Below are 104,424 nucleotides of genomic sequence, written 5' to 3' on the forward strand. Positions count from 1 at the left end.
ATCAGTGGCACACTTTGAACCGAAATGGGTGGCACATAATGGAGCGATTTATCCAGTACAGATTTAAAGATAAAACAAAATCATACAAAACAAGGAAATATCAACTAAAAAAGAATCATTTTTATTTTTTAAAAGTATTTTAGAAACTTAATAAAGAATACTGCTCATTTAACTATTTTCATACTTATGAAACGCTTCCTATAATGACAAAATTGTATTCTGCATATTATCTGATTGTTGCAATTTCCCCCAAATACTTCGGGTGATGAAAGCCAATTTTTAACCTGTGTTTATTGGAATGTTTGGAAGACTTTAATAAATGCCCTACAGGCTGAAGAAAAGTTTAGTGATAATATGATTGTTATCAATGTTGATGGATCTACAGAATCTTATCCGATCAATGATTTAATGCCCTCACAAGAAACATCTGGTGGATTTATCGATATGAATCTTTATAAAGGAATTGTAAGTAATTGGGAAGAAAGACAAACATATTGGGGAACGTCTTATAAACAGAGGGTTACCCCTCTGTTTATCTTAATTGTGCCCAGGAAAAGACTCGAACTTTCACGACCATACGGCCACCAGCCCCTCAAGCTGACGCGTCTACCAATTCCGCCACCTGGGCAAGGGCTAGCAAAATTAACAAAAAAGATACAAATACAAAGCAAAATCAAACATTCATAGAATTTCTAAATAAAATTGATCAGCCTTTGTTTATTGTTCTTTGGAGATGAAATTCATTTTCTATCTTTGCCACATATTATTACAAAACACATGGCAGAAAATAAAAAAGATTACTCCTACTTGGATAAATTGGCAGTTCAACCTGATAAATGGAATGAATTAGACAAAAATGAATTTCAAGTGATGACCTTCAGAACCTGTTTTTTATATGGCGAAAGCCAAAATAAAAAGATGATCCCGGTTCTGTTCCAAATGTACGATCACTTGCAATCTGTTACCAGTAGTGAGCAAAGAGTGAAACTATTAACTGCATTAAGTGCTTCCATTCGAAAAAACAAACCCAAAGCAATCATGGCTTTGTTTCCTTTTATTCAAGTTGAAGAAGAGGGCGATGTAATAAGAACGGCTAGTCAGTTTTTTGTGAACTTATCCGTTTTAAGCAACAAAGAATTCAGTTCAGGAGCCAAAATTTTAATGGAATTGGTAAAAGACGCCCCATTAGATCGCAACTCAGCCTATATACTTCTTGGTCTTCTGGATATCAACAATGATAAAATTGATAAATTAGTTTCTCTGCTAAAATCGATCATTGGAAACGAAGTGAAAAGTATCCTTCATAATAACGGAATCAAACTGTAATACCCCATCCCGTAATAAATGGGGGAAAATAATTACCCCTTATCAAATACAACTATATACATTTTTAAATTTTTTAACATTTAATTTATATCGCGCAAGATATTTTTTTATAGATTTGATCTAATTAAGGATAAATACTGATATTAAATCAATTATTAAACGAACTAAATTCTCGAACCTATGAAGAAAATTGCAAAGATATCCTTCCTGCTCCTTTTTTTTACCATTTTTTACAGTTCCAGTACAATGGCACAAAACAATTTGGAAGATGCCTTACAAAAAGCAAAAACTGAAAACAAAACCATATTCCTTAACTTCTCTGGTTCGGATTGGTGCAGATCCTGTATTCTGTTAAAAAAAACAATTTTAAATACAGATGAATTCAAAAAATTTGCAGAAAAAAATTTAGTCATTCTAGATGTAGACTTCCCTCGATTGAAGAAAAATAAATTATCGAAAGAGCAAACTGCTCTTAATGAATCTTTAGCCGCCAACTACAATTCAAAAGGGCAATTCCCAACCGTCATTCTTATGAATTCGGATGCAAAAGTTATCGGGAAAACCGGATACAAAAAAGTATCGCCAGAAGAATACATTGAACACCTCCAATCTCTTATCGCACAGTAAAGCATGAAACAATTTGGCATCTTACTACTTCTAATGACAGGAGCCTTGCTTTCAGCATCTTCTCAAAATAATAAATCGTATACCGAAGTATTGTTATTGATGGGATCTCGTTTTGAAATGACAGTTGTAACAAGTGATGAAAATCAAGCCAAACTGGCCATAAAAACAGGTATTGATGAAATTAAACGAATTGAGCTCTTAATCTCATCATGGGATACAAATTCACAAACCAGTAAAATCATTGCCAATGCTGGAATTAAACCCGTTGTGGTCGATCAGGAACTTTTCAATTTGATTCGTCGATCGATTAAAATTTCTAATCTTACCCACGGCGCTTTTGATATTAGTTACGCCTCAATGGATAAAATATGGAAATTTGACGGCAGTATGAAAAGCATGCCCGATTCTGTATCCGTTGTGGCTTCAGTCTCAAAAATAAATTACAAAAACATTGTTCTTGATGAAGAAAAACACAGCGTATTTTTAAAAGAGACCGGAATGAAAATAGGCTTTGGTGCCATAGGAAAAGGATATGCTGCAAATAAGGCTCTTGAATTGATGGCGAAAATGAATTTGGACGGAGCACTCGTAAATGCATCAGGAGACTTAATTAGCTGGGGAAAAGACGAAGGTGGTAAAGATTGGAAAATTGGTATCACAAACCCAAAGAACAAAGGCCAAATTTATTCCTGGTTAACAATTGGAGAAACAGCCGTTGTAACATCAGGAAACTATGAAAAGTTTGTTGAATTCAATGGTATAAAATACAGTCATATTATCGATCCGAGAACAGGTTATCCTGTAAAAGGATTAAGCAGCGTAACAGTAATTTGTCCCAATGCAGAACTGGCTGATGCTCTGGCAACCTCTGTTTTTGTTTTAGGAAAAGACAATGGACTTGAATTAATCAACCGTTTAAATGGTATTGAGTGCATTCTAGTTACTGATGATCAAAAACTGATTACTTCAAGCAATTTAAAACTGGAATATCAGAACAATAACAAAAAAAATAATTATCAAATACAAATTGGAGAAACCAATGAAAAACAAAAGGAAAATTAACTTAATCATCATGGGTTTATTTGCGATGATTGCAATGAACAGCTGTGTTTCAGTAGCAGCTTATCAAAAAACCTATTTAAATGATGAAGAAATGGCACTTCAGGCCAAAAAACTTGAAGTTTACGAATCAAACTTCCAGGCTTACCGCGAAGGTGCGGCAGGTGCCAATGGAGGAAAATCAGGAGGAGGATGCGGATGCAACTAAAGACTATTCTATCCCTACTATTGCTATTGTCAGTTACATTTGTAACAAATGCCCAAACAGATAAAAATAGCATCGACGACAAACAAGAAGACAGTCGTAAAAAAATAAAATCATCGGAAGATTATCAAGAGACTGAAGTGGATTTCCTGCTTAACTACTACGAGCAGGACGGCGATCATTCTCCTGTAACTGGTGGACAAGGCACCGAAGAACTAACCAATGTTGCTCCAAGTTTTGTAGTTCACATTCCTGTAGATTCCCTGTCAAGTTTAGGTTTAAATTTTGGCATTGATATCTATTCCTCAGCTTCGACTGACAATATCGATTACCTTCAAACACACCAAACATCTGCTTCGAGCATGGATGCAAGAGCTCATATTAATGCATCTTATTCTCACACTTTAGCTAATTCGGGCAATGCCTACAGCGTTCTAGCCGGATTCTCGCAGGAGTTTGACGTTAGCTCATATCATGCAGGAGGTTCGTACACCATCAATTCTAAAGATCAGAACAGATCTCTTACCATTGATGGATTGTATATGAGCGATAAATGGAAATTACTTTACCCTGTTGAAACAAGAGGGACTTCAAAGGCGAATCTTAAAGATGATGTCCGTAATACTCTTAAATTTGGTTTATCTTACTCTCAGGTTATCAACAAGCGTTCACAGGCCTTATTTTCAATGGAAGTAGTTTCACAAAGCGGACTATTATCAACTCCTTTTCACCGGGTATTTTTTGATGATACTCCCAATTATCCTAATACCCTGGCTGAACTAACTCAATACAGCAATGTTGAGAAATTAGATGATAGCAGAATAAAAATTCCAATCTCGATAAGATGGAACTACTATTTAAGCGATTTTATCCGACTAAAAACCTTCTATCGATACTATTCTGATTCATGGGGAATTTCTGCTCACACAGCAAGCATAGAACTTCCAATGACGGTAAGTCCATCGTTTATTGTTTCGCCGTTTTTTAGGTATCACAATCAAACTGCTGCCGATGATTTCTATAAGTTCGGACAAGCCAGTGCATCAAACACCCCTGAATTTTATACTTCGGATTACGATTTATCGGATTTTAACAGCTATAAAGTTGGTGTTGGCTTTCAATATTCCCCGGTTATGGGAATTTGCAACTTTAAATCTCCTCTACGGAAAAACAAGACAGGTCAATTAAAAAGAATTGGATTACGAACTGCCTACTATGACCGAAGCGATGGTTTAAATGCCTGGTTAGTTAGTTTAGATTTTGGATTCACATTCTAACAACTGATATATTATTAATAGTGAATGGGCTGCTTCTATAGTAGTCCATTTTTTTTGATTCAAAATACCATCCAAATTATAAGGCATAAAAAAACTGTTTCATATTGATGAAACAGTTTTAACTGAGCGAGAAACGAGACTCGAACTCGCGACCCCAACCTTGGCAAGGTTGTGCTCTACCAACTGAGCTATTCTCGCATTTTCCTTTTAACAAAACCCTCATTACTGAACAAAAGGATAAATTTCAATAATCATTGAGCGAGAAACGAGACTCGAACTCGCGACCCCAACCTTGGCAAGGTTGTGCTCTACCAACTGAGCTATTCTCGCATATTAATAAGAACCGTTGTTCCTAACATTAGCGTTGCAAATATAGATATTCCAATGCTTTTGACAAGAGGTTTTCAAAAAAAAATATCAAAAAAAGAATACACACACAGCTAAAAAACTGACTATTTGAGCAAAAGAAAAGAGGAAATCATCAAAAACAATTTCCTCTTTCCAATTCATACGCCACTTTACTGACTATAAATTAACTTTTAAAAACTTATTGAATCGATTATACAAATGCAATCTTGTTTTCCCGCCATATATGCTATGATTCCTGTTGGTATACACCTGCATTTCAAATTGTTTATCTGCCTGCACCAAACGTTCTGTCAACTCATAAGTATTCTGAATATGAACATTATCATCTGCCGTTCCATGGCAAAGCAAGAGCGATCCTTTCAATTTATCAACATGATTAATTGGTGAATTATCATCGTATCCTTTGGCATTTTCCTGAGGAGTCCTCATAAATCTCTCGGTATATACAGAATCGTAATACCTCCAGTTCGTTACCGGCGCAACGGCAATTGCAGCAGCAAATACATCACTTCCCTTCTCTAAACAAAGTGTAGACATAAAGCCACCATAACTCCATCCCCAAATAGCAATTCTATTTTCATCTATAAAACTTTCTTTAGCTAAGCTGCGGGCTGCGGATATCTGATCGTCTGATTCCAATCTTCCCAATTGCATGTAGGTACATTTTCTAAACATTTGTCCTCGGGCACCTGTACCTCTAGGGTCAACACAAACAACAACGTATCCTTCCTGAGCTAAATACTGGTACCAATCAAAACTCCATGAATTAAGAACACTTTGCGAGTTTGGCCCACTGTATTGTGTCATTACTACAGGATATTTTTTTGATGGATCAAAATTAAACGGCTTAATCATCCATGCATTCAGCATCGTCATTCCATCAGCAGCAGGAAACATTGTGAATTCTTTTGGCGAGTACTGATATTCCTTTAATTTCGCGACCAACTCCTCGTTGTTTTCCAATACCCGAATCATTTTACCTTTACTATTAAATAGACTAACAGTATTTGGTTGAGTAATACTTGAAAAATAATTGATATAATATTTAAATCCGTTACTAAATACAGTGTTATTAGTTCCTTTATCAGGAGTAATCATTTTTTTTGCCGTACCATTTAATTTCACTGAATAAACATTTCTATCCATTGGCGATACTTCGGCAGATTGATAGTAGCAAACCTGATTTTTTTCATCAAATCCTAAAAAATCAGTTACATCCCAATCTCCATTTGTGATTTGCTGAACGGATTTACCAGTCGTCATATCATACAAATACAAATGATTGAATCCATCTTTCTCGTCCAAATAAATAAAGTGCTTACCATCATTCAAATAGGTTAAATAATCAAAATTTCCTTCCTCTATGTAATACTTATTCTCTTGCGTATACATTACATTCGAACCTCCGGTTCTTGCATTGGCAAGCAGCAATTCCAATTTATTCTGATTACGATTTAATCTATAAATACTTAGCATTTTAGGATCCTGAGTCCATTTAATGCGGGGAATATACTGATCCTTCTCCTCACCCACATCCATTCTTTTCGTAATTCGGTCTTCAACATTATAAACAAACACCTCAACCGTAGAATTCTTCTCTCCCGCTTTTGGGTATTTATAAGTGTAATTTTCAGGATACAAAGAATTTTTATCTATCTGTGGAAATAATCCTTTGAATTTGTTCATATTGAACATCTTCACATCGCCTTCATTAAATTTCATATAAGCAAGAAACTCACTATCTGGAGACCATTCAAATGCTCTGTTAAATTCAAATTCCTCTTCATAAACCCAATCAGGTGTTCCGTTTTGTATCTTATTCCACTCTCCATCCTTTGTGATTCTAATTTCAGAACCAAACAAAACATTATGAATATACAGATTATTATCACGAACAAAAGCAATCCGATTGCCATTCGGCGAAAAAGTAGCCAAACGTTGCTTTCCGTTTTTCGACAAAGGAAGCAACTCCCTGTTTTTAAAAGAGAACACAAAATAATCAGCAGTAAAAGATCGTCGGTATATTCTCTCCGGATTCGTCATTAGCAGGATACGACTTTCATCAGCACTAAATTCATATTCATTAATGCTTTTAATTTCAGCATCCTTCAATGTATTTAGATTCAACAGAGTATCAACAGCTTTGCCCGTAGCATAACTATATTTTACAATTTTAGTACCACCTTCTTCTAATGTTGTGTAATGAACACCATCGTTCATCGATAGTAACCCTTGAACAGATTTCTGACTAAACGTACCATTAACCATCAAATCCTCCATGTTTATCTTCTGATTTTCAGTCTGTGAAAAAGACAAAAAACCAAAAAACATAAGAATGCAGAAAGTAAATATCTGTCGACTTATCTTCATAATTTTAAATTTTAGTATCAGTTGTTTATTAATCTCTCAAAGATTCCACTTTTTTACAGAAAAGAAAAATTACTACTTGATAAATATTCGTTGCTGCGCATCATTTGTGCAATTTTACCAACTGCCATTCATCCTTATCGGATAAAAACAACGGCTCCACTTCCGACTTAAGAACAAAACCGTAAAAATTTCCAAACATTATTCTTACAACACTCAAATATTGGCAAGCAAATTCAGCTGAAAATTAGGGAGAAAGTTATATCTTTGTGGATTAAATAAAAAAACGAATTTTTAAAATTATATAATGATTAAAATTACATTTCCGGATAATTCTGTAAAAGAGTTTGAAGCAGGGATTTCTGGCCTTGGTATTGCTAGAAGTCTAAGTAACAGTCTGGCCAAAGAAGTTTTATCTATAACTGTAAATGATGAAATTTGGGATATCTCTCGTCCAATAAACGAAGACTCAAACATTAAATTACATACTTGGGATGATGCTGAAGGTAAATATGCATTTTGGCATAGCTCAGCTCACCTTATGGCAGAAGCACTGGAAGCATTATATCCTGGAGTGAAATTTGGTATTGGCCCGGCTATTGAAATGGGCTTTTATTACGATGTTGACCTAGGAAACGAAATGGTTCTTTCCGATAAAGATCTTCCTAAAATTGAACAAAAAATGCTTGAACTTGCTCGAAACAAGAGTGAGTATCAGCGTACAGATGTTACTAAGGAAGAAGCTCTTTCGTTTTTCAAAGAAAAAGATGAAGAATACAAACTGGAATTAATCAATGATCTTGATGACGGTACAATAAGTTTCTATAAACAAGGAAATTTTACTGACTTGTGCAGAGGACCACACTTGCCTAACACCAGCTATATTAAGGCCATCAAATTAAACTCTATCGCCGGAGCTTATTGGAGAGGCGATGAGAAAAGACCACAACTCACTCGTATTTATGGAATTACTTTCCCTAAAAAGAAATTCTTGGATGAGTACGTAGTAATGATGGAAGAAGCTAAAAAACGTGATCACAGGAAACTGGGAAAAGAAATGGAATTATTCACTTTCTCTCAGAATGTTGGTCAGGGAATGCCATTGTGGTTACCTAAAGGAGCTCAGTTAAGAGAAAGTCTAGAAACTTTCTTGAAACGTGTACAGAAAAAATTCGGATACGAGCAGGTTATTACTCCTCATATTGGAAACATCAACTTGTATAAAACTTCAGGTCATTACGAAAAATATGGCGAAGATTCATTTCAGCCAATTAAAACTCCGCAAGAAGGCGAAGAATATTTACTTAAACCAATGAATTGCCCGCATCATTGTGAAATTTACAAATTCAAACCCCGTTCCTACAAAGATCTGCCTGTTAGATATGCTGAATTCGGTACTGTATATCGTTACGAACAAAGTGGAGAACTGCACGGATTAACCCGCGTTAGAAGTTTTACTCAAGATGATGCTCACTTGTTCTGTACACCAGATCAATTAAAAGATGAATTCAAAAAGGTTATTGATATTATTTTCATCATTTTTAAAGCTCTAAACTTTACAGACTATACTGCTCAAGTGTCTTTACGTGACAAAGTAAACCGTGAAAAGTATATTGGCAGTGACGAGAATTGGGATAAAGCAGAACAGGCTATTATCGAAGCTGCTGAAGAAAAAGGCTTAAATACCGTTGTTGAATATGGCGAAGCAGCTTTTTATGGTCCGAAACTCGATTTCATGATTAAAGATGCAATTGGCCGTAAATGGCAGTTGGGAACCATACAAGTTGATTACAACTTACCGGAACGTTTCGAATTAGAATACGTCGGCAGCGATAATCAGAAGCATCGCCCTATCATGATCCACAGAGCACCATTTGGTTCTATGGAACGATTTGTTGCCGTTTTACTGGAACATACTGGTGGCAAATTCCCTTTATGGCTAACACCTGAACAGGTTGTAATTATGCCAATTAGCGAAAAATATAACGATTATGCCCAAAAAGTTTTAAATTCGTTAAATAATTCCGATATTCGCGCCGTATTAGATGATCGCAACGAGAAGATCGGACGAAAAATCCGTGACAGTGAGTTGAAAAAGACCCCATATCTTATAATTGTAGGCGAAAAAGAAGCTACCGAAGGTTCTGTTTCTGTTCGCAGACAAGGAGAAGGTGATTTGGGTTCTCAGAGCATTCAGGAATTTACAGATTTTATAAAGAAAGAAGTAGAAGATCAAATGTCTTCTATTGAAAAATACTAACTTAATTAGGAGGACCTAGACATAGCTGGATTTCACCATAAAAACAACAGGGGGCCAAGAAAACCTCAAGAAGCTCTACACAAAATTAATAAATTAATTAGGGCACGTAGCGTTCGCGTTGTTGGAGAGAACGTAGAACCTGGAGTTTATTCTATTGCTGAAGCATTGAAATTTGCTGAGGAACAGGAATTGGACTTGATTGAAATTTCACCAAATGCCGATCCACCAGTCTGTAAAATTTCTGATTACCAAAAGTATCTTTATCAACAGAAAAAGAAACAAAAGGAATTGAAGGCTAAAGCGGTGAAAGTTGTAGTGAAAGAAATTCGTTTTGGACCAAATACCGACGAACATGATTACAATTTTAAACTAAAGCATGCCGAAAAATTCTTAGCTGAAGGTTCAAAAGTAAAAGCTTATGTTTTCTTTAAAGGTCGATCAATCCTTTTTAAAGACAAAGGTGAGATTCTTTTATTAAAATTTGCTCAGGATCTTGAAGAGCTTGGTAAGGTTGAACAATTGCCAAGGTTAGAAGGAAAACGTATGACCATGTTTTTAACACCAAAGAAAAAGTAAAGTAATTTATATATAATCAATAATTAGTTGTACAATGCCTAAGATGAAAACAAATAGCAGCGCAAAGAAGAGATTTACTTTGACTGCTTCTGGAAAAATCAAAAGAAAGCACGCTTTTAAAAGTCATATTTTGACTAAAAAAAGCACCAAAAGAAAGAGAAATCTTACTTATTTTGGTTCTGTAAATAAAGCAGACCAGAAAAATGTTAAGTTAATGCTTAACATGTTGTAAAAATCAGTATTTGATTTTTAAAGTTTATTAACCGGGTGATTTAGCAAAAAAAGAGTCCTTAAATGGAACGCTAACATTCTAAAAACAGAAACAATGCCTAGATCAGTAAATTCTGTAGCTTCAAGAGCTAGAAGAAAAAAGATTTTAAAAGAAACCAGAGGTAACTTTGGAGCAAGAGCTAACGTTTGGACGGTAGCAAAAAACACATGGGAAAAGGGTATGCAGTATGCATACCGTGATAGAAAAAAGAAGAAATCAAACTTCAGAGCATTGTGGATTCAGCGTATTAATGCTGCTGCCAGACTAGAAGGTTTGTCATATTCACAATTGATTGGTTTGATGCATAAAGCTAACATCGAAATTAACCGTAAGGTTTTAGCTGATTTAGCAATGAATCATCCTGAAGCATTTAAAGCTGTTGTTGGAAAAGCACAAACAGCTAAATAATATTATAAATTATTTACTTTAGAACGGGATTGTTTTGTACAATCCCGTTTTTTTTGTTTATCTCCTAAATCCAAATGCTTAATGGGGTCTTTATACTGATTATCGAAAAAGCATTTTCAAATGGCACATTAATCCACTCTTGGTAGTTTATTATGCCTTGGATTTATTATTTTTGAAATCATTAAACAGGAGTAATACTATTAACCATACAAGCTCCTAAAAAAACCACACATGAGAATAGCACTTATTGGTTACGGAAAAATGGGCAAGGAAATTGAACAAATTACTCTAAACCGAGGCCATCAAATAGGATTAATTATTGATCAGGAAAATCAAGCCGATTTACATGCTGAGAACCTTAAAAATATTGATGTTGCAATTGAATTTACAAATCCTGATTCAGCCTTTGGCAACTATCAAATTTGCTTTGAAGCAAATGTACCCGTTGTGTCAGGCACAACAGGATGGCTTGATAAAATAGATTTAGTTAAGGAAAAATGTCAGTTAGGAAGTGGTTTTTTCTATGCCTCTAATTTTAGTTTAGGAGTAAATCTTTTCTTCGAGCTTAATAAAAAACTAGCCTTATTAATGGCGCCTTTCAGCGAATACAATGCTGATATGGAAGAAATTCATCACATTCACAAATTAGATTCGCCAAGCGGAACGGCAATTACTTTAGCTGAGGGAATTATTGAAAATCATCCAAGAAAAACAAAATGGATTGAAGCCACAAGTATGAAGGAAGACGAACTTAGTATATTTGCTAAACGACATGGTTCCGTTTCTGGCACACACTCCATTACCTGGCACTCAGAAGTCGATGAGATCAGTATTCAACATTTGGCTTATAGTAGAAAAGGCTTTGCTCTTGGCGCCGTGTTAGCCGCAGAATTCATGCCTGAGAAAAAAGGTTTTTTTGGCATGAAAGATCTTTTAAAACTATAGTTCAGCACAACAGCTGGAATAAAAAGAAATTAAGTAATCATTTAAAATAAATTGAATGAGCAGTATACTAAAAAACAAATGGTTTAAATTTTCGATAGCCCTAATCATCTGCCTGTTGATGATTATTTGGATAGGTAATTACTGGCTGATTTTGGGCCTTCCCATCCTTTTTGATGTATATATCAGTAAAAAAGTACATTGGGCTTTCTGGAAAAAAAGAGGTGTAAAGAAACAAAGTGCAACGGTAGAATGGGTTGACGCAATTATTTTTGCAGTTGTTGCAGCAACCATTATCAGAATGTTCTTCATTGAAGCATATACAATTCCTACTTCATCAATGGAGAAATCATTGTTGGTAGGAGATTATCTTTTTGTAAGCAAAGTAGCTTACGGACCGAAAATTCCCAACACGCCATTATCCTTTCCTTTTGCGCATCATACATTGCCATTGACCAAATCAACAAAGTCGTATTTAGAATGGATTCAATGGCCTTACAAACGTCTTGTTGGTATCAATGAAGTGAAAAGAAACGACGTTGTTGTTTTCAACTTTCCTGCCGGTGATACTATTATCGTTGGAAGAGAAAACCCAGACTATTATACAAATTTAAGAGGTTTAGGAGATCAATTTATGTCTGATGACATGAAAAAAGGACGGACTCTTCAGTCAGAGAAAAAATATATTGATATGGCACGAAAGTACCTTGCCCAAAACACAGAAATTGCAACCCGTCCGGTAGACAAACAAGAGAACTACATCAAACGATGTGTTGGAATTCCTGGAGATACTCTATTGTGTATCGACGGGGAATTGCATGTTAATGGTAAACCTCAAGATAAAATTGAGAATATGCAGTACAATTATGTTGTCCGCACAAATGGAACTCCTATCAATCCAAGAAAACTGGAAGAACTAAACATCGCTAAAGCAGATATCGACCACAGAGGATCTGATTATAATCTTCCTCTCTCGCTTAGTAAGGTTGAGGCATTGAAAAAATTGAACAATGTTGTTTCAATTATTAGAAGAAATTCAACTCTAGGTATTTCTGAAGATGTTTTCCCTTTTAGCGACCATTACACATGGAACAGAGACAATTTTGGTCCATTAGTAATTCCTAAAAAAGGACAAACAGTTTCGCTTAACTTAGAGACACTTCCTTTGTATGAAAGGGCAATTAATGCTTATGAAGGCAACGATTTAAAAGTTCAGGATTCTACCATTTATATCAATGGAAAAATTGCAACAGAATTTACTTTTAAAATGGATTACTATTGGATGATGGGTGATAACAGACACATGTCTGCCGATTCAAGATACTGGGGATATGTTCCTGAAGATCATATCGTAGGAAAGGCTTCATTTATATGGCTTTCATTGGATAAAGACAAAACCGCTTTCAGCAAAATAAGATGGGACAGAGTTTTTAAATGGATTCACTAATCCACTTAGACAAAAATTATATGAAAGACACCCATTGCGGTGTCTTTTTCTTTTCCTTATTTTTCTATTTTTGTAGTTTCGTATCAACAGCTTCAGAATAATCTATGAAAAACTCCAAAGCCTTACTGGCAACATCTTTTTTTGCACCCATTCAATATTACTGTAAATTAATTCAATACCCCGAAATTGTAATTGAGCAATGGGAGCATTATTCAAAGCAATCTTACAGAAACCGCTGTAATATCTATGGAGCAAATGGTGTTTTATCTCTATCTGTTCCAGTTGTAAAGGCAACAAATAAAAAAGTACTGACCAAAGATGTTAAAATTTCATATGATACAAACTGGCAAAAATTGCATTGGAAAGGCATTGAGGCTGCCTACAAATCTTCTCCTTTCTACGAGTATTATATTGATGATTTAGAGCGCTTCTTCACTCAGAAATGGGATTATTTACTTGAATACAATAATGAAATTCAGAAAGAAATATTCGGCATTCTGGAGATTGAACCCAATATTCAATTCACTAAGGATTTTATTGGTTTTGGCACATGTGAATATGATGATTTCAGGGAAAAGATACACCCTAAGACTTCAAAATTAGAAACAGACAACACATTTACAGCCAAAAAATACACACAAGTGTTTGGAGATAAATATGGTTTTATTGAGAATCTAAGTATTTTGGATCTAATTTTCAATTTGGGTCCAGACAGTCTAAGCTACCTTGAATCAATCAATTCAAATTTGTAGTTGCTTCAGGATATCTGTCATTATAAGATCGTGATCGAAAGCAAGAGGCGACAATTTTTCAACAGGTTGCCATTTTGCCTGTTTGGCATCATCTTCTCCCCTCACAGCCGGCAATTCATCAGACATCATTGTTCCAATATAAACAATGGATACGGTTCTTCCCCGAGGATCGCGGTCAACAGAACCATATGTTCGAAATTGTTCTAAACCAAAACCAACAAAACCAGTCTCCTCTTTTAGTTCCCGATAGGCTGCCACTTCTATATCTTCATCCATATCAACAAAACCACCAGGGAATGCCCACATATCCTGAAATGGAGGATTGGCTCTTTGAATTAGCAGTACGTAAAGCACATCATTAGATTTGCAAAAAACTGCACAATCTACAGTTAGTGCCGGCCTTGGATATTGGTAAGTATACATAACAGAAGTCTGATGTGAATTGAACCTACTGGTTAATAATTCTTTTAATCACTCTTAATTTATGAGTGTAACGCTTTTTATCGACATTAAATATTCCCTGATGATCTACATTATCAATACGAACATTACCAGAAGCATGTATAATTTTATGCCGATCCCAAATAATACCAACATGAGTAATTTTTCCATCTTCGTTATCAAAAAAAGCCAAATCGCCAGGCAGAGCCTCTTCTACAAAAGTAAGAGAATCTCCAATTAATACTTGCTGACTTGCATCTCTTGGCAAAACAATACCATTTAGCTTGTATACAATTTGGGTTAATCCGGAACAATCAATTCCGTAGGGAGTTCTTCCTCCCCATAAATAGGGAGAATTAAAATATTTTAAAGCACTTTCGATAATGGAATCACGTAAGTGGTCGGCAGAAGAATTTTCAGAAACTTTGCCTTGGTAGAAATAATCCTTATCGGCAATTTTAAATGACTTCTTCTCCAAATCACAAAATGGAAATGAGCTTCCCGGCACGATCAATTTATTGGAGTAATCCTGCTCCTGAAAAACCAAATTAAACGTATCATTTGCTACAACCTGAAGCTCCTTATTTAAAGTTTGAAAAAGTTCTTCATCAATCGCAGTAATCATTTTAGTATCCACCCAACCTTCGTAATTGTCAAATGCCAATCGAATTTTTGACCAGTTTTCATTCTCTTCGAGAATCTCAAAATGCTCCCCAAACAATAATTGAGTTACCATTTCACTTCGTTCAGCCGGTTCTTTTCGGACAGGTATAATACTTAGATCGGAAATTCCGTAATTCATTTATTGTTCTATTTTTAGCATACAAACCAAATATAAAGAATAAAATTATGTTTTTACATTTGCTTTCACAAAAAAAGCCAATAAAATAAGTCATCTAAAAGAAATGACGAATAGTTTTCCAGCACAAAATATTACATTATTTTTATAAACAAAATTTCAATAAAAACCGCACTCACAAATAGTAAACAAAAATGAGTAAATACTTCAGGTGGATTCGACAGAATTTAAATAATATCTACAGGTTTTTGATTACATCAATGACCATTATTCTCATCACTCTTCTGTTTCCCAACATTGGTAACTTCAAATACGAATACCAAAAAGGAAAACCATGGATGCACGAAACTTTAATTGCACCTTTTGATTTTGCTCTTTTAAAAACTGAAAGTGAAATTTCGCAGGAGAAAGACAGCATATTGAACAAATTCTATCCTTTCTTTAAAAAAGATACTGCTGTTGTTACAGAAATAACGAATAAATTCAATTCCGACTTTGATAAGAAATGGAGCCAATTCACAAAGTCGGGTTCTTATAAAAAACTAAATAATTCCAATCAAACTGCAGAAAAAGAGTTCTTACGACTCAAAGAATACCTACTTTTTAATCTCAATAAAATTTACGAATTTGGAATAGCCGATTTACAAAATGAACAAAAGGAATTAGGATATAAACGTCCTAACTTCATTAATAAATCAGTAAATAATCTGAACGAAGTTGTTCCTATTGAAAATATATATACACCCAAAAGTGCATATCAATTTATCTCAAATCAATTAAAAACAGATTTTCCATCTTCCGCTTATCAGAGTTTCATTCAGGATTTAAACATTGATTCTTATCTTCTGCCTAATCTGTTTTACGATGCAACAATGTCTGAACAGGTTAAGTCCAGTATGTTGTCCATGGTATCCATTTCAAAAGGTATTATTGAATCCGGAACCCGGATTGTTCTTGTGGGAGATGTGATAGATGAACACACGTTTCTTGTTTTAGAATCACTAAAAAAGGATTATGAAAATATACTGGGATCGTCGCAGAACCATTATTTAATTGTTATTGGGCAATGCATGCTAATTATTTCATGTATCCTGTTACTGTTTCTTTATCTCCGAAATTTTAGAAAACAGATTTTACATGACAACAAAAAACTACTCTTTATACTGTTATTTGTACTGCTATATGTCGCACTAACAACTCTTGTTCTTAAATTTACTAAAGTTAATATCTACATCATTCCGTTCGCCTTAATAACAATAGTTGTAAGAACGTTGATGGATAGTCGGACTGCTCTCTTTGTTTTTATAATAACAGTTTTACTTACTGGATTTCTTGCCCCAAATGGCTTTGAATTTGTATTTCTTCAACTTTCAGCCGGTATTATGGCAATTTATAGCCTGCCAAGATTAGAGCGTCGTGGACAGCTGGTATTAACAGGAATCATTACCTTCTTAACCTATAGTATTGTCTACTTTGCATTTGCCATAACTCAAGAATCAAATATCGCTGACATTAAATGGATAAACTTCATGTTCTTTGCTATAAATTGCTTAGCAATAACATTTTCCTACTCACTGATATACATTTTCGAAAAACTTTTCGGTTTTCTTTCGGATGTTACACTAATTGAGCTCTCGAATCAAAATCATCCACTCTTACGCCAACTATTACAGCACTCGCCGGGAACCTTTCAGCATTGCCTGCAGGTAGCCAACTTAGCCGAAGCTGCTATCAATAAAATTGGCGGAAATCCTCTACTGGTTCGCACCGGAGCTTTATATCATGATATTGGAAAGATGAAACACCCGGCTTATTTTATTGAAAATCAACTAACCAGCTCAAATCCTCATGATAAATTAGATTTTGATAAGAGTGCTCAGATCATAACTGATCATGTTAAATTTGGAGTTAAAATTGCGAAGAAACACAAGCTTCCACAGCTAATTATAGATTTTATTGAAACTCATCATGGCGCCGGAAGAGTTCAGTATTTCTATACCTCATTTAAAAATAAATATCCTGACAAGGAAATTGATGAAGAAAAATTTACATATCCAGGTCCGGATCCTTTCACCAAAGAAACAGCAGTATTAATGATGGCAGATTCAGTAGAAGCATCATCACGTAGTTTAAAAGAAAAAACGCCGGAGACGATACGTACTCTTATTGATAAAATAATTGACAAGCAAATTGCTGAAAACCGCTTCCAAAATGCGGATATAACTTTTAAAAATATCAATCAGGTCAAAGAAATTTTCACAAATGCTCTTATTAACGTTTATCATGCCCGAATTGAGTATCCAAAGGAGAATGAATAAATATTTTGACCTTGCTTCTCCAATAATTTGATTTCAATCTATTTTCAATAGCCTGACAATAGATTGAAATCAAAGATAAAGTACCCTAATCCATCAGTAAAATATAAAACTTTGACTTTATGATAATTAAATACAAGACAACATCTTGAATTTCTTTTTTCCCTTTTCTTTTTTTTTGTAACTTATAACTAAGAGTATTCTTCAAATCGTTCTTAAACGGCTTGTCCGTATTGACAAGTGTAAGGAAACATTAAAATTAATATACAAGCTAATCACAGTATTTTAAATTCAAAACCCTATTGCTATGAATCGGAAACTGATATTTCAATTTGGACTCATCATTTCAATCGTATTTGCTTTTTCCTGCCAACCCAATAAAAAAACTGAAGAGAAAGAAAAATACGACTCTGTTATGCAGCGAAAATTGGCAAATTACGCAAAAGTTGAACTCTCCGCCGATTTAAGCAATCTTACAGTAAATCAAATAAAATTATTTTCTCAGTTAATTAGAGTAGCAAATGCTATTGATGAAATTTATTGGCTGCAGGCATATGGTGATAAAAATCAACTTTTAAATAAAATTACTGATCCAGATATGAGGGAATACGCAATGATCAATTACGGCCCATGGGATCGTTTAGATGGATTTGCTCCATTCACCGATGATTTTCCTCCTCGTCCGTTAGGAATTGGTTTTTTTCCTAAAGATATAACTCAAGGAGAATTCTTCTCTTTAAAAAATGACAATAAATACAGCGCCTTTACAACATTAGCCCGTACCGATAATGGATTACTAAAGGTGTTGCCTTACCACATAACTTATCAAAACCAAATAAATAATGCTGTTTCAGCCCTGAAAAGTGCCGCAGAACTCTGCGAAACTGAAGATTTTAAGAAATACCTTTTGCAACGCGCTGAAGATTTACTTTCAGATAATTTCGAGAAAAGTGATCATTTGTGGATAAATCTGAAAAACAATCCCATTGATTTTATTGCAGGACCTATTTCGAACACAGAAGATCATTTTATCTGGACAAAATATTCCTACGGTGCGTTTATTTTATTAAGAAATAAACAATGGACTAAAGATGTTGAAAAATACTCTTTACTACTTCCTTATCTACAAAAAAATCTTCCTGTTTCTGATGAATATAAAAGAGAAATACCCTCTGAATCGGCAGAAATAGTAATTTATGATGTTTTATACAATTCCGGTTATTGCAATGCAGGGAATAAACTAATTGGTTTGAACCTACCTATTGGCAACACTCTGAATAATTCTGCAAAGAAATTACATTTTAAGAATGTAATGCAAGCCAAATTTGATCAAATTCTGCTACCAATTACAAATTTAGTTATCGATGAAAAACAGCGCAAACATGTTTTATTCAAGTCATTTTTTTTAAATACAATTTTTTATGAAATAAGCGATGGTCTTGGAATCTCACAAACCATAAATGGAAAAGGAAGTGTAAAAGAAGCTTTAAAAGATCATTACAATGTAATAAATGAAGTGAAAAATGATGTATTACGAATGTATTTTCTTGGCCAACTTCATGACATGCATGAGATTCAGGATGTTGAACTAATGGATAATTACGTTACCTATATGGCAGATGTATTTAGATCTATTCGCTTTGGGGTAAAGGATTCACAAGGAGTTGCCAACATGATTCGATTTTACTATTTCGAAGAAAATGAGGCCTTTAAATACAACATAAAGAGTGGCACTTATCAAGTTAATTTTTACAAAATGAAAAAGGCCATTGAATCATTATCAAAATTAGTTCTTGAAATAGAAGGAAATGGTGATTATGAAACAGCTGATCAGCTAATTAAAACAAAGGGGTTTATTCATAATGAACTATTACAGGACTTATATCGAATTCAAAGGGCTAAAGTTCCTAAAGATCTCGTTTACGATCAGGGTGAAAAAGTTATTATTTCGAGTAATTAATTCTCATTTTTTATAAAAAAAGGCATCATAAAGGTGCCTTTTTTTATTTCCATTCCGCAGATGAAATATTTATCATATATTTGAATTCTAAACTAAATCCTGAAAATCATACACAAATGATCCGTCTATTTCTTTGTATAATTATTTCACTTCTCTACAACATGAGCACATTTGCTCAAATAGTTAAACTTACCGATTCGAAAACTCACAAACCAATAGAAAATGTATACATATTTGATTCGGAAAAATCAATAATAACAAACAACATGGGAGAAGCAAGCTTGGCTGGCTTCTCAAAAAACAAACTTATTCACTTTCAACATCCTTCTTATAAAAATCTTCAGTTTACTTTTTCAGAAATAGAAAATAAATTATTTATTATCTCCTTACAATCCAACATATTCCCAATATCCGAGGTCGTGGTATCTGCTAATAAATGGGAAGAGAATAGTAATGAGATACCAATAAAGGTGATACAAATAAACAAAGACCAGATAAAACAAAGTACATCTCAAACCAGTGCAGATTTATTAAAGGAATGTAATCAGGTTTATATTCAAAAAAGCCAATTAGGAGGAGGCAGTCCAATGATCAGAGGATTTGCGGCCAACAGAGTTCTCATTGTATTGGATGGTATCCGTCTCAACAATGCCATTTACAGAAGTGGTAACCTTCAAAATGTACTCAATATTGATCCAAACAGTCTTGAATCGGCTGAAGTAATTTTGGGACCAGGCTCTATTATTTATGGAAGTGATGCAATTGGCGGCGTAATGGATTTTCACACGATTAAACCGCGTCTTTCAACTTCTGAAGTCCCCAATATTAACTTCTCGTTCAAATCCAGATATTCATCTGCTAATAATGAAGTAATGAATCATGGCAAATACAATTTTGGAACTTACAAATTGAGTTTAGCAGGTAGTGTTAGCTATTCTGATTTCTCGGATCTAAAAATGGGAAAACACGGTCCGGATGATTACTTGCGACCTCAATATGTTATCAGCAGAAATGACACAGATGAAGTAATCCAAAATCCAAATCCTGAAAATCAAAAACGCAGTGGCTATTCCCAGATCAATGTATTGCAAAAAATACGTTTCAAAGCTTCAGAAACAATGGATTTTCAATACAATTTTCAACATTCCGAAACATCAAACATTCCGAGATACGACCGATTAATACAATATTCAGGTGGTCAGTTAAAATATGCTGAATGGTATTACGGCCCTCAAAAACTTCAATTGCATTCTTTAAAAATTAATAATTCCAAACCAACATTTCTATATAATTCTTTTAAAGTAATAGCTGGATATCAAAACTATCAGGAAAGTAGAAATAGTAGGAAATTCAATTCTTCAACACTGACTAACAGAGAAGAGAATCTTAAAATATATTCAGTAAATGCTGATGCTGAAAAGCAAATAAATTCATTCTCTCAATTGTTTTATGGGAGTGAATGGACTCACAACCGACTAAATTCTTACGGAAATAACACGAATATTTTTTCCAATGAAAAGTTAGAAACATCAAGTCGTTACCCTGATAATTCCAAGTATACCAGTTTGGCATTCTACTCCAACTTAAAATGGAAATTAAACTCAAAATGGATCCTAAATACAGGAATACGATATTCTCATGTTTGGATAACATCTACTCTGGACAATCGCTTTTACAATTTTCCTTTCGATAACTTAAATCTTTCCTCTGGTGCAGTAAATGGTGGTATCGGCATAAGTCATTTATCCAATAAAGGATGGTTGCTCAAAATAAATGCTACATCAGGATTCAGAACTCCAAATATTGATGATGTTGCAAAAGTGTTTGATTCTGAACCAGGGAAAGTTGTTGTTCCGAACAAAAATTTAAAACCTGAAACAGTATATAATTTTGAAGTAAACCTGAGCAAAAATTTTTTCAACACCTTGTTTCTTGACTTAAATGGATTCTACTCCTTCTTAGATAAGGCTATGCTTAGAAAAGATTTTTCGTACAACGGACAAACTACTCTAATTTATGATGGTGAGGAAAGCTCAATTCAAGCCATCGTAAATGCAGATAATGCGAAGATATGGGGAGGTAACTTTAGTGCTTTTTTGAAGTTAACTGATCATTTTTCAGCCAATACAAGTTTTACAATTACAAAAGGGGAATACAAGGATGGCAGCCCGGTGCGACATGTTCCTCCATTATTTGGAAATACGTCGGTAACCTATAAAGCGAAACACTTAACATCAAAACTAAGCCTTGAATTTAATGATGAGATTAGCTATAATAATCTTGCTGACACGGAAAGAGATAAAGCCTATTTGTATGCCAAAGACAAAAATGGAATGCCCTACTCCCCTTCCTGGATGATTGTAAGCTTTAACAATGAAATTAGAATAAGCAAAAAGCTTATTGCTAATATAAGTGTGGAAAACATCTTAAATAAGCGATACCGACCTTATTCATCTGGAATTAGTGCTAGTAGCAGGAATTTTATATTGGGGCTTTCTTATGGGCTTTAAAATAGCAATAGTCAATTACAATTATCTCAATATCCACAACACAGTAATCATCTATACCTCTCAATAATTGACATGAGTAAATCAAAATACATGACTAGATTACTTCCAATACAACAACATAATTTTAGCTCGAATTAAAAATTATTATCACAATTTCTAATTCTTACAACAACCACTATTTTCGGTATTAATCAAAAAAAAGAGCCGAACAAAAGTCCGGCTCCTTCAATATTTTAAATTTTATTTAATTTACGTCAAACCAAAGTTTAGTCGTTGCTTTATCACCACCAATAGCTGCAGCCGCGGCAGTATAGCTATCAATATTCTTATCATTCTCATCATAAGGATATGGGTAACGAACAGGAATATCACCATAATTTAATTCCTCAGGTACATTTAACACAGGAAAATCCAATCTTCTCCATTCAGCCCAACCTTCTACACCTCTGTTATACATTGCTAACCATTTCTGGGTACCAATTTTCTGTTTCCATGTACCAGCAGCAGTCGAATAAGCAACAGATGGTTGAGCTAAGTATGCAGTAGCATCCGCAACAGTACCTCCATAATAAAGAATACTAGCAGTAACACCTTTGTTGTAATGCTCTTCTGCAGTACCACCAACAGAATAACCTCTTTCAACAGCTTCAGCTAAGAAAAATTCCATTTCTGAATAATCTGCTAAAACCACCTCTAAAGTAGGCTCAAAGAACATTGGAGTAAAGTGTGAAAAACTAGCATAAGCACCACCGGCAGTTAAACCATAAGTCAAACCTTTATATTCACCACCAACTTGAGTAAACCATAAGGCACGTCTAGGATCATTCAAGTTATTCATGATATCAATCAATGTATTAGAAGGAACATAATCCGAACGATTATCAATAAAATAACCCTGATAAATTGTGTTCACATAAGGATCTGTTCCAATGTAAGCAAAGAAAGCTCCTTCTAAGTTAGCACTATAAATGCCATTCGAAGATGCTATAGCAGCTTCAACTTTCGTTTTAGAATCAAAAGACGGCACATCGGCCATTCTCATAGCCATTCTAAGCTTCAACGAATTGCCCAAAGTTTTCCACTTATCAATATCACCACTAAAAAGTAGATCTGAATCTCCAAAAGAATCAGCCTCATCAACAAACATGGCCAATGCAGCATCTAAACGAACAAAAAGATCTGCATAAATAGTTGCAGCATCATCATATTTAGGAAGAGTATTATCCAATCCCACCAAAGCCTCAGAATAAGGTACATCTCCAAATGTTTCAGTCAATACAGCATAAGTGTAAACAGTCATAATTTCGATAATCGCTTTCTGATTAGCAGCTATATCAGCAAGGCCACCAGTATATCCAGCAGCATCAATAATCATAGATGCTTCATTAAGATCCATCAATACATCACGATACATCTCACCCCAGAAAGAATCTGGAATACCCCGATCCTGAAAATCATAACGACTTTCGTTAGTATAAGTAGTTTCCATCCAATACTGAGCCAATAAACGAGATATATTTCTGTTTACACTCATATTATCGTATTGCGCAACAAATTGTTGCTGAGCTGCTGTAAATAGTGTTCCTACAGGAACCTCCGTAGCTCTCTTTGGATTGATGTTATCATCCAGCTCACATGAAGAGAACCCCACGCCCATCAATAGGACGCCAATCAATATATATTTTATTTTTTTCATTTGGTCAATTTTCATAAGTTAATTTAGAATCCTAATGTAATGTTAAATCCATAAGATCTTGTTGTTGGGTAAGAAGAGTTGGCAATACCCTGCTTGTTACCAGAACTCTGACCAGTTTCAGGATCAAAACCAGGAGTATTCTTATGTAGAATTAATAAATTACGTCCAATTGCTGAAACTACAGCTTTGGTTAAGAATGTTTTACCAAGAATACTCTTAGGAAGAGAATATGATAACGCAACTTCTCTCAACTTAACGTATGAAGCATCATAAATGTATCTTGCAGTAGGAGTTCTTCCGTAATACTGATCTCCACCCCAAGAATCTGCTCTTGCAAAAGTAGTGTTTTGTGCTCCATCTGCGTATACTGCTTCGGCATGTAAAATACCACCACCATCAGCTACTGCATCACGCTTAGGATTACCCAATGAATTTAAACCAGCAGTTTCTTTATACAAACCGGTAGCTAAACCATACTTACGATCAACAGAATAAACATCACCACCTTGTTGTACATCAATTAATGTACGAAGAGAAAACCCTTTGTAGCTAAATGTGTTAGTAATACCGGCATTCCAGTCTGGCTGAATATTACCAATAACTTCATCAGTCTCATCTGTTTTTAAATAGTATCCACTTGAACTAACTGTTTTTTTACCGTTAGTATAAACAAAGTCGGTGCCTTTTAGCACACCATAAGGCTGTCCAACAGCTGCATTAAGAGTGATATCCCATGCTGAAGTAATCAAAACATTATTAACTCCTGCATACAAAGATTTAACCTCATTCTTATTCTTAGCCCAATTGATATTCATATCCCACGAGAAATCATTTGTTCTAATTGGAGATGCATTAATACCAAGTTCTATACCTTTATTCTCCACTTCACCAGAATTAACATATGCCTGAGAATAACCCGTAGCAAAAGAAACATTTACCGGCATAATCTGATCAAATGAATTTGCTTTATAAAGAGCAAGATCAAATCCAATACGGCTATTAAAGAAATTTGCTTCTAAACCCACCTCGTAACTCTCAGTACTTTCTGATTTTAATTTAGGATTCTGAAGAGTACTATTTACTGAAAATGGAGCATTGTTACCCCAGTTCACATTCTTAGTATAAGTAGATTTTAAATTGTACGGTTGTGTATCATTACCAACTTCAGCATAATTAGCACGAAGTTTTGCAAATGACAAGAAACTTAAGTCTTTTAATCCACCAAGTTCTGAAAGTATTAAACTTGCAGAAACAGCAGGATAAAAATAACTGTTCTCATCTTCAGGAAGAGTAGAAGACTCATCAACACGAATAGATCCTTCTAAGTAAGCAAAGTTTTTATAACCAACAGAAAAGTTAGCATAAGCACTATTTATGTTGCTTTCGTAAAGATTTTCAGTAGGAGATGTTGCTACTGTAGAATTTGCAACAGTATACAATAAAGGAACAATTAAGCCTCCAGACGTTGAAGAGAAAATATCAGAACTTTCATTATCTCTATTTGAGATACCTACAAGACCATTTAAGCTGAAATCATTAACTTGTTTTTTGAATTTCAACATTAAATCGGTATTCAATTCTCTAAAAGTTCTTCTGTAGTTTGAGAACTCAGATTGAGAATTACTATTAACAGCTATTCTTTCATTCTGCTCTTCACTATAATAATCCATAGAAGTTCTGAAAGACAAAGAGAACATGTCATTAAATTTGTAATCTAATGAAGCATAACCAAAAAGTCTGTTTCTCTCATCATCCTCGTAATTCATGTAACGAGTCCAATAAGGATTATTTGCATAAATAGGATCAAGATTTGTTGGACTTTTAGCATTCCATGTACGCTGATCACCATCAGGAGCCAGATAATTATTCTTCATTCTACCAAAATCAAGATTGGTTTGGAACCACTGTGCAAAATTCTGCATTGGGTTATTATCATCATAACCTGTTCCATAACGACCTTTTCCTTTAGTATTCACAAAGTTACCACTAAATTCAGCAGTTAATTTATCGTTTAATTCATAACTCGATCTAAATGAAAGACTATTCTTTTTAATCGAACTGTTTGGAAGAATACCTGTTTCATCAGAATTAGTATAAGCCAATCTAAAGTTATAACCTTCTTTACCACCTTCTAAAGCAACACTATTCACATACTTTATTCCTGTTTCAAAAAAATCATAAACTTTCGATTTAGGAGCAACCCATGGACGCTCTTCACCATAATTATCTGCAGCAGGGTCTAAAGCATCCCAATGAACAACCATCAAGTTTGGATCAAACTTTGCACCCCATGAAGCATCTTCCATTGTAGGAACAACTAATTGAACGCCATTCCCAAAATCTGCCTCATTAAAATAAGCATCCTCATCAGGTCCATAATAAGGACCATAACCAGCACCATATTCATACTGATATTCTGGCATTGTCTCTTTATTAATAGTACTGAAAGTAATACCAGAGTTTACTGTTACACCAATACCTTTTCGACTCTTTCCTTTTTTTGTAGTAATTAAGATCACACCATTAGCTGCACGAGAACCGTACAAAGCTGTTGATGCAGCACCTTTCAAAACAGATACAGACTCAATATCTTCAGGATTGATATCCGCAGCAGCATTTCCATAGTCATAACCACCCCAACCATCTGTCTGATCAGCATCATTAGTGTTACTATTATCAATAGGTACACCATCTACTACAAATAAGGCCTGATTGTTTTGAGTAATTGAAGCAGAACCACGAATCACAATATTCGCAGAACCACCCATTGTATTTGCCTGACGAACTTGAACACCAGCAACCTTACCTGAAAGGGAATTCACAATATTGGTTTCCTTAACTTCGCTCATGCTCTCGCCACTTACTTCTGTAACAGCATAACCAAGTGATTTTTTTTCACGAGTAACGCCTAATGCCGTAACGACAACTTCATCCATACCAATGGATTCAGTTTCCATTACAACGTTAATGACAGTTTTGTCACCAACTTTAATTTCCTGGGTAACCATACCAACAAAACTAATCAACAATACATCTGTCGATTTAGCTTCCAAGGAATATCGTCCGTCAATATCAGTACTGGCACCAATTGTAGTACCTTTTAAAACAACGGATACTCCGGGCATGCCCAGACCATCTTCAGCACTGGTAATAATACCAGAAATCTGCTTGCTTTGCGCATTTACTAATTGCATTCCCATAAAAATGAGTAATGCAAATAGTCCAATCATTTTTTTCATAAAAAAACTTTTTAGTTAGTAATTAAGTAAAGATGCAAAATGGTTAATGGTAATTCTAGATCCTAAAAATAGCATTAAAAAAGCTTTTAACAAAAATTAACACACTTTTAACACTTACTAAACCCATGACATATATCATGTTTTATCGTGTTTTTAGGGGATTCACAAAATAAATCAAATAGTAGTATTGTCTATTTACTTTTAAAAATCAACACTATAGCTTATAAAAAAAAATGCAACATATTAAATTCAAAAAAAAATAAAATAAGTGTGTTTTTTTTGAAAAAACATACTTTACTTTCAAAAATACAAGGTTTTTCCAATCAATACCCCAAAATAAAACAAACAACCATACAAAAAAACAATCACAAACATCCGTGATGCTATACTAAATAAAGGGGTGACTGTAAAAAAAAACAAAATGGGCATCCTCAAAAAATTGAATGATATCTCTCAACAAAATTCATAATTTGCTACATTTGATAAAATTTAAACAACAATGAAAAAAATACTCACAGAATTACAGCCTTCGGAAATTTGGAAACATTTCGAAGATATTTGTCAAGTTCCAAGACCTTCGAAAAAAGAAGATCAAATAATTGACTTCCTTCTTGAATTCGGAAAAAAACACAACCTACCAACAAAAAGAGACGAGATTGGGAATGTATTAATCAGCAAACCAGCTACTCCAGGAAAAGAGAACCTAAAGACGATTGTATTACAATCGCATATGGATATGGTTTGTGAAAAAAATAATGAAACAATTCATGATTTTGATAAGGATCCTATAATTCCATGGATTGATAACGGATGGGTAAAAGCCAAAGGCACAACATTAGGTGCGGATGATGGTATTGGAATGGCTGCAGAAATGGCACTTCTTACCTCAAACAATATTGAACATGGTCCTATTGAATGTCTTTTTACAGTAGATGAAGAGACTGGTTTATCAGGTGCATTTGCCCTACAATCAGGATTTTTTGACGGAGAAATACTCTTAAATCTTGATTCGGAAGATGAAGGTGAGATATTCATTGGCTGTGCCGGAGGCATTGATACGTTGGCAACAATGGAATATACCCAGAAAGATGTTCCAAATGGACATTTTTCAGTACGAATTGATGTAAAAGGTCTTCTTGGCGGGCATTCAGGAGATGAAATTAATAAAGGTCGTGGTAATTCAAACAAAATTTTGAATCGCTTTCTTTGGCAAATAAATAAGAAATATGGTATTCGTATTGCCTGTTTTGAAGGTGGTAATTTAAGAAACGCAATTCCTCGTGAGGCCTACGCGGTCATCACCCTGCCCTCTGAATTCAAAGAAAATGTTCGTGTTGATTTGAATATTTATGCGGCAGAAATGGAAGAGGTTTGGCAAATTACTGAACCTAAATTAAAAATTTCTCTTGAATCTACCGACAAACCAACATTTGTTATTGATGAAGAAAGTTCTTCAAGCCTAATGGATGCCATTTACGCATGTCCGCTCGGAGTTTTCTCCATGAGTTCGAAAATGCCAGGAATGGTTGAAACTTCAACAAACTTGGCCTCTGTTAAATTTTTAGACGAAAATAAAATTCAAATTACAACATCGCAAAGAAGTGATGTGGATAGTGAAAAATACAACATCGCTCAAATGGTTGGCACTTGTCTGACCATGGCAAATGCAAAAATTGTGCATTCAGATGGATATCCGGGATGGGCTCCAAACCCTTCATCAGAAATACTAACTGTTGCCGTAGATTCCTACAAAAAGCTTTTTGGAGTTGATCCTGTTGTCCGTTCAATTCACGCAGGACTTGAGTGTGGACTTTTTCTTGAAAAATATCCTAATATGGATATGATCTCATTTGGCCCTACGCTCAGAGATGTACATTCTCCTGATGAAAAAATTAATATTGAAACGGTAGATAACTTTTGGAAACATCTTCTTGATATCCTCAAAAACGCTCCTGTAAAGTAAAAGAGATCTATCCTCTTCGACACCATATAACGGCAATTCTGAATTCAGAATTGCCGTTTTTTTTTAATACCTTCAATTAATTAATCCATTTATTATAGAACAAGTGGCATGACTGAACTATTTGCTAACCTTCAGGAAATGGACATTTACTCCTTTCCCATTATATGTTTACTTTTGCTGGCGGGATTTGCGGTGGGTGTTATTAATACAATTGCTGGAAGTGGAACCGTAATCTCTTATTCCTTATTTATGTTTTTAGGCCTCTCGGCTCCATTTGCCAATGGAACAATCCGATTTGGTGTGATCCTGCAAACACTTGCAGCCTCCTATAATTTCAAAAAACAAAATGTTTTAGAACTAAAAAAGGGTGTTCTCCTGGCCTTACCTACAGTACTTGGATCTGTTTTAGGGGCACAGATTGCAATAAATATTAACAAGGATCTATTTGAGATACTAATAGCTGGAGTGATGCTTATAATGGGTGTTCTACTATTTTTCAAACCAAATCGATGGCTTGCAGGCTCTAAAATTCTTCAAAGTAAACAATTTGGGTTCAAGCAATTCGCAATTTTCTTTACAATTGGAGTATATGGTGGATTTATTCATATTGGGGTAGGAATTTTTTTAATAGGCATATTGGTTCTGGAAATGGGTTACGACCTGATTAAAGCAAATGCTTTAAAAGTATTTATTGTTTTACTATACAGTCCCTTTGCGTTGATCGTTTTCATGATGAATGATCAAATACATTATGGTATTGGTGCCATTGCAGCTATAGGTAATGTATTTGGAGGTTATGTGGCTTCTCATTTTGCCGTAAATTGGGGTGCCAATTTCATTAGATGGATACTAATGTGCATCATCCTCCTTTTTTGTATCCGATCATCAAACCTATTTCATCTTTAATTAAAGTCCATTTACAACTAAATCTCATACATTGATCAAGTAGTGGTATTTGTATTAATTTTTCATAAACCAATACTCCCCAAATTCCTTTCCAGAATAGGATAAAAAGAGTAGTTTTGTGGGCAATTTTTAATGACTAAGAAGTGAAGCAAGAAGTCTACAATAGTATAGAAACATGGTTTAATAGCTATGTTGCAGGTTTTGAAAATGAGATCGAAGAAATTAAGTCTAATATTAATTTGAAACGAAATCATTCATTTCGTGTAGTTAATTTAATTAAGGAACTTGGTGAAGAATCAGGTTTAGATGAGTCTGATATGATCTTGGCACAAATCTCTGCATTATTACATGATATTGGTAGATTTGAGCAATTGACAAAATTTGGAACATTCTCTGACACAGAAGAAATAAATCATATCCAACTAGGAATTTCCACCATCACCGAAAACAATATTCTATCGGAGCTCACAGAGGAAGAAACGAATGTGGTGATTGAAAGTATTAAAAACCACAATGAATTACTTCTTCCAAAATCAATTGATCCTAAGATTTTGCCTTTTGTTCAAATATTAAGAGATGCGGATAAAATAGATATTCTTAGTGTTGTCTCTGATTATTATTCAAACAACAAACCGGGCAGCAATAAAAGACTCGAAATGGAATTATCGGATAAACCGGAAATCTCTAAAAAGCTTTATCAAAGCATTATTGATGAAAAGCATGTTGACTTTAAAGATGTACTTACACTCAACGATCTAAAGCTTTATCAGATGTCTTTAATTTTTGACCTTAAGTATAAAAAGAGCTTTAAAATCGTAAGTGAAAAAACTTACTTAAAACAAATATTCGAAACTTTACCTAAAAAAGATCTAGTAATTGACATGTACAGGCAGATGAAAATATACCTTGAAAATCAGCTGTAATAAACCATTCCTCCTTAACTTTATCTAGAATCATTTAAAATAACACCCTCAGATTTGATGGTTTAAATTGAATAATGTATATATTTACAGCAGATTATTATTAAAAGAACAAAAAACAATGAGGGATATAGTTTGTAACTGTCAGATGGTAGACCGAAAAACCATAGATAAGGCAATTCATGAGAAAAATTCAACTACAATTGAAGAGATAAGAAGGTACACTGGAGCCAATACCGGTTGTGGGAAATGTATTAGTTACATCAACAGCATATTAGATATTGAAGTCCCTAAAATTGTATCGAAAGTAGAAAATTCAGCACAGAGTAAATTTAAACTTTGGTAACACAATAAAGCTTCGGTATTACCGAAGCTTCTTTTTTTTGATTCAATCAATTTCCTCCAATAAAACCTTTCTCACAACATCAATCACGGTTCCGTCAACCCATTTTATAGCCGCTACAATCTCGTCGGATAAAACACATTTTTCCATAACACCACATATTTCTTCTGCTTCCTTTTTTAATTCGTGGATAGATTTAATAGGCAAATTACTTTCCTTCAACTTTCTCAACAGATCATTACGCAAAGGGTTAATTGCAATTCCTCTTTCGGTTACAATAACGTCTATTAATTCACCTGGACCACAAATGGTTGTTACCTCTTCCCTAACAACCGGAATTCTATTTCGGAAAAGCGGTATGGGTAAAATTACAGTTTTACTAAACAAACAATTTTGCCAGCCTCCAATTCCATGCAGCAAATAACCATCCGAATGTGTAACTACATTTGCATTAAAATTAACATCCACCTCAGTAGCCCCTAAAATTGCAACATCAACCATTCCTGCAAAATTCCCTTTGCCGTGATAGTTGTAACTTGTAAAAGGACTGGTCCACACATGATTTGGGTTTTCCCGCATAGACCTCACTCCTTCCAAATCGAAAGTCTGACCATCCAAAATGTATTCTACAAGTCCTTCTTCAAGCATCTGAACCAAATATTTATTACTACCGCCTCTTGCAAACCTGGCTTTTATGCCTTTTTCTTTCATTATCCTGGCAAAAAATTCACCTATGGCAAGCGAAGTTCCTCCGGCACCAGCCTGAAAAGAAAATCCATCCTTAATAATTCCTGCTTCTTCACAAAATCGCGCAGTCAATTCTGCTATTAATAGACGATCCGGACTTTTCGTAATTTGCGTAGTTCCTGAAATAATTCTTTCAGGAATACCAATTTGATCCATTTCAACAGTAAAATCAACGTAATTTCCTTGAATTTGCCATGGTACACAAGGGAAAGCAACCATGTTATCCGTGGCAACAATTACCCTATCAGCAAACTGAGAATCTGCTAAAGCAAATCCGAGCAAACCTGAAGCTGACTTTCCATTAAGTCCATTTGCATTTCCAAAAGGATCAGCACAAGCGGCTCCAATAATAGCGATGTCAATATGCACTTCTCCATCCTGAATAGCCTGATATCTTCCACCATGAGAACGCAAAACAGCCACACCCTTCATTTTGCCTTCAGAACAATATTTCCCCAAAGGACCATTCATACTTCCCTCGATACGGGAAATGGTGCCATCCTCCAAATATGGAATCAGGTGTTCATGACAAGGAAATGATGCTGATGGAAACCAAATTAGACCCTTCACCCCCATCTCATGCGCGATATCAAACACCCTGTTGGCCAACAAGTCTCCATCTCTAAAATGATGGTGGGTAGAAATCCTCATACCATTAACTAAACCTGCTTTTTGTAATGCTTCTTTTAAATTCTTTACTTTTTTATTACCATCAGCCGGAAAATCAGCATTGGTAGAAATGTAAGAATTATATTTTCTCTTCTTAGGTACAAACTTTCCAACTCCCATATAAGGAATTACCACCTGTCCATTAATTTCAGTTGGGACCATTCGTCCCACAGCATTTTTAATCAATTTAACCGACATATTCGCTCCTCCAATCCTTAGATAGTATTCCAAGACTAATTGCTAATTCAAGTACCTTTAATTGCTGTTTTACCACAGGAGGATCAACCATTTTTGTTCCAACCGATACAACTGCAAGCCCATTCTTCTCTGCTTCATGAAAAGCGTTCACAATTTTCTTTGCTCTTTCGATTTCATTCCAATTTGGTGCGAAATTTTCATGTACTACTGATATCTGCCTGGGATGAATACAGCCCATCCCTTGAAAGCCCAATGATTTCGACCTTTTTACATTTTCGACTAATGCCTCCATATCCCCTACATCTGAAAAAACAGAATCTATTGCCTGTATTCTGACTGCACGGCAAGCATTCACAACCCGCATTCTTGCATACAACGATTCGGTGCCTGTATTGGTTCGCTGAACACCCAAATCTGCCGTGTAATCTTCAAGACCAATTGCCATAGCAACAATATTTCTGGAAGCTGAAGCAATTTCAAAAGCATTTTCAACTCCAAGAGCACTTTCAATGATTGGCATCAAAAAAATATCCTGCATCAAATCTTTACGTTTCTTAATTCTACTGATTTCTTCTTCAACCCTATGAATATCAGTAGCCGACTCACATTTTGGCACTAAAATTACATGCACATTGTGAGGTACAATAAAGGCCAAATCCTCAATGCCCAATTCTCCTTGATTAATTCGAACCATTCTCTCTGCACCGTAGAAATTTTGAGTACGCAAAGCATTTCGCACAATATATCTTGCTTCATTCTTTTTCGTGATCGCTACTGCATCTTCCAAATCAAGGATAATGCCATTGGGTTTATGAAGACCGGCATTAAGCATCATGTAGGGTGTATTTCCGGGCAGATACAGCCTGGAAAACCGAAAACGATCCTGATTTGACTCGTATAAATTTTCGGGGATAAAATCGAAGAGAAATTCTTTTTCAGATGTTATTAATTGCTTAACTGCCACCTCGATTCGTGCAGCGATAACATAAGGCAATGCTCCATTATCTTTAATTGCAATGACAACATTCTCAATCGAAAAAAAAGCGAGTATTGATCTGCAAAGCTTTTCGATTGATTTCCCATAGAAAACTTTCACTTTTGATTCCAATTCAAAATTTACACCTCCAGATTGTTTTAACTCAATACTAACAAAACAATCCCCTTTGCTATTAGAATCACAATTTCCAGACCTGCTAATTTGTTCTCCTAGTTCCATAATGAATGAGATTTAGATCGCCAAAGTTTCCAAAGAAAAAAAGGAGAAGCAAGAACCTAAATAATCAGTTCCCACCACTCCTTTTTATTACCATTTTACATCTGATCAATTAATGTATATAAATATAACATTTTAGACGTGAAAAAAAAATGACAACACTCAAGTTCATGAACCAAAAAAAAAGGTTGTCGAAACCGACAACCCTTTACAATATCTATAATGATGTTTATTACATCAAGAAACTCAATAAAATACCAGCAGCCACTGCCGATCCAATAACACCTGAAACATTAGGTGCCATCGCATGCATCAACAAGTGATTGGTTGGATCATTTTGTAATCCCATTGTTTGAACAACACGAGCACTATCCGGCACTGCAGACACTCCTGCCGCACCAATCATTGGGTTAATCGGACGATCTTTTGGTGAAAGCCAATTCATAATTTTACCAAAAATTACTCCTCCTGCTGTAGCAACGATAAATGAAGCTGCTCCCAATCCAAAAATTAAGATTGAATCTTTAGTCAAGAAAACATCAGCCTGTGTAGATGCCCCAACTGTGACTCCCAACAATATGGTAATTGTATTGATCAATGCATTACTTGCTGTATCGGCCAAACGATTGGTTACAGTTGATTCTTTTAATAAGTTACCAAAGAATAACATACCTAAAAGCGGCAATGCTGTTGGAGAAATAAATGCAGTTAACAACAATCCAATGATAGGAAAAATTATTTTCTCAAGACGACTTACCGCACGTGGTGGCTTCATCTTAATTTTTCTCTCTTTCTTGGTTGTCAACAAATTGATAATCGGAGGTTGAATTACCGGAACCAAAGCCATATATGAATAAGCTGCAATTGCGATAGGTCCGATTAGATTTTTAACAGTTTCTCCATTCGCCATCACATTCATTCCATTTGCCAGTTTCGATGACAAGAAAATTGCTGTAGGTCCATCGGCACCACCAATAATTCCAATTGCTCCCGCCTCCGGTGGAGCAAAGCCCAACCAAAGAGCTCCCAAAAAGGTAACAAAAATACCAATTTGCGCTGCTGCACCCAAAATCATTAATCTTGGATTACTAATTAGTGATGAAAAGTCAGTCATTGCACCAATACCAAGGAATATTAATGGAGGATACCAACCACTAACCACCCCTGAATAGAGGATATTCATTACTGATCCGGGCTCATAAATTCCTAATTTCAAATTAAAATCTACCGCCTGAAACATTGGAATATTCCCAATGATAACACCCATTCCAATTGGAATCAGCAATAGAGGCTCGTAATCGTATTTAATGGCTAAAAAGATAAAAAACAAGCCAATCAACACCATCAGCAAGTTACCTCCTGTAACATTCGCAAATCCGGTAAATTCGTAAAAATTCTTTAAACCAACTACCGCGCCTGAGTTATTCTCACAATCAAGACTAGAGTTAGCAAACTTAAGAAAATCACCATCTACTTTGGCTATACGCGAACCAAGATTTAGAATTTCTGAAGTTGTAAGATAACTATTCGAATTAGAGTTCGGATCAATATTTTTTTGTAAGTGTGTTACAGTTTTTGGATTAAACGTCATTATAACATTTTCCCCTTCTGCTTTCCACTTACCAGTAAAACGCTGCTTTACCGAATCCATGATAAATGTATTATCACTTTTGAATTCGAAAATTTTATATCTTTTTACAGTAATATCGGAATTTCCAACTGGGTTAGGAATATAACCATCTTCATGATTAACCCATTTTCCCGTTGTTAATTTTTCTGCGGTATCCGATGATTTTTGAGCAATGGAGTTAAAAGCTAACCCCATTACCAAAATCATTGAGAATACCAATGAATAAAGTTTTCTCATTATATAGTTTTTGCCTTTTATTCTTGAGATGTTATGCTATTTCAATTAGTACGTCATCCTGAAGTACGCTATCGCCAACTGCAACCTTTATGGCTTTAACGGTTCCTCCTTTTTCGGCTAACACATTATTTTCCATTTTCATCGCCTCCATCACCAAAAGAGTATCTCCCGGGTTGATAGAATCACCAACTGCAATGTTAATTTTAATAATACTACCTGGAAGTGGTGCCTTTACTGTTGAAGCTCCGCCTCCACTTTTTTTGATGCTACCTTCGCCAGGTTTGTTAACAACCGGCTTGCGAACCAATCTTGGAGTTTTTGATGATTTGTCTGCAACATGCACATCAACATCATAACTCGTTCCGTTCACTTCAATTTTGGCACTCGATCCTTCAAAATCTTTGATTTCAACATCGTATTCCTGCCCTCGTATTGTAAATTTGAACTTCTTCATTTTGCTTATCTTGGTTGATTCATTACTCCATAAATTTTAGAACTCCATGGAGAATAATTCTTAGTAACTTTTTTAATTGTAATGATATTGCTTTCATCATCGTGATTCTGGTTAAAGTGCATATGCAAGGCCATTGCAATTGCAGCATTAACACCTCCCTCGATGCTTAAATCATCAGTTTCAGAGTCAGATCGGCCTTCTCTCACCAACTTTTTTCTTAAGTTAAGATGTAAGAGTTTCGGCAAATTGACAAAAACAATTACCAGTAGTACCAATGCAATAAATACAATGGAATAACCTACAATGGCAACAGTCCATCCACCTTGACTTCCTATAGATAAAATATTCATCAACATAGAACGTTTTTTTTATAATGGAATATTAGAATGTTTTTTAGGTGGATTCATTTGCTTCTTAGTCTGAAGAGACTGGAATGCGCGAATCACTCTGAAACGTGTATTACGTGGCTCAATTACATCATCGATATAACCATATGATGCTGCATTGTATGGATTTGCAAATGCCTCGTTGTACTCAAGCTCAGTTTCTGCGATGAATTTTACTTTTTCATCATCTGACAATTCAGCCATTTTTCTTCCGTGAAGTACTTCGATTGCACCTTTTGCACCCATAACAGCAATTTCGGCTGTAGGCCATGCATAATTCAAATCACCACGAAGTTGCTTACAAGACATTACATCATGAGCACCACCGTAAGATTTTCGTAGAGTAATAGTTACTTTTGGAACTGTAGCTTCTCCATAAGCGAACATTAATTTCGCACCATGAGTAATGATACCGCCAAACTCCTGACTTGATCCAGGCAAGAAGCCAGGAACGTCAACCAAGGTTAAAATTGGAATATTGAAACAGTCGCAGAAACGAATGAATCTGGCCGCTTTTCTTGAAGACTCAATATCAAGTACACCAGCAAGGAAACTAGGCTGATTGGCAACAACACCTACAGACATTCCACCCATACGAGTAAAACCTACGATAATATTCTTTGCATAATGACGGTGAACTTCCAGGAATTCAGAATCATCAGCAATCGTATAAATTACATCCTTCATGTCATAAGGCATGTTTGGATTTGCAGGAATGATTTCATTAAGGACATCATCCATTCTATCGATTGGATCTGAACAAGCTGCAATTGGAGCTTCTTCCAAGTTATTTGACGGCATGTAAGATAACAACTTACGAACAATCATGATCCCTTCTTCTTCATCTTCTACCATGAAGTGAGATACGCCTGATTTGCTTGCATGCATTTTGGCACCACCAAGATCTTCAACAGAAATATCCTCACCAGTAACCGTCTTAACAACCTTAGGACCAGTTACAAACATGTATGATTTCTCTTCAGTCATCATGATGAAATCGGTAAGAGCCGGAGAATAAACAGCACCACCTGCACAAGGACCAAAAATTGCTGAAATCTGAGGAATAACTCCAGAAGCCATAATATTTCTCTGGAAAATCTCAGCATAACCTGCCAAAGCAGTTACACCTTCCTGAATACGAGCTCCTCCTGAATCATTAAGACCCACAACCGGCGCACCCATTTTCATTGCCATATCCATGATTTTACAAATTTTCTGAGCGAAAGTTTCAGATAACGATCCTCCAAAAACAGTAAAATCCTGAGAGAATACGAATACTAAACGTCCGTCGATTGTTCCCTGACCGGTAACAACACCATCGCCTAAAAATTTCGTTTTCTCCATACCGAAGTTAGTACAACGGTGCGATACAAACATGTCAAATTCCTCGAAACTTCCTTCATCAAGAAGCATATCGATTCTTTCACGAGCTGTAAACTTGCCTTTCTTGTGTTGAGATTCTATTCTTTTCACACCTCCGCCAAGCTTAGCCTCTGCTCTTAAATCAATTAACTTTTTAATTTTATCCTGACTAGCCATAACTAATTGAGTTATTATTATTTATTGAGTATTCCTTATTTATTGCCACAAATTTCAGTCAGCACACGCTGAGTTGATTTTGGATGTAAAAATCCAATTTTTAAACCTTCTGCACCATTACGAGGTGTTTTATCGATTACTTCACAACCAGCTTCCTGAACATCAGTTAATGCTTGCTGAACATCTTCAACTGCGAATGCCATATGATGCATTCCTCCACCTGTTTTCGCAACAAACTTACCTATCGGACCTTCAGGATCTGTAGATTCCAACAATTCAATTTTGGTATCTCCAACTTTAAAAAAAGCTGTTTTAACCTTCTGATCAACTACTTCTTCAACTGCATAGCATTCTAATCCTAAGACTTTCTCGTAGAAGGGAATTGCTTCTTCTAAACTCTTTACTGCTATACCGATATGTTCAATATGGGATGGTTTCATTATAGATATATTTTAAATTAAAGGTTACAAAAATATCGATTTGAAAAACGGTAATCAATGATCTGTAACATTATAAAAGTTGTTTTTCAACATGTATTAAAAACTGCAAGTTCTCACTTTCCTCCTAATAATCAAACAAATAACAAAAAAACTACTTTCTTAAATTCTTATTTAGAAATCACATCAGTGCAAACCTTTGCATAATTAAGTGAATCCATATAACACTTCCTGCATTTGCGAGATCAAAGAAAATCTCTTTTCCGATAAAACAGAAATATATTTTGCTATTCCTCAACATATCTGAACACAGAAATATTTTCATTGTTTTTTAGGCAATCGGGACAAAAATCAAACCCGCAGATGACCGGATGCTGCAATTCCTTTTTGCATTCAAATCACTAAAGAGTAATTCTACGAGCTTAGAGGATCCATTTTGTTACATTGTATAAAGTCTTTTACCTATATTTGCATTTTGAAACCGGTTTCAACCATTATTATAAATTTCATAAGTAGACTCTAAGATGATACTATTCTTCAAAAAAGACGAAGTACACTTTGTTATTCAGACAACTAACCAATTGAATGTATTGGATTTTGAAAAGCTTTCCTGGCTATTCGGAGATGCCAAAAAGATTCAAGAAGATGAGATAGAGGGATTTTTTATTGGCCCAAGAAAGGAAATGATTACTCCTTGGAGTACAAATGCTGTTGAAATAACCCAAAACATGGGAATTTCAGGAATTTTGCGAATTGAAGAATTTCATAAAGCGGAAAACGAAAAAGCAGCATACGATCCTATGCTGCAAGCTTCCTATAAAAAAATTGATCAAGACATCTACACCATTGAAAAGCAACCTGAAGCAATTGTAAATATTGAAAACATTGCTGCATACAACCAAAAAGAAGGTTTGGCTCTTAGCAGTGAAGAGATTGATTATTTAAATGGAGTTTCAGAAAAAATAGGCAGGAAATTAACTGACTCCGAAGTGTTTGGTTTCTCTCAGGTTAATTCGGAACACTGTCGTCACAAAATATTTAACGGAGTGTTTGTAATTGATGGTGAAGAAAAAGAATCTTCACTTTTCCAGTTGATTAAAAAAACCTCCCAATTAAATCATAACAGAATTGTATCTGCCTATAAAGACAATTGTGCGTTTTTAGAAGGACCTAAGATGGAACAATTTGCTCCTGTTACTCATGATAAAGCAGATTTCTTTCAAACCAAAGATATTAACACTGTAATTTCGCTTAAAGCGGAAACACATAATTTCCCAACTACAGTTGAACCATTTAATGGAGCTGCAACTGGAACCGGAGGTGAAATCAGAGATAGAATTGCAGGAGGAAAAGCGTCAGTTCCTATGGCAGGAACAGCTGTTTACATGACTTCCTATCCTAGACTGGAAGCTTCCCGTTCATGGGAAAATGCTACTGATGCCAGAAAATGGTTGTACCAAACTCCTGAAGAAATTTTAATTAAAGCATCGAACGGAGCCAGTGATTTCGGAAACAAATTCGGTCAGCCTCTTATTTGTGGTTCTGTTCTTACTTTCGAACACTTCGAAAACAATAAAAAATACGGTTACGACAAAGTAATCATGCAGGCCGGAGGAATTGGCTATGGCAGATTCGAACAAGCTCAAAAAGATGTTCCTGAAAAAGGCGATAAAGTAATTCTTTTAGGTGGTGACAACTACAGAATTGGAATGGGCGGTGGAGCTGTTTCATCTGTTGCAACCGGTGAATTCACAAACTCTATCGAGTTAAATGCTGTTCAACGTTCAAATCCTGAAATGCAAAAAAGAGTTTGCAATGCGATTAGAGCAATGGCTGAAATTGACGAAAATCCTATTGTTTCAATTCATGATCACGGAGCGGGTGGACACTTAAATTGCTTGTCAGAATTGGTTGAAGAAACCGGTGGTAAAATTGATTTGAATGCTCTTCCTGTTGGTGACCCTACCCTTTCAGCTAAAGAAATTGTAGGTAACGAGTCTCAGGAAAGAATGGGATTGGTTATTAAAGAAAAAGATGTTGCGCTTTTAACGCGTATCGCAGATAGAGAAAGAGCTCCTATTTATCAGGTTGGTGAAACAACCGGTGATATGAGATTCACTTTTGAGGATAAAAAAACAGGACAAAATCCAATTGATCTTGGTCTTTCTGAAATGTTTGGAAAACCACCAAAGACAGTCTTAACGGATTCAACTTTAGATGAGAAATTTGAAGCTGTTGAATACGATACCAATAAAATAGAAGAATACATTGAAAATGTTCTTCAATTGGAAGCTGTTGCCTGTAAAGATTGGTTGACCAACAAGGTTGACAGATCGGTAACCGGTAAAGTTGCTATGCAGCAATGTGCTGGTCCTCTTCAATTGCCTTTGAATAATCTAGGTGCTGTAGCAATTGATTTCCAAGGTGAAAAAGGAATTGCAACCTCTATTGGTCATACACCAATTGCTGCTTTGGTAAATTCCGAAAATGGCAGTCGCCTATCTATTGCCGAATCATTAACAAATATGGTTTGGGCTCCAATTGAGCAGGGACTTAAAGGTGTTTCATTATCTGCAAACTGGATGTGGCCTTGTAAAAATGCCGGTGAAGATGCCCGTTTGTATCAGGCTGTTCAGTCAATTAGTGATTTTGCCATTGAATTGGGAATCAATATCCCAACAGGAAAAGATTCACTTTCCATGACCCAAAAATATGGAAAAGACGATGTTGTTTATTCTCCTGGAACAGTTATCATTTCAACTGTTGGCGAAATAACCGACATTAATAAAATGATTTCTCCGGTACTGAAGAATGAAGCTGGTTCTCATTTAATATATATGGATTTCTCGAAAGATGATTTCCAATTGGGAGGAAGCAGTTTTGCTCAGATCGTAAATAAATTAGGAACACAGACTCCTGATGTTAAGGATTCAAAATATTTTGCAAAAGCATTTGAAACTCTTCAGCAATTAATAGTAAATGGCAAAGTACTTGCCGGTCACGATATTTCGGCTGGTGGTATGATTACCGCATTGTTGGAGATGTGTTTTGCAGACAACAGACTTGGTGCTGATATTGATCTTTCATCGATTGACGAAAGCGATTTGGTTAAAGTATTGTTTAGCGAAAACCCGGGTGTTATTTTCCAGGTGAAAGAACTTGAAACTATTTCAAAGGATCTTGCCGGTAAAGGAATTAAATTCCATGTAATTGGAACTCTCGGCAAAGCCGGAAAAATGCAAATATCAAAAGATGATCAGGTTCTTAATCTTGATATCGCCTCCTTACGTGATCTTTGGTTCAAAACTTCTTATCTTTTGGATAGAAGTCAATCAGGCAAAGAATTGGCTTTGGAAAGATTCAAATCTTACAAAGAGAATGAACTGGAATTCAAATTCGATGAGAACTTCACAGGGAAATTTAAACAATTCGGAATTGATCCAAAAAGAAAAGAAAAATCAGGTGTTAAAGCCGCTATTATTCGTGAGAAAGGTGTAAACGGAGATCGTGAGATGGCCTGGATGATGCATTTGGCAGGAATGGACGTTAAGGATGTTCATATGACTGATTTGATTGCCGGACGTGAAGATTTATCGGACGTGAACATGATTGTTTTTGTTGGAGGCTTCTCTAACTCCGATGTGTTGGGTTCTGCAAAAGGATGGGCCGGAGCATTCCTTTACAATGAAAAAGCTAAAAAAGCTCTTGATAATTTCTATGCTCGAAAAGATACTTTAAGTCTTGGAGTTTGTAATGGATGTCAGTTAATTTCTGAACTGGGATTAATTTATCCTGATCATGAAAAACATCCAAAACTTCTTCATAACGAATCACACAAATTCGAATCGGGATTTGTAAGTGTATCAATTCCAGAAAATAACTCAATTATGCTTTCGTCTTTGGCCGGAAGTAAATTAGGTATTTGGGTTGCTCACGGGGAAGGTAAATTTGATTTGCCATACGGACAAGACAAGTATCAGATTCCTATGAGATACAATATTGATCAGTATCCTGCCAATCCAAACGGCTCGCCATTTGCAACGGCTGCAATATCATCAAATGATGGCCGCCATTTAGCAATGATGCCTCACCTGGAAAGAGCAACTTACCCTTGGAACTGGGCTCATTACAATGAGAACCGTATTGATGACGAAGTTTCACCATGGATTGAAGCATTTGTGAATGCGAAAAAATGGATCCTGGAACACAAATAATATCAATAACTTAAATATAGAATACCTCCTTTTCAAGGGGGTATTTTTTTTGCCGGTGAGCGAAGTAAAAACTATTGCTTTTTTTCATAACTTGTGACAACTAACAAAATCACAACTTATATGAAACATTTTTTACCCCTTATTGCCATTCTGGGATTAACATTAGCGTGTGCCCCACCTAATAAACTTGCTTCCGCTGAAAAAACGCAAGACCCAATCCAAAAGGAAAAACCAATTCACATTGAAAAACAAATTGCCCCTGGTACTTGTTCTCTTGTAATAAGTGACTTTAAATTTTTATCAGAGAACAATAAATTCCTGCTAAACGGAAAAGTAATTTCCATAAAAGCTTATGGTGCAGGCTTTATTTCAACTTTCGAAAAGGAACAAAGCATTCAAATAAAAATTACAGAACAACAATTTATTGATTTGAAATCTGCAAAAAGCATTTCTTGTTTAATATCCAGCATCGAAGGAGTGCACAACACGCCCCTTTACAAACTGGTAGATTATAAATCAGAAATAAAACAATAGGATTAATTTCAATTTAGTCCTTACCTTATAACTATTGGTTCCTGGAATACAGGAGAACTGCCCCAATTGGACTTTGGAATTCAGTTCTGCTTGTTAATTAAATGATTAAAGCCATGAAAAATCTCCAACTTAATAAGGAAACTTAATTTGCAGGTATTCTGCATTATAATAATCAAAACATATGAAACGTCCATGTATAAAGCTTTCTGCACACAGGGAGATGGTTGCAATCTGAGTGTTCCATGTGACAAATAAAAATCAAATTATAAACAGATGAAATCAATTTTCACCATATTACTCGCATTAGCGATTTCCTTTACAACGCATGCTCAAAACAAAGGATTAACAGCAAAGAAGCACTCAAATATTGGAGTGAAGGATATTGTGATAACAGAAAAAACGTACAACGAATTAACCAATAGAACACTAAACAAAAGAAAGCTGGCTAAAATTGCTGATAAAGAAGCAGGAAAGCCAAAACGGGCCGATGATCCTATCGCAAGAGCCCAATACGAAAGAAATATATTAAAAAATCCTCTTACGGGACAGATCCCTTTTAACATTAAAGAACTGGAAAAGGCATATGTCCTTTCCTCAGCCTCAGGTTTACAGAGCAGATTAAAAACAGGAGGCTTAAGCTATACCAATAGCGGACCAAGAAATGTTGGCGGAAGAACCAGAGCTTTGGCTGTAGACATGGCAAATGAAAACACAATACTGGCAGGAGGAACAACCGGCGGAATGTGGAAATCAACGGATAACGGAGCTAGCTGGACTCGCACAACAAAGCTTGAAGACCACCCAAGCGTAACTTCGATTGCGCAAGATCCTGCCAATACATCAACTTGGTATTATACCACCGGAGAACTCATTGGGTCAGCAGGTACAGATGGTGCCCGATACCGGGGAAATGGTCTGTTTAAATCTACCGATAACGGCGACAACTGGACATCTTTAGCCTCTACCGCATCCAACACATCTGAAATATTTGATGCTTTTGATTATGCCTGGAATATTTGCGTTGACCCGAACAACAGCGATGTATATGTTGCAACTGCTGATGGTATTAAACGTTCTACAGATGGAGGAACTACATGGACTGATGTTATCGCGTCAGATTCCTATTACGAAGACATTATCTGTACTCCAAGCGGGATTAAGTACGCTTCTTTAAGTGCCGATGGTACAACAAAAGGAATCTACAGATCCTCAACGGGAAATTTAAATGAATGGGAAGACATTACTCCAAGTGGATTTCCTGCAAGTTATAACAGAGTGGTACTTGCACATGCACCAAGTAATACGACCAATGATATTGTTTATATTTTAGGTGAAACAATAGGAGCAGGTTTTCAAGATCACAGTTTTTGGAAATTGACTTATAATTCTTCAGCAGCAAGTCCGGCAACATGGGTAGACCGGTCGCAAAATCTACCGGAAGGTGGCGAGGGAGACACAGATGTAAATGGTTACGACTCTCAGGGTTCTTACAATATGGTAATAAAAGTTGCTCCGGATAATGAAAATATGGTTTTTATCGGCGGAACTAATCTGCTTCGTTCCGATGATGCTTTTGCTGCAAAAGCAAGTCCTTTAAGTGTTGGGAAATCGACTGATGAATCAAAAACCTACTGGATTGGAGGCTACGCTACCGAAAATAATATTAGTCAGTATCCAAATCATCATCCGGATGTACATGCATTAGTATTTAAAAATGATCATGCAACCTTATTATGTGGTCACGATGGTGGTATAAGCATTACGAACAACTATAAACAAACCGACGATACATTTTCTGAACCAGAATCGGAAGGAGACAAAAGCATGCCTGTTGATTGGGAGTTTCTTAACAATGGCTACCTAACAACACAAGCTTATACAGTTGCTGTCGATAACGACATAAGATCAAACAAAGTATTACTTTCCGGATTTCAGGACAACGGTACCTGGCTTGCTGAAACTTCCGATTCAGATAAAGATTGGTTAGCCTGGGGTTCTGGTGACGGCAGTTACTGCAGTATTTTTAATTTGGGCAACAGCCTGCTCACCTCATCGCAAAGCGGCACCACCTACCTTGAAGATAACGTTACTGATGAAGCAAATTACTATTGGACACGTGTCGATCCTGAAGGAGCAACCGGACAATTGTTTATCAATCCTTTTGTGGAGGATGCCAACAACAGTGAAATTTTATACTATGCTGCAGGACAATACATCTGGAGAAATTCCAATGTATTTGAAATTCCAAAACTACAACCCAATGAAGCCAATATAAATTGGGAAAAACTAGATATTTCAAAAGCAACCGGAACTGTTTCAGCTATGGAATCTTCTACCTACCCATCTCATATTTTGTATTATGGAACTTCGGCAGGAAAAGTATATAAAATTGAAAATTCTCACTCACAATGGGCAAAGAAAACGGACATTACAGGAACAAATATGCCATCTGGTAATGTAATATCTATTGATGCTAACCCTCTAAATGCAGATGAAGTATTGGTCGGATTTTCCAATTACGGAATTGAAAGTATCTTCCTTACAAAAAATGGCGGAGTTAATTGGACTGCTGTCAGTGGAAATTTAGAAGAAATAAATGGTGAGAATAATGGTCCGTCTGTAAGATCGGTTGCATTTATGGTTTCGCCTACAGATACTACTTATTATGCGGGTACCAGTACCGGTTTGTACAGTACAACAAAGCTTGAGGGAAGTTCTACTATCTGGACACAGCAGGCAATTAACCAAATCGGAACCAGCGTTGTTTCAATGATAAAAGCCCGTAGAGATGGATTCTTTGCTGTTGCAACTCATGGTAATGGGGTATTTACTGCAGATGATGATTTTAGCTCGGTGGCTCCTGTTGCATTAATTGGAATGACAAAAGATTCTGTGCAAATTGGAGAATCGGTTGATTTCATGAACCGAAGTATTGGCGATGGGTTTACCAAATGGGAATGGACTTTTGAAGGAGCAGAAACAACTACTTCTGCCGACGAACATCCCCAGGCAATTGTCTACAAAACTCCCGGCGTTTATCCAGTGACATTAACTGCAACAAATGCAGCAGGTACAAATACTCAAACAATTGCTGCTGCAATTATTGTAAAAACTGTTGGTGCTAAATTTACCGCCAGTGCAACAAATGTTAATATTGGTACGCAAATTACATTTACCGATCAGACCATAGGAACTCCCACTTCATGGAACTGGAGTTTTCCGGGCGGAACACCTGATAGTTCAACAGAACAGAATCCAGTTGTTACATACAACACTGTTGGTACATTTGACGTATCATTGGTTGTTAGTGATGCTGAGTTTAATGATACAAAAATTAAAAAAGAATACATTACAGTTATTGATGCCGATGATTTTGATGATGATTTGCTGTACAATATAGACGCTGAATTTGAGGATCAGTTGACTCAATATATATTTACCGGTAGTAATGATGGCTATATAACAGGACAAACAAACTTGAAAATTGATCAGTACGCTGAGAAATTTGAGATGATAAATCCTAATTTAAATGCAGTTATGCAGGTGAAAATTATGCCATCTGTATTGCAATCAAATTCTACTGATCCGCATATAATTATTAAAATTTGGAATGGATCCAGTGAACCTACCGATGAAGTTTACTCTAAGGCTGTTCCTTTTTCTGAATTAGTAACAGGTGAATTTAATGACATAGAATTAGCTTTCCCAGTAGCAGTGAACAAGGATTTTTTTGTTGGATACGAAGTATTATACGAAATGCCCGTTGATACATTTGCTCTTGCCCACCTGCCCTTCCAAGCAGATGCTGCGTGGGATAATACCGCTTATATGTATTACGATAATGCATGGAAATCATATAACGAAGTGTTTGGTCAGAATACCTCTCTTGCCATAAAAGCCTTGGTTGGGTTTAGCGATATTGCAACCGGAATTGAAGATAAGTTAAGCTCAAATGAAGTGGATAAATTAAAGATCTACCCTAACCCACTGGTGTACAAAAGTAATGTGGTCTTCCCTAACAAAACCAATCAGAAGTACCGGTTGGTGGTTGTGGATGCAAGTGGCCGGGTGGTTCGGATCATTGAAAACATAACAGGAAACAACGTGATTATAAACCGGGAACAATTGAAACCCGGTGTGCATATCATCAACCTTTCGGGCGAGAAAATATACAAGGGAAAACTATTGGTGAAATAATCACCTTCCCATATACATTTGTAAAAGGCTGTCTGATAAGGCAGCCTTTTTCATTAATCCAATTATTTTTAATCATTTTCCTAATCTATTTATCCTTTTCACTTCTTCTTTTAGTTATTATACATTTCTTCTTAAGTATTTTTAGTAATTCATTCTGTTTAATCAACAAATCCTTCTTCTTTTTCCTTATTTAAGCATTCAATTTTATGAATGCTTTAAGTATTTTTATTAATTCATTCTGCTTTTTAATCAATTTATTCTGTATTTTAGATAAAAGATTATTTAAAATACATAAACAGTTATCAATTCGATTAGCATTGCAATACTAAAAAGATCAAAATATGAATTCGACGAAGAACAATGTTCCCTTTAGTATCCAGAAAATGATCAAAAATTATCTTAAGGAACAACATATTACGCCTACGCAGTTGGCTCGACGCCTTAGTATGCGGCCCATTTCTGCACATCAAATGCTGGAGCGGCCCACAATGCAGGTAGACCGGCTTTGGAGTATATGTTTAGCACTGGATGTAAATATATTTCAGGCTGTAGCAAATGAGCTTGATATTGAACATTACCATCCAAAGGTTGACCAACTTAAAAAAGAAATTGAAGCCGGTAATCAGCAGATTAATGCTCTGAGAAAGGAATTGGAACTTCTTACGCATGAAAATAATACACTAAAAGAAGTTATTGGTTTGCTGCGAAAATAGTTTCATTTCAACATCAAAACTCATCTTACAAAACAGTTTTTTTTTAAATTTATTCTCTATTCATCCCCTGACACAGTCGATTTTCCAACGGACAGAGGATGACAGGCTAAGATACAAAGCAGGCTTTTAAAATTAAACTGGAAATATTTTAAATCTATTTACCCCATAAAAAAACACCAAAGCCATATTGTTTGGCTGTGGTGCTCTTTTTAGGAATATTTTGAATATCTAACTACTCAACTGATCCAACAAACTATCCTCATCATCAAAAGTAGAATCTGAAAAATTTAATGCTGTTTCGATAATCGCCAAGTGGGAATAGGCTTGTGGAAAATTCCCAAGCATGCGTTTCGATACAAAATCGATATCCTCAGCAAACAAACCCAAATGATTTGAATAGGTTAACAATTGATCAAATTTCTGTTTTGCCTCCTTCTTCTTGCCTATTTTATACAAACTGTTTATCAACCAGAAAGAACAAATTGTAAAAGCTGATTTTGGTGTTCCAAAATCATCCTTGTTTTTGTACCGATACATTAAACCATCATGCTCCAATTCAGCTTGAATGGTTAAAACGGTCGATTTATATTTCTCATCCTTGGCATCGATAAAACCATAACTCTCCATTAACAATACCGAAGCATCCATATCCTCAGAGCCATAAAATTGCGTAAACGCCTGCTTCTTTTTACTCCAGGCCTTTTTCAGGATATCTTCTTTCACCGAATGTCGAAGAATGGTCCACTTTCCTACATAATAATCGCGCTTCAAAAGAGTTGCAATTTTAACCGCCCGGTCGAAAGCTACCCAACACATCACTTTACTAAAGGTGAAATGAAGACTTTTACCACGAATTTCCCAAATTCCCCGATCCGGCTTTTTCCAATTCTCCTCTACAACCTTCACAATGCTTCTTACAATGGTCCATAATTCCTCACTATGGTCGAGAGAATTTTCAAACATTTCAAAATGCTGATGAATCAGATCCACCAAAATTCCATAAATATCATTCTGCTTTTGCTTATAGGCAGCATTTCCAACGCGAACCGGTTTCGACCCTTCATAACCTGCAAGATGTTCCAACTCATATTCCGAAAGCCTTTTCTCACCATTAATACCATACATGATCTGAATTTTCTCATTCTTCTCAGGAATAATATCCATAATAAAATTCAGGTATCGTTTTGCTACATTAAAATGCCCCAGTTGAGTCAAAGTTTTAACAACCATAGAACCATCTCGAATCCAGCAAAAGCGATAATCCCAATTCCGGACTTCTCCTATGGTTTCTGGTAAAGATGTTGTTAAAGCAGCAAGAACGGCTCCACTTTTCTGATAACTTAATAATTTCAAAACCAAAGCACTTCTACCGGCTTCTTCGTTGTATTTAGGCAGTACTTTTGTTTTTTCACTCCAATTCAGCCAATATGTTTTCGTGCGCTGCAATTTTAAATAAATTCGGTCAAGTGTTTGATCCAATAACTTCTGGTTGTAACTCACCTGACAAAATTCATCTTTTTCCAATTCAATGACTTCCTGATTCAAAATATCGGAATCATTAAAACTCGAATACAAATACAAGGAATCGTAATTTCCTGATGCTGTATAGGATTTTATAAATTTCTCTCTGGACAATTTATTTTTGGTCGTATTTCGAGCATAATCGAGTTGCGGATTGTATTTAATCCTAAATTTAGGTTTTCCATAAACCAACCGAAAATAACGAATTACATCAGGAGGCATATAGTAATCGTTTTTCTCTGTTACATATCTGGGCATAAAATCCAATACTTCAAAAACTCCATCAATACACTCAAACCTTGTTTTTAAAATATTTGTATTTTTTCCATATTCCTGTGTTATGTCAATTGCATTCTCAGGCAAAATCTCAAAACTCCCACCTTTACTCTCATCCAACAACTTAGCAAATGCCGAAGACGAATCGAATTGTGGTAAACACACCCAATCCAACGACCCCTTTTCTGAAACCAGTGCCGCACTTCTACAATTTCCTATTACCCCGTAATTTAAATTCTTCATAAAAAAATGCTATTTTAGAGCTTAATCATAAAAACTCCTCGGAAAATAGAGATTTTCCATGACTTTAGACTGTTTTTAAACCAAAATTTAAATTTCCTTTTATGAATAGAATTCACATTGTCTCCAACAGACTCCCTTTTAGTATTAACGTAGAAAATGACAACATCGAATTAATTCCGAGTGTTGGCGGGCTTGCAACAGGAATGAGGTCGGTTTACAAAGAATACAATGGAAAATGGATTGGCTGGCCGGGATTACCCAGTGATGATCTTGACGATCAGCTTACTGCAAAAATTGAAGAGGAATTAATTAAAGAAGATTGTGTATCTGTTCATCTGTCAAAACAAGAAATAGATTTGTACTATGATGGTTTTAGTAACCGGACTATTTGGCCTCTATTTCATTATTTTGCGCAATACATTGATTACGATCATGAATTATGGGACGCTTTTGTAAGTGTGAATCAAAAATTTGCTAATAAAGCACTGGAAACTATAGAGGAAGGTGACACCATTTGGATTCACGACTATCAACTATTACTGGTTCCTGAAATGATAAAATCAAAAAAGCCCGGCGTTACCATTGGTTTTTTTCTTCACATCCCCTTTCCTTCGTTTGAAGTCTTTCGAATTTTGCCTTGGCGAAAAGAATTGATACAAGGTATGCTGGGTGCTGATCTGATAGGTTTTCATACTTTCGATTATCAAAGACATTTTTGCAGTTCAGTACGCCGTTTAATGGGTTACGAAATTTCATTCAACCAAATTCACATCGAAGACCGGATTATACTTGTTGATTCCTTTCCAATGGGAATTGACTACGATAAATTTAGAGATGCTGCAACTCAAACATTTCAAAAACCACTTCAGGAAAAATCAAAACTTCATCGTGAGCTGGAAAAATATTTTCTGGTTTCCCCTGAACGAAAGCTGATTCTCTCGATCGATCGCATGGATTACTCGAAAGGAATTCCGAACCGTTTACGGGCTTTCTCAAAATTCCTGGAAAATTATCCTGAATTTATAGGCAAAGTAACACTGATAATGCTTGCAGTACCATCTCGCGGAACTGTAGATCAATATATCAACCTTAAAAGAGAAGTGGATGAATTGGTTGGAACTGTAAATGGAAAATTCGGAAGCATTAACTACACACCAGTTTGGTATTTTTACCGTTCGTTACCCTTCGAAAACCTGATCGAATTATACAGCTCATGCGATGTTGCTCTGGTAACACCTGTGCGCGATGGAATGAATCTGGTTGCGAAAGAATATGTAGCATCAAGAACAAATAGAACAGGGGTTATCATTTTAAGTGAGATGGCAGGCGTTGCCAAAGAAATGGGTGAAGCTCTGATTATTAATCCTAACAATATCAATGAAATTGCAAACGCCATAAATCAGGCCTTAATCATGCCGCTTGATGAGCAGCGGGAACGGATGATCTTTCTTCAGGACAGGATAAAACGATATGATGTTTTCAAATGGTCCAGTGAGTTTGTAAAATCTTTATCAAAAGTTGAGAAGATCCAAAACTCCTACTATGCGAAGAAAATCAGTACTAAAATCATGGAAAATCTTACGTCGAAATACCATTCTTCCGAAAAAAGAGCCATATTCCTTGATTACGACGGAACGTTAACTGGTTTCAGATCGAACCCGAATGATGCAAAACCGGATGAAGAACTTCATAAAATTCTTTTCAAACTGGAAGAGGATCCTCGTAATGTAATTACAATTATAAGTGGCAGAGATAGAGATAGTCTGGAGAAATGGTTCGACGGACACAAAATCAATTTAATTGTTGAACATGGTGTTTGGCTTAGAAAAAATCAAAAAGAGTGGAAAATGCTAAGCAATGCTTCGGATGTATGGAAACCGAATATTCGTCCTACTTTAGAAACCTTTGTTGACCAAACACCAGGGTCTTTTATCGAAGAAAAAAACTATTCTCTGGTTTGGCATTTCAGAAAAGCAGAACCTGAACAAGGAGAACTTAGAGCTAATGAGCTTAGAGATGAATTAACCACGATGATCGCCAATCACAACCTCGAAATATTAGAAGGAAATAAAGTTATTGAAGTAAAAAGTGGTGGAATAAACAAGGGGATTGCCGCTATGCAATTTCTTAAAAACCAAGATTTTGATTTCGTAATGGCCATAGGAGACGACTGGACTGATGAATACATGTTCCGTGAACTTCCGGAATCGGCTCATACCATAAAGGTTGGACTTAAAAACACAGCAGCAAAATACAAAGTTGAATCTGTTGCTTCGGTTCGAAAGTTACTCTCAGACTTCATTAATTAGTTAAAAACTATTAGCAGGCGGTAAATTCTCATTTACCGCCTTTTTAGCTTTTCATGAATCTTAAAAGAGCATTATTACATAGAAAATCGACAAATACTATTCCTGTTCTTTAAAATTCGTATAATTTTGCAACGAAATAAAATGAAATTCCCTAATTTCGCACGAACCAAGATTTTTAATAATGCTATACAAACAGTTCGATTATTTAGTAATCGGAAGTGGACTGGCTGGTTTATATTCAGCCTACTATGCTTCCCGCTTTGGGAAAGTTGCCATTTTAACAAAATCGAAGATTAACGTTAGCAATTCATACTACGCTCAGGGAGGCATTGCTGCTGTCACCGATCCTGAAGATTTCCCTCAATATCATTTAGAAGATACTTTAACCGCAGGTCGTGGTTTGTGTGACCTTATTCCTGTGGAAATTCTCGTTAACGAAGGACCGGATCGTATTCAGGACATAATCGATTTGGGCATGCAATTCGATAAAGAGAACGGCAAACTGGCTTTGGGACTTGAAGGAGGACATCACCGAAGGCGGATTCTTCATGCCGGTGGTGATTCAACAGGAAAAGAAATGACTCTTTTTTTGATTAAACAAGTAGTGAACAATCCCAACATAGAAATATTTGAAAACCATATGGTTTTTGAATTGCTTGTTGAAAATAAAATTTGTGCCGGAGCAAAAAGCTACAACATCACCGACAATACCAATCTCCTAATTGAAGCTAAAAATACAATTCTTGCTTCGGGCGGAGCTTCTGCTGTTTATCAAAGAACAACAAACCCGCACACTACGGTTGGCGATGGAATCAATCTGGCTTATAAGGCCGGTGCCACAGTAGCGGATATGGAATTCATTCAGTTTCATCCCAGTTCGTTTTATTCTAAGGAAGGATATACATTTCTGATTAGCGAAGCTGTTCGTGGTGAAGGTGCTCATCTTTTAAATTCAAAAGGAGAACGGTTTATGTCGGCAATTCATCCTTTAGCCGAATTAGCTCCCCGCGATATCGTTGCCCGATCCATTTTCAATCAGATGAAACAAAGCGGAAGTAATCATGTGATACTTAACCTTAAACATCTGGATGGAGAGAAAATAAAAAATCGTTTCCCGTCCATTAATAAAAATTGCGAATCATCAGGCATTGATATGACTCAGGAAATTCCGATTGCCCCCGCAGCTCATTATATGGTTGGAGGAATTAAAACCGGAATACATGCTGAAACCAATATATCGAGACTGTATGCCTGCGGGGAAATAGCTTCATCAGGAGTTATGGGAGCCAACAGACTTGCTTCAAACTCATTGCTTGAATGTTTGGTTTTTGGTAAGAGAGCTGTCGATCATGCCAGAGAAACTACTTTGCTTACCGATCCGTTTCCCTTGAATCAGACCGAGCTGCAGATTAATGCAGATTTGGAACAATCATTCCTCAATCATTGCAATGAAATTGCAAATGAGATGAATTTGAAGGCAGGAATAGTCCGAAACCATAAAGAATTGACGGAAGTTATTTCACTTTTAGAATCAATCGAAAACAGTTTTCCTTTTGAAACTTATGAATATTACAGTGTTCGTTTGCAAAACCTTATAAAAGTATGTCATCTGCTAACCACTGCCGCATTGGCAAGACAAGAGAGTCGCGGAGGTCATTACAGAGAGGATTTCCCAAAAGAAAGATCAAGATTCCTTACCCACTCTATTCAACAAATCAACAAAGAAATTTATTTTGTTCCTGTAGATCATCGATCTCAAGATTAAATTATCAGATATGAAAGAATCAGGATTCAACGTTCAGGAAATTGAACTCATCATTAATCATGCTTTTCAGGAAGATATAGGAAGTGGCGATATTACCACAAATAATATAGTACCCGAAAATACCTTAGCCACAGCAAGTATGACTGCAAAAGCTGATGGAATAGTTGCAGGTATAGACATCGCCGAAATGGTGTTTCGTAAATTGGATGCAAATTTAAAGTGGAATCCCAAAATTAAAGATGGGGATCGGGTAAAAAAAGGAGATGTTATTCTTGAAATAAAAGGAACATTCAGGGCTCTTTTAACCGGCGAAAGATTAGCCTTGAATTTACTACAAAGGATGTCGGGTATTGCTACCGAAACAGCTAAATATGTTACCGAAGCCAAAGGGACAAAGGTGAAAATACTGGATACAAGAAAAACAGTTCCCGGCTTACGGACATTCGACAAATATGCCGTTAAAATGGGCGGAGGAACCAATCATCGCATTGGTTTATATGATATGGTAATGATTAAAGACAATCACATTAAGATTGCCGGAGGCATTACCACCGCTGTTGAACAGGTTCGTAAAGCCATTCCTTCGGGTATTAAAGTGGAGGTGGAAACAACAAACTTACTTGAAGTTAAAGAAGCTGTTACTGCGGGTGCAGATATCATCATGCTCGACAATATGAGTAATAAATTAATGAAAGAGGCTGTTGACTTTATTAATGGCAAAGCTTTGGTAGAAGCATCTGGAAATATGAATTTGGAAAGGATTGCCGGAGTTGCCAAAACGGGAGTAGACTTTATTTCAATTGGTGCTCTCACCCATTCTGTAATTGCATTAGATATCAGTCAAAACATTATTCTTTAGTATTACAGGAAGAAATATTCAAAATTGAAACTCTAAACAATTTGATGGTATCTTAGCTTCGTATGCAAATACTGCAGATGAAGGAAAACTTGGGTCGTCTATAATTAAGAATTTGAGTGTGAATATTTTTTCCTGCAAAAATATTCCAACACAATAAAAGGGCTGTAAAAAAGCAATTCATTTTTTCTCACAAATTGTGTCTGTTGTATCAACTATTAATTCAGAATTAATCTAAATAAGTTACTCTCTGCCATTCCAAATCAATTTACACATCAACAAAGGAATTCCGACTTGATTTTTTTTCACAAAGTACTTAAACACTACCAATTAAGGTGAAAAATCCCTGAATCAACTTCAACTAAATCGATCTATTAATATTGGAAATTGGTTACGTATTACTCACAATCTTTATCCAATTCAAAGCACTTTTTTACAAAATAAAAACAAAGTGTCTAATACACTCTGTTTGTCATCTATCAAAATAATAATACTATTATTTCAGTCAAAATTATTCTAATTAATATTACTATATTTCGACTCATTATTAGACAATTATGAATAGACAATGCCAACAAAAAAAACTCAAATAATTAAAACAATCCGATTTAATAATAGCATCCAAACTTAAGATCCAAAACTACAATGCAATTTCCCCTACCACTTGCTTTGCTTTTTTTTATTTCGTTCTCCAACACTCTATTTGCAAATAGAGTTTCAGATGACGTAAAGAATCAGGATAGTATTAAGATAGAACAATATCTAACCAAATCGAGGACGTACTATACGGTAAAAACTGATAGCGCAATCTATTTTTCAGATAAAGCGTTACAACTATCCCTGAAAAGTAATAATCAGAAATTGATCATCAATTCGCAGATAGAATGTTTTTACAATTATTCTGTGAACAGAGATCTGACAAATGCAAAAGAAGCTCTTGATGAAGCCAAATCAACCGCATATATAATAAATGATTCTTTAAGCATTGGCAGAGTACATTCCTGTTTAGGATACTATTATGTATTGGCCAGCAAATACGACAGCGCAATCGCCCAATACAATAAATCTTTGGAAATATGCGAGTCACTCAAGGACAACAAAAATAAAATTCATAATCTTATCGGACTCGGGGAAATATACTATGAAAGAGGTGATTTAGAATTAGCACTGAGTAAATATGTAGAAGCGTTTAAATTTGAAGAGGTAAAGTACGACAATGATACCAGACTAAGTCTTCTCATTAACATGGCCAATATTTATTCCGATGAGAATCAAAGGAAGAAGGCAATATCCTATTACAATCAAGCCATGGAAATCGCAATAGAGCTAAAGGATGAAGACACTCTATCCGTTCTTTATAATAATTTAGCAATTATATACCAGAACAATTCAGATTACAATAAAGCATTACTGTTTTACGAGAAAAGTCTTGATATCGATAAAAAGGCAAATAATAAGGCAGGCATTGCATTGTGTCTGAATAATATTGGTGAAAACTATTTTAAAATGGGGAATACAGATAAGGCAATTGTATTCCTGCGAGAATCGTTATACACCAATCGTCAATTACATCTTGAAACTGAAATTATTTATAATCTTGAAACTTTAACTCGGGTTCACCTAAGTTTGGGTAATTTCAATCAGGCTTACACCTATCTTGACGAAGGAATTTCCTTGACTAAAAAATTAAAAACAATTGGTAAAAGAAGTGATTTATTAAAGCTCCTTGCCGAATATTACAATAAAACAGGGAAATACCAAAAAGCTTACTCCTCTATGCTAGCATACAACGCTCTCAAAGATAGCATACAACAAAAATCAAGAACAGATAAGATAGTAGAACTTCAAACGAAGTTCGATTCTGAAAAAAAAGAGAAAGAGAATGAAATTTTAAGAGTGAGAAACCAATGTACTCAAGAAAAACTGGAACAGGAAAAAATGAGAGCGAAATACCTTTATATTTTCTTTTTCTTAGCTCTTGCTGTTATCTTTCTAATAGTTATCCTTTTCCGCTCTAAAATAAAGATAAACAACCAAATAAAAATTATAAACGGCAAATTGGAAGATTCTAATTCCAAATTAAAAATCATGAATGCTACAAAAGATAGATTCTTTTCAATAATTGCTCATGATTTAAGATCACCTTTTAATGCCATATTAGGATTTTCAGAACTGATAAAATCGGAAGCTAGGAGAGGAAAAAATTTAGAGATTATAGAAGAGTATAATGTCAACATTAACGAATCTGCAAACAGTTTATTTACACTACTTGAAAATCTTTTACAATGGGCTAATGATCAACGTGGAATCCTTGAATTTACTCCAACTCAAATTGATTTATATGAATTAATTCAATCCAATCTTACAATTTTCAAATTAAAAGCTGCCGATAAATCAATAAAATTATTTTCAGATATACACCCCAATACGGTGGCTTTTGGTGATATAAACATGGTAAATACCATAGTTAGAAACCTAATTAGCAACGCATTAAAATTTACAGGCGAAAATGGCGAAATATTTCTGTCTTCCGTAATAGACGGTGATTTCATTCATCTTTCAGTAAAAGATAATGGTATCGGAATTAGTAAAAACAATCAGGATAAGCTCTTCCGATTAGATTGTAACTTTACAACTATCGGCACTAAGGAAGAAACCGGAAGCGGTCTGGGTCTTATTCTCTGTAAAGAATTTGTAAAGAAAAACGGCGGTGAAATTTGGGTTGAAAGTGAAGAAAATAAAGGAAGCAAATTCATTTTCTCCTTAAAATCAGCCTAAATTATTTTAATCTGATATTATAAGTCAATTTCTACTCCAGAATTTGACTTTTTTTTTCATGTTCAACATTAAGAACTTATATTTGCAAGCTTAAAACACATTTACATGGAATTAATAAGCATATTTTTTCTTGCCCTTGGACTATCTGTTGACTCATTTGCGGCTTCAGTATGCAGCGGGTTGGCGATTAAAAAGATTCATTTCTTTCAGGCAGTTAAAATTGCTTTTTTTCTTGCCGTATTTCAGGGAGGAATGCCAATTATAGGTTGGTATACCGGTTGGGAATTTAAAGATTCAATCAAAGATTTTGATCATTGGGTGGCCTTTATTCTGCTCGCAGGAATGGGAAGCAAAATGATCTATGAAAGTATAACGGCAAAAGATAAAGATTGCTCTTTCAACCCCTTAAAATTAATTGTTCTTTTAGGTATTTCATTAGCCACAAGCATAGATGCGTTGGTGGTTGGATTAAGCTTCGCCTTTATCAACATAAGCATATGGCTTCCTGCTATTGTTATAAGCATTATAACCTTTGTTGTTTCGATGCTTGGAATGTTGCTGGGTAAAAAAATCGGCATTAAATTAAGCCGGAAATTTGAAATAGTTGGAGGTATTGTTCTAATTCTTATTGGAATACGAATTTTAATCGAACATTTATTTTTTCAAACTTAAATTTCCCCTTTAGCTTTTAACTCACTTAAAAGCAGACTAAGAGTTTTTACGCCTTTAGCCATTGCCGGAGCTGAAATTGTAGCTCCGGAAATTCCATCAATATCTTTTCCAAATTCCATCTCCTCTCCTCCTATTTTTCCAATAAACTGCTTCAGCCACGATTTCGCCATAATCTCGCCACCATAGGAAGATCTGTAAATTAGTACCACTACTTTTTGAATTTCCAGATTTTCATTGAAAACAACCATATAATCGAAAAAATCGTTCTTTCCTTTTGATGACGCAAAACAAGCAAAACCCATTAATTTATCCGCTTTCTTTAGTGTACTCAAATTTACATCTCTTACCCCTTCACAATTAAAAGCATCCAAATTTAGATTGTCAATATCATCCATTATCAAATCTTCAGCGGGGAATATTTTCTGAACTTCTTTATCAATTTTTTTCTGTATGGATTTAGGAAAATCACTTCCATTTGCAGCAAATGTTCCGCAAATCAACACCAAAATCAATAGTTCCCGAATAATACCCCGAAATCTTTTCATCAACAAATCTCCTTTACTTGAAAAACCTCAAAGCAAAATGGAAATCCAAAATGCTTTGAAGCAAAATATTTTAATTGTCTCCGATCTAGAACCAAACGCCTACACCAAAATTCACAAAATTATTTTTCATATCATTACCATCTTTAGACATTTGGTAATCAGCTTTCACCACTGCACCCTTAGCCAAATGATAACTCAATCCAAAGAATACTTCTTCCCGATCGTAAGCTTTGTTTGCTGGCATGTTCCCAGCTGTTTTATGATGTGTGTTATAATTTTCGTAGCGTACAAATGGAACCAAAGCCTGCTCTTTGCCATGCAGCAGATCATATCCGGCTTCCAGATAATATCCCTGCATCTGCTTTCCAAGATCCTTACCTGTTTTATCATTATATGCTGCCACATCACTAATAAAAGAATGAATGTACTCACCTTTTAACTGCAAAGCGTTCACCTTGTAACGAACATCCATTCCAAACATGCTTATTCCAACTCTGGTTGAATCAGCAACTTCCTCAGCAAAATCATCATTCTTATCCAATCCATTGAAAGCAGATGACTGAGTTTTTCCGAAATATCCTGCCACACCAATATTTAAGCCTTTCACTCCGTAATAATCCAGTTTAGCCGATAAAGAAGGTGATGTAAATGTAGATTCAGCGCCTTTCTGACGACCTTTTCTAAATCCATCAGAACCTCTAAGAACACCCGTACCATTGTATCCAATAAAACCATTCAATACATACAATTGATACTTTACAGGAAATGAAGGCATACGTCCGCTAAGTCCAACTCCAATTTCGCGCCATGTAGTTGGAACAATGCTGTTATCCACACTCGGGCGCTCTACGCCGTTAAAAGTAGTTGGTTCGTGATATTCGTTTACAATACCCATTGGCACCAACATTAAACCTGCCCTCAAACTTGTGTTTGGACGAACATTATAGTTTAGAAATGCTTGCTCAACGTACAATTCCTTTACGTGTTCGTATTCAATTTCGGTAATGAACGAAGTCTTATCATTAAATTGATATCCAAAAAACAATACCATTCTGTGAACATCCATATCTCCATTGTAACGAGTGTTACCACTAATTTGCTGATTGTAATGAACCTCGCCATATCCACCAATACTTAATTTCTCATCTTTAACTCTGTCCAAAATAGTTGTTCCAATACTTTTTGGTTCCTGAGCATCCTGTGCTTTTGTTGTAAAAAAAGCAGCAATCGCAGCCACAAATAGTAATCCTTTTTTCATCAGTTTAAAACAATTAGGTTTTAGTTTTTCTGCTCGAATAACAAGCATTATTTCGACGACTAAATTAGACTAAGTCTTAATAAGCATAAATACCTACATGTTGGTATTTTTAGACTGTGAGCTCTTTTATTACTGATATACCTTATATATATATCCAAATATTTTAATACTTTTGAGTCTGAAAATACCCCGAATTCGCTATTTTCCTATTGCATTTCGGTTACTAAAAGCATCTCAATTATGGAATATATCAGTCAGTTTTTTATCGATTTTATAGATATCTTAAATGAGATGTCCCCCTACCTAATGCTAGGTTTTTTATTTGCAGGAATTTTGAAAGTGGCATTTCCGCAGAAATTTATCGACAAATATTTAGGTCAGAAAAATGGAAAATCCGTTTTATACGCAGCACTTCTTGGCATTCCTCTACCATTGTGCTCCTGTGGAGTAATCCCAACCGGTATTTCATTTTATAAGAGTGGCGCTTCCAAAGGTTCATCTGTATCATTTCTGATCTCAACACCCCAAACTGGTGTAGACTCAATTTTAGTTACTTATTCCTTATTAGGATTGCCTTTTGCAATCATTCGTCCCTTTATAGCATTACTAACCGGACTGTTTGGTGGACTGCTCACCAATCATTTTGATAAAGATGAAAAAGCAATTCCGGTACAAAGCCCGGATTCTTGCTGCTCTACCGAAAAAGAATCGGACTGTGGATGTGAAGGAGAATGTAATACCAAATCTAAAAAGAAGAAATCGCCAATCTACACGATGTTTAAATATGCATTTGTAGACTTTCTGCAGGACATTTCGAAGTGGTTGATTATTGGACTTCTATTAGCTGCTGTCATTTCGGTTCTAATTCCAGACGATTTTTTCTCTGCATATATTGGAAATGATTTTATTGGTATGCTGGTAATTCTTGTGGCATCTATCCCACTGTATATTTGCGCAACTTCATCGGTACCAGTGGCTGCTATTTTAATGATGAAAGGCATTTCTCCCGGTGCCGCCTTGGTATTCCTAATGGCTGGTCCGGCAACCAATGCCGCAACCATTACCGTACTAAATAAAGTTCTGGGCAAAAAAACAATGTGGTCCTACTTACTGTCAATTGTTACCGGCGCCCTGCTTTTTGGACTGTTAATCGATAATGTATTCCCCAGAGAATGGTTTACTATGGGCGCATTGCATGATCATATGGGGGCACATGAAGGACATTGGATGCTTCCTGACTGGTTGAAATGGGGAAGTAGTATTGCATTAGTTCTATTGATTATCAATGGCTATTTACAAAAATATATTTCCGGCAAAAATAAGCTTAAATCAACTGATCCTGAAATAGCTGTCAACAAAAAACTGGTAATAGTGAATGGGATGAGCTGTAATCATTGTAAAAACAGTGTGGAAAAACACATTGGAGCCATGAAAAACATTACTCTGGCAGAAGTAAATCTGGAACAAAAACTTTTGCAGTTAGAAGGAAATAATATCGATTTACAAATCATAAAAAAAGAACTGGAAAGCCTTGGTTTCGAATTTGGCGGAGAGGTGAAAAACAAAAACTAAGTCACTCTCCGGTTTCAAATATTCATTTGGCAAAAATAATATTTGTAAATACGACTTAAAAACTCCTCCTTTTCATCCATATTATTGCTTAAATTCCATAATTTCTTACAAATACAACCCTTGTTCTGCAACATAATTGGTGGTTTTTACCCATTTTAAGATTTTTTTGAACTAAAATTCCCACACCGCGAAATACCACCCCTATAAACTGCTGATTTTCAGATAATCTAATCTCTCCAAAGCATGTGTGATTTATGATCAACACATGCATACATCTTTATATTTAATTACTTGAAAACTTCGAAATTTTGATTACATTTAAATGTTCTACAACATATCTATACTGTGTATTATTCTTTTTGGAAAAATATTTTTCTAACTATCAGATGGATTAGTTGATTAAAAACAAAGCCTTTACAGGCTTTTAAACGAAGACCAAAATATGATCAAGAAGATTTCAAAAGTCCTTGTTGCAAATCGAGGAGAAATTGCTCTGCGCGTTATGCGATCATGCAGAGAATTGGGAATTCTTTCTGTTGCTGTTTACTCCGATGTCGATCGAACATCTATGCATGTGCGATATGCCGATCAGGCCATTCATATCGGACCTGCAACATCAGCGGAAAGTTATTTAAATATTGATAAAATAATAAATGCAGCAAAACTGGTTAAGGCTGACGCCATTCATCCTGGTTATGGATTTTTAAGCGAAAATGCTGAATTCTCAAAACGCTGCGAAAAAGAAGGTATCATTTTCATAGGTCCTACTCCCGAGGTAATCGCGACAATGGGTGACAAAATTACCGCCCGTAAAACAATGATTACCAGCGGTGTTCCTGTAGTTCCGGGGACCAAAGAAAATCTGAAAGATGAATCGACAATACTTAAAACAGTTCGGGAAATTGGTTTACCGGTAATGATTAAAGCTTCTGCCGGAGGTGGTGGAAAAGGAATGCGAATGATCGACAAAGAAGAGAATATTCTGGAAGGGCTAAGAGCTGCAAAATCCGAAGCCATGGCATCATTTGGCGATGATGCAGTTTATATCGAGAAATACATTTCTTCTCCTCATCACATCGAGTTTCAGGTTTTAGGAGACAAACACGGGAATGTAATTCATCTTTGCGAAAGAGAATGCTCTGTTCAAAGACGACATCAGAAAGTGGTGGAAGAAACGCCGTCTCCGCTGATGACTCCTGAATTAAGAGCACAAATGGGAGAGCATGCTGTTGCTGCAGCCAAAGCAGTTAATTATCATGGGGCAGGCACCATTGAGTTTCTTGTAGACAACGATCACAACTACTATTTCCTTGAAATGAATACACGATTACAAGTTGAGCATCCTATCACCGAAAGGGTAACCGGATACGATCTTGTGAAACAACAAATTTTAATTGCCGAAGGACACGAATTGAAAATGAAACAAGAAGATATTTTTCAGTTCGGACATGCAATCGAGTGTAGAATTTACGCAGAAGATACCGATAATAACTTTATGCCAAGTCCTGGAGTGATTACCCACATTACCGAACCAATGGGTTTAGGGGTAAGAACCGATGGCTACGTTTATGAAGGATATGAAATCCCTATTCATTACGACCCAATGATCTCCAAACTAATTATTTGGGCCAGAACAAGAGAGGAAGCGATAGAACGAATGCGGCGAGCTCTCTTCGAATACAAAATTACCGGTGTAAAAACCTCAATCAAATATCTTGAAAAAATCATGGATTGCCCTGACTTTAGAAACGGCACCTACGATACTCACTTTATTCAAAATAACGAAGATTTTCTTCTTGCTGCGGACGAAGCAAAGCAGTCTTTTGAAGATCTGGCCATAGTTACCGCCTTTATCAATTATCACAACAAACTGAAAAGCACTCAAATTTGTCCAAAATCATCACTGCAAAACAAGTGGAAAGAATTTGGACGCAGAAGGGGAATGTTTAGAGCGAGTGAAAACTAAAGGACAAACAAAAAAATAATAAAATGGCAATTGAAATAAAATTGGGCGAACGCATGGCAAAAGTTGAACTTTTAGCCGAAGAGGGAAATCAAATCAAAATAATGGTTGACTCCAAAGAGTACAATCTGGATATGCTGCAAGTTGAAAATGGCGTGTACTCTGTTCTATATAAAGGCCGCTCCTATAATGTGGAATTAATTGAAACTGATTCTTCAAAAAAGTATTCAGTCAACACATTTTACCATTCCTATGATGCGGAAATTATCGATGCTGAAACCAAATATCTGCAAGCAAGGAATTCGGGTAACCTTGAAGCTACAGAGAGTACAATCACCTCACCAATGCCGGGAAAAGTAGTAAAAATTCCTGTTGAATTGGGGAGTGAAGTGAAAAAGGGGGACACCGTAATTATTGTATCAGCAATGAAAATGGAAAGCGAATACAAAGCCATGAAAGATGGTATTGTAAAAGAAATCTATGTTCATGAAGAGGATATCATCGATGGAAATCAACCTTTAGTGTTTATTGACTAATTAAAATTACAAATTAACAATTGTGAGTTATTAATTATGAATTCCACAACTTGAGGAGACATTCATAATTTATCATTCAAAATTTATAATTATAAAGAAATGTTGACACTTGAAGACAAAATTAAAAAGTTTGAAGAATTAAATAAAGCCGCCGAAGCTGGTGGCGGACAAGATAGAATAGCAAAACATCATGCTGGTGGTAAAAAAACTGCCAGAGAAAGAATCATGGATCTTATGGATCCCGAGACTTTCGTGGAGGTTGATAAGATGGTTACTCACCGCTCTACCGATTTTGGTATGGAGAAAAACAAAATCCTTGGTGATGGAGTTGTCTGTGGTTATGGCAAAATCGATAGCCGTTTGGTTTATGTTTTCGCGCAGGACTTTACCGTTTTTGGCGGTTCGTTGAGTAGTGCCAACGCCGATAAGATTGTTAAAATCACAAAATTAGCTATGAAAATGGGTGCTCCCATTATTGGTTTGAATGATTCGGGAGGAGCACGAATTCAGGAAGGAGTGCAAAGTTTAGCCGGATATGCTGATATCTTCTATCAGAATGTAAGAGGTTCCGGGGTAATTCCGCAGATTTCTGCAATTATGGGTCCATGTGCAGGTGGTGCAGTTTACTCTCCTGCTCTTACCGATTTTATAATGATGGTGAAGGATACAAGCTACATGTTTGTTACCGGACCCGATGTAATAAAAACAGTAACTCACGAAGAAGTAAGCAAAGAAGAACTAGGTGGAGCAATCACTCACAATTCTAAAAGTGGTGTTGCTCATTTTACTGCCGATAACGATGAACAAGCCATGATAATGCTTCGTGAATTGATTGGTTTTCTTCCATCAAACAATATGGAAGATCCACCAATAAAGCCTTGTACCGACAATATTCACCGCGAAGATGAAAAACTTCAAACAATGGTTCCTGTTGATCCCAACAAACCATACAACATCAAAGATATTATCGAGACTGTTGTAGATGATCACAACTTTTTTGAAGTGATGCCGCTATATGCACAAAACATATGCATTGGCTTTGCCCGATTGAGCGGAAAACCTGTTGGGATTGTAGCTAATAATCCTGCTTTTATGGCTGGAGTATTAGATATCAACAGTTCTGTAAAGGCAGCAAGATTTGTGCGTTTCTGTGATTCTTTTAACATTCCGCTAATCACTTTCGTGGATGTGCCTGGTTTCCTTCCGGGAACTGCTCAGGAATTTGGCGGAATTATTAAACATGGCGCTAAGCTATTATACGCTTTCGCAGAAGCTACTGTGCCAAAAATCACTTTAATCACCCGTAAAGCATATGGTGGTGCTTATGATGTTATGGCTTCGAAACACATTGGTGCAGATGTTAATTACTCCTATCCTACAGGTGAAATTGCCGTTATGGGTGCCGAAGGTGCCGTTAATATCATGCACAAAGGACTTACAGAATCGGAAAGAGCGGATGCTATTGAAGATTACCGTGACAAGTTTGCTAATCCTTACAAAGCTGCAGAATTGGGATACATCGATGAAATTATTCAACCCAAACAAACCCGCCACAAATTGGTGCAGGCTTTGGATATGTGTGCAAACAAAAGCGAACAGAATCCACCTAAAAAACATGGTAACATTCCATTGTAAAAAAGAGTTTAAACAATCGGAAGAAGAAAAAGCACTGCGAATATTCGCAGTGCTTTTTCTTCTTCCGATTTATTAATAGATTGAATTGGCAACCTGAAACGTTTACTTACTAACTTTTCATATCGTTACATCTACAGCGCAAACCATTGTGATCAATCCCGAAAACTATTTCGACACGACGAACACAGATTTACATAAATAAAAAACAAAAAATTAACATATTAACAACTCTACCATCACAATTATTCCGTAAATTCAGTTAGATATTAACTTTTAACCCAAAAGCTATGGATACAAAAAATGAAGGACTTAGAGATGTCTGTCAGGAAGCATTAGAGTGTTTGAATAAACCTGGAAACGAAGCATACAACGAACTAAAATCAAAATTAGAGTATGTAATTGGCAGTTACAACTACGACAAAAATCCTGTTGGCCTTTTCGAAATTGGTAATCTTGCATTAATTGCTCTGGAAGAAATTAGTGCCGAGAAACCTCGCAAAGTAAAAAAAACATTACTCAAAAATTTAAAAGAAAACTTACTTCAAAAAGTTGAGGCCTAAGACTAAGCAAAGAGCTTGTTCATTGCTGAACAAGCTCTTTTAAGAATTTACACCAATTCCAATCGATATATCTTGGTGGTGTTATCAGTGATCTTAAATCGATCATCCATGCGATGCCCAACAACCCATACAATTTTATTGCCTGACAACAACAACCAGGTGTTTTCCTTCTCCTGAAGAGTGAATTTTTGATCGATAAAGAAATCGGAAATCTTCTTTTTGCCCTTCATGCCAATCGGATGAAATGAATCTCCTTCCTTCCATTTCCTCAACGTAAGTGGAAACTGAAGTTTATTCGCATCAAAACAGGCAATTTTAGTGCTATTGGGAAATTGAAATCCGGGCGTTCGATCCAGAAACGAAATCTTTAGCTCTACTGGTAATTTAAGCTTAGCTTCCTCATCCGCAATTAAATATTCATTATTATTCTCTTCTGAAATCTCCGTAAGGATTAAATATTCCCGATCTCGCAACAGTTGATGGCTTGCCGAATAAAACAACTTACCGGAAATTCCATGAATCGATTCCGCAATTTTACGAACATCACGATGATGAAAGCCATATGGAGAAAGCAGCTCGTACAAATGAGACACAGGTGCCAAAAGCTCTTTTAACTTGGGGATTGAAATTAACAACTGATTCTCCCGTGTAAAAACCAAGTGCAAACGGTTCTCTTCAATTACCCTGTTGTAAATCTGCTCCACCTCACGAAAACGCTGTACATTCTCGGTCATGGTAGCACGAATGGCCGGATTAATTTCCTCCAACACAGGCATAATCTGATGTCGGATTTTATTCCGGACATAATCAGTTTCTGCATTTGTTCTGTCCTCACGAAAATCAATAGAATGATTTTTTGCATATTCAAGCAACTGCTTACGCGGAAACGGCAGCAGTGGGCGTATAATTTTACCTAATTTGGATTTGATTCCTGATAAACCATGAATACCCGTCCCACGAGCCAAATTTATCAGCACTGTTTCTGCAACATCATCTGCATGATGGCCAACAGCAATGTATTTGTATTCTGAAGTTTCACGAACCTGTTCAAACCAATTGTAACGCAGGTCGCGAGCAGCCATTTCGATAGAAATTTTATTCTCGGCAGCATACTTTTTAGTATCAAAATCTACCGAGTAAAATGCCAAACCTTTCTCCTTAGCCAAAGTCTTCACAAACTCAAAGTCACCATCTGATTCCTGGTCCCGCAAATGAAAATTACAATGAGCAACCCCGCACTCCACTTCCATTTTGCAAAGAAGATCAAGCAAAACAACGGAATCAACTCCACCGCTTACCGCAACCAGAATTTTTTCGTCGCGATAAAATAAATTTTCCTCTTCTACAAAACGAACAATTTTACGTTGCATCAAATAATATTTTAGTGGTAACCAATGAGAATTTTACTCAAAGTTTTAAAGGTAAAAAATCCCTTACTCTTTTAACACTTTCATAATGGCTTTTGCCTTTAACATACATTCCTCATATTCCTTTTCAGGATTTGACTGCATGGTAATAGCCCCGCCAACCATAAAAGACAGGTAATGATTCATTGCGTTATACTGAATACTTCGAATTACCACATTAAAATCAAAATCACCATCAGGAGTGATGTAACCAACTGCTCCGGAAAATAATCCTCTCTTGGTCCATTCATATTTCTCAATCAATTTCATAGCTCTAACCTTTGGCGCACCGGTCATCGATCCCATAGGGAAAGTCTGACGAATTGCTTCCACAAAATGAACATCTTCTTTCAGCTCCGAAACGATGGTCGATATCATTTGATGAACCTGCGGAAATGTATAAATACCGCACAATTCTTCAACTATTACAGAGTCCTTTGCTGCAGTTCTCGACAAATCGTTGCGAACTAAATCCACTATCATGATGTTCTCGGCTCTCTCCTTAGGATCAGAAAACAAATTCGCCTTAATCAGCTGATCTTCTTCTTCATTCGCACCTCTTTTAGCAGTTCCCTTAATGGGTTGAGATATAATTTTCCGTCCCACTTTTTTAAGATAGCGCTCCGGACTTGCGGATAACAAATACTTCTCTCCCATTCGGTAAAAACACGAATATGGGGTGGGCGAAACCTTCATTAATTTTCGAAACATTTGCCTTGGCCGGATATAAGTATCCTCCGCATAAAATTCCTGACAAAAATTGACTTCATAAATATCGCCTATTCGGATGTGCTCCTTCAATTGCTTGATCGCTTTTAAATACTCTTCCCGGCTGATTCTGGATTTTATTTCCGAAACTGTAACCTCTTTCTCTACTGGTACAGATATATTCTGGATATTCATGACCAAATTATAAATGTCCTCTTCAGAAAATTCCTCATCGAAATAATGAACCAATAACGTATCTACATCTAAAAGAAACACCCAACGCGGACGAAAAAAATTCATTTGCGGCATATCCAGACCATCAAGATTGTCCGAACTTAAATTCTCAATCTCATTTTTAAGATCATAACCCAAATAACCAAACCACCAATCTTTTGCAAAATCGATCTCAGTTTTTAGGGTGTCGAAGCAATTCTTCTCCGGTTCAATAATTTGAAGGGCATCGATGCCGGCAACCAACTCGTAAGTATTGTATTCCATTTTCGAATTCTCCTTCAGGTTCACTTCGTGACTGTCAAGAATACTTACGCATTGAAACTTCTTGCTCCAAAAAAGCAATTGTTCTTTAAATTTTGTTGTGTCGGATATATGGAAAGTAAGCCTTTTTCGCATGCCGCAAATTTAAGGAAAAGATGTGTGGAATCTCTTCTCTTCTACAAAATAGAAGAAATATTGCAATACGATATGAAGTGAATATTAATTTAAGGAGATCTTCCGAAGACTTTATATGATCATTTTGTTTGAATGTCTTATCTAAAACTCTGAGAACATATTTTTGGGTTTTTCGTCACATTGTCATCAGCAATATAACTTACGACGAGTTTCTCATCCTGTCATCACCAACTTTAGACAATCTCTTATTTGTTTTATCTCCATTTAGGTTCAACAGGAACTCTTTCACCATCGGCAACAGTATGCTCTTCCAAAGAATTTTCTTTAGACTGGATTACCATATATATCATTGTTTCGTTAGAAGAATTACAAATACCACGTTTCCCTTGTGGTGCAACTCGTATCACACTGCCTTCTTTTATACCAAAACAATCTTCGTCTACTTGAAAAAAACCGAAGCCTTTTATAATTATATAGGTTTCTTCATTTTTTCGGTGAATGTGAAAATAAGGTTGCTCAGATTGTGGTGGAAGCGAATTAAACGAAATTTCAGTGCCGGTTGCTTTAGTCGCATCTTTCAAGAAAACTTTTCCTTCTATTAAACTTTTACTTGCAGGATGAATTAGAGAGTAATCCATTATATCCTTTAAATCACCTAAATTAACTGCACTGTAATTAATACTTTCTGATAACTTTTCAACTTCTTTCATTCCTTATTTTGTTAATTTATTTTCTGATAAAAAACGAGTATTTTGTCAAAATATCATCCAAATATGAACGGTATTTTATTCCATCTTCATGATTAACTCATCCATTGAATTGTACTCTAATAAACCTTTAAAATCAGCAAACTCAATTATTTTTGAATCCTGCTCAACAGTCATTTTATCAATCATGCTCTTTGTTGCCAAACCACTTACAAGAACACGACTATCAGTATTAACATGAACGAAAATACAATTACCCACATGATCAGCACTGAATTTTGGTAACGAATCGCCCATGAATAAAACTAAATTCAGAATTTTATTTTCGAAGACGTACTTCTTTCTCTTGTAATTTTTTTTAGTTCGTTTATCCCAATCAAATTTCCGGAGACCAATTAGATTCTCAAAAGCATATTCTGAAAATATATCATCTCTTAACCGACTATAGTATAGTTGCCCTTCCATTCTATCCCTTAATTTGCCCATATCAGACAATTCAAGATGCTTTAATGCTATTGATTGAATATTAGCTTCTATATATTTAGGGATATTTACTCTTTTAAAATAAACTAATTGATTTAAAAGTACTTTATTCATCTTGGCAAAATTCAATATATGTATTCGTTTTCATTATATCTACTTTAAAATTCTCATTATCTTTCTTCATAATAATGACACTATCAAAGCCTAATTTATCTAGTTTTTCAATCGTTGCTAATTCTCCTTCTTTCAATTGCAAAACCTTTCGCAACAACCAGTCTGAAAGAGCCTTATTAGGATTGGTCATTAATGCTTTTGAGTTTTCCTGACAAAGTTTTGCATTAAAAATTTCTCCTGTTGGAATTTGTAAGTTAAAATCAATCTCTCTTTTGGGAAAAAAATTTGGGTAATTTTTATGCAATTCAGCAGGAACAGGAATATATATTTCTCCTAAATCTCTTTTCCGTCCACTTGCATTCCACTGATTTAACCCACTTTTTCCAAATACAAATTTCTCATTTCCTTTACGTCCATAAAGTGGCAAGATTACATAATCTCTGCCCTTCACAAATTGTTCAACTGCTGGTCTAAATCCTTTACGCCCCAATAAATCAAGCAATACAGCATATGGATCATCAATTATTTCTATAGGTAATATATACGCTTTTGGAGGTATTACAAACCTTCTAAAAAGAGTACTTTTCGAATAATTAAAAGAATAAAAATTAAGTCCATCCTCAAATTGCAAACTTGCCTTATTTTCTTTTACCGAATGTATTTTTTCAACATCAATAAATTCATAATCAGTCTCATAAAGTAGTAATTCCTTTTCTTTTCTTGCTACAATATGATACAATGATTTTTCAATATCGTAAATCCTATTGGCTAAATTAATCCTTTCATTTCTATATTCACCCAATTTTAAAGCCAAGTCCTTGCCTTTAAAATCTTTTAAAACTCTTGATAAAGAATTAAATTCAGCAATTTTTTCAATGCTGTTATCCTTACTGCAAGTGAAGGTTTTTAAACCAATCCCAAGCGAATTGTATTTTGCATCAAAAGCAGTATCAGAACGTGATAGATTAGTTGCACTAAAACTTCTGCAAAAAATATTTTCTGCAACACGGTAGTTTACAAAAGGAACCGAACTCTCGCTAAACAAACCTGAAAGCATCGAAACAGCAGAAAGCAATTTTAAATAATCTCCATGATTCGCCTTATCTATTTCCGCAAATGATATCATAAAACCATAAGAATTTGGTTAGCTATTCTTTCAATTAAGCTTGTTGTTACCGAATTACCTGCCTGCATATACAAATTACTATTGGCTAGCTTTGGCAAAATAAAATCATGAACAGGGTAGCCTTGAAATGCAAAGCATTCTTTAGGAGTTAGTTTTCGAATTCCAAAATCATCTTTAATAAGTGGCACATTATGCCCGCCGGTACCCATATTAGCAGTTAATGTTGGACAAACATTATTTTTATTTTCTCTCACATAAACCCTACGCCATTGATAAACGGTATCTTTCGAAATCATCGACCTCTCCAATTCCGGGTAATATTTATGATCTTTTTTGTAATAATAAATATCATCCTGCTTCCCTTTTTCTATAAAATCATGAATGGTCTTTGTTAATTTTATCTCTTCGGGAAATTCAAAATTTAAATAATTTTCAACCTGATCAGGATCAAAAGCTACAATAAAAATCCGCTCTCTGTTTTGAGGAATATTTGCATGTGTTGCCGAATTTAAAACTTTGTGAAACACTTTATAACCTAACTTTACTTCTAATGTTTCAAGAATTACTTTAAACGTATTTCCTTTATCGTGAGAAACCAAATTTTTAACATTTTCCAGAAAAACAACCTTAGGGTGGTGCCTTTCAATGATTTGTTCCACATCAAAAAATAAAGTCCCCCGGGTATCAGCAAAACCTTTTCGATTCCCGGCAATTGAAAATGCCTGACAAGGAAAACCCGCACATAAAATATCAAATTGATCAGGAATGTAATTTTTATTTTTCTCGTTGGTTATATCTCCAAATGGAATCTCCCCAAAATTTACTCGATAAGTCTTTTTTGCTCCACTATTCCATTCACTGGTATAGATGCATTTCCCTCCTGCATTTTGCAATGCAAGTCTAAACCCGCCAACACCGGCAAAAAGATCAATAAACTTAAACTTGTAATTTTCAGGAGTTGGGAATGGCACATTTTCAACTTCAGATAAGAGTTGTTGTAAGGCATTTTCCAGCAATACAGGGGAATTATCGCTTTGCTGTTCGCATTCCAAAAAAATATTGAGAGTTAGCAGTGCATCCTTTTCATAGTGCTTTTTCACACCATTTTGGTAATTATGAAGGTAATGAGTTAATACGGCTTTGTCTTCAGCCTCTTCAACAAGCTTTAGCTGGGATTTATCCCTCCCCAAATTATCTATACTTATTGTCTGAATTGAACTCATTCTAATTTCCTCAATAATTTAGGGAGCAAGATACAAAAAAATAGTTGCTTTTTAGACTGAAAACTCTTGACGTCAATGTTTCAATCACTTGCATAATCAATACTTTTAAATGATTAATTATTTTATGAATCTCTATTTTGCTGCTTAATATTTAATTTGTATTGCCTGCAACAACACATTAAAAACAAACTTTTACCACAGACATCTAAGACCAATTTGTTTTAAAAATCACAAAAACCTCTCTTTATTTTTTAAACATAAAGTATACAGCCAAAATTAAAAACAGGAATGCAATGATATGATTCATTCTAAATGCTTCTGTTTTAAATACCACAAGTGTAAAAATGGCAAAAACCACTAAAGTTATAACCTCTTGCAATACTTTCAATTGGATTAACGAAAATGGGCCATCATTCCCTTTAAAACCTATTTTATTAGCAGGAACCTGAAATACATATTCAAACAAAGCAATTCCCCAGCTAATCAGAATAATTGAAAACAAGCCTAGTTTACCAAACCATTTCCATTCAGAAAATTTCAAATGCCCGTACCATGCAATTATCATGAATGTATTGCTAAATATTAGAAGTCCAATTGTTAATAAACCTTTCATTTAAAATTCCTTTTAACAGATTATTTGTTACTAAACATTGTCTGTATTATGGTATATCCAGACATTAATCACCCAAAAAAGGCAACCAATGGCTGCCTTTCTCTTTGTATTTTTGATTCAGTTATCGTTTCGAAATCAATTCTACAATTTTCAGAATTACTTCTACCGATTTTTCCATTGATTCTAACGGAACGTATTCAAATCTTCCGTGGAAGTTATGTCCTCCTGCGAAGATATTCGGACAAGGCAAACCCATATACGATAAACGGCTTCCGTCGGTTCCGCCACGAATTGGAATGATCATTGGCTCAACTCCAACTTGCTTCATAGCTTCTTCTGCAATATCTACTATGTATTTCACCGGCTCAATCTTTTCACGCATGTTGTAATACTGATTGGTTATTTCCAGACTTACACTTCCCTCGCCGTATTTCTCACAAAACTCATCACAAAGAGCTTGTACAAATTGTTTTCTCTCTTCATACTTCTTCATTTCAAAATCACGGATAATGTATTGAAGGTTTGAATTCTCAACATTTCCCCCCATCGAAATTAAATGGTAAAAGCCTTCGTATCCCTCAGTTTTTTCAGGCACCTCATCTTCCGGTAAACGTGCCAGAAATTCATTGGCAATCAACATCGAGTTAATCATTTTATCTTTCGCCATTCCTGGATGAACATTACGACCTTGAAAGCTAATTTTTGCAAATGCAGCATTAAAATTCTCATACTGCAACTCGCCTATTTCGCCACCATCAAGCGTGTAGGCAAACTCAGCTCCAAACTTCTTCACATTAAAGAAGTCAGCTCCTTTTCCAATTTCTTCATCAGGCGTAAAACCAACATGAACAGCACCGTGTTTAATTTCAGGATGTTCGGTAAGATATTCTATCGCAGTCATGATCTCTGCAACACCCGCTTTATCATCCGCCCCTAACAGTGTGGTGCCATTCGTTGTTATTATCGTTTGACCTTTGTATTTCTTCAATTCCGGAAAATCAGCAACTTTCATCACGATATCCTTTTCTTCATTCAAAACAATATCTTCGCCATCGTAGTTTTCCCAAAACTGAGGCTTCACATGTTTTCCTGAAAAATCAGGACTTGTATCCATATGAGCTACAAAACCTACGGTAGGAACTTCATGATCCAAATTGGAAGGAAGAACAGCCATAATGTATCCGTTCTCGTCAAGACTAACATTTTTCAATCCCATTTCTTCCAGTTCCCGGGTCAATTCTTTTGCCAAAAACATTTGTCCGGGTGTGCTCGGAGTTAACCCGGTTTCGGTATCCGATTGGGTATCGAATTTTACGTATCGTATAAATTTTTCTAGTAAGGCACTCATATCTGGTGTTTATATTTAAAAATGCACAAATAACCGCTTCCCAAAACTATTTGGCTAAGCGTTGCAATATTACTAAAATGATGTTTGAAAATGAATTTGATTCAAGTTTTCTTAATGGTAATCGCAAATTATCTCAACCCATTACTCATCTATACATCATCAGATTTAAACTGAAAACCCAATCGCTTGCCTGTTGGTATTCTTGCATTCTGAATTTTTTCGAACATCTGACCTACTGACATGATCTTCACATTATCGTATGGAGGAACCAATAAATCAAAATTCAAAGAATAATTAATAGCAGTTTCCACAATGCTTCGCAGGTTATCATGATCGGCATTGGAAACAGACAGATCGGTTTGAAGCAAACCCAATTGTCTTTTTCCCTCAACAATGTAATGTTTTTCTCTGTTGATAAAAATCCGGGCAACCAAATAACCTAAATCCTCATATCGAGTGTATTTAAAAGAATCTGCCAAAAAGTTATAAACATTAATAATGCCCGAATAAGCATTATCCGGATCTGTTTTCACGTAAGCTTGCTTCCATACATTATGATCTCTATTAAATTGAAATACATTGGTATGCAAACTAAAAACTAAAATATCAGATGCAATTTTAATTTGATATTCAAATTCTCCTTTGTCTTCAAAAGACAAAAGTATATTTTCATCTACCTCTCCTAATTCTGAATTGTACTCTTCAATTAAATTTTTAACTACATCTCGTAATTCCTCAAATATTTCCTTGGTGTTTTTATAAACAACTTGCTTTAATGAAGCTTTGTCCATAATTGTTGATAGTATAGCAGCTTTTGTGTTTAAGATATTCATTGTGTTATTGTTTAAAATTGAAAAGTAAATATACAAAAAAACAGTCATCAGATACCTGATGACTGTTTGATAATATTTACAATTAACTTTTCTTAATTAATAGGATTTTGCAAATACCACACGTTGTTTTGAAGGCTTTCCGGTTACCATACAAAAACCTTCTTCTCCATCTCCTTCGAAAGGAATACAGCGAATAGTTGCTTTAGTCTCATCTTGAATTTTCGCCTCTGTTTCAGCGGTACCATCCCAATGAGCAAGGAAAAATCCGGTTTTACTTTCCAAAAGTTCTTTGAACTCATCATAAGTGTCAACCTTAGTCGTTTTTTCTGTTCTAAAGTCTAATGCTTTCTGGAAAATACTATTCTGAATTTCTTCCATTAAGTTTTCAATCAAATCTTCTACACCTTCAATAGAAACGGTTTCTTTTGTTAAGGTATCACGACGAGCCAACTCTATGGTTCCATTCTCCAAATCGCGGGCACCAATTGCCAAACGAACAGGTACACCCTTTAATTCGTATTCAGCAAATTTCCATCCTGGCTTGCGGTTATCGCTATCATCGAATTTAACTGAAATGCCCTTAGCTTTTAGTTTTGCTACAATAGGGTTTATGGTTTCCGATATTTTTTCCAACTCTTCATCTTTGCGGTAAATAGGCACAATCACAACTTGAATTGGAGCCAATTTTGGAGGCAACACCAAGCCATTATCATCGGAATGAGCCATTACTAAAGCACCCATTAAACGGGTTGAAACACCCCATGATGTTGCCCAAACGTAATCTTCTTTGCCTTCTTTATTGGTAAATTTCACATCAAATGCTTTTGCAAAATTCTGTCCCAAAAAGTGAGATGTTCCAGCTTGAAGAGCTTTACCATCCTGCATTAAGGCTTCAATACAATAAGTATCCAATGCTCCTGCAAAACGCTCAGATTCTGTTTTATGTCCCTTTAACACAGGAACAGACATCCATTTTTCAGCAAATTCACCGTAAATATCAACCATCTGTTTGGTCTCAATCAATGCCTCTTCTTTGGTTGCATGTGCCGTATGGCCTTCTTGCCATAAAAATTCTGATGTACGCAAAAACAAACGGGTCCGCATTTCCCAACGCATAACATTCGCCCACTGATTACAAAGAATTGGTAAGTCGCGGTACGATTGAATCCAGTTTTTATAAGTACTCCAAATAATCGTTTCAGAAGTTGGCCGAATAATTAACTCTTCCTCCAATTTAGCATCCGGATCAACAATTACTCCTTTTCCGTTCGGATCATTTTTTAAACGGTAATGAGTTACAACTGCACATTCCTTTGCAAAACCTTCCACATGATCAGCTTCTTTACTCAAAAATGATTTAGGAATTAAAAGAGGAAAATATGCATTTTGATGACCTGTCTCCTTGAACATTTTATCCAATTGAGCCTGTATCTTTTCCCAAATAGCATAGCCATAAGGTTTAATAATCATACATCCCCGTACCGGAGAGTTTTCTGCTAAATCTGCCTTGATCACCAAGTCATTATACCATTGCGAGTAATTTTCGCTTCTACTGGTTAAAACTTTTGCCATTATATATCGTTTTGGTATGGTATTTGCTACTTTTAGGGTAGTTATAATTCCTTACAAAAGTAAAAAATAATCTTAGATAATTCATTATTGGAGGACAAGCGATGAAAACCTATTTAAAAATTCTACTCGTTACAGCATTCTTTGCAACCAGTTGCTCCCCATCTTATATGGGAACAGCGGTTTACGAAGATGATTTGTATTACAATCCTAATCAGGCTCCTTTATTAGTTCAAAAAGTTGAAGCCAATTCCCCTGCTGTTCAAAAGAGCAATTCGTTAGCTCCGGCAACAGCAACACAATCATCAACAAAAACCAATCCAAACATTGAATCGGAAGCTCTTGATGATCGTAATTTTGATGCATTACAACAAAAATACACCGAAATATTAAATGATGAGTCAATTGGTAGTGTCGACACAGTGATTTACGAAGGTGATTCTGGTTATTACTTAGGTGGATTTTCTGGTTCGGAACGGGATCAGGAAGAAGCTCAGCGGTTAAGGGATATGTATCCTCAGGGATTTGGTTACTATGATAACAGCGGTTACAATACCGCTATGTGGCTGGCTGGAGATCCTGACTGGAATGTTTACGTAGATGGAAACAATGTATGGTGGACACCAACATGGACAAATTATCGCTTTTACAACGGCTATAATTATTCATCGATGAAATACGGCAATGCATTTGCATACAACTATCCATACGGAAACTATGGCTATAATTCCTATTGGGGATTTAATATGGGCTTTGGCGACAGCTGGTATTGGGATTTAAATTTCGGATGGGGATTCTCAAATCACTACTACGGAAGCTACTATCCATACTATGGACACTATGGTTACTATGGAAATCATGGATATTATGGCCACCACGGATATAATAATTATGCCTCTTCAACTTATGATGGAAAAAGAAGATCAAATAACTATAAGGCAGGAACTGCAACTAATGCAAGTGCCTCTAGAAGAGCAAATACAAATGCGACTTCGGCATCAACCCGAAGGTCTGCGGTTTCAAGCACAAAAGCTGGTACTGTAAGTACAAGCAGAAGATCAACGACCTCTGTTGCCAATGATATCAGAAGGAGTAATGCTGCTGCTCGTTACAGCTCAGGCAATGGAAATTCTTACGGAACAAGAAGAACTATATTAAATGGTACTTCAGGCAGAAGATCTACTTATGGAACTACTCCTGCAACAGGAACAAGGACTAATAGCAGAAGCAATTATTCTAACGGGAATACCAATCAAAATAGAAATAGTTATTCTAATACCCGTAGAAGTTCGTCTCCAAGCTATAATAAACCACAAACGAATACACGACCTTCTTATAACCGTTCGTCTAATTCGAACAAATCGAATTATTCAAAATCGTCGACAAGATCGTCTTATTCTAAAGTGAATAGTAATTCGTCCAAACCAACTTACAGATCAGGTTCTTCCAAATCCAATTCCGGTTACAGCAACAGCGGAACCAGAAGATCATCGGGATCGTCGGGAACTTCAAGATCCTCTGTTGGTTCTACAAGAAGTCGCTCCAGCTCTTCAGGGACTTCCACCAGATCATCAAGTGGAAGTTCAAGGTCATCGGGCGGAAATTCCAATTCAAGTAATTCGGGCAATACAAGAAGAAGATAAGATATAATCACCGGAGTTTCGTTCTCCATACTCCGGTGATTATAAATGAAGAACAAAAAACAAATTTAAGATCACCATAAATCTGATATAACTTTCCGACTCACTTTCTTTAAGAGTGAAGAGAGTCTGTTTTATCAAAATTACATGAGACATTTAAAAATACATTTTTATGAAACGATATACTTTTTTGCTCATCTTGTCCCTAATAGCAGGAACTTCATATTCTCAGAGTGTAGATAATGCACTAAAATATTCGAGACAAGAATTCAATGGAACTGCGCGTTCAACCGCCATGGGAGGAGCTTTCGGAGCCTTAGGAGGCGACTTTTCAAGTTTGAGTATAAATCCTGCAGGTATTGGAGTTTACAGAAGTTCTGAATTTACATTTACTCCTTCCATTGAATATACTAAATCAAAAAATAATGGTTTTTCTGAGGATAAGTACAGCTTTACAATGGGAAATGTTGGCTACGTAGCTAGTTATATTCCAAGAATGGCTCCTGAAAAAGGATGGCAAAATTTCAACTTTGGAATTGGATACAACCGAATTGCAAATTTCAATCGTGAAGGTTATTTATTCAATTTAAATTCAGGAACATCATTACTTGACAAATGGGCAGATCTGGCCATCGGCAAGTCTCCAGACAACCTATACTCTTTTGAAGAAAAACTTGCTTACGATACGTACCTCATCAATAATGATGATGAGTTGAATTATCAATCGGTTCTTTTCGGTAATGATCGCATGGATCAGCAAAAACATGTTGACGAGAAAGGATACATTGGTGAATACGTATTGTCTTTTGGTGCTAATTACGGACATAAATTGTATTTAGGAGCAACTGTTGGCATTCAGGATTTATACCACAAATCAACAACCTCTTATTCAGAATTTTCTCTTACTGATAACATTACATCATTAAATGAATTCACCTTTAATGAATACATGACAACATCGGGTGTTGGTGTTAATTTTAAATTTGGAGCGATCTATAAAATCACAAACAGCTTACGGGTGGGTGCTGCAATACATACCCCTACATTCTATAATCTTGACGAAACCTATGACACCTCTATAAGTTCAGAATTTGAACCTGCTATTCCTATTCCCGATGAATTCCCTGAAGACGGAGAAGCATATCACGCCTTCAAATCTGAATTTGTATCAAGAACCAGTTACGATCTTGAAACTCCGTTTAGAACAATTCTTAGTGCAGCCTACCTATTTGGCCAAAAAGGCGTACTTAGTGTTGATTACGAAATGATTGACTACTCTAATGCCGAATTTAACGATAGTGATGCGGGTGATTTAATGAACGAAAATCAAGACATTGCAAACTCGTACCGGTCAACCTCTAATTTAAGAATTGGTGCCGAATACCGACTTACTCCTAATATAAGTATACGCGGTGGATACGCTAAAATCGGAGATCCTTACAAGAGTTTTATTGATGAAGGTTACAACACTTACTCTGCAGGTTTTGGAATTAAACAAAACAACTTCTTCTTCGATATGGCCTATCAATATAAAGAGTACGATGAAGATTTTGTATTATACTCAGGCAGTAATGATATCGTTAGTTTGAACAATACAAACCATCAGGTACGAATGACCTTTGGATTCAAATTTTAAGAACACTACTATATAAAAGGAGATTGCTATTATGGCAATCTCTTTTTTTATTTCAAAAAAATGGCAGAAACAATTGTTTCTGCCATTTTATAATCCAACGATTGGATTTTATAAAATCATACCAGCGGCAACAGTTTCATTGGTTCCTTCATCAATAAGAATAAAACTTCCCGTTAAACGGTTCTTTTTATACGAATCGAAAAACAATGGTTTAGCAGCTTTAAAAGATACACATGCAATATCATTTAATGCAACCACCTTATCATCTGCTACTTCATCCAAAGTATCAACATTTACCTTAAATTTCACATCACGAATCATACAACGGGTTTCGTTGGTAGTGTGCTTAATTGTATATTTTCCACGAGGCATCATAGCCCGTTCATTCATCCAGCAAAGCATTGCCTCAAATTCCTGACTAACATTCGGTACATTATTCGCGTCAACAATCATATCTCCTCTTGAAATATCAATATTGTCACTTAATCGTAATGTTACTGATTGAGGTGTAAAAGCAACCTCCTGTTCCCCGGTAAAAGAATCAATCGCCTCAATAGTTGTTTCAATTCCCGAAGGTAAAATCCGAACCTTATCTCCAGGATGAAAAACACCACTTGCTACCCTACCGGCATATCCCCGGTAATCGTGAAACTCATCTGATTGGGGGCGAATTACATACTGAACAGGTAATCTTGAATCTCCATGATTACGATCATCAACTATTTTAATGTTTTCCAGAAGATCTAACAATGGAGTACCGGAATACCAATCCATTTTCGTTGATGCATCTACCACATTATCACCCAATTTTGCCGAAATAGGAATAAAACAAACATCTTTAATGTTCAATTTATCAACAACCATTTTCTGGTAATCGGCCTTAATTCTTTCGTAAGTCTCTTGAGAAAAATCAACCAAATCCATTTTATTGATACACACAATAATATGTGGTATTTGCAATAAATTGGCTATGTATGAATGACGAAGTGTCTGTTCAATTACACCATTACGTGCATCCACCAAAATTAATGCTGCATTCGCAGTAGACGCACCTGTAACCATGTTTCGAGTATACTGAATGTGTCCTGGAGTATCGGCAATAATAAACTTTCGTTTTGGAGTTGCAAAATAACGGTAAGCAACATCAATAGTAATTCCTTGCTCACGTTCGGCTCTTAAGCCGTCGGTTAATAAAGCAAGGTCGACTTCTTCATCGCCTCTTTTTTTACTGCTGATTTCGATAGCTTCCATTTGATCTTCAAAAATGGCTTTACTATCATATAATAATCTTCCAATAAGGGTACTCTTACCATCATCAACACTTCCTGCTGTGGTGAATCGTAAAAGTTCCATATCTAAATATCCTGCTGATTTCTCTGACATATCTATATTTTTAGCTCTTAGCCGTTAGCTCTTAGCCCATTCAATTTTTAAAAATATCCTTCTTTCTTACGATCTTCCATCGCAGCTTCCGACCTTCTATCATCAGCTCTTGTTCCACGTTCGGTTGTTCTTGTTGCAGCAACTTCTTCGATAATTTCCTCCAAAGAATGTGCCTCCGATTCAACAGCTCCGGTACAAGTAGCATCTCCAATGGTACGGAATCTAACGATTCTTTTCTCTGTCTTTTCGCCCGGGCGCATTGGTATGCAATCGCTTTTTGCTAAAAGAGTTCCGTCTCTTTGAAACACTTCACGTTCGTGAGAAAAATACAAATTAGGAATTTCAATATTTTCAAGATAGATGTATTGCCACACATCCATTTCAGTCCAATTCGAGATTGGGAATACTCTGAAATGTTCTCCCATGTGTTTTTTTCCATTAAAAAGATTCCACAATTCAGGACGCTGATTTTTTGGATCCCACTGGCCAAACTCATCCCTATGAGAGAAAAAACGTTCTTTAGCTCTGGCTTTCTCCTCATCGCGACGACCACCTCCCATTGCGCAATCTACTTTTAAATCTTCGATACCATCTAAAAGAGTAATTGTTTGCAACTTGTTTCTACTGGCATTAAATCCAGTTTCTTCTGCAACTTTTCCCTGATCGATAGAATCCTGAACGTAACGCACAATAATACGGGTTCCTGTTTTCTCCATCAACATATCTCTAAACTCGATGGTTTCTGCAAAATTATGTCCTGTATCGATATGCATCATTGGGAAAGGAACCTTTGCTGGAGCAAAAGCCTTACGAGCCAGATGAAACATGATAATAGAATCTTTTCCTCCGGAAAATAACATGACCGGATTTTCAAATTGAGCAGCAACTTCACGAATCACAAAAATAGATTCAGCTTCCAGTTCTCTTAAATGATTAATATTGTATTCCTTCATTCGAAAATATTTATTTGCTTTCTAACAGACTATCTATTGAAACAGTCATTTACAATAAAGTCTACTTAGTTTTCAACTTCACTAATTTCTTATTAACCGAGGTAAAATTGCACTTACAACTTTTTCAACAGACTCCTCAGGTGTCATTTCAGAGGTTTTGATTTCCAAAAAAGGATTCTCAGGTGCCTCAAAAGGTGAATCAAGACCAGTGAAATTTTTAATTTCTCCATTTCTGGCTTTCTTATACAATCCTTTTACATCTCTCTCTTCACATACTTTATAAGATGCATTTACATACACCTCTAAAAAATCTTCTTTCCCAATTACTTCCTTTGCTACATCCCTAATATCAATAGTAGGGCTCACGAAACAATTAATTGTAATGATACCACAATTCAGGAATAACTTAGACACCTCGGCAATTCGTCTGATATTTTCAGTCCTGTCTTCTTCCGAAAAACCTAAATTTTTATTGATTCCTGTCCGAATATTATCTCCATCAAGAATCTGAGTCAAAAAACCTCTCTTCTGAAGTTCCTTCTCCAATCCAATAGCAATAGTAGTTTTTCCTGATCCGGAAAGTCCAGTCATCCAAATAACCTTAGAATTTTGATTTAAAACCCCCTCTTTATCTTCCCTTCCTAAAATCCGATCAAACACAGGATGGATATTTGTTGCTTTTGTCGTCATTAACTATTTTTTTTTGCTATATTCTTACGATTCTTATTTTTGAAAAGTAAGGGCAAATGTACATATTATCAGTAGATTTTAAAAATCTAAGTATTTCTCAATTCATGATTTTTCACAAAAAAAAATCCGGATTTTTCAATCCGGATTCAAAAGATAATATTTAGCTTTTTATTATTCTTTACAATCACAAGGATTAAAACTCTTATTGTACTGACTCATAGCTCTATAACTCATGCCCATACTTGAGAAACCTCCATCATGAAATAAATTCTGCATGGTAACTTTCTTTGTTAGATCTGAGAACAAAGTGATGCAATAATTCGCACATTCTTCAGCTGTAGCATTCCCAAGAGGCGACATTCGCTCCGAGAAATCAATTAAAGAATCGAACCCTTTGACTCCACTACCGGCAGTAGTCATTGTTGGCGATTGCGAAATAGTATTAATCCGCACACTTTTTTCACGTCCGTAGATGTAACCAAAACTTCTGGCGATCGATTCCAACATCGATTTAGCATCCGCCATATCGTTGTATTCGTACATTGTTCTTTGTGCCGCTGCATAAGATAAAGCAACTACAGATCCCCACTCAGCCATTGCATCAAGCTTTTTAGCTGTTTGCAATACTTTGTGAAATGAAATAGCCGAAATATCCAATGTTTTTTTCAAGTACTCGTAATTCAATTCATCGTAAGCAAGTCCTTTACGAACATTTGGCGACATACCAATTGAGTGCAGAACGAAGTCAATTTTACCTCCCAAAATCTCCATCGATTTTGTAAACAACACTTCCAAATCCTCCGGACTGGTAGCATCAGCAGGAATTACCTTAGCATTACATTTTCTAGCCAATTCATCAATTGTACCCATTCGGATGGAAACAAGAGTATTTGTTAAAACAATCTCAGCTCCTTCTGCCACGGCTAGTTCTGCAACTTTCCATGCAATAGACATTTCATTCAAGGCACCAAAAATAATCCCTCTTTTTCCTTTTAATAAATTATACGACATACTTAGTAATTATCATTTTTTTCAGCTTCAAAGATAGCACATTAAATTAAGAATGATCCTAAATAAGCTCATTAATTAAGACTGAATAAATTCTCTAATCCGACCAAACACTTAATAACTAACTAGACAACAACACCTTAGCATTATCCAAAGCTGCCTGAGTGAGGTCAGCTCCGCTTAGCATTTTAGCAAGCTCCTCTATTCGGCTCTGCTGGTCGAGAAGTACAATATTTGAATAGGTTTCCAGCTCATCATCTGCCTTATAAACCTTATAATGATTTTTTCCTTTTCCTGCTATCTGAGGAAGGTGAGTAATACTGATTACCTGAATATTTTCTGCCATTTTATTCATCATAGTTCCCATTTTAGCTGCAATTTCACCGGAAACTCCCGTATCAATTTCATCAAAAACGATGGACGGCAATGCTGTTGATGAAGATATTAAATACTTGATACTCAACATAAGTCTGGATAGTTCTCCCCCTGAAGCAACCCTTTGGACTTCCTCTATCTGACCATTCTTATTGGCACTGAACAGAAAACTTAAATAATCACGCCCCAAATACTGAAAATCTTCTTTAATCTGTGTGGAAATCTTAAAGTTTGCATTCGGAATTCCCAGTTGAACAAGCTGGGAAACTATCGTTTTCTCGATAGCAGGAATCACTTTTACCCTACTATCCGTAAGCTTTTCAGCTGATTTAAGAACCAATTCCTCTTGCCCTTTTAATTGCTTCTTCAAATCTTCAATAAAATCATCACCAGACAAAATTTTATCCACCTTTTGTGTCAATTCTTCCCGGATTTGAATTAATTCTTCAACAGAATTCACATGATGTTTCTGTTGCAGGGAATAAATAGCATCTAATTTCTGATTTAAAAATTCAATTCTTGAAGGATCCAATTCAACAGACTCATTACTTCGATCCAATTCCTGTGCAAGATCATTCAATTCTATATATGCACTCTCCAATCGCTCAAAAAAACTTTCAGCATCCGGAAATACATTTTTAATTTGAGCTATTGCGTTCCGTGCCTCTTTCAGCTGTGTAATAATCGGAAATTCCCCCTCCGACAAATTTTCATACGCTTTAACCAAACCCGACTTAATTTCCTCGGCATGAGTCAGAGTTTCCAACTCCGCTTCCATTTCAACTTGTTCACCGGCAACTAATTTTGCCTCGAGCAATTGCTCTAACTGAAACTGAAAATAATCCAAATCAGCTTTTTCTTTGGCGGCCAATTCTTCTTGTTTACGCAACTCCTGCTTTAGCTTTTGAAATCTATTAAAGCACTCCTGATACTTCTTTAAAATCTCCGAATTGCCTGCATAAGTATCTACAATTCCGACCTGATATTCGAAACTTCCAATCACTAAATTCTGATTTTGGCTGTGTACATCAATCAAGCGAAAGCCTAACTCTTTTAAAACTTTTACACTTACAGGAGAATCGTTTACAAAAGCCCGACTCTTACCATTAGGAAGTATTTCTCTTCGCAATAGAGTTTCCTTTTCGTAATCCAATTCGTTATCAGCAAAAAACTTCTCCAATTGATACCTTTCAATTGAAAATGAACTTTCGATTATGCACTTTTGTTCTTTGTCCTTAAGTACATTCACCTCCGCTCTTTGACCTAAAACTAAGGACAAGGCTCCTAAAAGTATTGACTTACCAGAACCTGTTTCTCCTGTTATTACTGAGAAACCATCTGAAAATTCAATATCCAGCTTTGTAATTAAAGCATAATTCTGAATTGATATGGATTGAAGCATAGGAATCTAAAAAATGATCATGGTAACTCGGCAAAACAAGCTTGTTCCTAACAATAGAATTACTTCTCTTTTTGCCCTATTATTTTATTATATTTTGAAATATTGGCAGGATCGATTTCGCTGAGTATATTAAAAACTCTTTTCTTTTCATCCGTAAAGGATTCTGAAAAAATATTCACCAACTCATCTGCTTTGGCATCAAAAAATATTTGAAGAATGAATGATCCTGGTTTTGCTCTATATGCTTTCTGAAGTAAACGTAAACTTTCTGCTATTTCGGCTCTCGATTCAGTTAAACGCTCTGCCATATTATCCAATCCCAAACGATGATATCGATAAAGACACTCACGTACAGGGCTATAAGCATTGTTTAATATATTCTCAACCAACCAATATCTGTTTTTTCTGCTTTCGAATGCTTTCCAACCTTTCACGTTGGAGTTCTGCATTTTATTTACAATTCCTTCGGCCTTCGCAAAGTAGGCACTGCCACCATCCATTGAATAGGTGTCGTAATCCAAACCTAAAATTATGTAGGCATAATACGACAGTAATGCTGTTAAACTTGAAGGTGTAGTTGCCTCATTAAACTCTAAAGCTTCATACTCAACATACTTAAACTGTACATCATCATCTTTAAAATTCAGCAATACACTATTGTAAGAAGAATTAAATATTGGTCGGCTAACCTGAACCTGAATGGTTCCCTTAAATTCATCAGCCGATATTTGATTAGTTAGATTTATCAGAATGGTACATTCAATCCTCTCATCGTAACTGTATACATGATCTGTCCATCGGGTGGTATTCATAAACTCGTAAACTGAAGTCTGAAGCGTTCTAAAAACCTGCTTATTGGTTCCCTGAATTTGCTGACTCACAATCTGAACATTACACCTTAACTCCTGAGAGAACAAAGGAATGGTGATGATAAAAGCAAATAGCAATACAATGAGTTTTCGCATAATTGGATTTCAAAAGTGAACAGCTAAAGTTAAAAATTTAAACGGAAGTGAACCAATATTTATTCTTCATAATATGCAATCAATTCATTAACGATATCTTTTGCCACCTCTGATTTGCTTTTCAACTCATACTTCTTACATGCTCCGCTCTTATTAATTACCGTTATCTTATTGGTATCATGCTGAAATCCGGCTCCTTTATCATTCAAAGAATTAAGAACAATAAAGTCTAAATTTTTCTTCTCCAACTTCAATTTAGCATTGGTTTCTTCATTGTTTGTTTCCAATGCAAAACCGACCAAAAACTGATTTGTTGTTTTAATGGCACCCAAAGATGCAGCAATATCCTTGGTGGGAGTTAGCTCTATGGTATAATTTTCCTTTCCTCTCTTCACCTTTGTATTTTCGGTTGTTACAGGAGTAAAGTCGGCCACAGCTGCAGTCATTATTCCCCCATCGCAAGTTGGAAATGCCTTTAGCGATGCCTCGTACATTTCCTGAGCGGAAACAACATCAATACGTTTGATATTTGGATTTTGAGTACTTAAAGAGGTAGGTCCGCTTACCAAGACAACCTGAGCTCCCTGAGAAGCTAATTCTTCGGCTATTGAAAAGCCCATTTTCCCGGATGAGAAATTGCCAATAAACCGCACCGGATCAATTTTCTCGTAAGTTGGCCCGGTGGTTACTAAGATCTTCTTATTGCTTAGTTTTTTTTTTTAGATTCGAAAAACTCAATAATTTTCTTAACGATAATTTCCGGTTCTTCCATTCTTCCCTTTCCGTAGAGCCCACTTGCCAACTCACCGCTTGAAGGTTCAATAAATAAATCGCCATAAGATCTTAAAATCTCCATATTTCGCAATGTAGCAGGATGCTTAAACATATCCAAATCCATTGCAGGAGTATGAATAACCGGACATTTGGCTGAAAGATAAGTTGTTAAAAGTAAATTATCACAAATACCATTCGCCATTTTTGCCATTGTATTGGCTGTTGTTGGTGCAACAATCAATAAATCAGCCCAAATACCTAAATCTACATGGCTATTCCATGACCCATCATCATGTTTAAAAAAATCTGATAATACAGTATTTTTGGATAAAGTAGCCATGGTTACCGGAGAAATAAACTCCTTTGCATAGGTAGTCATGATCACTTTTACATTTGCTCCTTCTTTCACCAATAAACGCACTAAAGAAGCAGCTTTATAAGCAGCAATACTTGCGGTAACTCCAAGAATAATATTTTTATCTTTTAACATAAACCAGGCTTAAAATAAAAAGTTCCCTTTTGCAACAAAGGGAACTGATAAACTATTTTGAAATTAATCTTCGGCTTGCAGCTCTTTTGCAGGATTTCTGTAATAGATTTCTCCATTAATAAATTCCTCAACCGCGATTAATGATGGCTTTGGCAATCTCTCGTAATATTTAGAGATTTCAATTTGCTCGCGATTTTCAAAAACCTCTTCCAAGTTATCTGTATAAGATGCAAACTCCTGCAATTTCTTATTCAGTTCACTTTTCAGTTCAACAGCAATCTGATTAGAACGTTTTGCCATAATCACTACAGATTCGTAAACATTACCCACTTCTTCACTTAACTCAGTCATGTTACGGGTAATTGTAGAACTTGCTGCATTTGTTTTCTTGTAATCCATACTATAAAAGAATTAGATCTATTTTAAATATTCGTATTAAACTTACTCAAGTAGGCTTCTATACCTTCAATCATTTTTTCAGCACGCTTTCGGTACTTACTTTCAGGGAATTCATCAACAAAAGAAAAATATTCTTCCTTTGCGAGATTATATCTTTCTCTTTTTTTGTCTTCAACACTTAATAAGGCTAATTTATATCGAGATTCCAACAACATAAACATTAAATCTTCCCGATAAGATGAACCAGGGTAATCTTTCAATCCATTTTGCAAGGAAACAATTGCTGCAGGAAAATGTTCTCTGTCGTAATAATTTCTTGCACTTAAGAATGATTTCAACACCAGCTTATCCTGCATCTCATCAATATAATCGTTGCACTTTGGAATTCGGGTAGAATTCGGGTAACGATTAATATACAATTGAAACGCATCAATAGCATCTTTTGTTGGTGTCTGATCTAATCTCGGTTTAGGAGACTCCAAATAGTAACAATAAGCGCTCATATACAAACTCTCTTCTGCATACGGGCTATCTGGAAATGTTTTCAGGAAATTCCTGAAGAAATATCCAGCAGAAATATAATCTCCCGAACCATAAGAACAGTAAGAGATATAGTAGCTGATTGTTTCTGCTTTGCTTGTTCCCCGATAAATTGGCAATAATTCCTCAAAAAGAGTTGCCGCTTTTACATATTCTTCTGCATTATAGTATTCAACAGCCTTCTTATATTTCAAAGGATTATCGTTACTCTTTAGCAATTTCTGGTAATCGCTGCATCCACCTAAAATAAAGGCGAACAGTAAAAAAACATAAACAATTTTTCTCATAGGTATAGCTACTCTATTTTTTTGCATTTTGCAAAGATATAGTTTTCAAGCGAAAAATAGGATACTTTCCACTCATATTATACAATTCTTTATAATTTATTGCTAAAATTCCAAAAAACATTACTTTTGCACAGTTGCAATTAAAACATTTCAAAAAAAGCATAGACTGTGGATATATTTGACAAAGTTACATCAAAAAGAGGAAATCTAGGGCAATACGCTAAGCAAGCTCATGGATATTTTGCATTTCCTAAATTGGAAGGTGAAATAGGATCAAGAATGAAATTTCGTGGGAAAGAAGTTTTGACATGGAGTTTGAATAACTATATCGGATTAGCAAATCACCCTGAAGTAAGAAAAGAGGATGCTGAAGCTGCAGCAAGATGGGGATTAGCCTATCCAATGGGAGCTCGTATGATGTCCGGACAAACAAGCCGTCATGAAGAGTTAGAAGCTCAATTGGCTGATTTTGTTGGAAAACCAGATGCATTCCTTCTTAATTTTGGATATCAAGGGATGGTTTCTATTATTGATTCTCTTGTTGGTCGTCATGATGTGATTGTCTACGATTCTGAATCGCATGCATGTATCATGGATGGTTTGAGACTTCATGTTGGAAAACGCTTCGTTTATCCTCATAACGATATGGATAATCTTCGTAAAGAATTAGACAGAGCTACCAAATGGACTGAAAAAACCGGTGGTGGAATCCTTGTAATTACTGAAGGTGTATTCGGAATGGCTGGTGACCTTGGTAAATTAGATGAAATTTGTGCTCTTAAGGATGATTTCAATTTCCGTTTGCTAGTTGATGATGCTCATGGATTTGGTGTGATGGGAAAAACCGGTGCTGGTACAATTGAGCATTTTGGTGTTGAAGATAGAGTAGATTTACACTTTAGTACTTTTGCAAAAGCAATGGCTGGAATCGGAGCTTTTATCGCTTGCAGCGAAGAAGTTGGTACTTACCTAAGATACACAATGAGATCTCAGATTTTTGCGAAATCATTGCCAATGCCAATCGTAGAAGGATCTATTAAGCGTTTGGAGTTACTTAAAAACTCTCCTGAATTGCGTGAGAAACTTTGGAACGTAACAAATGCTTTACAAACAGGTTTAACTGAGGCCGGATTAAACATTGGCGTAACAGAGTCTCCTGTAACACCAGTTTATTTATCGGGTAGTGTAGCTGAAGGAACTCAGGTAACGATGGATTTAAGAGAGAATTACAATATTTTCTGTTCTATCGTTGTTTACCCCGTAATTCCTAAAGGACAATTATTACTTAGATTGATTCCTACTGCAATGCACACTTTAGAGGATGTTGAATACACTGTTAACGCATTTAAAGAAGTTGCTAAGAAATTAAACGATGGCAAATACAGCAACGAGAAATTTGCTGATATTTTCAATCAATAGTATTCTAAACAATACAATCCAAACGACATTCCTTCGAATGTCGTTTTTTTTGCGCAAAAAAATACCCGGCTAACAAGTAGTCGGGTGATCTATATCTAACAAAATTTCCGTTTATTCTCTTTCAGAAAGGAATCTCTCAGCATCCATAGCTGCCATACATCCTGAACCTGCTGAAGTAATTGCCTGACGGTAGTGAGGATCTTTTAAATCACCAGCCGCAAACACTCCAGCAACATTTGTTTTGGTCGAATCTGACTCGGTTAACACATAACCTTGCTCATCGGTTTTTAAATACTTACTAAATATCTTTGAATTAGGCGTGTGTCCGATTGCGACAAAATAACCATCTATTTTGATGTCCACTTCTGTCTCATCGGCCTCTCCCATTCGCTTTATCAATTTAGCACCCTGCACTACACCCTCGCCATAAAGCTCTTTGGTATTGTGCTCATAAAGAACTTCGATATTTTCTGTTCGGGCAACACGATCCTGCATGGCCTTAGAAGCTCTTAAATAATTTTTACGTACAATTAAATATACTTTCTTACACAAACCCGCCAGGTAAGTTGCCTCTTCGGCAGCTGTATCGCCACCTCCCACTACTGCAACATCCAATCCGCGGTAAAAGAAACCATCACAAGTAGCACAAGCCGAAACTCCCGAGCCCATATATTTTTCTTCGGTAGGAAAACCTAAGTATTTTGCTGTAGCTCCTGTTGCCAAAATAACAGTTTCCGCCATAATAATTTTCTTTCCATCAACAATTACTTTGTGAGGATAAGAAGAAAAGTCTACTTCTGTTACCAACCCCCAACGACAATCTGTACCAAATCTCTCAGCTTGTTTTTTTAAGTCAGCCATCATAACCGGTCCGGTAACTCCATCAGCATATCCAGGAAAATTGTCTACCTCTGTTGTTGTTGTCAATTGTCCTCCGGGTTGCAAACCTTCAATTAAAACAGGATTCAAATTTGCTCTTGCGGCGTAAATTGCTGCAGTATATCCGGCAGGACCAGATCCAACAATCAGACATTTTACATTTTCAATATCCCCTTCAGGTGTAGAAGGATTGGTATCCTTCAGATTCATTGACTTAAATTCCATATATGTTAATTATTCTGTTTCTAAATAAGTTTTCGAGTAGCAAATCTACAAAATATCTAGATAACTACAAGTGTGTTTATTCATAGAAAAAGTAGATATTCGCATCAATTAACTCGAATCTTTCAGCCGTTTTCATTTTGACAATTCTTAGACATAAACTATATTTGTTGCCTGCAATATCGGGGCGTAGCTCAGCCAGGTTTAGAGTACACGTCTGGGGGGCGTGGGGTCGGAAGTTCGAATCTTCTCGCCCCGACAATGTAAAATTACTGATTATCAAGCGACTACACCCTCAGTAGTCGCTTTTATTTTGTCGTATTTTCTCTTAAATATTGCGATTTAAGATGCTTTTTGCAGCGTTAAAAGTGTAAAAACTTGCAAAAAACGTGCAAATTATGGTAGTAGTTTTGTGAGATATGCCTGTTGATTGTATTACTACTTTTTTAAACCGAGCATTTCATTTTTTCTAATCCCCGTCATCGACTTTTTCTTTAATTGACTCTTTTTTGATCAGTTCTCCTTTCGAGTTAATGGCTGTTTCGACTTCGGTTTTACCCATTTTCAACTCAAATTCATAACACTTCCCCTCTGCTGTTTCAGACATTTCAGATTCTTCTATTTTATAGCCTGAAAATTCTTTTTCTATTGCAGCTTTTACAAGGTCCGGAATTTCATTTGAACTAATTTCGAATTCTGTTTCTAACCAAATTCCTTCCAAGTTAAAGTTCGCAGAATATTCTTTTCCCGACATCTTAAATTCAGCCTCCCATTCTGCATCGTTTTCTTTATCCCATTTTACATTGGATGCATCTGGGAATTTTTGAGCAAAAGCAGTTTTAACCTGATCTGGAACAGCCTTTTTATTTTGCGCGCAACCCGATACTGAAGTTATTGCAATAACAATAATCACTACTAATAAATTTTTCATTTTGATCTATTTTAAATTAATAACATGATCAATATAAGTACCTAATCTAAAGAAATCTTGAAGTTATTGTCTGCCTGCAAAAAAAATTACGACACTTGCTTTTTTAGTATCAGGTTTAACAAGCCTGGCAACACGATGAGCAACAAAGGCAAGGCAATAATTAATCCTCCAATTACAGCAATTGCCAGTGGTTGATGCATTTGAGCTCCTGTACCAATCCCCAGAGCCAATGGACTAAGGGCAACTACCGCTGCCGATGCAGTCATTAATTTAGGACGAAGCCGAGTTGAAATAGCATACGATAAAGCTTCAGAGACAGAAGTGTTTTTTAATTCGGAATAAAACTGCTGTATGGTAAAAATGGAATTTTCACCTATAATGCCAATAATCATTATCAACCCGGTATAACTACCAACATTTAGAGGAGTTCCGGTAAAATACAAGGCAATTAAACTGCCTGATATACCAAGAACACTTATAAAAAGAACGACAAGGGAAATTGCCAGTTTTTTAAACATGAACAGCACCACGGTAAAAACCATTAATCCACCTGCAATCAATATTTTCAGAAGCTCCGAAAAAGATTGTTGCTGCTCTGCATAAGCTCCGCCATATGTAATCTGATACGAAGCCGGTAAATTAATTTTCGCCAATTTGATTTTGATATCTTTCATCGTGCTTCCCAAATCCCGATTATTTAATCGCGCTGTTACAACCCCAATTGTTTGAAGGTTCTCCCGTTCTATTTCCGACACACCGCTTTGTATCTCAAAATCAGCAAATGTTTTAATTGGCAGATAATTACCCGAAGGAATACAAATATTCAATTTCTCAATTTTTTCAATTGCCGTTTTATTATTCATAGGAAAAATCATTCGAATATCTGTAAGCTGCTCCTTTTCCTGAATTGCTCCAATGACTGTCCCGGCCAAAAAAATCTCTAGCTGCGCCTGCAAATCGGAAGCACTAAGTTTAAATTGATTTAATTTATCCTCTTTCGGGAAAATTCGAAGTATGGGACCTGCAATTACGATCCCATCAAATACATCAGCTGTTCCTTTAATCGTTTCCAGACTATCTGCGATTTGTTTCGATAAGAGTTTTAATTTATCATGATTATCACCAAAAATCTTTATCTCAATGGGTTGAACACTACTCATTAAATCCCCAAGCATGTCGGATATTACTTGTCCAAAATCAATGTTTAAAGCAGGCACTTTTAACTCCACCTCAGAACGAATATCGTCTGCAACCTCTTCGGTTGTTTTTTTTCTGTTGCTCTTTAATTCAATTAAATAATCACCCCGGTTGGGCTCCGTAATGAAAAATCCCATTTGTGTTCCTGTTCGTCGGGAATATGTTTTTACATCGGGAATTAACTCTATAATTTTATCCACCTCGCTTAGCATTCGGTCTGTTTCTTCCAGAGATGTTCCTGCCGGCGAATCATAATCCAAAACAATCGACCCCTCATCCATTTCGGGTAAAAACCCGGTAGAAAGTTTTGGCATGATCCATACAATACTCAAAATAAGCAGTAATGAAAACAGAATACTGATATATGGTTTCGCAAGAAAGAAACGAATCCACTGATGCGTGGAATGCTTACTCTCTGAACTTTTACCCAGTCCCCTATTTTTCGACAACAGTAAATAAATTACAGGCAAGCCAAGCCATGTAACAACAAATGAACAAAGCAATGTTATCATCATGGTTTCAGTCAAAATCTTGAAATAAGCTCCGGCTACTCCGGTCATTAATTCGAAAGGAATGAGAATAACAATTGTGCTGAGCGAGGAACTTACCATTGAAGGGAATAAAAAACCAATGGCTTTACCGACCAACTCATTCGGTTTCCGATCAGGAAATTCCTCATGCGTACGGTGTATTTGTTCCACCACGATAATAGCATCATCAATAATTAAACCTATAGAAGCGGCAATGGCTCCAATGGTCATGATATTGAAATCGAAATCAATAGCTGACAGGATAATAAAAGTAAGTGCAAGCGTGAGAGGGATGGTTATCAGGATAACGGTACTTGATTTTACGGAACGTAAAAATACAATTACAACAACGATGGACAGCAATAGCCCAATCCACAGAACATCGATTATACTGTGGATACTCTTATTTACAAAATCACCCTGATTGTAATAAGATGTCAAGATCACGTCATCGGGTAATATTTCTTTCAGTTCATTAACTTTAACCACAACCTGCTCCGACACATCCATTAAATTACTGCTCGGCTGTTTTAAGACTGCAATTAGTGGAACATCTTTACCATTGGCTTTTATCTTAACATATTCGTTACGCTCAGAAATTTCAACTTTTGCAACATCTGAGACTTTAATACTGCGTACAGCATCGTTAAACAACACTAAATTTTCGAGTTGTTCTTTATTTTTTATGCTTGCATCGGTAATCGTTAAATACAAGCGCTTGTAATCAACAGTATAACCATTTGATGCTATAAAATTAGTTTGCTGCAATGCGTTACTAATTTGCTGAGGACTGATTCGTAATAAATTGAGCTGTTGTTCATCCAGAACAATGCGATATTCTTTTACTTTCCCGCCAATTACATCTACCGCCGCTACTCCTTTAATTCGGGACAGATAGGGTTTCACAATATATTCAGCTATCCTTTTCAGCTCCACCTGGCTTTTTGAGCTGGATTGAATCGAATACCCAATTACCGGCAATATGGATGGATTCATCTTCTCGATGGTAATTTGAGCTCCATTGGGCAGGTCATTTTTAATTTGAGCAATTTGAGATTCTACCTGTTGTTTGTCCAAATCAATATCCGAATCCCAATTCATAAAAGCAGAAATTTCGCAACTGCCCATACTGGTAGTGCTTCGAATCAAATTCAGACTCTCTACTTTTTTAATCGCATTTTCGATTGGTTTGGTTATTGCAACCATCATTTTATCAACCGGCTGTTCGCCATTGTCAACAATTATTTTTATTTTCGGAAACGTCACATTCGGAAACAAAGAGGTTTTCATACTTTGATAGGAAAATCCTCCTCCTATTAATATGAGTAATAAAATAACTGCAATGGGGCTTTTGAACCTGACAAATATTTTCTCCATACTACTTGGTTATCCGCACAATTGAACTATCCGGCAAAGCATATGCTCCTTCGCAAATAATTACATCGTCAACATTTATATTTTCTGATAAAATCTCTGCAACACTATCGTTTTCTATCCCCTTTGTAATTGGCACTTTAACAGCCAAGCTGTCCTTCATGATTTTCATCAGCCAATAAGAGGTTTGCTTTTCATTGGCCAAAATGGCATTTTTTGAAACCAACAAAGTGTTGTTTTTTTTATCGATGATAAACTTTACCCTAACATTTAGATTTTCGGGCAACTGAACTTTCCCGATTGGTTTTAATAGAACCACCTGAGTCTGACTAATTTCATTTACAGTAGGAATAATTTTAAAAAGTCCGGCATAAAAAGACTTATCATCGCCGATCATCACTTTATAGCTTGCCACCGACTTTAATATGTCATTGTACTGATAGGGTACATTTAACTGAATTATTGCCTGACTGTTTTCAGCAATAACAGCCAACAAATCACCTTCAGGAACAAAAGTTCCTGTTTCATTTGTATTTAATTCACTGATGACACCATCCAAAGGAGCTGAAATTTCGACTTTGCCAAGTGCAGTATTTAAAGCTTTGCTTTCCTTGGTTTGTATTTCAAATAAAAGATCATTTTTTTTAACAAGATCCCCATATTCTGCTTCAACACGGGTTATATATCCTGAAAAAGGGGCTGTTATTTTGTTTTTTTTCAGATAAACGACCCTTCCATTTAAGCAAATGTAATTTTCAATATCTCCTTTTGATATTGCCGTCGTTTTAACAGATATGATTGGATTTTGCGTTTTAGTAGTACTACTTTTCTGCTTGCATGAAAAAAGAAATATATTTGAAACAATCAGTAAATAAATTAAAATTGGTTTTCTCATTTTTCTGTGATTTGCAGTTTGAAGGTCTATGAAATTTAGCATCAATCAGATTATTAATAATTCCAATAATTATACGTATTAATTAAGGCCTGTCTTTCCATGGTGAACGTGACCATTTCATTCCTTTTTACAGCAACATCCCGAAGCAAATTTTTCAGATCCATGATCGACATTTCCCCAATTGAAAGTTCGTTATTGTAGGTATCAACCAGAATATCATATTTTTCCAATTGCTGCGATATCACATTCACTCTTTGTTCCAGAGATTCGATTTGAGCCATAATCTTACATTTCCGGATATCGGCATGACTGATTACATTATTCTTCTCGAATTCAATGGTATTCAGATTTACTTCAGTTTTTCGCTCTTGTAATCTGCTCTGATGCCCGTCGAATATTGTCCAGCTAAGACTCAATCCTGCACTAAAACCAAGACGGTCGAATGATGGTTGATAGACAGCATTTAAGCCTGCATTGGCATAAAAATAGAATTGAGGCTTGTATCTCAAATTGTAAATTTGCTGTTCCGAAAGAATATTTAAACTATCCAACCTATAAGATTTTAAAAATTTTTGCTCTCCCTTCATATTGGATTCCAAAACAAGACTTACATCCTGAATATCAACATTTGAAGTATCCTGAATACCGCACAATAGATTTAAATCATAAAGGTCATTTTTATATTCTGACTGAAACATTTTTCTATCCGCCTCGAAATTGCTCTGTTCAATTTGCAGCAACATCAAATTGGATTGCTTATAAACTGCGGTTTCAACCAAATGCTGCATAACGCTCACCTGCTCTCCAATTTGATTTTCGAGAGCCAAACTATTCTGAACCTGTTGTTTTGCCTTTAAGCAAAGCAGGTATTGCGAACCAATAAGAAACTCCAACTCATGAATGGTTAAATCAATATTGTTTTCATTAATTCTTTTATTGATATCCGTGTTTTTGGAATAAGACTGAATTTTAAAGCGGGAATTTATTGGCTGCTTAATTGAAATGCCGGCTTGATATTGCCCTCCGTCTGTTGAGGAAAGATCGTATCCATTATAGTTTTCCGATCCATTCGATATCAATTGCAGATGGGAAGAATTATTATCATGAGAGATAATAGGAGCAAGCAATACATTGCTTTCAATACTAATTTCGGGTTGCCTAAGAACGGCTCGAACCTGTTTTAAATCCAAATCTAGAAGCAGACTTTCATTCCTGCTTTTGTGAATTAAAGGACTGTTCCTTTTTGCCTGATCAAGGTAATAGTTTAAATTTCGGGTTTGCGCATTGAGAAGTAACGGCGACATCAAAATTAGTGTCAATAAAATTCTTGTTTTACGCATACTAACTATTTTTACAGATTTTAAAACAATGCATTCCGTTTTTCATGTACTGAATTTGCAAATTACCCGTCTCGCAGATATTTTTAACTATTGCCAGTCCTAAACCATAAGATTTTGAGCTGCCCTTGGTAAACCGACGAAAAATAGTTTCATCCGTTAAAGAATGTTCCGGGCCTGTATTGCAAATTTTAAACTCATTTTCGCAAATTACAATCTGAATCGTTCCCCCCTTGTTGTTGTGATTAATGGCATTGGAAAACAAATTATTGAACAATCGTTCGGCCAAAGTTTCATTTAACTGACAGCAAAAATCATGGCTGAATTTAATATCGACCTTCAGCTCTTTGGATTCAAAAAGTGGTTTAAACTCCTCGGCTTTCTTCTTACTCATTCGATGAAATGAGATTTCTTGATCGACAGCAAACTGCCTGTTTTCAATCTTGGCAAGAAGAATAAGACTGTTGTTTAAAGAAGAAAGCCTTTTTAAAGAATTAATTGTAGCATAAACTTTATTAAATGTTGTTTCATCGAGTTCCTGCTGTAAAATTTCATCCAGATTTAATAGTGCAATCGAGATGGGAGTTTGAATTTCGTGCGAAGCATTTTCGGCAAATTCCTTTAATAAATGGTAATCTGATTCAAGTTTCGAAGTCAGTTTTTCAATGACCTTATACAATCTGTCAAATTCTTCAGTATCCGATCTTCGAAGTTGAAAATTCTCTCTTTTCGTGAAATTATAATTCTCAATCCGAACTAAATTGCATTCAAAATCAGCCCAAATTGTACGGCTTATTTTTTTTGAAATCAGAAATAAAATTCCAAATGAAACGAAAAGAATAACCAGTAAGGTAAAGGCCAGAATAACAACCAAATCTTCTGTTTCGAATATAGACTGACGCAATTTAATGGAATAATTTACCCCATTAATTTGTGCAGATGTTGAATATTCCAGAAAGGGTTCCAATTCATCTTCCAACTCATTACGTATTTCAATCTCTTTAAATTCGGGTGTTTTATTGGATAAATAATTCACCTTTTTTAATTCGATAATGGGATACAGATTGGGAATTTCGTTAGATTCTGAAATTTGCTTTTTTATCAGAAGCTCTTTATTTACCAAAGACTCTTTTGTCTCGGTCACAATAATATATCTCAACACAAAATACCCGGCACAAGAACCAATCACCAAGACAACAGTTAATAGAATAAGATATCTCCGGTTAATTTTGTCCAAAAACTTCATGAGTCTGTAAATTTATATCCCATACCGTAAATTGTTTTTATGTAATCGTTGCCACCTGCACTCCTTATTTTTTTTCTGATGTTGTTCATGTGAGTATAAATAAAATCGAAACTTACGGCTAAATCGATATTATCTTCCCACAAATGATCAGCCAGCACTTCTTTGGTAAGAACTCTGTTTTTATTGATTAGAAAGAACAAAAACAAATCATATTCTTTTTTTGTAAGTGTGATCTCTTTTTGCGCGGCAAAAACTGTTTTACTATCGGTATTGATGCTGATTTCGTTAAATACTAAAATATTATTGCCGTTAAGCTGGCGTCTTCTTATGACGGCTCTGATTCTTGAATTTAATTCTGATAACTCAAATGGTTTGGTCATGTAATCATCAGCGCCCAAGTCGAGACCGGTTATTTTGTCGACAGTTGAATTTCTTGCAGAAATAATAATCACACCTCCTGCTAATTGATATTTCTTAATTGTGGAAAGGAGATCCAATCCATTGCCGTCAGGCAAGCCAACATCCAATAAAATTACATCGTATTGATAGCTGAACAATTTCGCTTCTGCTTTTCGAAAATTATCGGCCAATTCGCATATATAATTCTCTTTACTAAGATAATTACCAATCACCTCCAGTAATTCCAGTTCATCTTCTATAATCAGAATCTTCATAAATCAATTTTGTGATAAAAAAATAAACTGCAATGTTTCTTTAGCAACTAAATCGCACTGTTTAACGTCTTAAAATGTAATTGAGCAACTAAGACCCAATTGCTTTGTATTGTAAAACGGCATCACCAAAGCAGTTTGTTTTCTGTTCTTTTTTCTGGTCAGTATTTTTTCATAAATCAGATAAGATATTTTTGTACTCAATATCCCGATTCCGGCTCCTGCAGCAACGTCAGTCACCCAATGCTTGTTATTCACAACCCGAAATATCCCAACTGAAGCAGCTATAGAATATCCCGCAATGCCATACCAAATCGAGACATCCTTATATTCCTGCCAAAGGAGTTCAGCATTCACAAAAGCCATGGCCGTGTGTCCCGACGGAAAAGATGTAAATCCGGAATGATCGGGCCTTTCCACATTGGCAGCATGTTTAAGAGAGTTGACAACAGCTCCCATAATAAACAAAGAAGTTCCTTGTATTAACAACTGATTTGAAAAACTGTGCCTCCCCTTTACTCCCAATAAGTTATTCGCATAAACCACACCTGCCGGAGCATACTGCAAAAAATCATCCATCGAAAAACGTCGGTCAATGTTCTCCTGAACTTCCTCCCGAACCTCTTGATTAAAAATCTCTATTCCATCACTTTTAATACCAATAATTCCAAGAGTGATCAACGAAAGAGGAACAATTGTTTTTTTAACAGTCAAGCCATACTCATATTTACCATTGTCCTTTTTATTCAAAGAATCTTTTACCGAAGAGTTGGCTAGAATCTGAAGAGGAAGAAAAAAAACAAGAAAGAAATAGAATCGCATAATTCTTTTAAATTTAGGTTAATGAATCCTTACTACTACAAGTAACTCTTTTAAGAATCCGGATTCTAATTGCTCAATTTAAGAACGAAATATAATTCGAAAATCTAAAGGAAATTTGAAGTTTGTCTTATTTTTACATGAAGCGTGTGTGTACAAGCCTCATAGAATTAATTGTTTATCTGAAGTAAGACAAAATGGAAGAAAAAAACAACAGGAATCATTTCGGGCAAAGCAAATTCGCTTGTGAAATCAAAAAAAAAAAAAAAACGACATTGATTTCAGCATGGAAAATCATTAAAATCTAGAGAAGATTAAAGTTCTGACCAGTAAAAAGAGAGTAGTAACAATTTGCATATAGCTTTTTAAATAAAGAACTGAACCTAACCGTTCGGTTTTTTTGTAGGTTAGTATTTTTATGTTACTAAAACAAGATAGCCATGAATGAAGAACAAATAGAATACAAGACGAAAAATAGGATTCGTTCTATAATACAGAGTATTTATCTCTGGAAAGGATCGAAGAAAACATCTGGTTTACTAACTATTATTATTGCAGCACTATCCCTTTGGATAGCTTATAAAGCATTGCAGGTTTCGAATGAATCCTACAGGTATTCTGTTGAAGCAAATAGACCACAAATAGCTATAGCAGACAGAGGAGGAAATAAAGCAATTACAAATGAACATTATTGTGTTCAGACAAGCAAGCCATTTCTTTATAAAATACCAATACTACAAATTCATACAAAAAACACAGGCTTAAGATCTCTAACTAATTTTACGATAACTACAACAGGTATCTATCCGAAAAGCAAGACTATTTTTAAAGGTGACCCTTTGGGATCACCTAATCCATTCTCTGCAGGTGCAGTATGGTATAACAATTTACATCCTCCAGTTCCAATACTAGATTCAACTAATTTCTTTTTGTTTGTTAAATTTAATTGGGAGGATCCATTATTAAATGAAACAGATAGTCTTAAGCTCTATTATCATTGTGTATTTAATGAGAAGAACAATTCCTTTGATATAAATGGCATCGATAACATTCAAGTCGAAAATATAACGAAAGACATAGAGAGTCGGAAGTATGAGGAATTTGAAACTACAACAGAAATGATACAAATCATACAGAATACTTATATCACACCATAATAGTAACTCATTTTGTAACCGGAGGAATATATTTATTAATTTACTGTCACCAATTCTGATTTATTTTATTCTATATCATGATATAATTTAAATTCCAGCAAAATAAGAAATTTTTAAAAGTGTAATTGGTCAACACTGCTAGTTTAGGAATGATATCGCAATGAAAAACTTGCAAAACCAAACCCGCACCCTCTCTCGCAACCATTGGTTTACTGACATTTAAAAATTAAGTTCTTGTGTCTAGGTTAGGAATCGAAAGTTTGAATCTCCCACACCAACAATACAGAACAAAAGGTTTCCCGAAAAGGAAACCTTTTTGCTTTTTATGGCAGTTTCCATTTGCGTTCGGGGAAGTGAACTTTTCCGGGAGTGGGGATCAAAAAAAAATCCTCCTGAGAAGGAGGATCATCTGTAATAAAAATTGGTCAAAAATTTTGAGGATCAATAAATGCTGACAAAAAGATCGTATTTTTATCAGCAGGCCGAGGCCCTTAATTCCAGACTAAACTTTCGCGGGTTTGCTTGAGAATTTCAGGAGCCTCAGCTTTTTTTACTTTGCCTCTGTTGCTGCAGTTTCGGCAGCTGCTTTTTCATTTTTGGTTTTTCGGGTACGGGCTGCAATACTATATTTTTGAGTGCAGTCGTTTATAAAATTAGCCATCTCGACATATTTCCCGTTTGGTGCTATGCGATTCAGCACCTCTATGGCATCGAATAATTCTACGCAAGCCAGGCGCAGCTCTTTATACACCTCATTGGTGTCGTAATCAGCCGCACTTGCTTTGGCCTTTGTTTTGTCTTCTTTCAACTCATTATAAGCCGTGTTGTCCTCCATCATATCGCGATACCACGAATCTGAATTCAAATGAAGAATCAGCTCCTGATTTTCAGGCAACTCGAGTTCTTTGTGCAGACTCGCCATTTTGGCTGACTGCACCTTTTGTCCGTCGGCATGCAAAGACCAACCGTGTGCTCGAATAATCCGACAGATTGTTTCCGCTGCACTTGCTATGACCTCATCTTTTCGGTGAGTTGATGCTTCCATTAAATTACGGAAAGCAAGAAAAGACTCATCTCTGCGGGAATCTTGTTCGAGCAGCATATCGGTATAAGCATTCGATCGGCTCCTATTCGATACCTTTAATGCTTCCTGATACTTCGCACTTAACTTTTCTACTGCAGGGCCCAGCTGCAAACCTTCCATATCGATGGATTGCAGAAAGCTAATAATCTCGTTGCAGTAACCCAATATTTCGTTAATCCGCAACCAACTAAAAATCATTTTAATAAACATATCTCAATCTTTTTAATAAATACAAAAACCAATTTTTTATTAACAGAATATTAAAGTTAAAATAATATAAATACATTCGATTAAAATTATGTTGTTTTTTTTCATTCTCTGCACAAGCAAAGCTGCAATGCCCTGCACAACAAATGAAAACACATCCCTCCCCTTGTAATCCCTCTAAAAAAAGGACTAGTAAATCTTTTATTATGAACAAAACTATTCCTCAACTGCAAAACAATAATAGCGCATTAGGAACTACCACTAACACAGGTACTTTGTAAAATAATATTTGATTTATAAAAGACTGCCGGCACATCCTCTTTTTCGTTTGGAGAGCATTTGGCGCAAGCCAGACAATCAAAAAAAAGTTTGGAGATATGCTGGCACAAGCCAGACTATCAAAAAAAAGTTTGGTGATCTGCTGGCGCAAGCCAGACTATCAAAAAAAAGTTTGGTGATCTGCTGGCGCAAGCCAGACTATAAAAAAAAAGTTTGGAGATATGCTGGCACAAGCCAGAC

At 35.8% G+C, this 104,424-nt stretch carries 82 protein-coding genes and 4 tRNA genes; 39 read left to right on the top strand and 47 right to left on the bottom strand.

Annotated elements, in window-relative coordinates; genetic code table 11:
- Positions 1 to 544: 544 nt before the first annotated feature.
- Positions 545 to 628, bottom strand: a tRNA-Leu gene (locus tag QUH73_RS09270).
- Between the two features lie 149 nt (positions 629 to 777).
- On the opposite strand from QUH73_RS09270, the gene QUH73_RS09275 reads away from it, so the two are divergent.
- The 5 genes from QUH73_RS09275 (at position 778) to QUH73_RS09295 (ending at position 4,494) form a co-directional block, all read left to right on the top strand.
- Positions 778 to 1,326 carry a hypothetical protein gene (locus QUH73_RS09275; RefSeq protein WP_289530162.1) on the top strand — a complete coding sequence of 183 codons (549 nt, stop codon included), beginning with the start codon at positions 778 to 780 and terminating at the stop codon, positions 1,324 to 1,326.
- Positions 1,327 to 1,506: 180 nt separating this feature from the next.
- Positions 1,507 to 1,953, top strand: a complete 447-nt coding sequence (locus QUH73_RS09280; RefSeq protein ID WP_289530163.1) for a thioredoxin family protein — start codon at positions 1,507 to 1,509, stop codon at positions 1,951 to 1,953.
- 3 nt (positions 1,954 to 1,956) lie between these two features.
- Positions 1,957 to 3,015, top strand: a complete 1,059-nt coding sequence (locus tag QUH73_RS09285; protein WP_289530164.1) for an FAD:protein FMN transferase — start codon at positions 1,957 to 1,959, stop codon at positions 3,013 to 3,015.
- Positions 2,993 to 3,220: a DUF4266 domain-containing protein gene (locus tag QUH73_RS09290; RefSeq protein WP_124991144.1), complete on the top strand. Its 228-nt coding sequence runs from the start codon at positions 2,993 to 2,995 to the stop codon at positions 3,218 to 3,220. Before QUH73_RS09285 ends, QUH73_RS09290 begins: the two co-directional genes overlap by 23 nt.
- Positions 3,205 to 4,494, top strand: a complete 1,290-nt coding sequence (locus tag QUH73_RS09295) for a DUF3570 domain-containing protein (protein ID WP_289530165.1) — start codon at positions 3,205 to 3,207, stop codon at positions 4,492 to 4,494. Before QUH73_RS09290 ends, QUH73_RS09295 begins: the two co-directional genes overlap by 16 nt.
- A 125-nt stretch (positions 4,495 to 4,619) precedes the next feature.
- Here QUH73_RS09295 and QUH73_RS09300 read toward each other — a convergent pair.
- The 3 genes from QUH73_RS09300 to QUH73_RS09310 form a co-directional block, all read right to left on the bottom strand.
- Positions 4,620 to 4,692, bottom strand: a tRNA-Gly gene (locus tag QUH73_RS09300).
- Positions 4,693 to 4,751: 59 nt separating this feature from the next.
- Positions 4,752 to 4,824 (bottom strand) — tRNA-Gly (locus QUH73_RS09305).
- Between the two features lie 195 nt (positions 4,825 to 5,019).
- Positions 5,020 to 7,233 carry a S9 family peptidase gene (locus QUH73_RS09310; protein ID WP_289530166.1) on the bottom strand — a complete coding sequence of 738 codons (2,214 nt, stop codon included), beginning with the start codon at positions 7,231 to 7,233 and terminating at the stop codon, positions 5,020 to 5,022.
- Between the two features lie 304 nt (positions 7,234 to 7,537).
- Between QUH73_RS09310 and thrS the strand changes: the two genes are divergently transcribed.
- From thrS to QUH73_RS09345, 7 genes are all read left to right on the top strand, one after another.
- Positions 7,538 to 9,490, top strand: coding sequence for a threonine--tRNA ligase (gene thrS, locus QUH73_RS09315; RefSeq protein ID WP_289530167.1), 1,953 nt, complete (start codon positions 7,538 to 7,540; stop codon positions 9,488 to 9,490).
- A gap of 21 nt (positions 9,491 to 9,511) precedes the next feature.
- The gene (infC, locus tag QUH73_RS09320; protein ID WP_289530292.1) at positions 9,512 to 10,066 is read left to right on the top strand and encodes a translation initiation factor IF-3; all 555 of its coding nucleotides are present in this window, start codon (positions 9,512 to 9,514) and stop codon (positions 10,064 to 10,066) included.
- A 43-nt stretch (positions 10,067 to 10,109) separates the two neighbouring features.
- Entirely contained in the window at positions 10,110 to 10,298 is a 189-nt protein-coding gene (gene rpmI, locus QUH73_RS09325) for a 50S ribosomal protein L35 (RefSeq protein ID WP_442358280.1), read from the top strand.
- A 93-nt stretch (positions 10,299 to 10,391) separates the two neighbouring features.
- Positions 10,392 to 10,745: a 50S ribosomal protein L20 gene (gene rplT, locus QUH73_RS09330; RefSeq protein ID WP_101308885.1), complete on the top strand. Its 354-nt coding sequence runs from the start codon at positions 10,392 to 10,394 to the stop codon at positions 10,743 to 10,745.
- A gap of 231 nt (positions 10,746 to 10,976) precedes the next feature.
- Entirely contained in the window at positions 10,977 to 11,690 is a 714-nt protein-coding gene (dapB, locus tag QUH73_RS09335) for a 4-hydroxy-tetrahydrodipicolinate reductase (RefSeq protein WP_289530168.1), read from the top strand.
- A gap of 55 nt (positions 11,691 to 11,745) precedes the next feature.
- Positions 11,746 to 13,134: a signal peptidase I gene (gene lepB / locus QUH73_RS09340; RefSeq protein ID WP_289530169.1), complete on the top strand. Its 1,389-nt coding sequence runs from the start codon at positions 11,746 to 11,748 to the stop codon at positions 13,132 to 13,134.
- A gap of 104 nt (positions 13,135 to 13,238) precedes the next feature.
- On the top strand, positions 13,239 to 13,886 hold the full coding sequence (locus QUH73_RS09345) for a WbqC family protein (RefSeq protein ID WP_289530170.1): 648 nt from the start codon (positions 13,239 to 13,241) through the stop codon (positions 13,884 to 13,886).
- Here QUH73_RS09345 and QUH73_RS09350 read toward each other — a convergent pair.
- The gene (locus tag QUH73_RS09350; protein WP_289530171.1) at positions 13,875 to 14,309 is read right to left on the bottom strand and encodes an NUDIX hydrolase; all 435 of its coding nucleotides are present in this window, start codon (positions 14,307 to 14,309) and stop codon (positions 13,875 to 13,877) included. The two genes, QUH73_RS09345 and QUH73_RS09350, sit on opposite strands and share 12 nt — an antisense overlap.
- A 25-nt stretch (positions 14,310 to 14,334) precedes the next feature.
- Positions 14,335 to 15,129 carry a C40 family peptidase gene (locus QUH73_RS09355; protein WP_289530172.1) on the bottom strand — a complete coding sequence of 265 codons (795 nt, stop codon included), beginning with the start codon at positions 15,127 to 15,129 and terminating at the stop codon, positions 14,335 to 14,337.
- Between the two features lie 191 nt (positions 15,130 to 15,320).
- Between QUH73_RS09355 and QUH73_RS09360 the strand changes: the two genes are divergently transcribed.
- The 3 genes from QUH73_RS09360 (at position 15,321) to QUH73_RS09370 (ending at position 21,911) form a co-directional block, all read left to right on the top strand.
- The gene (locus QUH73_RS09360) at positions 15,321 to 17,444 is read left to right on the top strand and encodes an HD family phosphohydrolase (RefSeq protein WP_289530173.1); all 2,124 of its coding nucleotides are present in this window, start codon (positions 15,321 to 15,323) and stop codon (positions 17,442 to 17,444) included.
- Between the two features lie 304 nt (positions 17,445 to 17,748).
- The gene (locus QUH73_RS09365) at positions 17,749 to 19,401 is read left to right on the top strand and encodes a Zn-dependent hydrolase (RefSeq protein ID WP_289530174.1); all 1,653 of its coding nucleotides are present in this window, start codon (positions 17,749 to 17,751) and stop codon (positions 19,399 to 19,401) included.
- A gap of 161 nt (positions 19,402 to 19,562) precedes the next feature.
- Positions 19,563 to 21,911: a TonB-dependent receptor gene (locus QUH73_RS09370; RefSeq protein ID WP_289530175.1), complete on the top strand. Its 2,349-nt coding sequence runs from the start codon at positions 19,563 to 19,565 to the stop codon at positions 21,909 to 21,911.
- Positions 21,912 to 22,155: 244 nt separating this feature from the next.
- Here QUH73_RS09370 and QUH73_RS09375 read toward each other — a convergent pair whose 3' ends face one another.
- Together QUH73_RS09375 and QUH73_RS09380 are read right to left on the bottom strand one after the other, a co-directional pair.
- Positions 22,156 to 23,607 carry a SusD/RagB family nutrient-binding outer membrane lipoprotein gene (locus tag QUH73_RS09375; protein ID WP_289530176.1) on the bottom strand — a complete coding sequence of 484 codons (1,452 nt, stop codon included), beginning with the start codon at positions 23,605 to 23,607 and terminating at the stop codon, positions 22,156 to 22,158.
- Positions 23,608 to 23,630: 23 nt separating this feature from the next.
- On the bottom strand, positions 23,631 to 26,846 hold the full coding sequence (locus QUH73_RS09380) for a SusC/RagA family TonB-linked outer membrane protein (RefSeq protein ID WP_289530177.1): 3,216 nt from the start codon (positions 26,844 to 26,846) through the stop codon (positions 23,631 to 23,633).
- 499 nt (positions 26,847 to 27,345) lie between these two features.
- On the opposite strand from QUH73_RS09380, the gene QUH73_RS09385 reads away from it, so the two are divergent.
- From QUH73_RS09385 to QUH73_RS09400, 4 genes are all read left to right on the top strand, one after another.
- Positions 27,346 to 28,809, top strand: a complete 1,464-nt coding sequence (locus QUH73_RS09385) for an aminoacyl-histidine dipeptidase (RefSeq protein WP_289530178.1) — start codon at positions 27,346 to 27,348, stop codon at positions 28,807 to 28,809.
- A 108-nt stretch (positions 28,810 to 28,917) separates the two neighbouring features.
- On the top strand, positions 28,918 to 29,715 hold the full coding sequence (locus tag QUH73_RS09390; RefSeq protein ID WP_289530179.1) for a sulfite exporter TauE/SafE family protein: 798 nt from the start codon (positions 28,918 to 28,920) through the stop codon (positions 29,713 to 29,715).
- 143 nt (positions 29,716 to 29,858) lie between these two features.
- Positions 29,859 to 30,638 (top strand): HD domain-containing protein, encoded by a 780-nt coding sequence (locus tag QUH73_RS09395; RefSeq protein ID WP_289530180.1) that lies wholly within the window; start codon positions 29,859 to 29,861, stop codon positions 30,636 to 30,638.
- A gap of 118 nt (positions 30,639 to 30,756) precedes the next feature.
- A complete protein-coding gene (locus tag QUH73_RS09400; RefSeq protein WP_289530181.1) occupies positions 30,757 to 30,981 on the top strand; it encodes a (2Fe-2S)-binding protein in 225 nt (74 codons plus the stop codon).
- Positions 30,982 to 31,023: 42 nt separating this feature from the next.
- Here QUH73_RS09400 and QUH73_RS09405 read toward each other — a convergent pair whose 3' ends face one another.
- From QUH73_RS09405 to mce, 7 genes are all read right to left on the bottom strand, one after another.
- Positions 31,024 to 32,556 carry a citrate lyase subunit alpha gene (locus QUH73_RS09405; protein ID WP_289530182.1) on the bottom strand — a complete coding sequence of 511 codons (1,533 nt, stop codon included), beginning with the start codon at positions 32,554 to 32,556 and terminating at the stop codon, positions 31,024 to 31,026.
- A 25-nt stretch (positions 32,557 to 32,581) separates the two neighbouring features.
- A complete protein-coding gene (locus QUH73_RS09410) occupies positions 32,582 to 33,808 on the bottom strand; it encodes an aldolase/citrate lyase family protein (protein WP_289530183.1) in 1,227 nt (408 codons plus the stop codon).
- A gap of 229 nt (positions 33,809 to 34,037) precedes the next feature.
- Positions 34,038 to 35,672, bottom strand: coding sequence for a sodium ion-translocating decarboxylase subunit beta (locus QUH73_RS09415; protein WP_289530184.1), 1,635 nt, complete (start codon positions 35,670 to 35,672; stop codon positions 34,038 to 34,040).
- Between the two features lie 31 nt (positions 35,673 to 35,703).
- The gene (locus tag QUH73_RS09420; RefSeq protein WP_289530185.1) at positions 35,704 to 36,126 is read right to left on the bottom strand and encodes a biotin/lipoyl-containing protein; all 423 of its coding nucleotides are present in this window, start codon (positions 36,124 to 36,126) and stop codon (positions 35,704 to 35,706) included.
- Between the two features lie 5 nt (positions 36,127 to 36,131).
- Positions 36,132 to 36,482, bottom strand: coding sequence for an OadG family protein (locus QUH73_RS09425; protein WP_289530186.1), 351 nt, complete (start codon positions 36,480 to 36,482; stop codon positions 36,132 to 36,134).
- A 12-nt stretch (positions 36,483 to 36,494) separates the two neighbouring features.
- On the bottom strand, positions 36,495 to 38,051 hold the full coding sequence (locus QUH73_RS09430) for an acyl-CoA carboxylase subunit beta (RefSeq protein ID WP_289530187.1): 1,557 nt from the start codon (positions 38,049 to 38,051) through the stop codon (positions 36,495 to 36,497).
- A 35-nt stretch (positions 38,052 to 38,086) separates the two neighbouring features.
- Positions 38,087 to 38,491, bottom strand: a complete 405-nt coding sequence (gene mce / locus QUH73_RS09435; protein ID WP_101261400.1) for a methylmalonyl-CoA epimerase — start codon at positions 38,489 to 38,491, stop codon at positions 38,087 to 38,089.
- A 521-nt stretch (positions 38,492 to 39,012) separates the two neighbouring features.
- Between mce and purL the strand changes: the two genes are divergently transcribed.
- The 4 genes from purL to QUH73_RS09455 all read left to right on the top strand — a co-directional run bounded on the left by purL (position 39,013) and on the right by QUH73_RS09455 (position 48,146).
- On the top strand, positions 39,013 to 42,702 hold the full coding sequence (gene purL, locus QUH73_RS09440) for a phosphoribosylformylglycinamidine synthase (RefSeq protein ID WP_289530188.1): 3,690 nt from the start codon (positions 39,013 to 39,015) through the stop codon (positions 42,700 to 42,702).
- 120 nt (positions 42,703 to 42,822) lie between these two features.
- Positions 42,823 to 43,236, top strand: coding sequence for a hypothetical protein (locus tag QUH73_RS09445; RefSeq protein ID WP_289530189.1), 414 nt, complete (start codon positions 42,823 to 42,825; stop codon positions 43,234 to 43,236).
- A gap of 273 nt (positions 43,237 to 43,509) precedes the next feature.
- On the top strand, positions 43,510 to 47,433 hold the full coding sequence (locus tag QUH73_RS09450; protein WP_289530190.1) for a PKD domain-containing protein: 3,924 nt from the start codon (positions 43,510 to 43,512) through the stop codon (positions 47,431 to 47,433).
- 341 nt (positions 47,434 to 47,774) lie between these two features.
- Positions 47,775 to 48,146 (top strand): hypothetical protein, encoded by a 372-nt coding sequence (locus QUH73_RS09455; protein ID WP_289530191.1) that lies wholly within the window; start codon positions 47,775 to 47,777, stop codon positions 48,144 to 48,146.
- A gap of 228 nt (positions 48,147 to 48,374) precedes the next feature.
- On the opposite strand, the gene QUH73_RS09460 is transcribed toward QUH73_RS09455, so the two are convergent.
- Positions 48,375 to 50,186: a glycoside hydrolase family 15 protein gene (locus QUH73_RS09460; protein ID WP_289530192.1), complete on the bottom strand. Its 1,812-nt coding sequence runs from the start codon at positions 50,184 to 50,186 to the stop codon at positions 48,375 to 48,377.
- A gap of 101 nt (positions 50,187 to 50,287) precedes the next feature.
- Here QUH73_RS09460 and QUH73_RS09465 point away from each other — a divergent pair, with 101 nt between their 5' ends.
- The 5 genes from QUH73_RS09465 to QUH73_RS09485 all read left to right on the top strand — a co-directional run bounded on the left by QUH73_RS09465 (position 50,288) and on the right by QUH73_RS09485 (position 58,566).
- The gene (locus QUH73_RS09465; protein ID WP_289530193.1) at positions 50,288 to 52,495 is read left to right on the top strand and encodes a bifunctional alpha,alpha-trehalose-phosphate synthase (UDP-forming)/trehalose-phosphatase; all 2,208 of its coding nucleotides are present in this window, start codon (positions 50,288 to 50,290) and stop codon (positions 52,493 to 52,495) included.
- Positions 52,496 to 52,676: 181 nt separating this feature from the next.
- Positions 52,677 to 54,260, top strand: a complete 1,584-nt coding sequence (nadB, locus tag QUH73_RS09470) for an L-aspartate oxidase (RefSeq protein ID WP_289530194.1) — start codon at positions 52,677 to 52,679, stop codon at positions 54,258 to 54,260.
- Between the two features lie 10 nt (positions 54,261 to 54,270).
- Entirely contained in the window at positions 54,271 to 55,119 is an 849-nt protein-coding gene (gene nadC / locus QUH73_RS09475) for a carboxylating nicotinate-nucleotide diphosphorylase (RefSeq protein ID WP_289530195.1), read from the top strand.
- A gap of 642 nt (positions 55,120 to 55,761) precedes the next feature.
- Positions 55,762 to 57,894 (top strand): tetratricopeptide repeat-containing sensor histidine kinase, encoded by a 2,133-nt coding sequence (locus QUH73_RS09480; RefSeq protein WP_289530196.1) that lies wholly within the window; start codon positions 55,762 to 55,764, stop codon positions 57,892 to 57,894.
- A 105-nt stretch (positions 57,895 to 57,999) separates the two neighbouring features.
- Positions 58,000 to 58,566 (top strand): manganese efflux pump MntP, encoded by a 567-nt coding sequence (locus tag QUH73_RS09485; RefSeq protein ID WP_289530197.1) that lies wholly within the window; start codon positions 58,000 to 58,002, stop codon positions 58,564 to 58,566.
- Here QUH73_RS09485 and QUH73_RS09490 read toward each other — a convergent pair.
- Positions 58,563 to 59,111 carry an FMN-binding protein gene (locus tag QUH73_RS09490; RefSeq protein ID WP_289530198.1) on the bottom strand — a complete coding sequence of 183 codons (549 nt, stop codon included), beginning with the start codon at positions 59,109 to 59,111 and terminating at the stop codon, positions 58,563 to 58,565. The two genes, QUH73_RS09485 and QUH73_RS09490, sit on opposite strands and share 4 nt — an antisense overlap.
- A gap of 85 nt (positions 59,112 to 59,196) precedes the next feature.
- Entirely contained in the window at positions 59,197 to 60,369 is a 1,173-nt protein-coding gene (locus tag QUH73_RS09495; RefSeq protein ID WP_289530199.1) for a hypothetical protein, read from the bottom strand.
- Between the two features lie 240 nt (positions 60,370 to 60,609).
- Here QUH73_RS09495 and QUH73_RS09500 point away from each other — a divergent pair, with 240 nt between their 5' ends.
- The 5 genes from QUH73_RS09500 (at position 60,610) to QUH73_RS09520 (ending at position 66,635) form a co-directional block, all read left to right on the top strand.
- Positions 60,610 to 61,941, top strand: coding sequence for an SO_0444 family Cu/Zn efflux transporter (locus QUH73_RS09500; RefSeq protein ID WP_289530200.1), 1,332 nt, complete (start codon positions 60,610 to 60,612; stop codon positions 61,939 to 61,941).
- 442 nt (positions 61,942 to 62,383) lie between these two features.
- Positions 62,384 to 63,907, top strand: a complete 1,524-nt coding sequence (accC, locus tag QUH73_RS09505; RefSeq protein WP_289530201.1) for an acetyl-CoA carboxylase biotin carboxylase subunit — start codon at positions 62,384 to 62,386, stop codon at positions 63,905 to 63,907.
- Positions 63,908 to 63,930: 23 nt separating this feature from the next.
- Entirely contained in the window at positions 63,931 to 64,440 is a 510-nt protein-coding gene (locus QUH73_RS09510; RefSeq protein ID WP_289530202.1) for a biotin/lipoyl-containing protein, read from the top strand.
- A gap of 99 nt (positions 64,441 to 64,539) precedes the next feature.
- Positions 64,540 to 66,075, top strand: coding sequence for an acyl-CoA carboxylase subunit beta (locus QUH73_RS09515; protein ID WP_289530203.1), 1,536 nt, complete (start codon positions 64,540 to 64,542; stop codon positions 66,073 to 66,075).
- Between the two features lie 287 nt (positions 66,076 to 66,362).
- The gene (locus QUH73_RS09520) at positions 66,363 to 66,635 is read left to right on the top strand and encodes a hypothetical protein (protein ID WP_289530204.1); all 273 of its coding nucleotides are present in this window, start codon (positions 66,363 to 66,365) and stop codon (positions 66,633 to 66,635) included.
- Between the two features lie 47 nt (positions 66,636 to 66,682).
- Here QUH73_RS09520 and tilS read toward each other — a convergent pair whose 3' ends face one another.
- The 10 genes from tilS to proS form a co-directional block, all read right to left on the bottom strand.
- Positions 66,683 to 68,005 (bottom strand): tRNA lysidine(34) synthetase TilS, encoded by a 1,323-nt coding sequence (tilS, locus tag QUH73_RS09525; protein ID WP_289530205.1) that lies wholly within the window; start codon positions 68,003 to 68,005, stop codon positions 66,683 to 66,685.
- A gap of 63 nt (positions 68,006 to 68,068) precedes the next feature.
- Positions 68,069 to 69,379, bottom strand: a complete 1,311-nt coding sequence (gene pabB, locus QUH73_RS09530) for an aminodeoxychorismate synthase component I (RefSeq protein WP_289530206.1) — start codon at positions 69,377 to 69,379, stop codon at positions 68,069 to 68,071.
- A gap of 254 nt (positions 69,380 to 69,633) precedes the next feature.
- Entirely contained in the window at positions 69,634 to 70,089 is a 456-nt protein-coding gene (locus QUH73_RS09535; RefSeq protein ID WP_289530207.1) for a cupin domain-containing protein, read from the bottom strand.
- A gap of 75 nt (positions 70,090 to 70,164) precedes the next feature.
- A complete protein-coding gene (locus tag QUH73_RS09540; RefSeq protein WP_289530208.1) occupies positions 70,165 to 70,683 on the bottom strand; it encodes a hypothetical protein in 519 nt (172 codons plus the stop codon).
- Positions 70,676 to 71,809 carry a hypothetical protein gene (locus QUH73_RS09545; protein WP_289530209.1) on the bottom strand — a complete coding sequence of 378 codons (1,134 nt, stop codon included), beginning with the start codon at positions 71,807 to 71,809 and terminating at the stop codon, positions 70,676 to 70,678. Before QUH73_RS09545 ends, QUH73_RS09540 begins: the two co-directional genes overlap by 8 nt.
- Positions 71,806 to 73,032 (bottom strand): DNA cytosine methyltransferase, encoded by a 1,227-nt coding sequence (locus QUH73_RS09550; protein ID WP_289530210.1) that lies wholly within the window; start codon positions 73,030 to 73,032, stop codon positions 71,806 to 71,808. The genes QUH73_RS09545 and QUH73_RS09550 overlap by 4 nt, the downstream gene beginning before the upstream one ends.
- 244 nt (positions 73,033 to 73,276) lie before the next feature.
- Positions 73,277 to 73,645, bottom strand: coding sequence for a DMT family protein (locus QUH73_RS09555; RefSeq protein ID WP_289530211.1), 369 nt, complete (start codon positions 73,643 to 73,645; stop codon positions 73,277 to 73,279).
- Between the two features lie 121 nt (positions 73,646 to 73,766).
- A complete protein-coding gene (pepT, locus tag QUH73_RS09560) occupies positions 73,767 to 74,993 on the bottom strand; it encodes a peptidase T (RefSeq protein ID WP_289530212.1) in 1,227 nt (408 codons plus the stop codon).
- A 149-nt stretch (positions 74,994 to 75,142) separates the two neighbouring features.
- Positions 75,143 to 75,826 (bottom strand): hypothetical protein, encoded by a 684-nt coding sequence (locus QUH73_RS09565; protein WP_289530213.1) that lies wholly within the window; start codon positions 75,824 to 75,826, stop codon positions 75,143 to 75,145.
- A gap of 96 nt (positions 75,827 to 75,922) precedes the next feature.
- Positions 75,923 to 77,398, bottom strand: a complete 1,476-nt coding sequence (gene proS, locus QUH73_RS09570) for a proline--tRNA ligase (RefSeq protein WP_289530214.1) — start codon at positions 77,396 to 77,398, stop codon at positions 75,923 to 75,925.
- A gap of 101 nt (positions 77,399 to 77,499) precedes the next feature.
- On the opposite strand from proS, the gene QUH73_RS09575 reads away from it, so the two are divergent.
- Entirely contained in the window at positions 77,500 to 79,038 is a 1,539-nt protein-coding gene (locus tag QUH73_RS09575) for a hypothetical protein (RefSeq protein ID WP_289530215.1), read from the top strand.
- 169 nt (positions 79,039 to 79,207) lie between these two features.
- On the top strand, positions 79,208 to 80,671 hold the full coding sequence (locus tag QUH73_RS09580) for an OmpP1/FadL family transporter (protein ID WP_289530216.1): 1,464 nt from the start codon (positions 79,208 to 79,210) through the stop codon (positions 80,669 to 80,671).
- Between the two features lie 108 nt (positions 80,672 to 80,779).
- Here QUH73_RS09580 and QUH73_RS09585 read toward each other — a convergent pair whose 3' ends face one another.
- The 10 genes from QUH73_RS09585 to QUH73_RS09630 all read right to left on the bottom strand — a co-directional run bounded on the left by QUH73_RS09585 (position 80,780) and on the right by QUH73_RS09630 (position 89,937).
- The gene (locus QUH73_RS09585) at positions 80,780 to 82,054 is read right to left on the bottom strand and encodes a sulfate adenylyltransferase subunit 1 (RefSeq protein ID WP_289530217.1); all 1,275 of its coding nucleotides are present in this window, start codon (positions 82,052 to 82,054) and stop codon (positions 80,780 to 80,782) included.
- A gap of 47 nt (positions 82,055 to 82,101) precedes the next feature.
- A complete protein-coding gene (cysD, locus tag QUH73_RS09590; protein ID WP_289530218.1) occupies positions 82,102 to 83,007 on the bottom strand; it encodes a sulfate adenylyltransferase subunit CysD in 906 nt (301 codons plus the stop codon).
- An 81-nt stretch (positions 83,008 to 83,088) separates the two neighbouring features.
- A complete protein-coding gene (gene cysC, locus QUH73_RS09595) occupies positions 83,089 to 83,697 on the bottom strand; it encodes an adenylyl-sulfate kinase (RefSeq protein WP_289530219.1) in 609 nt (202 codons plus the stop codon).
- A gap of 171 nt (positions 83,698 to 83,868) precedes the next feature.
- Positions 83,869 to 84,708, bottom strand: a complete 840-nt coding sequence (locus QUH73_RS09600) for an enoyl-ACP reductase FabI (RefSeq protein WP_289530220.1) — start codon at positions 84,706 to 84,708, stop codon at positions 83,869 to 83,871.
- 118 nt (positions 84,709 to 84,826) lie between these two features.
- Positions 84,827 to 86,482, bottom strand: a complete 1,656-nt coding sequence (gene recN / locus QUH73_RS09605) for a DNA repair protein RecN (protein WP_289530221.1) — start codon at positions 86,480 to 86,482, stop codon at positions 84,827 to 84,829.
- 59 nt (positions 86,483 to 86,541) lie between these two features.
- Positions 86,542 to 87,447, bottom strand: coding sequence for a type IX secretion system protein PorD (porD, locus tag QUH73_RS09610; protein WP_289530222.1), 906 nt, complete (start codon positions 87,445 to 87,447; stop codon positions 86,542 to 86,544).
- A gap of 59 nt (positions 87,448 to 87,506) precedes the next feature.
- On the bottom strand, positions 87,507 to 88,142 hold the full coding sequence (locus QUH73_RS09615; RefSeq protein WP_336622388.1) for a phosphopantothenoylcysteine decarboxylase: 636 nt from the start codon (positions 88,140 to 88,142) through the stop codon (positions 87,507 to 87,509).
- A gap of 11 nt (positions 88,143 to 88,153) precedes the next feature.
- Positions 88,154 to 88,711 carry a flavoprotein gene (locus QUH73_RS09620; RefSeq protein ID WP_225441296.1) on the bottom strand — a complete coding sequence of 186 codons (558 nt, stop codon included), beginning with the start codon at positions 88,709 to 88,711 and terminating at the stop codon, positions 88,154 to 88,156.
- Between the two features lie 63 nt (positions 88,712 to 88,774).
- Complete coding sequence (locus QUH73_RS09625) at positions 88,775 to 89,110, bottom strand: DNA-directed RNA polymerase subunit omega (RefSeq protein WP_289530223.1); 336 nt, start codon at positions 89,108 to 89,110, stop codon at positions 88,775 to 88,777.
- Positions 89,111 to 89,133: 23 nt separating this feature from the next.
- The gene (locus QUH73_RS09630) at positions 89,134 to 89,937 is read right to left on the bottom strand and encodes an outer membrane protein assembly factor BamD (RefSeq protein ID WP_289530224.1); all 804 of its coding nucleotides are present in this window, start codon (positions 89,935 to 89,937) and stop codon (positions 89,134 to 89,136) included.
- Between the two features lie 168 nt (positions 89,938 to 90,105).
- On the opposite strand from QUH73_RS09630, the gene QUH73_RS09635 reads away from it, so the two are divergent.
- Positions 90,106 to 91,356 (top strand): aminotransferase class I/II-fold pyridoxal phosphate-dependent enzyme, encoded by a 1,251-nt coding sequence (locus tag QUH73_RS09635; RefSeq protein WP_289530225.1) that lies wholly within the window; start codon positions 90,106 to 90,108, stop codon positions 91,354 to 91,356.
- 111 nt (positions 91,357 to 91,467) lie between these two features.
- On the opposite strand, the gene trxB is transcribed toward QUH73_RS09635, so the two are convergent.
- The gene (gene trxB / locus QUH73_RS09640) at positions 91,468 to 92,460 is read right to left on the bottom strand and encodes a thioredoxin-disulfide reductase (protein ID WP_289530226.1); all 993 of its coding nucleotides are present in this window, start codon (positions 92,458 to 92,460) and stop codon (positions 91,468 to 91,470) included.
- A gap of 180 nt (positions 92,461 to 92,640) precedes the next feature.
- Between trxB and QUH73_RS09645 the strand changes: the two genes are divergently transcribed.
- Positions 92,641 to 92,716 (top strand) — tRNA-Pro (locus QUH73_RS09645).
- Between the two features lie 210 nt (positions 92,717 to 92,926).
- Here the strand turns inward: QUH73_RS09645 and QUH73_RS09650 are convergent.
- From QUH73_RS09650 to QUH73_RS09680, 7 genes are all read right to left on the bottom strand, one after another.
- Complete coding sequence (locus QUH73_RS09650) at positions 92,927 to 93,388, bottom strand: PepSY-like domain-containing protein (protein WP_289530227.1); 462 nt, start codon at positions 93,386 to 93,388, stop codon at positions 92,927 to 92,929.
- An 86-nt stretch (positions 93,389 to 93,474) separates the two neighbouring features.
- Positions 93,475 to 96,492, bottom strand: coding sequence for an efflux RND transporter permease subunit (locus QUH73_RS09655; RefSeq protein ID WP_289530228.1), 3,018 nt, complete (start codon positions 96,490 to 96,492; stop codon positions 93,475 to 93,477).
- A 1-nt stretch (position 96,493) separates the two neighbouring features.
- Positions 96,494 to 97,384 carry an efflux RND transporter periplasmic adaptor subunit gene (locus QUH73_RS09660; protein WP_289530229.1) on the bottom strand — a complete coding sequence of 297 codons (891 nt, stop codon included), beginning with the start codon at positions 97,382 to 97,384 and terminating at the stop codon, positions 96,494 to 96,496.
- Between the two features lie 53 nt (positions 97,385 to 97,437).
- Positions 97,438 to 98,724 carry a TolC family protein gene (locus QUH73_RS09665; RefSeq protein ID WP_289530230.1) on the bottom strand — a complete coding sequence of 429 codons (1,287 nt, stop codon included), beginning with the start codon at positions 98,722 to 98,724 and terminating at the stop codon, positions 97,438 to 97,440.
- Between the two features lies 1 nt (position 98,725).
- Complete coding sequence (gene porY / locus QUH73_RS09670) at positions 98,726 to 99,967, bottom strand: sensor histidine kinase (protein ID WP_289530231.1); 1,242 nt, start codon at positions 99,965 to 99,967, stop codon at positions 98,726 to 98,728.
- On the bottom strand, positions 99,964 to 100,641 hold the full coding sequence (locus QUH73_RS09675) for a response regulator transcription factor (RefSeq protein WP_289530232.1): 678 nt from the start codon (positions 100,639 to 100,641) through the stop codon (positions 99,964 to 99,966). Before QUH73_RS09675 ends, porY begins: the two co-directional genes overlap by 4 nt.
- Before the next feature lie 69 nt (positions 100,642 to 100,710).
- Complete coding sequence (locus QUH73_RS09680) at positions 100,711 to 101,460, bottom strand: phosphatase PAP2 family protein (RefSeq protein WP_289530233.1); 750 nt, start codon at positions 101,458 to 101,460, stop codon at positions 100,711 to 100,713.
- Positions 101,461 to 101,897: 437 nt separating this feature from the next.
- Between QUH73_RS09680 and QUH73_RS09685 the strand changes: the two genes are divergently transcribed.
- A complete protein-coding gene (locus tag QUH73_RS09685) occupies positions 101,898 to 102,614 on the top strand; it encodes a hypothetical protein (RefSeq protein WP_289530234.1) in 717 nt (238 codons plus the stop codon).
- Between the two features lie 550 nt (positions 102,615 to 103,164).
- Here the strand turns inward: QUH73_RS09685 and QUH73_RS09690 are convergent.
- Positions 103,165 to 103,908 (bottom strand): DUF6261 family protein, encoded by a 744-nt coding sequence (locus QUH73_RS09690; RefSeq protein ID WP_289530235.1) that lies wholly within the window; start codon positions 103,906 to 103,908, stop codon positions 103,165 to 103,167.
- A 286-nt stretch (positions 103,909 to 104,194) separates the two neighbouring features.
- Between QUH73_RS09690 and QUH73_RS09695 the strand changes: the two genes are divergently transcribed.
- On the top strand, positions 104,195 to 104,424 hold a 230-nt coding region (locus QUH73_RS09695; protein ID WP_289530236.1), incomplete at its 3' end, for a hypothetical protein.

The organism is Labilibaculum sp. K2S (assembly GCF_030372765.1).
GTDB lineage: Bacteria > Bacteroidota > Bacteroidia > Bacteroidales > Marinifilaceae > Labilibaculum.

Coding starts and splice junctions, on each gene's coding strand:
- QUH73_RS09280 (WP_289530163.1), top strand. CDS start 1,507: ATGAAGAAAATTGCAAAGATATCCTTCCTGCTCCTTTTTTTTACCATT.
- QUH73_RS09675 (WP_289530232.1), bottom strand. CDS start 100,641: ATGAAGATTCTGATTATAGAAGATGAACTGGAATTACTGGAGGTGATT.
- porD (WP_289530222.1), bottom strand. CDS start 87,447: ATGCGAAAACTCATTGTATTGCTATTTGCTTTTATCATCACCATTCCT.
- QUH73_RS09455 (WP_289530191.1), top strand. CDS start 47,775: ATGAATTCGACGAAGAACAATGTTCCCTTTAGTATCCAGAAAATGATC.
- QUH73_RS09375 (WP_289530176.1), bottom strand. CDS start 23,607: ATGAAAAAAATAAAATATATATTGATTGGCGTCCTATTGATGGGCGTG.
- QUH73_RS09680 (WP_289530233.1), bottom strand. CDS start 101,460: ATGCGATTCTATTTCTTTCTTGTTTTTTTTCTTCCTCTTCAGATTCTA.
- QUH73_RS09355 (WP_289530172.1), bottom strand. CDS start 15,129: ATGAATTACGGAATTTCCGATCTAAGTATTATACCTGTCCGAAAAGAA.
- pepT (WP_289530212.1), bottom strand. CDS start 74,993: ATGAGTGCCTTACTAGAAAAATTTATACGATACGTAAAATTCGATACC.
- dapB (WP_289530168.1), top strand. CDS start 10,977: ATGAGAATAGCACTTATTGGTTACGGAAAAATGGGCAAGGAAATTGAA.
- recN (WP_289530221.1), bottom strand. CDS start 86,482: ATGCTTCAATCCATATCAATTCAGAATTATGCTTTAATTACAAAGCTG.
- QUH73_RS09555 (WP_289530211.1), bottom strand. CDS start 73,645: ATGAAAGGTTTATTAACAATTGGACTTCTAATATTTAGCAATACATTC.
- QUH73_RS09450 (WP_289530190.1), top strand. CDS start 43,510: ATGAAATCAATTTTCACCATATTACTCGCATTAGCGATTTCCTTTACA.
- QUH73_RS09550 (WP_289530210.1), bottom strand. CDS start 73,032: ATGAGTTCAATTCAGACAATAAGTATAGATAATTTGGGGAGGGATAAA.
- rpmI (WP_442358280.1), top strand. CDS start 10,110: ATGAAAACAAATAGCAGCGCAAAGAAGAGATTTACTTTGACTGCTTCT.
- QUH73_RS09630 (WP_289530224.1), bottom strand. CDS start 89,937: ATGAGAAAAATTGTTTATGTTTTTTTACTGTTCGCCTTTATTTTAGGT.
- QUH73_RS09620 (WP_225441296.1), bottom strand. CDS start 88,711: ATGTTAAAAGATAAAAATATTATTCTTGGAGTTACCGCAAGTATTGCT.
- QUH73_RS09415 (WP_289530184.1), bottom strand. CDS start 35,672: ATGAGAAAACTTTATTCATTGGTATTCTCAATGATTTTGGTAATGGGG.
- purL (WP_289530188.1), top strand. CDS start 39,013: ATGATACTATTCTTCAAAAAAGACGAAGTACACTTTGTTATTCAGACA.
- QUH73_RS09400 (WP_289530181.1), top strand. CDS start 30,757: ATGAGGGATATAGTTTGTAACTGTCAGATGGTAGACCGAAAAACCATA.
- mce (WP_101261400.1), bottom strand. CDS start 38,491: ATGAAACCATCCCATATTGAACATATCGGTATAGCAGTAAAGAGTTTA.
- QUH73_RS09660 (WP_289530229.1), bottom strand. CDS start 97,384: ATGAGAAAACCAATTTTAATTTATTTACTGATTGTTTCAAATATATTT.
- thrS (WP_289530167.1), top strand. CDS start 7,538: ATGATTAAAATTACATTTCCGGATAATTCTGTAAAAGAGTTTGAAGCA.
- QUH73_RS09580 (WP_289530216.1), top strand. CDS start 79,208: ATGAAACGATATACTTTTTTGCTCATCTTGTCCCTAATAGCAGGAACT.
- QUH73_RS09365 (WP_289530174.1), top strand. CDS start 17,749: ATGAATCGGAAACTGATATTTCAATTTGGACTCATCATTTCAATCGTA.
- QUH73_RS09345 (WP_289530170.1), top strand. CDS start 13,239: ATGAAAAACTCCAAAGCCTTACTGGCAACATCTTTTTTTGCACCCATT.
- QUH73_RS09545 (WP_289530209.1), bottom strand. CDS start 71,809: ATGATATCATTTGCGGAAATAGATAAGGCGAATCATGGAGATTATTTA.
- trxB (WP_289530226.1), bottom strand. CDS start 92,460: ATGGAATTTAAGTCAATGAATCTGAAGGATACCAATCCTTCTACACCT.
- QUH73_RS09430 (WP_289530187.1), bottom strand. CDS start 38,051: ATGGCTAGTCAGGATAAAATTAAAAAGTTAATTGATTTAAGAGCAGAG.
- QUH73_RS09655 (WP_289530228.1), bottom strand. CDS start 96,492: ATGGAGAAAATATTTGTCAGGTTCAAAAGCCCCATTGCAGTTATTTTA.
- lepB (WP_289530169.1), top strand. CDS start 11,746: ATGAGCAGTATACTAAAAAACAAATGGTTTAAATTTTCGATAGCCCTA.
- QUH73_RS09405 (WP_289530182.1), bottom strand. CDS start 32,556: ATGGTCCCAACTGAAATTAATGGACAGGTGGTAATTCCTTATATGGGA.
- QUH73_RS09445 (WP_289530189.1), top strand. CDS start 42,823: ATGAAACATTTTTTACCCCTTATTGCCATTCTGGGATTAACATTAGCG.
- QUH73_RS09410 (WP_289530183.1), bottom strand. CDS start 33,808: ATGGAACTAGGAGAACAAATTAGCAGGTCTGGAAATTGTGATTCTAAT.
- QUH73_RS09625 (WP_289530223.1), bottom strand. CDS start 89,110: ATGGATTACAAGAAAACAAATGCAGCAAGTTCTACAATTACCCGTAAC.
- QUH73_RS09490 (WP_289530198.1), bottom strand. CDS start 59,111: ATGAAAAGATTTCGGGGTATTATTCGGGAACTATTGATTTTGGTGTTG.
- QUH73_RS09460 (WP_289530192.1), bottom strand. CDS start 50,186: ATGAAGAATTTAAATTACGGGGTAATAGGAAATTGTAGAAGTGCGGCA.
- pabB (WP_289530206.1), bottom strand. CDS start 69,379: ATGCGAAAAAGGCTTACTTTCCATATATCCGACACAACAAAATTTAAA.
- QUH73_RS09310 (WP_289530166.1), bottom strand. CDS start 7,233: ATGAAGATAAGTCGACAGATATTTACTTTCTGCATTCTTATGTTTTTT.
- QUH73_RS09510 (WP_289530202.1), top strand. CDS start 63,931: ATGGCAATTGAAATAAAATTGGGCGAACGCATGGCAAAAGTTGAACTT.
- cysC (WP_289530219.1), bottom strand. CDS start 83,697: ATGACGACAAAAGCAACAAATATCCATCCTGTGTTTGATCGGATTTTA.
- QUH73_RS09295 (WP_289530165.1), top strand. CDS start 3,205: ATGCGGATGCAACTAAAGACTATTCTATCCCTACTATTGCTATTGTCA.
- QUH73_RS09360 (WP_289530173.1), top strand. CDS start 15,321: ATGAGTAAATACTTCAGGTGGATTCGACAGAATTTAAATAATATCTAC.
- QUH73_RS09390 (WP_289530179.1), top strand. CDS start 28,918: ATGACTGAACTATTTGCTAACCTTCAGGAAATGGACATTTACTCCTTT.
- QUH73_RS09515 (WP_289530203.1), top strand. CDS start 64,540: ATGTTGACACTTGAAGACAAAATTAAAAAGTTTGAAGAATTAAATAAA.
- QUH73_RS09650 (WP_289530227.1), bottom strand. CDS start 93,388: ATGAAAAATTTATTAGTAGTGATTATTGTTATTGCAATAACTTCAGTA.
- accC (WP_289530201.1), top strand. CDS start 62,384: ATGATCAAGAAGATTTCAAAAGTCCTTGTTGCAAATCGAGGAGAAATT.
- QUH73_RS09535 (WP_289530207.1), bottom strand. CDS start 70,089: ATGAAAGAAGTTGAAAAGTTATCAGAAAGTATTAATTACAGTGCAGTT.
- QUH73_RS09685 (WP_289530234.1), top strand. CDS start 101,898: ATGAATGAAGAACAAATAGAATACAAGACGAAAAATAGGATTCGTTCT.
- QUH73_RS09380 (WP_289530177.1), bottom strand. CDS start 26,846: ATGAAAAAAATGATTGGACTATTTGCATTACTCATTTTTATGGGAATG.
- QUH73_RS09290 (WP_124991144.1), top strand. CDS start 2,993: ATGAAAAACAAAAGGAAAATTAACTTAATCATCATGGGTTTATTTGCG.
- QUH73_RS09350 (WP_289530171.1), bottom strand. CDS start 14,309: ATGTATACTTACCAATATCCAAGGCCGGCACTAACTGTAGATTGTGCA.
- nadB (WP_289530194.1), top strand. CDS start 52,677: ATGCTATACAAACAGTTCGATTATTTAGTAATCGGAAGTGGACTGGCT.
- QUH73_RS09575 (WP_289530215.1), top strand. CDS start 77,500: ATGAAAACCTATTTAAAAATTCTACTCGTTACAGCATTCTTTGCAACC.
- QUH73_RS09495 (WP_289530199.1), bottom strand. CDS start 60,369: ATGAAAAAAGGATTACTATTTGTGGCTGCGATTGCTGCTTTTTTTACA.
- cysD (WP_289530218.1), bottom strand. CDS start 83,007: ATGAAGGAATACAATATTAATCATTTAAGAGAACTGGAAGCTGAATCT.
- QUH73_RS09485 (WP_289530197.1), top strand. CDS start 58,000: ATGGAATTAATAAGCATATTTTTTCTTGCCCTTGGACTATCTGTTGAC.
- QUH73_RS09585 (WP_289530217.1), bottom strand. CDS start 82,054: ATGTCAGAGAAATCAGCAGGATATTTAGATATGGAACTTTTACGATTC.
- QUH73_RS09500 (WP_289530200.1), top strand. CDS start 60,610: ATGGAATATATCAGTCAGTTTTTTATCGATTTTATAGATATCTTAAAT.
- proS (WP_289530214.1), bottom strand. CDS start 77,398: ATGGCAAAAGTTTTAACCAGTAGAAGCGAAAATTACTCGCAATGGTAT.
- QUH73_RS09275 (WP_289530162.1), top strand. CDS start 778: ATGGCAGAAAATAAAAAAGATTACTCCTACTTGGATAAATTGGCAGTT.
- tilS (WP_289530205.1), bottom strand. CDS start 68,005: ATGCAACGTAAAATTGTTCGTTTTGTAGAAGAGGAAAATTTATTTTAT.
- QUH73_RS09600 (WP_289530220.1), bottom strand. CDS start 84,708: ATGTCGTATAATTTATTAAAAGGAAAAAGAGGGATTATTTTTGGTGCC.
- QUH73_RS09425 (WP_289530186.1), bottom strand. CDS start 36,482: ATGTTGATGAATATTTTATCTATAGGAAGTCAAGGTGGATGGACTGTT.
- QUH73_RS09465 (WP_289530193.1), top strand. CDS start 50,288: ATGAATAGAATTCACATTGTCTCCAACAGACTCCCTTTTAGTATTAAC.
- QUH73_RS09665 (WP_289530230.1), bottom strand. CDS start 98,724: ATGCGTAAAACAAGAATTTTATTGACACTAATTTTGATGTCGCCGTTA.
- QUH73_RS09690 (WP_289530235.1), bottom strand. CDS start 103,908: ATGTTTATTAAAATGATTTTTAGTTGGTTGCGGATTAACGAAATATTG.
- QUH73_RS09420 (WP_289530185.1), bottom strand. CDS start 36,126: ATGAAGAAGTTCAAATTTACAATACGAGGGCAGGAATACGATGTTGAA.
- porY (WP_289530231.1), bottom strand. CDS start 99,967: ATGAAGTTTTTGGACAAAATTAACCGGAGATATCTTATTCTATTAACT.
- QUH73_RS09540 (WP_289530208.1), bottom strand. CDS start 70,683: ATGAATAAAGTACTTTTAAATCAATTAGTTTATTTTAAAAGAGTAAAT.
- rplT (WP_101308885.1), top strand. CDS start 10,392: ATGCCTAGATCAGTAAATTCTGTAGCTTCAAGAGCTAGAAGAAAAAAG.
- QUH73_RS09285 (WP_289530164.1), top strand. CDS start 1,957: ATGAAACAATTTGGCATCTTACTACTTCTAATGACAGGAGCCTTGCTT.
- nadC (WP_289530195.1), top strand. CDS start 54,271: ATGAAAGAATCAGGATTCAACGTTCAGGAAATTGAACTCATCATTAAT.
- QUH73_RS09565 (WP_289530213.1), bottom strand. CDS start 75,826: ATGAATATCTTAAACACAAAAGCTGCTATACTATCAACAATTATGGAC.
- QUH73_RS09520 (WP_289530204.1), top strand. CDS start 66,363: ATGGATACAAAAAATGAAGGACTTAGAGATGTCTGTCAGGAAGCATTA.
- QUH73_RS09385 (WP_289530178.1), top strand. CDS start 27,346: ATGAAAAAAATACTCACAGAATTACAGCCTTCGGAAATTTGGAAACAT.
- QUH73_RS09370 (WP_289530175.1), top strand. CDS start 19,563: ATGAGCACATTTGCTCAAATAGTTAAACTTACCGATTCGAAAACTCAC.
- QUH73_RS09480 (WP_289530196.1), top strand. CDS start 55,762: ATGCAATTTCCCCTACCACTTGCTTTGCTTTTTTTTATTTCGTTCTCC.